Genomic DNA, 115,343 nt, shown 5'->3' on the forward strand with positions numbered 1-115,343 from the left:
CCCAAATAGACGTAATAGGCCAGCACTTTCTCTCCCCGCACGGCGCGGATCAGCAGATACGAGGCATTCGCGGGGGCATTGTCGGGGTTCTTCTGTCGCTGATCGGTAATCGAAGCTACCGTCCCTTGCCTGTTCGGAAGCAGGTAGCAGTCGCCTGCGGCCTGCGGCCCAGTGAGTGCGGTTTCCGGGCAGTCCGTATAGTCGTCCGGATTATCCGACGGTGCAGCCGCCATATCGAACACAGATACCGAGCGCGGTACGGAAAGAAGCTGCACGGAGCAAAGCTCGATATCCGCGGGCTTGACGGAAATGTTATAAGAAACTTTTGCCACGCAACGTTGCACCTCGACGGCCGGAAGCATCAGCACACCGTCTGCCGACGGGATTATCGCAACGTCGTCCTCATAGGACATCGGCAGCATATCGTACTCGTCGGCGTGCGTAACGATAAAATCTTCCGATACCGGATTTTCACCCAAGTCGCGTCCCATATTGGCGGCAATACGTATCCTGTAGCTGCCCGGCAGGCACTCGAAACGCAGTGTCGCAGAGGTCTGGTAACGGTGCAGGACAATCTCGCCGTTATCATTGTAAAGATAGAAGTTCAGGTCCCGAATCATTGCTTCGTCCGCACGGGTTACGGTCATCATAGGGTCGGGACGAACCGCCATTTCGACCCGAACTTTCATCGGGCGGCAGCAAGCCGGCTCATCCTCGTAGATGCAGCTGCAAAGAATGCTCAGCGGGAGCAATAAGCTATAAAGAAATCGTTTCATCTTGTGTCAAGAAAAAGGGTTCCGCCCGAAAGACAGAGCGGAACCCGATGCAACAATTCGGATTATGCTCCGAGATCGACATTTTGCGTTACGGGCGTCTCCCAGTCGGCGACGGTGACCGTCACAACGCAATCCTGACCTACGAGCCCCGTGATATTGGCCGCGATGCGGTAGTAGCCGTTACGGAGGATTTCGCCCGCAGCTTTGCCCGTCAGCTCCACCGAGTAGGTCACCTCCGAGCGGTCGTCCGTGGTCGAGGCATTGCCGTCCAGATCGTACGTAGCGTTGATTTCCAGCAGCACGCGGCTTCCAGCAGCCAAAGCTCCGTTCTCGAAGCAGTAGAACAGGGCGTTGTATTTACCCGATGCCGCGGCGAGGGTTTGGGTATGCGTGTAGCTCATGGCCCCGGGCGTCGGTGTCCCAGCCACGACGAGCGACTGCGAGGCAGCTTTGGAGAGTTTTACGGAATTGACGGTAAGCGAACCGCCGTATTTCTGGGAGAAAGAAGGGTCGATGGTCGTCTGTAAAGCCACCTTGGCGACGGTGCGTTTGAGCGTGATGCCGATGTTCGTAGTGGTGTTCACAGCCCCGACGGTCTTGGTCGTGGAGCCCGACATCACGAAGCCGCCAGAACGTTTGGCTGCGGTGGACACCTCGGCGAAAGTTCCGTTGTAGGCCGCAGCGGAGTTTTCCACGAGGGCCGTAAGGGCCGCCCGGGTCTTGGCCGACGAAGCATCGTAGTTCGCTACGGCGTAGAACGAGCACTCGGTGCCGGCCGCGGACTTGGGAAGTGCGAAGGTCGCCGACTTGGAAGCGAGTTCCGCCGAGGTGAAGTCACGGCGGACGATGAGCGTTCCGCCCTTGTCGAAGGCGAAGACCGAAAGCGTCGAAAGCGAGGATTCCCACGCTTCAGCCTTGGCCGTCGTGTCGAAGAACGCGCGGGTTTCAGTATCGCCGGCTCCGATGAGCGTGATGGCGATCCGGGCGCCGTCAGCAGCTTCGGGTATCACAGAATTGATCGTTTCATCGTTTTTGTCGCACGAGGCGAACAGGGCGGCGGCCATGGCGGCCGCAGCAAAAAGAATCTTTTTCATGGTGTAATAAGAAATTAAGTGAATGAACTATTTACACTTGTTGTGTTTTGGATATCGGGGTTGTTCCGAGTATGGGACAAGTGGCTTTTCCTTGCGCGCCGGGCTGTGATAGCCCGGCACGCCGTTCTCGTCGATCCAGTTGCGGATGCCGGTACGGAGGTCCTCTTTGAGCTGCCGGAATTCCGGATGTTCAGCGAAGTCGTCGTTTAGGTTGTACGCCCGGAAGATCGGAGTGCAGATGCGGGTGAGCCTCAGAGCGACCTCCTTCCGTTGGCTCTCGGGAATAGCCGGAAAGTCCGTCGCAAGGATCAGATGAACGGTGTCATACTTCGAGAAGAGCAGGCCCCGGAACAGCACCTTATCGGCGGCACGGACTGCCGAATCGGCAGTCGCTCCCAACTCAACGCTTTGTGTGTAGCTTTCAAAGGCCAGACGGCTGCGTCGTTCGATCATCGCCCGGTGGAACTGACGCGGAGGATGGCGTACTTCGAGGAAATGCCGCAGTCGCTCCCGGAACCATTTTTCATCGGGGGTTTCCATCGCAGGAGCGGATTAGCGTTTGCGACCACGGCCCTGATCCGCAGCCTGTTCCTGCGCTTTCTCGGCCTTCTGCTCCTGCTTTTCCTGCTGCTCCTGACGGCGCTGCTGCGAGAAATCGTAAACGACGCCGTTCGAGCGGGGGTCGATACGCAGGATACAGTTCAGTGCCCTGCCGTTCTTGCCCAGAATGGGACGCTCCTTCTCCTTCGAGCAGTCCAGACCTTCGGGGCTCAGCAGGGCCGTGCGCTGACGGTCGTCGAGTTGTTTGTCGAGCTGCGGAGAGATATAGGGGCGGCTGAACTGGTAGTCGGTCATCTTGTATTCGTTCGAGAGGACATCGAAGCCCACTTTGCCCGAATAGGTGATGTCGCTGCCGCGCATGGAGCAGCCTTCGACGAAGACGCGGCCACCCAGAGCCAGCTCGTTCTGCTGCGTATCATCCAGACGCACGCCGTTGAAATAACGCAGATCGGGAACTTCGTTTTTCGGGATGGTGACAAGGCGGTTCGTCGCCGGATTCAGCGTGGCGAAGCACCACTCCTTCTCTCCCGTATGCGGGTTGGGAAGTTCGTACAACCGGTCAGGCGTTTTCCCGGCCAACAGCTGCTCCTTCTCACTCGTGGAGAACATCATCCGGTATTCCTCGCGCTCGAACTCCGGACGCGGAAGGGCGCTAGTCAGACCGACCTGCACGTCGCCGTTCTGGTCCTTGTAGGGATGCAGGGCGAACTGTCCGACAATGGGCATATTGCCGACCTTGAGATTTACGTCATGCAGTTCCGTGCACGGAAGGCCGTGCTTCATGGCATCCAGCTCTTTGGGAGTAACGATGATGCCCATCTCTTTTAGTTCCTGCAACTTCAAATCCGGAGTGTCGAATTTGACCTTTTCGAGCTGGTACGAGGTGACCCGATGATCGTAAAGGGCTTTAAGGCCCTCGGAGTCTTTGGGATTGTCGGCAAGGCGCAGCAGCGATTGTGTGACTTCGCTGGCCTTGTCGGCAGCGACTTTCAGAAAATGAAAGGGCTTGGCGTTCTCCTGCGACATGAAGCCCTTGATGAAGGCTGCGACTGCGGAGCTGTTGCGAAGTTCGTAGAACGCAGGTTTGTTGGCCGTGAGCGGCTGCGTCGTCGTAACCTTGTATTGGTTGCCGCTCTGTTTGAGGTCGGAGACGGCCTCCACGGCGCCGTTCCTCTCGTTGTAAAGCAACAAGGTCTCCTTGTAGTTGGGATCAGCCTGCTCAGGGGACTGGTTGGGGTGTTGGTTCTGATTCTGATTTTCTTCGGACATAAAGCAAATGTTTTTAGTGAAACAAAAGGTTTATGCCGCGAATATATAAGCCCCGTAATCCGAACAATACCGATGTCCGCCTCTGTCCGCTCCAGTCCGTTCGGCAGTCTTTACAAGGCGTGTCCCGTCCTGAAAAAGGATGCGAAGCTGGTCGCAAATATTTCGGTATTTTTTAGGTTTCGATAAAAGATAACATTATATTTGCAAAATAAACGTGTTTAACTACACGCCAACAGACGTGATACAAAACAAAACAATAAACGTGTATCACTACAAGCATTCAGACTATGGCAACCATTTCAGAACTATTGGCTTCGTCGTTAGCGGCACTCAAGCAGGTACAACAGAACGGTGATTGTACCGTCGTCAAAAGCAGCGAACTATCACCCACGCATCTGAAAAGGCTGCTTGCGAACCACTTTCTGATGCCGGTCATCAAGGGATGGTACATCGTCACCGATCCCCGGACCGAGACGGGCGACAGCACGGCATGGTATGCTTCATTCTGGAACTTCATCCGACGCTATGCCACGGAGCGCTATGGTAAGGAGTGGTGCCTTTCGGCCGAACAATCGCTGGCGATTTACAGCGGCTCCACGACCGTTCCGAGGCAAGTGCTGATACGCTCCCCTAAGGGTAGCAACAACTCACTGGAGTTGTTGCCCCCTACCTCCTTGTTCAATCTGGAAGCCGCTCTGCCGTCGAGAATCGACACCGACAATCCCTACCGACTCAACCTTTATCCGCTCTCCGAGGCGATTATCGCAGCGACGCCTGCAATCTACAGGAACGACGCCATGACCATGCGCACAGCCCTTTCGCTCATACGTGACAGTTCCGAGATTCTTAAAATCCTCGTGGACACGGGGCAGACCGTTCGGGCAGGACGGGTCATCGGAGCATTTCGCAACATCGGCCGCAAGGATATCGCGGACGAAATTGCCGCAACGATGAAGCGTATCGGATATGACGTTAGAGAGGAAGATCCGTTTGAGCAAGTCATAAAAGTCACCGTCGCAACGTCGCCTTACACCACGCGACTAAGGCTTATGTGGCAGCAGATGCGCATGGAGGTCCTTACGGATTTCACACGCGAGAAAAGCAACCTTTCCTCCTCCGAATACATGGAGCGCATGGAGGCATGTTATAAACTGGATGCCTACCACTCTCTTTCGATCGAAGGCTATCGGGTCACCGACGAGTTGATCCAAAAGGTCCGCAGCGGTGCATGGACACCCGACGGAGAGGATGCCGACTTGCGAAACGCCCTCGCGGCACGGGGCTATTGGCAGGCTTTCCAGCAGGTAAAAAAGAGCGTCGCGGAAATTCTCGGCGGAAGCAACGGCGCGACTGTCATCGCCCGTGATCTTGCGACATGGCACAGCGAGATGTTCATGCCTTGTGTAACGGCTGGCATCATCAAGGCATCGGACCTTGTCGGATACCGCTCCCATCAGGTATATATCCGCAACTCCATGCACACGCCACTCAACCCAGAAGCACTCCGCGATGCCATGACGACGCTGTTCGAACTGCTCTCGGAAGAACCGGATGCGCGGGTGAAAGCCGTGTTGGGACATTTCGTATTTACCTATATCCATCCCTACATGGATGGGAACGGACGTGTGGGGCGTTTTCTGATGAACACGATGCTCGCATCGGGTGGGTACGACTGGGTGATTATTCCCGTAGAGAGATGTAAAGAATACATGTCAGCGCTCGAACAAGCGAGCGTTCAGGGTCAGATAGGACCTTTCACGAAATTTATCTCTTCGATATAGAAATGTCCGTCTTGAAAACCGAGATCGGACAAACAACGGTCCAAACCCCAAAAAGAAAGGTGCACACCATATATGGCGTACACCTTTCATGGCCTTATCCGGCCAAAAATGAGGCGTCTTACTGCTGATAAGTCAGCGACTCCTTACGGAACTCCTTCATCAGCTTCTCCACTTCCAGCGATGCCTTGCGGGCACGCGTTCCGGCTGCCTTGTTGCCTTTCTCTACCTGAAGGGCGGCGTCTGCCGTAAAAGCCGAATAGGCGTTCTGAATCTTTTCAATCAACTCTTTCATCGTTTTTCGGTATTAAAAAATTCGGATGGCAAAGATAACTTTTTTCCGGAAAATACCCACACTCATCCTTGTTTTTTCTTGGGGAGCAGCTGCGATAATTTCGGGTCGGCCTCGATGCGAGCGATCTCCCGGAGGACGAGCTCCGCAATGTCGGCCTTGACCCGGTAATAGTTCTCCCGGACAATTTCCGCCATATGGTCCTTGCCGTCTTCGCCGACAAAAGAGGATATTTCAGGAATGGGGACATAGGCCGCAGTTTCCGTCCTGACCTTGTCGTTATCGATGACGATCTCGGCATGGAAGATTTTCTGCTCGATGCGCTCGTCGAAGTTGTCGGCTACCGAGCCCACGAACATACCCTGTGTGAGATTGGAGATTTTCGCAGCCGGAATCAGCGTTTCCAGCTGCGTATTGGTCGAAGTCGTAACGTTCTCGTTCGACACCGAGTGCGACTCGCGCAGCTGGACGATCTTGCCGAAACGATCCGACAAGGTGCGGGCCGTATCGCCCACGACCTGTCCCGAAAAGATGTTGCCCACGGTATTGATGATGACCTTGGCCTCCTTCTCTCCGTAGTCGCGCTCCAACTGCGAAAAGTCCTGAAATCCCAGACAGACGGAAACCTTGTTCGAGCGGGCTGTGGCAATCAGGTTGTCCAACCCTCGAACGTAAATCGTAGGCAGCTCGTCAATGATAAGGGACGATTTTAATTTTCCCTTTTTATTGATAAGCCGGATAAGGCGGGAATTATAGAGTCCCAACGCCGCGCCGTAGATGCTCTGTCGATCGGGATTGTTGCCCATGCAGAGGATTTTCGGTTCTTCGGGGTTATTGATGTCCAGCGTAAAGTCATTGCCCGTAAGCACCCAGTAGAGTTGCGGAGAGATCATACGCGAGAGCGGGATTTTCACCGATGCCACCTGTCCCTGCAACTGGTCCTGCGCATTGCTTTTCCATGCGTCGACAAAAGGCGAGAGGTAGTTTTCCAGTTCGGGATAAGATGAAAGGATCGGGAAAATCTTATCGAGAGGCTGGCACAAAAATTCGATGGCATGCGGAAAAGTGCAATAGCGGCCTCGGTCGTAGATTTTCAGGTACCAGATAATCGCCGCGAGCAGGATGACGGCCGAATCGGTGAAGAAGTCACCCTGCTTGTCGACCCACGTCTTATTGAGGTTCAGAAGCGTAACGTAGGCGCTTTCATAGGCATCCGAGATGTCGTCCATAAAGCGGGCGTCGATGGGATTGCAGCGGTTCGAGCGGCGGGGATCGTCGAAATTGATGATGCAGAATTTCGGTTTGACTTCGTATCTGTCCAGATGCCGGAGCAGGTGGTTGTAGGCAATGCGCGTAAGGTCGTCATACTTATAATCATAGATAAGCATCGAGAAACCCTTCTCGATATGCTGTTTGATATAGTTGTTCAGTACGGCGTAGCTTTTTCCGGAGCCGGGCAGGCCGATGACCGCCGTCGATCTGTAAACGTTTACAACCGATATCCACCCGTTCCGCCATTGTCCTTTATAGCGGTAACGCGTAGGTAGGTTCACCGAGCAATCGTTGTCAATACAACGTTCCTCCTGAAGAAAACTTTCGTTATTGTCATTGAAAGGATCGTCCATAAGCGGCTGTTTCATCAATCGCCGCAGCCACACGCCGGCGGCCAGCAGGCAGAGGTAGCCCGCACCGAGGGTCAGCGCATAGCACCACGCCCGCAAGCCGATGTCCGCGGGCAGCGACAGCAGGAAGCCGTTCAGAAAAAACAGCGGGAGTCCCAGACAGACTGCACCGACGATATGTCGCCTGCCGACCTTGCCGTTACGGACGCTCTTGGTTCCGTAGCAGCCGACGGCGAGAAACAGAAAGGCGCAGAATTTGGTAACCATGGGAGAAGAGAACAGCGACGTCGACCGCTGGATATTCAGCAGAAGGCGGTCGACGAAAGCCCATGTCAGGCCGCTTCCGGACAACCACTCGTAACAAAACCAATAGAGATGGAGGATAAGGAAAAACACGCCCAGCCCACGGGCGAACTGTACGATACTTTCAAGGGCTCTTAAATCATCTTCCTGCTGCATGATCGAAACATTAAAGCCCTGAAAATACACCAGCGACAGAAAAAACGTTGCCGGTGTCCGCCCCTGTCCGTTCCAGTCCGCCCCAAATACAGGAAGCGGACATGTCCCGTCCTGAAAAAGGTTTACAGAAAAGAGTAAATCTTATGCAGCAAAAAACGAATTCAGACTTATCACGTCATTATTTATCGCGTCAGTTGCGTCATCTGATTTTACAGGAGTATTTGAGCGGAGTCAAGACGGCTCGCCAACTCTCCGAAGAACATGGTATTCCCATGTCTACGATTCATAAGATGGGTCAGCGGTGGAAAGCGAAAAATAGTTGTAGCTTTGTGAGTACCCCTAATCCTTATCCGATCATGTCCCGCGTTACGAGTGAAGAAGCCAGTGAATTATTATCCGAGAACAAAGCCCTTCGGCGGCGCTTGGAAGAGGCTTTATTACGTCTGGAAGGCTATGAGATCATGGGAGATATCCTCCAAGAAGAATACGGTATCGACCTGCTAAAAAAATCCGCAGCCGGACAGTCCAGCGTCTCAAAGAAAGACACACAGCAATGAGCCTGTCGTTTCTGTGCGGGTTGTTCGGCTATACCCGTCAGGCCTATTATAAACATTTACGGCGTAATAGGGAAGGATCTTTGTCCGACACCCTTCTTTTGGAGCGGGTGGGTTACTACCGGAAACTGATGCCCAGGCTCGGCGGTCGTAAACTGTGGCATTTGCTGCAACAAGACGGATTTCCGGTCAGTCGGGATCGGTTATTTACGCTGCTTTCGGAAAACAATCTTCTGGTCAAACGTCGGAAGAAATACAGCGTTACGACCTGCTCGCGGCACTGGATGCGTAAATATCCGAATCTGATCCGGGGTTTCGACCTCGAGCGGCCGCATCGTTTATGGGTCGGAGATATTACGTACATTTCTTTGAAAGAAGGATTTGCATATCTGGCTTTGATAACGGATGCCTATTCCAAACGGATCGTAGGCTATGATCTGAATACGACATTGGAACGGGACGGAGCGCTCCGTGCACTGAGGATGGCCATAGACCAGACTCCGCAGCAAAAACGGCAAGGGTTAATCCATCATTCGGACAGAGGATGCCAATATTGTTCGAAAGAATATGTGAAATTGCTGACCGATAATGGGATTCGCATCAGCATGACTGAAAAGGGCGATCCGTATGAGAATGCCGTTGCCGAACGGGTGAACGGTATTCTGAAGAGCGAATGGATCGACGAGGAATGTTTTGAAAGTTTTCAGGCAGCAAAAGAACGCATCGACCAGATCGTTATCCTTTACAATTCACTCAGACCTCATGCCAGCTGCGATTGGCTTACGCCCTTGGAAGCGGAACTTAGAACCGGGAAACTCAAACATCATTGGGGCCGAAAGACGGTTGTTCGGAAGGCATATGTAAACTTATATCAGGACAATATTTTTTGAACCAAAATGTTTATCTTTAATTATCAATCACTGTAAACCTTTTTCAGGACGGGACAACAAAAAGCGCCCCTCGGATGAGGGGCGCCGACGCTTATCGCTGGCTCTCTTCAATCAGAGAGTTGCGCAGCAGATCCAGAAACCGCGTCAGCCGCAACTTGCGGTTGATGACCCCACGGCGGCATTGGATGGGGTTGTTGATGCGGACATTGAGCATCCACGAGAACAACTCGACCAACTGTTCCACATTGGCACGGGTACCGTCGATACGCCGTCCCACGCCGGCACTATGCAACGCCGTAATCAGCTCCATGAGGTCCGTCGGCGTGAACGGCTCGGCCAAATAGAGCGCCGAGCGGGGTTTTTCGCTCTGCGGCAGCCGATCCATAACCGCGGGATGCTCGATACGCAGATGGACCATCCGCATCTCAAATTCCAGATGTGAGACGGCTCCTTCCCAAAGCGCGACAAGCGCCGCCGGACGCCGTTCCTCGCAGGAGCGCAGCCGCACGAGCCGGTTCCGAGCACGGGACAGGGCGTGCAGCATGTCGAGCGGAGCGCACTGCTCCGACGCCACAAGACGCTGCACACTTCCTATAAAACGCGCATAGGACGCTTCCAAGCGTTTAAAATCACACGGTTCGGCGCCGTCCTCCTGCGACATGCAAAGCTGTTTCACAAAATGACTCTTTTCCAAAAGGCGCAGATTATGCGATATATTCTTTTTATCGGGTTTCATTTTTCAAGATTTTTTGTTTTCTGTTTCTGACTTACAATTTCGTGCGGACAAAGTTGCAGGGCGGCCCCCGCGAGCGGAAGGCGGCGTCACGACAGAAAACAGCGAACCCCGGAGTTCGAAACTCCGGGGTTCGATAACGAGCAGGCACAGCATTTCCCGATCCCGCTTCATATTGCAGGCGGTACCGGGGATCAGGGCCGGCAGGAGGGATTAACTGTAAAGTTGCAGATTACGCATTTTTTCAGGATTACACAGCAAGAATAGCTTTCGAGGCGCGAGGATAGCAACGGTCATTCCTCTCTCACAAAACGGCCTTCGCTGTCGAAGTGCAGAGTGCGGTCGTCAGCGCCGAAGAGTTCCGCACGGTATCCCTCCCCTGCCGGAAGGAAAGTACAGAGAAAATGTTTCGGATAATGATTCCGGATATGGTGCATCGGAAGTTCCGGAAGCAGATCGGCCAACTCTCAGGGCATCTGCCGCAGGTAATAGCGAAAACCTCGCAACACACCGTCCGCCGAAAACAGCATATAACCGCCGTTCTCATTGAAGGCATAGTAAAAACGCCGGTCCCAACGGTAGTTGAATCTGCTCAGATTGGAATAATGCCGCAAAACGAACCTTCGAATCGTTTCGGGTAACTGCTTAGTCTCAATGCTGCGTCCCGGAAGTTTTTCGGGCGACTTGCCTGCGGCGCGGAAAGAGGCTCCGGAGACCACCAGCAAAGCCAAAAGAAAACGTATCGTCAACAGTCTCATATCACATAATTTTTATATTCATAGCGTTTATTGTCATTCTGCATCGCTGCCATCACATGGCACAGAACATTCCTTATTTTTCTCAATCAGTTCCGGAAAATTGCGCCGGACAAACCCGCCCAGCGAATTGTAATTCAGACCCAGCCGCCGGGCGATGGACTTGAGCGGCTCTGCAGTCGTCTCATAGAGCCCGACAGCTTCGGCGTATTTCTCCATGCTGCGACGCGAGATGCTGCGGCCGTTCGAAGCGCGCATCATACCCTGCCGGGCGTACAGTTCCGGCTCGTGCTCTTTGAGGTACTGCCGAAAGACCTCCGGATGCAGCCCGAACTCCGCGGCAATCTCCGACGTGGGACGGTTCTCCGCACGCAGCCGCTCGATGGCCGGAGCGTATTTGGCCGCCGTGGTCTTCTTGTACTGCTTGGTCTGCGAAAGGCTCGCACCCTCCCGATACTCCGCACCCCGGCGGGCGAACGTCTCCTCCCGACACCAGACCCGCAGATAACTGCACAGGGAACTTCGATTAACGCCCGTCATGTCGGCAATCTCCCGGATCGTCAGAGCACTCTGCGCATACATCCGCACGGCCTCCCGGTAACGCTCGCGGCTTTCGGGCGTCGGCTCGTGGCGCCGTCCGCTGCCGGTGATATGTCCTTTTCTTTTTTGCGTCTTGGCGCGCTCGCGCAACTCGCTGCGCGCCTGCAGCAAATCCTTGTGATAGAAACACACGTGCTGGCGGAGCCCGGTAAAGGAGACCCCGCACTTCTCGGCGACCTCCGGCAACGTAAGTTCAGTTGTGCGAAGTAGTTTGACGGCTGCGGCGTACTGCTCCCGGCACCACGGACGCACGCCCCGCTGCTGGTTGTCCGCAAAACCCAGCCGCCGACGCTCCAGCTCCCGGCGTTCGAGAAGCCCCGGACAGTGCGCACGAAGCTGATTGCTCAAACCCGTGGGGTTCAGTCCGAACAGGTGCGCAATCTGCGACACGTTGTATTCGAAATACTTTGCATCACCGCAGGCAGCAAGCGCATCGCCGTACTTGGCGCGCGCAGCCGCAGTCTGGCCACGGCGTCCCCGCAGGCGCGTATGCGCGGCATCCGAAGCCGAAGAAGCCGCCACGCCGTGACGCGACAGCAGCAGGTCGCGGCGGTACTTGTACAGATAGCTCCGAAAACCCGCATACGACACACCGCAACGGGCGCAGATTGCACGAACGCTCAACGACGTAGAACCGTACAACTCGACCGCCTCGCGGTACTTCGCCACGGTACGGGCTGCAGGACCCTTTTGCCGGGCGTTCTTTACGAAATCGGCTGTCATGGGACGAAGATTCCCTGCCTCGCTTCAAGGACTTTCCGGAGGAGGTGGGGGGGGGTAAAACAATCATTATCAGCACACGAAAAAAACAAGGCGACACATGCAGTGAAACAATTTCGATTCCTCACAGGCTGCGACAACATGGAGCAACAAAATTTGTATCGTTCATCTCTTCTTCGATTACAGAGGGAAGCAGTACCCGAAAAATGGAGCGCATGGCACCATCCTGCGCCCCTGCTCGAATCAGCCTGCCGTGTCACTCCGAAGCCTTGGGATTCGGGCCCCAAGCATTGCTCTTCTTCTCGCCCTCCAAGCAGAAGAGATAAATCAGATAAAGGTTGACAAGGGGAATCAGGCTGAGCAGCAGCATCCAACCGCTCTTGCCCAAATCGTGAAGGCGACGCACGCACACGGCCAATGCGGGAACCAACACGGCCAGTCCGTAGATCGTCTGGATAAACGGAAACCTTAACAGGATGCCGATAACGGTCAGTACAACCATTATGATCAGGTTGAACAGCGTGAACATCCAATACTCCCGGCGGCGGGCACGACCTTTGAAGTCAGCATAATGTTCTTTTACAACTTTCAGATACCAATTCATAATTCATTCTTTTTCGTGTTAATGAATAAATCAATCGTTCATTGTCCGCGGCCATACCGCTCAAAAAGCCAGAAGGGCAGGGAAAGCAGCCAAGCCGCAAGGACCGGCAGCAGCACGACGAGCCCCAGACACAGGCGCAAGAGACTCCCGCTTCCGCACCGGAATACGCGAGGAAGGCGGACACTAATCATACTCCACGCGGATAAACCTTCCGTCCGCCGCATAGATCATCTCCGCTCCGCTGCCCAGCGTAAGCTTATAGCCGCCGCGTTCGCGCTCGGCCTTCGAAATCCTTGCTCCGGGGAAGCGCTCGGCAAGGTCGTCGACAATAGCCTGCGGCACGATGCCCGCAGGCAGGAACGAGTATTCGCAGTCCACCTTTTTCCAAGCGCCCGAAGCGTGGAAGTCGATGTCCGTGCCGTTAGACAACTTCACTTCATACTCGCGGCGTCTGTCGTCGCGGTCCCGCTCGGCATAGACGCAACTCTCGGTCGGGAAGTAAGTTTCAATAAAGGCTTTCGCCTTGGTAGGCAGACGCCGGTAAGGGATGCGCATCGACGCGCACTCAGTAAAAAGCAGCACACCGGCGACCAATGCGGCCAGCATCATCGCACAATGTTTCATCTTCAAATTTTTCAGGTTCATAGCTTTCAATTCAAATAGATTCAATGAAGGCGTTTGTCGGAAAGAGAGAGGGAAACTCCGCGCGTAAGCGCATCAGGCGCGAAAACGTTTTACACGCGGAGCGTTCCTAAGCATCAGTAGCGTTCCTCACGCACGAAGGTTCCGGCGGCCGAATAGATCAACTCCACCCCGCTGCCGATGGAAATCTCGTAGCCGCCCATCGCGCGTTCGACCTTATAGGCGCCGGCGCCGGGATAGCGCGCAGCGATATCTGCGGCGATGGTCTGAGGAACGATACCCGCGGGCAGCAGTGAAAACTTACAGTCCACCTCGAACCACTGTCCCTGCGCGTCGAATTTGATTTCGGCGCCGTTCGACAGGCGTACCTCGTACTCGCGGCGTCCGTCGTCGCGGTCCCGCTCGGCATACACACAACTTTCGGTCGGAAAGTAGGTCTCGATGAATGTACGTGCGGCGGAAGGCAACTTACCGTAGGAAATGCGCTCTTCGTCGTCGCAGCCCCACGCTGCCAACAGCAGAAAGAGGAACGCCGTCAGCACGGCTGAGGTACTTATTTTTCTCATATCTTCAAGTTTAAGTTATATAATTGCGCAGCATGCTTATTTTTCGCTGCATAATCCAGTAACCGTCGTTTGACATCGGCGAATGTCTTCGATCGGAAAACCGGTCGTTTTCACTCTATTCGGTCTTGTCAGTGTTTCGGGCGGCATATTTGTAATCCTCGTCAGTAAAGACGATAATTAAAAAGTAAAACCGGTCCTAAAAGTCAATTTTCCGACCTTAAAATAATTTACCGCTTCAATGCTGCCGTTCTGCAACTCCATACGTTTGAAATCGCCGCGCTGCCGGCAGTAGCCGATACCGAAATTCACGCTTTTGCGGCGGCGCAAACGCAACGAGACACCCAATTCGGGCCGAAGATAGAAACCTCCGCGAGTACCATATATCCACAGGTCGCCGTGCGACGGTACATACGATTCGCTTATCTCATAATTGACAGAAACAAATAGCGGATCGTAGCCTGTGTCCAGTAAAACGTATGGCGTAATCCTCGATTTTAACAGAGCGTATTTTCCTCGGACAAACACGGGCGTGGACATGCTGAAAAAGTTACCGACCGTATTGAAGCAGAAGGATACGCCGCCACCCAGAAACAGGTGTTCGCTAAACGTGTAGCCGCCGACCGGTGTCAGGGAGAATCCCGTGAAGGAAATTTTGGAACCCGCGCTTGTAAAAGCGCCGAATTCGAGCGTGAAATTACCGCCCTTATACGCCTTGTCGGAAGCGTGCCGAGCTTGGACTATATCCGCCGACGCCAAAAGACATAAGACGAATATCAAACGGTATATTCGTGCGGGATGTTTCCTTTTCATATCGTAATATCAAGGTATTGTCGTCAAAGGATTGTACCCTCGGCCGTGATACGGAGATCGACCTCCTGCTTGCCGCGTTCCAACTCCACGAGATAGTATTCCACGGTCGGCGTCTGAACATACTCGATGTCGTCGATCGAATAGCTCGCCCACTGCGACGTGGCAATAGCCGCTGTGACGGCCTGCGGAAGCTCCGCACGGCGGATGTCCCATTCGGTGTAAACCCAAGCGTTCTGTCCGTTGAAATAGACATCCTTCTCGCGGCCCTCGTGCCAAATCTCGACTTCCAGAAGGCCGTCGTCGTAATCCTGCTCCACGATCTGCGCGCCCGGATATTTCGAGGCGATGAACTCGGCGACAGTCGTATCGACCAACTGACCGTTGCCCTGACCGGGGTTGCCGCCCGTATTGCCGCCGGGCTGTTTGAGCGTAAGCTCTCCGTCGGGGGAGATGTCCACCTTGACGTCGCCCTGTGCAGACTCCAGATCGAAGCGCCAGAACTCGCTGTCGGGCGTTTGATAATGGTCGATGTCGTCGATCCAATACGAAGCGTACTGGCTCTTCGCAAGCGTCGTCATGACGTTTTCGGGAACGTCCGTGCGCCGAACCTCGGTCTTCGTGTAGAGCCAAGCGTTATTGCCGTCGAAGAGCAGTTCGCGCGGCGTGCGGGAGTCGATGATATCCACCTCGGTCATGCCGTGTTCGTAATCGATCTCGGTGATGCGGGCTTCGGGATAGTTCTGCCGAATCCACTCCTCGATGCTCGTGGCGGGCTTCGAGGGAATGTAGTCTCCGTAGTCGTAGTCGGGAGCCGAGTCCGTCAGCATCTTGACCAGCACGCCGTCAGCAGAATAGTAGAGGTCCACTTCGGTCTCGATGCCGTTCTCGCGTTTCTCGACCTCGATGACGTAGATCGTCTCCACGCCTTCGCGCTCCAGCATGTCCACATCGTCCACGCGCCACGGAGCCGAGGCGTATTCGCTCTCTGAGAAAGCCGTCTGAACAGCGACAGGAAGCATCGAGAACTCGATGTCCGTTTCGGTCATGTACCATGCGCCGCCATTGTCGAACCATGCGGCCAGATCGCTGCCGGCCTCGGCGCGAGATACGGGAAGCGAAAAGCTCGCAACGACGTAACCGCCCTTAGTCTGCCAGCTGACATTCGATGCAGAAGGATATTTAGCCGCGAGGGCCGCCTGCGCCTGCTCGCTGACGGCGGGCTGTCGGGGAGTGTTTTCGGTCTTTTCGCAACTTGCCAGAGCCAATGCGCTCACGAGCAAGGTCATAACAATAGTGTTTCTTTTCATAAGTCAGTAATAAATATTGAATTTTTCAGCCCATTTCTCGCCTCGACAATTCGAGCAAACTCGATTATGCCCGGCTTAACGAAATGGTTCGTGTTATACAATGTGTTTTCTCATATGTTTCGGTTTTGCATCGACTCCGCATCAATGTCCCTTGCGGGTAAATCCCATCCCGTCGTGACGGTGACGGCGCTGCGACTCGAAGCCCTCGTCGTCATGCTCGGATGAAACAGAATGGAAACCTTGAAACCACGCGGAAAAAAGGCCCGCTATCCGATGCAGAACGCGCCGAGGCCAAGGGCGGAAGACTCCACGATCCATAGGCGAGATGTCAATCGTCTTTTCCGTCGTTGCGATAAACGCACAGCACCGACCTCGAAGATAAGGCCCTTCCCGCGCGAACCGGACCAATCCCTGCCTATCCAGAATACATACCGCGAACCGGGACGCATCTGCTGCAAGCCCTTTTCGATGCCGGGGAGGAACGTCGAAAGAGCCCCTTCCGCACGTATGAAATCGCCCTGACCCGGCTCGAACTCCGGATAACGGGCAAGAGGTGTCGCGGCAAAGTTCACATACACCTCGTCATGAGCCGCGATTACGGCTCCGCGCCCCTCTTTAAGCACCTTATACTGAAGGCCGGGCACCAACGTGACGACGCCTTTAACGAGGGCATTCCGGAGAAAGAAATTCGTTTCATCGAAATCGTCCCCCTCGTCCTCGTCCGCCCCGGCATCTTCGCCCACAGCGATCATGCAGGTGTCGATGAACCGTTCGGCAGGACCGTCCTCCGTCGCGGGGATGTGGAAGATGAAATGCGCGCCGGGGTGCATGAGCTGCAACCCCTCGTCATAAAACCGAATGTAGGTATTCACATAGTCGCTGCTGCGATTGAATCCACTCTTCCAAATCCACGCCCCCGAATCATCCCTGTCGGCATTGCGCTGCCAGATGACAACCCGATCGGACTCAGTCGCTCGCGGAAGTCTCGTATCGCCCGTATCGAGAACGACGTAGCGCAAACCGCTCGCCGTCGCGACGACGCCCGCACTGTCGGCCAACCACTCGCAGAGAAACGGTGCGAGGTCGTAGTCCGGAAACTCCGGTGGCGTATCCCTGTCGAAGTCCTGAGCTCCGAGAGGCGCCGGCGACAGCAGCGCTGCCGCCGAAAACGCTGCAACGAAGATTTTTGTGTATAAAAAGTCTCCCGAACATATCAGTCGTCGTAGCCGATGACGTTGAACTGTGCGTCGAAGGTGATCTCCAGACCGCCCGAAAGCTTGATTTCCCACGTGTAGGGATTGCGCTCGATCTCCCGGATAAACTGTCCGTCGAAGAGCCGGTTCTTGGCTACGAAATCGGCGATCTGCTTGGGAACGATGGCCGCGGGAACCGGAGCGTACTTGCGCTCGACGCTTTCCCACGATCCGTCGGCGCGGAAGTCCACCTCCGTGCGGTCGGTGTACGTCACCTCGTACTCGACGGTCATAATCTTATGGTCGGCGACGATATAAGCCAGCGTGAGGTCCTTGAAATGAGTCGTCAGGAACGTCTGAGCAGCCTGCGGCAGGCGGTCGAAGGCAATAGGCTCTTCACGGCCGTCGGCATGGGCCGACAACCGACCTCCGAATACCAGAACGGCAATAAAAAGTAATTTTGCGATCGTTTTCATAACTAAATGGTTTTAGGTTAATAATCCAAATTCTCGTGGGTTCCGGAAAGTCCACGCTGCAAAGGTCGCAAACGATTCTGGAGCGAATCTGAAACCAAGGCGCAGGGAGCATGCGCCCGAACCCGATGATCGAGCGTAAACTTCGCAAAGTCCGTTCGCATCCACCCGTAGCGGTATATCCACTCGTTGGCCTCGATGATCCGGCGGAGACAGCGATAACACCGGAAATGTTTCATCCCTCCCAAATAGGAGTTTATCGAAGCGGCAAATTTCGGAGCCTGTCGCTCTCCGTAATGCGATCGGCTGGCATCGAGCATCCGAAGCAACCGCCGGATCACCCGATGGCTCGGATAGATCCGTCCGGGCTTGACATAGCCGCCGACGAACAACACACCCCGGTCGGCGCGCTGCAAATGAATTTTGTTAGGATGAAGCGTCAAATGCAACTCCTCGCGCAGAAAATCGCGGATCACGGGAATCAACGATTTCAGATAAGCCCGATCCTCGTGCACAATGAAAAAGTCGTCCACATAACGGCCGTAATGACGCACTTTCAGCTCCCGTTTCATCCACTGGTCGAAGCGATCCATGTAGATATTGCTGAACAACTGCGAAGTCAGATTGCCGATGGGAAGACCGCAGTCGGGCGCAGCGCGAAAAAGACTTTTGCTCGGAGGGAAATCGGCCCACACCTTTCGCGATCCGCGCACGATGCAGTTTTGCGTCGAATCGTGGAAAATCACCCGTTCGAGCAGATAGAACAGCAGCTCCGAATCGAGCATGTAACGTCCGGCCGGCTGCGCGGCGCAATATGCCGTCCAATGACGTTCGAGATAACTGCGCAGCATGGCGTAGAGGATCTTGCGGTCGATAGAGAAAAAGTAGCCCTGCACGTCGAGTTTGAGCACCCAGCACGGCCGCGAATAATTGCGCGAACAACTGCGGATATGATGATCGAGCCGCCGAATGGCGTAAAGCGTCCCCCTCCCTTTTCGGCACGAATAGGAGTCGGCGATGAAGGTCCGCTCGAAAAGCGGAGCGATCTGGTCATGGATCAGACGGTGAACGATGCGATCCCGGAAATTCGCTCCGAAAATCTCGCGTTTGATCTCCAACTCCGTCAACAGGAAACAAATGCTGCGCGAAGGATTATACCGACGCGAGACGATGTCGTCGTAAAGCTCCAGCAGCTCGTGCTCCATATTCAGCTCGTAGCGGAGCTGATTGACCGTATTGCGTTTGCCTTTCCGGACATCGAAATACGCTTGGAATAGGGTATCCAAAAGATCGTAGTTCATAATTCTGCGTTCTTAAAAAGAGGGTTTGCCTGTTCTCGCGCACACGCTACGGACACAACGCACGGAATACAAGTTCGTCTTGTTGTTGTTCGTCACCGATGAACCGGTAGGCGTAACGCTCATGTAGAACGCGTTGTTGTTGTTGTTGGTCGTAGCCGACCAGTAATAGCCGTTGACGTTAGCCGGGCTGCCACCGTTGCCGGCAAGAGGAAAACCCGAAGCAACCGCTGTGAGCCCGGGCGACGAAACGGCGGCGGGAGCGAAGCCCGCACCGCAGGAAGAGTCGTCGCGGCGGCTTCGTCGGGGCGACCGACGAAACAGTACCGGAGCCGAAAAGCAGCGGGCGTCGCCGACCCGAAAAGGGACCGGACAAGCCCGCTGAAACTCCGGCGGGTTACTGAACAGGCACGGCACACTCCGCATGCACCCCGCAGGATGACGCGGATTCCGGCACGAAACCCTCTGTAATCGCATATCAATCATCCTAAAAATTCTCAAAACTCACAAAAAACACGCACAGGCGGCAGCTATAAAAGAGGGTTTGCCTGTTCTCGCGCACACGCTACGGACACAACGCACGGAATACAAGCCTTTGCCGTAGGTCGTCACCGATGAACCGCTAGGGAGAAGGCCCAGGTAGTACGCGTCGTACCTGGTGTCGTAGCTGGTCGTAGCCGACCAGTAATAGCCGTTGACGTTAGCCGGGTTGCCACCGTTGCCGGCAAGAGGAAAACCCGAAGCAACCGCTGTGAGCCCGGGCGACGAAACGGCGGCGGGAGCGAAGCCCGCACCGCAGGAAGAGTCGTCGCGGCGGCTTCGTCGGGGCGACCGACGAAACAGTACCGGAGCCGAAAAGCAGCGGGCGTCGCCGACCCGAAAAGGGACCGGACAAGCCCGCTGAAACTCCGGCGGGTTACTGAACAGGCACGGCTCGCTCCGCATACACCCCGCAGGATGACGCGGATTCCGGCACGAAACCCTCTGCAAGTGTTTTCAAAGATCGTTCGATTCGCCCCCGTCCCTGCGGACGACAGCGTTTTTGGTCAGGTATTTGTCCCATGCGGCCAGTTGCTTGGAAATCGCCTCGGACCGCTCGCTCAACAACACGTATTGTTTGAGCGAAAGCTGTTTCAGGTCGTGAAGAATCCGCAGGTAGATCTTCACCTCCTCGATATGCTCCCGACACAGCGCCACCTCGCAGAGTTTTTCGCGGCTTCGGTTGGCCCGGAACAGGCAGAGCATCATCGTCATCAGCATCTTTTTCAGGTCCTCGCCGATCGTGTAGCGGAAATCGCGCTGGAACGTCCGGCTGACCGTATAGACGCGCAGCAGCAGATCGTAGGCATCCTTAAATACCGGAAGATTCTGGTAGTGCGCCATAGCATCTCTTTTGAACCGATTGCAGGAACAGCATGCACTCCAGCGGCGAGGCGCTCTCCAAGCGGAAGCGCAGCACGTCGGCAAGGATAGCGCGCATCGAATCCGGCGTACAGGTCTGCGGGAGAATGGCAGGAGTATCCCCGCCTTCCTTCCCGGAGCGCACTTCGGCCTGCGGTGCGGCATTCGCCGCCTTCGGGGTCCGGGCCGCCTTGCGGGCGTCCGCCTCGGCAGCCGCACGCTCGGCCTCGCGGCACCAAGCATCGTACTCCTGCGCATCGAATCCCAAGGCCGGGGCGCCGTAAATCCGATAATCCTCGCTGATTTCGGTCTGGATCCACTCGGAGTTTTCGCCGAACACCTCGCCGAGGGCGAAAAACGGAAATCCCAGCGAGTAGTAACGCCCCCGCTTGCAATCCGTCACGTTGACCTTGTAGCGCCGCACGTGTTCGGTGAAAAGAAAAGCCGACTCGTTGTAGAGTTTGGCGAACATTCCCTCGTGAAAAACGTGCATTCGCGGCTGCGCGGCATCGAAAGAGGATAATTTTTCCTGAATGGTCATTTTTCAAAAAAATTTTCGACGCCCAAAGGGCGTATTTCAACCCTGCGGCCTACAAGCCGCAGGGTAATAATCCAATCAATCGAATTTTCGCACACACTACCGTGTCGTCGCCGAGTTAAACTCGTCAGCCGACACGCTACGGACACAACGCACGGAATACAAGTTCGTCTTGGCGTAGTTCGTCACCGATGAACCGGTAGGCGTAACGCTCATGTAGAACGCGGTGCTGCTGCTGTTGGTCGTAGCCGACCAGTAATAGCCGTTGACGCTAGCCGGGATGCCACCGTAGCCGGCAAGAGGAAAATAACAGCCGATATAATCGCCCGACACCTTATCTCTGGTTTCGGAAACGAGGAACGCACGCTGTTTGGAGAAAATAAGTTTCGTGCTGACCAGATTCAAGTGAGCCTGTGTCGGAACGACCCATTTCGACTTGTCGGCGGTCTTATACCACGGCGAGAACTTGCCGTCTTCATCCATGTTCGTGCTGCCGTCGGCGTCATCCCCGATAAGCCAATACTTCTCGACAAAGTTCGCGGTTCCGGCGCCGATTTTGCCGCCTGCGTCACTCCACGGATAATACTCGCCCTTCCAGTCTTTGTTGTCATTTTGCTTCCCGGCGCCAGTAATGTCCATCTTCAGATCATTGGTAAAGTATTTTGCGTATGTGAAGTTATTGCCGCCGTTGGCGATACGCATAGGGGTACCTACGTTCCGGTCGGCAACCAGCAGATAATTCGCCCCGTCTTTAATCAACACGTCGTTTACGATGCATGACGTCTTGATCGAAATGGTTATGGAGAGTGTCTGCGGCTGGCCTTTATCCGCGCTTTTCGGTTCGGCTTTGATCGTGATCGTACCTCTGATCGTAGGGTCGCCGGGGCCCGTTCGGAACACGTTGACGTAGAACGATTCGCCGTTCTGTAATCCTGTGAGTTTGTTTAAACACGTCCCATTTGCGGTCCATCCTGCCGTGATCGTGCTGTTGTCAGCCCTGTCTTTGGAGAGGAACAAGTCGTAATCCTTGTTGAAGTCGGATTCCACGCTATATTGGTAGTTCGTGGGATCGGCCAGATTGACTATGAACTTCTTCTGCACCGAGATGCCGCTCTTCACCGTCGTGACCGTGGGGTCGAATCCGTTGATGACCAGTCCGTCCTGACCTTCGGGAACCGAAGGTGTCACGGTCAGCAGGTAGTCCGATTTGGGCTGGACGAAGGTCAGCGTCACCGGAGGGGTCTCCGCGTCCAAGGTCCCGGTATAATTCATTCGGGAGACTTTCAGCGTGAAGGTTCTCTCACCAGCGGAAATATTGGTCGGAACGTCCACTTCGAGCATACCGCCGTTGGCGCCCGATGCAGTCCATGTGACGCCGATATTGCTGCAGCTGTTATCCACGTCGGCCACCGTCCATTGCGACCGCTTGGAGCCGGTCTGCACCTGCATGCGGAGCGTGCCGCCCGACCCGGGAGCTCTGTATTGGACGGTCCCGATCTGGTTGTCCACCATCAGCACCTTTACCTCGTCCTTGGACGAAAGCTGCATTACGTCGATCACGGCCGTCAGCGGACTACTCGGGTTCACGGTGCCGCCGGTAGCCTTGACGGCCAGACGCGCCTTGCGTAAAAATTCGGTGGCGTTGTCCTCTTTCGTGCGGATCGAGAACGACCCGTTGTCGTTGCTGCGCACGTAGGTAAACTTGGCGTAGTCCGGGGCATCGGCAGCGTTCTGAATCCACTCGACCTTCCACGTAAGTCCCTCCTTGACCTGCACCTTGACCGTCTCGCTGAGGTCTTTCTCCCCGGCGAACGAAACCATGGCGCGGGAAATGGTCAGGAAGTTGCCCCGCTCGTCGGTGACGGTCGTATTGTCGTCGTCCTTCCATGAGTCGCTGACCGTGTAGTCGAGCAACGGTGCGCTGGCGTCCTCGGCCTCGCTCTCGCTCGAAGCCCCGGGGCCGCTCACGCGGTTGATGATGCCCCGGTAGAAGTGGTTGCGGCGCAGAAGCTGGCTGCGGCCGTTCTCGGCCATGTTGAAGCGGTAATAGGTCAGCTTTTGCTTGGGGTTGGAGGCCGTATTCACCGTGCCGTCCTGATAGTATCCGGCGATCATCAGGTAGGTGGTAGCCTTGTCGTTCTGCACGACCACGGGCACCATGTTCGGAAAGGCGTAGATCTGCGCCCTCACCTCCTGACGCTTGGAACCGTCTGTCAGGTCGGCAGGAGTTCCCACGGTAATCCACTTGCCGTCGTTGATGCCGCCCAGTTCCTCCCCGCTGGCGGGAGCCCACGGCACGTCGTTATGGAAGTAGTAGCCTCCCTTGCGGAAATGCACCAGCTTGACCTTCTCGATGATAAGGTCTTTAGCGGCGTCATGCCGCAGGTCGAGACGGCATACGCTCCGCCAGAAGCGGAGGGTGCCCGAAAAGGTGTAGCCCGACTGGGCGTTGCCCGAGAAGCTCAGGTCGCTCTCGTTGCCCAGTCCGTCCTGCACCTCGCCCCACATGGGCAGGACGATGGAACCCGAGGCGCCCGAACCTTCCAGGTGAACGGAGTTCACCACGGCGTAGAGGTCCTGCCGGATGGTCTGATAGCTGCCGCTGGCGGCGGTCTGGTTCAGATAAGCGTCGAAGGTGCTGTAACCCGTGGGCACGTGGTCGTGGGCGTTGCCGATCACCAGCGTCCGGTACGATTCACCGGCCGTCAGGCCCTTCGGGATCGGGAACGAGACGTAGCTCGACCCGGCGGAGACGTTGGCGTGCTGGTAGGTGATGTAGTTGCCGTCCTGGGTGAAGAACAGCACGTGCACGTCCTTCAGGTTGCGTTCGTGAGGGTCGGTGGCCACGGCGCGCGTGACCGCCTCCATGCCGTCGATCGAGAAAGCTATACGCAACTCCCCGGAACTGCCCGCATCGGGGCCTGCGAGCGGATCCGTATCGTCCCGCACGCACCCCGCAACGGCGGCGGAGACCAGCAATCCCGCGAGGAACTTGCCGAGGCGGCCGCCGAATCGGTATTTCATTCTGTTTTGCATGTCATTCTAATGTTTTTTTATATACATTGACCCGGATAGGGTGTCTAAAAGTCGTTCTCGACGTCGCCCCCGTTCTCCCACTCGGTGTCCGAATAGGGGTGTTGGTACAGGTTGACCACCAGTTCGAGCCGTCCGATGCGGATCGTCAGCACCTCGTGCCGCTTTTGGCTGCCTGCGGGCAAGGCCTCTTTCGTACGGATGGTCAGCTTGCCTCCCTGATCGGTCACGGCGTCGGGGCTGTCGGCGGGCTTGGTCACCTCGAAGTGGCTGCCCGAAACGGAGGCATCGGTCAGTTCCGCGCTGGTGGCAGTGCCGTTCGGCAGCGAGAACTGCATGCTCCACTGCGACGGCTTGACGTTGCTCAGCAGTTGCAGCAGCGCCTCGACGCCCTGTCCGTCGTTCAGGTGCACCTCCTTACGCTCCACGGACGCCCAGTTCGTCCCGTCGAAGGCGATGTTCTGGTTGTTGTCCGTCCAGGTGATGATCTCGGCGGTGACGTCCGCCGTCCGGGACTCGTAAGCCTTGTCGGGAGTCTCCTCGCCACGTCCCATCACCTGCGTGATGCGGACGTTGTAACGGTGGTTGCGCAGCACGTCCATCAGCTTGCCCGACGGAGTGCCGCCACTGGCCGGGGTTCCCTCCTTGAAGTCGATGCGGTAGTAGGTGGTCGGGGCGTTCCCATCCGGGTATTTCCCGCCCACCACAATGGCGCAGCGGTTCAGGTGGTTGACGTCCCCGGGCGTGCCGTCGCCCTTCAGGATGACGTCCGATTCCGGAATATAGATCGAGTAGTCGATCTGGTTTCCGGCAACGACGTACTTCCAGTTCGGGGTGAGTATGGTCGTTCCGGCAGGTACGGACGGGGTCGTAACCTTGTGTCCGGAGGCATCGTAGCTGTCCAGCTTAGGCATCACCGACAGCCTGTTGTTGGGCTTGTAGATGTGAACCTCCGTGAGCGTGAAGTTCGAGACTTTCTCACCCACGGCGACGTCCACGCGGGCGACGCTGCGAAGCAGCGGTACGGAAAGTTTCTGCTGCGGTGTCGATGGGATGAGGTCCTCGTTGGCCTTGCCCCACATGGCGAAGCCTGCGGTGTTGTCCGCATGGAGTTTGTCCGTCACGGACTGCATGAGTTCCGCTTGCAGGGCTTCGTAGGTCTTTCCCCGCCACGACTGCCATGTCTGGGCATCGTACCTGTCGGCGACGTTGGCCAGCACGATGCACGTGAACGGCTCGGAGGCGAGGGCGCTCTCTACGGAGAAGCTCGTCTCGAACGTGTACGTTTTGCCGTCATCGGGCTTGGCGGTCAGCTTGCTGCCCTTGGCCACGGAATGCAGCTTCAGCCCGTCCTTCCGGAAGAACAGCACGAGCACGTTGTCGATGCGGGTTTCGTCCCCGGCGGTCAGCGCACGGCTGATGCTCCCGGACTCGGGCGCCCGGAGCAGGATCTCGACCCGCACGGAGTTCCCCGCAGAGGGACCGTCCGGCATCGGATCTTCGCCGTCGCGCACGCACGAAACCGCGAGAACGCACAAGACGGCGATCAGCCATCTCACTGTGCATTTGCCTTTGGTATATTTCTTAATGTCTATCATCTTGTTCTCTGTTAGTCCACTTCTCTGTGTCCAGCTATCACAGACCGCCGTTCATGTCGATAACGTGCCAGTCGTTCACGAAGATTGCGACGCTGAAGTTGCCGTCGGGCTGAAGCTGCGACTCCAGACGTATGACGAACTCGTCGTCCAGGTCGAGGTCCACGGCGGGATTGGCCGACAGCAGTTCCGAGAGGCTCCCGTCGAAGATCACGCCGGAGAGGCCCCGTCCGCTGTCGTCGGGAAGCACCTCGACGTGCAGCCGCGAGTCGTCGCCCTCGGCCAGACGCAGCACCGTGAACTTATGGATGGAGCGGTCGCTCTCCCGACTCGATTCCGGAAGCCACACCACGGGGTTTTCGTCCCGCGTGCGGCCTTCAAAGTCGTACGTCCCGTTCGACGCGCTGATCGTGCAGGAGAGCCTCGGAAACTGCTCGTCCCGAAGGCCCGAAACCTCGACGCGCACGTCGTTGCTCAGTTTGTGCAGGTCCATCGGATGCGGAGCCTGCAACTCGCCGGTGACGGTCAGTCCGCGGCCGATCTCGTACCACAGGTGTTCGGGCTTCTGCTCGATGCTCGACCCGTCAGAGAGGGTCTGTATCGACAGGCGGCTTTGCGGAAACCGTTCGCTCGAAAGGACCCGGTATCGTTCGCCTTCCGAACATCCCCATGCTACGGCATGGTAGGAGCCGGGGGCCACGTTCCATGTGAACGTATTGTCCGGCCCGAGGTCCTTGCTGCGGGCGACGGCCGAGGCTTTCAGTTCCCCGCTCCGGGAATCGAACAGGTACAGGCGCACCTGTTCGACCTCGGCGGAGAAAAGGTCCCGGCCTTCGCGGTTGTAGGTATAGCTGAACTGCAGGCGAAGCGGAAAAAGGCAGTCGTCCCGGTTATCCCGGACACAACCGCAAAGGAAGGAGGCCCCTCCGAAAAGGAGGAGCGCTCTTCTCATTACATACAAAGCCTTTTTCTGCATAGTTGTGCGGATTGGTTAGCCCAGCGGCTCGTTCATATCCACTACCGTCCACGGTTCGATCGTGATGTCGGCCGAGATGTGGGTCTGGGTTTCCAGCGGAGTGGTCGGTTCGGTCGGAATCGTACCAGCGGCAGTATTGAAGCCCAGGTTGCTGATCTCGGTAATATTGACCTTGTAGTAATGGTTGCGGTTCACAGCGTACTTCTTGGTCAGAGTGGTCTCGCGGATGTCGCGGATATTGAGGCGGTAGTAGCTTATACCATTGGTATATGTCAGCACCTCGTAATCAACCAGTTCGCCCTGCGTAGCCTTGTACGTAGTAGCATCGGCCTCTTGTTTGAAATAGAGGATCTGGTTGTCTTTGAGGGCGAAGGTGATCTTACCCGAAGCGAGTTCTTTCTTGGCCAGCACGTAGAATGTTGTGCCGGGCGTCAAGGCTGTTTGGGTTACATTACCGGTAGCGTCTGCTGTTGCCTGGGGAGTAACCTGCAGGCTGACCAGCACGTAAGAGGTATTACCGGTAGTCGGAGCCTCGTTGACGTTCTCGGCCAGGTACTGCGAATTAGCGAAGGTATTGTCATACGTCGTCAAACCGTTCGTCCACTTGATAGCGTCTGTCTGCAGTTTCGTCAGGTGGTCGTAAGTGCCGTCTCTGTCAGCATCGGTCTGCTCGGCGGTTTTACCCTTGGGCGAGAACTCTCCTGCAGTGAGTTTGGCGAGGTACGTCTGGGAATTCTGCTGTGCCAGCGTGAACTTGGCATCGGCGACGGTGGCATTAACGACCGGCTTCACGGGAACGTTAGTCACGAACTGCATCTGCACTTTGGCGGCGCCGCGAGCGACGGAGATCTTGATGAGATTGGCGTCTTGGGTAGCCTCATCCTCCGTCCGCTCGGTCAGGGTAGCTTCCGTCTTACCGGCCATGAAGAAGCCGTTCTCTTCGGCGATATCCGTAGCAGCGATCAACTGTTTCTCGAAATCGCTCTGCAGCGAGCCGATAGCTCCCTGAGCATTGTTGTAGTTGGCCACGGCGTAGATCGTCTTGGTGCCGGTAGTCGTAGCGAGGGCCGTAGTGCCTTTATTGTCTGTATTCAGAGTAATCCGGCCCTTAGTCTCCAAGACCCCGCCGTTGAAGATGTAGATGTTGAGGTCGCTGATTTTTGTCTCTGTTGCTACGGCGTTGGGATCGGTGGAAGCGGCGCGCGTACTCTGATTCAGAAGAGACACCGAGAACGAAGCGTACGTCTTGACTCCGGCTTCCGGGGTAACACGGTTGCCACCGTCTTCCTTGTTGCATCCTACAGCCAGCAGCATCGTCGAAAGCATGCCAGCGATAATCGATTTGGTTTTCATAAAAATAAATTTAAAAAGTGATTAAAAAAAAGTGAAAAAATAGTTATTAATGTATCTTGTCGTCAGGATTGTTCGTCCGTCGCCCGCACGGGGTCCGTCACTCCGTCTTGACCTCGTATTCCACCTTGCACTCGATGCGCCGCAGTTCGGGGAAGAACTCCCGGAACATCCACCGGTAAGGCTCTCCGCCATAGAGATCCATCAGTTTGCGTTCGCGGCCTTCGTAAACGCCCGTATTGAGGATGATGCGCTCGATAGCGTTCTTCCACGCCGTATTGTCGCTCTGTTCGACCAGACGCAGCAGACCGCTCCAATCCTCTCCGCGGCCGGCCGTGTGCATGATGTCCTTCATCCACGGATAGAAGTCCAGCAGGTATTCCTGAAGACTGTGTGCACGGGTGCTCGACAGCCGGTCGTTGTATTGGGCCGTACCTTCGATCGAACAGTAACCCGTCAAAGAAATACGCTGGATGACGACCGTCGAATCTCCCTGTATCCGGTCAATGAACTCTTTGAAAGCGGCCAGGCGCTCCCCATTGTCGGCCAGTGTACGCACGATTTTGGCGCTGCCAGCCTCGTACTGCAAATGCAGGACGTAAGTTTCGTTGCGGAACATTCGGGGTGGCTCAGAAGCATGGATAACGACGGTATCACGAATGATAACCGTGTCGCGCACGATGCGCTCCTCGATGATGGGCTTCGGAGCGTTGAGCGCAGCGAGGCGGGCGGCCTCGGCCATGCGTTTCTTCTTCCCGAAACGGTAAATGAGATTCAGCGCCAACTTCGTGGGACCGACGTAATGCTTCGTACCGGAACCGATGCGCACCCCGCAGTTATTCGGGCAATACTCGTCATACTCGGTATAGATATAACCCACGCCGATCTGGCCCTCCATACCCCACCGTTCGGAGAAGTTCCACCGGTAACCGTACGTAAGGCCGGCGCCGGCAGCCCACCCCTCATGACGCTGTGCGCCGGTGGAGGGATAGAAGTTAAACGGAAGGTGCACCTTATTAAGGTTGTACTCCCCGCCCAGCAGGTGTATGCCCACAAAATGGCCCCGCTGCCGGGCCTTGGTCCAGAAGCGGAACTCCGGCTGCACCATCCAGTGTTTCCACTTGCGGTTATCGCTCAGCGTCCACCCGTTGTAGTTGCCGGACACGTCCATCGACCACCTGCGGCCGAGCGGGAATTCCACGCCCAGATTGACCGTGGCCGCCGCGTCGTAAATCAGGTTCGTCTTCAAGCCGACCTCACGGCAGGTCCGCGAGCGCTCCAACGTATCGACGCCGGCACCCACCGGGTCTGCGGAGAGTAATTCCCCTCCGGAAACCCAAGAACCGCATGCGAGCAGCAACAATGATAAAATCAGTCTCTTTATTCTCATAAGCAGCAAATATTGTTTTTCAATCATCCTTGGAGGTTCGATACGTGTCGGCCACCTCACGGGTCCGATCCATTACGGACGGTCCGGCGACGGAGAGACGCCCGCCCCAAGAATCGGCATGCAAGAGCTCCGAACGGCGACGAAGCCGCGTAGGCGTCTGTCCGAAGTATTGTTTGCAGAAAGTGGTAAAGTAGGAAGGCGTAGCAAACCCGTAGTCCGCAGCGATCTCGGCGATGCACTTATCCGTATTGCGAATCTCGTGAAAGATATGCTCGGCACGGCGCTCGTTGAGCCACTCGTGCACCGAGCGTTTGAATTCGGCCTTGAACTTGCGTTGGAAACTGCGCACGCTCATGTTCGCGAGGGCCGCAAAGCCCCTCACGTCGCAGACATCGCGGTAATGCTGGAAGATGAAATCCTTGAAGTTGTCGTTATAGCCCACGACATAATGCAACAGGGCGTACAACTCTTCCGGCGCGTGGTAGCCGCGAAGAAGAATACACAACTCCTCCTGTTTGACCTTATGGTAATGGATGCAGTTCAGGCCGTCGTCCAAAGCCCCGGACAACGACGAGAAAAATGCCGCAACAGGCTCTTTAACTGTTAATTGCGGAACAGTTCGGAGGGGGGGGGATTTTTACAGACCTCGCGCGACAAATCCAAGAAAGAGTATTTGTTGCAAAGCGGCAGCTGCCCAGAAAAGAAGCAGGCCACTAAGCGGCTGCCGGATACGGACGCACCTGAGAAGCGAAGATTCTTGGGAACGAGAAGCAACGCACCCACCCCGACACACTGAGGCGGGAAAAGCCCCCACTCCACGAGCAGGCGACCTTCGGCGATGTAGAGCAGCACGCTACGGTTCTCGTCCTGAAACGACAGCACCTCGCCCGCCGACAACCGGTACTGTCGGAAAAGAGAGGTCGAATCCGAAGCGTAATTCTCGCAGTCCAAGTGAGTTTCTATGTCGCAAAGGGGCATAAGGATCAAACTTCTGGTTTTTGATGGCAAAATTACAATATCTTACACCAATTATGTTTTCGAAAACGCGACAAAAAATTTCGTAAATCCGACAAAAGAGCCTGTTTATAAGGCACATGGGCCAAACAGGCTTGCCGAAAATTACACAAACACGACATTGTGCGGGAGAAAACAGGCGGCAATCAAAAGAAAAACCGATGCTGTCGAGCACCGGTTGGAACAACCCGGAAAAAGGGGATCATGCAGGATGCGAAACAACCCTTTCCGCATTTTCTTGGGAGGGGGGGGGCTAACGAAATACGTCCGAGCGCAGGGAGGACGTCCCCGCAGGGAACGGGAGGAGATCGTCCGAGCTCCGCGAGGAAAGCTCCTCCCGGAAGCCGGAGATCGCCCTGCCCCGGCAGGGAAGCTCCGGCGCCCTAATATATCGTATTTTCCAAGCAGCTGTTTTCGAAAAATGCCGCATCCCACGGAAAGAGTCCGAAGCAAGGTCATTTCAAAGGCTTTTGCCGTCGCTGCCGTTCGGGGGCCTTTTTTCGATTTTTCCGGGAAGGGGGATTTTCCGTCGCAAAAGTCACGGCGGAGCGTAAATTATCGCTGTCAGGGTGTAAAAACGTTCGACAAATGTGTTTTTTTTTTGCACAAAAGATGTCGGTAAAATGTGACGCCCTCTTGGTGGCACCCTATTAAAACAGAGAAACGACATGGAGATAAGAAGAGAGATGCGGGGAAGATACCGTTGAAAAAGAACTTTTGAGAATTTATCGGGTTTATGCCACATGGGGCGGCAGTTCCGTATTTTGGTCAAAATATAGTCCTCTCTTTTATTATCCTAATAATGCCGAAACAACAGACTGATTCCAAGTCTCGTGAAAAGACCGGCAAACGATGATTGTCGGTCTTTTCACGTTCGAACGCCGTCCTATTAAGCGGCAGCCTTTCACAGGCGACCGGGCATTATATTACTATCGGCGTCTCGAATAATCAACGGTCGATTCCATCACACGATAGGATACCTTGCGTGTAATACCACTGCTTTCCACAGCTAAAAATTGATACGGTTGCCTTCGGCGAAAAGCGAATCGAGAAGCCCACAGAGTTCCGACTCCAGCTCCTCTCCGTCGAGATCGCCGCATATGGTAAAGAATTTCCCCTGCGGGGTGCAATACTGCACCGTACTGACGACGGCACAGGATTCCGCACCGCAGATAATGACCGCATCGACATCCTCTTCGTGGCGCAGCATGGCGTTGTAGAAAGCCAGAAGGTAGCGCGGAGCATCGATCGGCGGAACCAGCATCATCGTGCCCGACACGTCGAACTTGTCGGGTGAATTCACCACTTTCAGGCCGTATCGTCCGGCGATTTCTTCGGCCGTCGCGGCCGGAACTCCATACAGTAAGATATTCATAACTGTTATTTTAGAAAAAGGCGCGGCCGACTACTAATCTCTATGCAATGACTTGTTATGGCAGTAACGGGTCTTTGTTCGCCGCGCCTTTTTGGGGTTATCTGAAAATCAAAATTAAAAGCTGAGCCGCCAACACCCGCAGGAACATCGACAACGGGTAGACCGTGGCATATCCCACCGAAGGGGCGTCGGAGGTGGTCTGTTCGGTCGAATAGGCCAGCGCCGACGGATTGGTCGAGGCGCCCGAAAGCACGCCGATCAGCGTATAGTAGTTGAGTTTGTAGCGATAGCGTCCGAAAATGCCCGCCAGCAGCAGCGGCACGACCGTGATCACGGCGCCGTAGGCGATCCAGACATATCCGCCCGCGACGAGCGTCGGCACGAAATCCTCGCCCGCACCCAGCCCCACGCCCGCGAGGAAGAGCGAAATGCCCACTTCGCGCAGCATCAGATTGGCCGACATCGTCGTGTAGGTGATGAGCCGGTAATGCGGCCCGTAGCGGCCGATCAGGATGGCGACGATCAGCGGACCGCCGGCCAGCCCCAGTTTCACGGGCTGGGGCACCCCCGGAATCCAGAACGAAATGCTGCCCAGGACGACACCCAACGCAATGCCGATGAAAATGGGGATCAGATTGGGATGGTTGAGCCGTTTGAGCGAGTTGCCGAAAAGCCGTTCGGCATGGGCCACCGACAGTTCGGAGCCCACGACCGTCACCCGGTCGCCCAGCTGCAACTGCAAGTTCCCCGCCGCCACCAGGTCGATGCCCGAACGGTTGATGCGCGTGATGGTGACGCCGCTCGACGAGCGGACGCGCAGTTCGGCGAGCGTCTTGCCGTTCAGCTCGGGTTTGGTGATCAGGATGCGCCGCGAGATCATCTTCGGGTCCTGTATCATCTGCTCGGCGTCCACTTCGCGGCCGAGCAGAGCGACCAGCGCCTCGACATCCTTGGGCGCCGCCACGAGCAAAATCCGGTCGCCGCAGCGGAGCGTCGTCGCAGCGTCGGCCAGTTCGGGAGCTCCGCCCGGACGGCAGATGCGCGACACAACGAAGTCGCGCAGGGCCAGATGCCGTATTCCGGAGATGCTTTTGCCCTCGATGGCCGGATTGCAGACTTCGACGGAGATCCGCCGGGTCGTCAGGTCTTTCAGAACGTCCGTGCCCAGCCCGGCCGCCTCTTCCTCCTGCCGCACGTCGATGCGCAGCAGGCAGCGCAGTGCCAGCAGGGTCAGGATGGCTCCGACGACACCGAGCGGATAAGCCAGCGCATAACCCATTGCGATATCAGGCGCATCGGCCCCGGCATGCATGTCGCTGAAAGCCTGCTGCGCGGCGCCCAGACCGGGCGTATTCGTAACGGCGCCCGACATCACGCCGACCATCGTCGTCATGGGAAGTCCGGTGACATAATAGAGGGCAACCGTCGTAACGATGCCGAGTGCCACAACCAGCACAGCCAGTTTGTTGAGCGTGATGCCGCCCTTGCGGAAGGAGGAGAAAAATCCCGGTCCGACCTGCAAACCGATAGAATAGACGAAGAGAATCAGGCCGAACTCTTTGAGGAAGTGCATCAGATGTTGGTCGATGTTCATGCCGAAATAACTGAAGGCAATGCCGACGAACAGAATGCCCGTTACGCCCAGCGACACTCCGGCAACCTTCACCTTGCCCAGAACAATGCCGAAGGCGACGACCAACGCCAGCACCAGCACCGAATGAGCCACACCGCCTCCCCAAAGCGACTCGGAACCAAACAACAACCTTTCGAGCAATTCCATACCGAATCCCGTTTTAGGCCGAGCTGTCCCCGCAAAGCGAAACCCGTGTGCCGAAAACGGCACAGCAGCCCCAAGAACAACCTCGGAATTAAAATTATCATGCAATACACAACCGATATCGAATGCCCATTCCTCGGGGTCCTCCGACGTCGAATCGATCTGGCAGGTCTTCTGACTGACTCCTGTTCCGAAGCCTTCCCGGTCGTAAGACCAGTGGCTAAGATGTTCGGAACTTTCTGCGGAGCTTCACAGCAGCGGGACTGTCCGGGATTTACACCCGATTCCCTTTTCATTCCCTCCCCTGTACGGGGAACAGGAAACCAAATCTGAGGGCAAAGATAACGGTTTATTTTGAAATGCCATTTCGAACTCCGATTTTTTCACTGCAAAACCGATGAAGTCGGAAGAAACGTTTATTTTTTATCTTATGGAATTCCATCCCTGCTACACGGCCGAAGATTTTACTGCATCGCTGTCCGTTTCCGACTACATTGCGCGCTTCCGCGATGTCGAACGTATCGGGAATTATTGTATCGCCTGCCCCCAACTACGGCCGCAGTTGGGGGTGTCCGCCATTCCGATTCGATGTCGGGGAATACTTTGCGGAATATACTTCCGCATTGCTCGTCGCCACAAAAATCACCCCGCTCGTTCCCAATCTTCCGATCTCGGATTCAATGACGTTGATCCGCGCCGAACGTATCCGGCTCGAACAGCGGCTACTCGAAATGGAACACCAATACGACGGACGAGCGTTTACCTATGTCGGAAGCTGTCTTTACTGCCCGAAGGGAACCTGCACGCGCACTGATGGAAAGCCCTGCCGTCATCCCAACTTGGTGAGGCCGTCGCTCGAAGCGTGTGGATTCGACATCGTACGCACAACCTCCGAACTGTTCGGCATCGAACTAAAATGGGGCGAGGAGGGACGGCTGCCTGAGTATCTGACTCTTGTTTGCGGATTCTTCCACAATGCGGATAATGTAATATGGAACGGATAAAGGCCGTTTCAGTCAAGGTCAGTCAAGGAATGTCCGGGTCTTGTGTGAAAAGCATCTTACCCGGAAGCTGGTGAACGCTTTGTACTCGGCAGATAAGCTCCGGCGCCCTACCCTCTTATCGAAGGCATCAGGCGGGACGGTATATGATGCGGTGTATGTGTTGACAGTGGTTTACGGGGCAGTTTGCAGGAGCGGGCGGTATTCCGGATGGAAAGCGGCACGGGCTACGCAAAAGGCAATCGGATGTAGCGAGCATCCATGGAAGAATAGGTCAAAACCGCTGTTTCTTTCGCCGCCGTCGCTGGATTCTTTGCTGTTCTTCATAAGCCCGCGCATCGGCCAAGTCCAACAGCGTGTCGACAACTCCTGAGACAGGATTTGCCGTGCGGCTTCGTTGTTCGTATTGGCGTTCCGCGTGTTGATCTTCTTTTTGGGAGGTCGGGAACAGCTCGTTGAAAACACGGGCCGAGAATTCTTTTCCCAGCACCGAACCGTTGGCGACAATGCCATTGGTGTGGTCGATAAACGTTACGCCGTAGATTCTGCCCACGGGGTTGATACGGAATACAGTGTCGATACCGTCCACCTTCAACAGTTGCCGGAACTCGTCCCGTGTATTGTGCGAACTCATGGCATCTTTGACCGTATGGCGCAAATGGTCGAGCGCTCCCGGTGCTTTCAGTTTTTCCTTTGATTTTGCATAATACGTTTGCAGGGCATTATAACCTACGTCTTTCCCTATTTTACTCGACTTGAAGGGCGTACCCGTTCCATAGCCGTCGTCGGTCATGGCTCCGTAGACAATACCCGCATAATTTCTGCCTTCGATCGTTCCCGTACGTTCCTCGACTGAGACGTTGAACAGTTCCAGCAGCGTGCGGAACTCGCCGTAGGACGAGCATTTATAATTCCGCAGGCACAACCTGACGACGGATGAGATCTGTTGTTTGACGTTTCCCGCCTTATAATTTACTTTCCGAAGATCGGGAGTGTCCCTCTGTTCCTGACCTTTGACCGCCGGATGGAGGTTGTACTTATGTTCCAAATCGCGGGTAATTTCCGCAGAACGACGGGCTTCGAAATCGTGTGGTAGTTTACAGCCTTTCTCATCGACGCGCAACGATACGATGTGGAGGTGCTGCCGATCAATGTCCTTATGTTTGAAGACGATATAGGGCTGATCTCCGTAACCCATCTTCTGCATGTATTCATTTGCGATTTCCCGCAACTGTTCGTCTGTCAGCCTGTCTTCCGGTGAAGGGTTCAGCGAAGCATGGAAGACCGTATTGGTCGTTCTGCGGTTGGCTTCGAGGTAGGGCCAGAAACTATCCATGCAGGCATCGATATCCAGTCGTCCGTGTTTATCGAACGGTTCGAGCATCTTCTGCCAAAGCAGCACCTCGGCTTCATCCTTATCCACTTTCTCCTTGTTATAGCGCAAAGCCCCACCGGGCGAGGAGCCCGATCTTATATTCGCAACCACTCCTTAGCTTGTTTTGCGAGGTTCAGAATCTCGATACTGAGGGCTTTCAGCTCTCTCGTTCGCTGTTCCAATGCAGCGATCTGATGCGGGATCGCGACGTTGGAGAAGTGCGCATTGATGGCCTTTACAATCTGGTTGTAGTTGTTCGCAAGTTTCTGGAATTGGAAATAAAAATCATTCAGCCGGGCGACGAATTGTGTCTTCGATGGGTCGCGTTTGACGACGACGAACTCCTCGTTGAAGATTCTTTTGACGATAAACCGGCTGCGGTTATGCTCCAATCCTGCCTTACAAAGCATCTGCTTAAAGCGGATATTCTCTTCCGTGGTGAGTTTGAAATTATACCTGTGGACTCTGGGATCTGTCGTTGTCGGGCGTCCGATCCTCTTTTTCGTGGTTGTCATCAGTCTGGTAGTTTAAGTGGCGTGACTCGGGAACGCCACCCAGCCTCGCAGAGCGAGCACCTTTCGTATGCCGAAAAACTTTTCGGCATACAAAGGTACAGCTCGCTCGCCTCAAGTGAGGCGAAAAATCCGCGCCGGAGAATCTCTGACCGAAATTTCGAAAATCCTCCATTACGGCTTCCGGGGCCGGGTCTGTTCCCGGTGCAATATTACAACCGTTTCGGGGCAAAAAAAATCCATCGGTGCGGACTGGAGCGGACTGGAGCGGACATCGCAGCCGGGTTGGAAAATGAAGATGTATATTGCGGCAGAAAGAATTATTCGGATAAACAAACGGATGATTAAGTCGATATTTATCGGGTTCGCTACTCAATCAAACAGACGATTCGATAAGGAAGCGGAGAAGAGCAGAATTAAAAAAATAAATATATAAATAAACCCATATATGTACGATAGTTTATCGAAACAGACATCAATAGAAAACATTACCCATATAAATAATTCTTAACATATTCAAATGATGGAACCTGTAAACATTTCAATCTGCAATCAGAAAGGCGGCATCGGAAAATCCACATTCACGGTATTGCTGGCCAGCTACCTGCATTACACTTTGGGGCATGACGTTCTTGTCGTGGACTGCGACTATCCGCAATGGTCGATCCATGCCCAGCGCGAACGCGAACTGGCAGTCGTGGAGCACAGCGACTACTACAAGCTGATGATGGTACGCCAGTTCAAGGCTACGGGTCGGAAATTGTGGCCCTTGCTGAAGTGTATGCCTCCCGAGGCTCCCGAAGAGGTGGAGCGCATCCGGCAAAACGGTTATCTGCCGCGCGTAATTCTCTACGACCTGCCGGGAACCGTAAATGCCGGGGGCGTGATCCGGATACTTTCCTCCTTAGATGCCGTCTTCATTCCTTTGAAGGCCGACAAACTCGTCATGGAGAGTTCCCTTACGTTCGCACGGGGAATAGAGCATGGATTCGTTCAGGACAAGGACACCTCATTGCAGGCCGCCCATCTTTTCTGGACGATGATCGACCGTCGGGAGCGTACTCCTCTTTACGATCAGTATGAGGCGATCATTCATAAACTCGGATTGTCGCTCATGGCGACGCATGTTCCCTTCCGTTCGAAATTCAACAAGGAACTGCTGCCCGACGGCTCGGGTATCTGTCGTTCGACACTTCTGGCTCCGGAGCGCATCTTCGCCCGCGAAGCGCAGATCGAGGCACTGGCGGCAGAAATCCTCGAAATCCTTAAAATACGATAATTATGGCCAAGAAACCGAAAATCGAAGTCGACGAAGACCTCATGCGCCAGATGATCGCCGGGCAGGCGCCTCTTACCTCGAAAGTCGTCCGGCGAATCCCCGACGACGAACCTGAAGATACTCACGATGCGCCCCGGGAGACCTCGGATGCAGAAGAACAATCGCCACCTTCGGACGACGGGTCTGAATCCCGGCATCGGCGAATGATCCCCGCACCCGATTACGAACGGACTTTTCTCGCTCCGGCAAACTTTGACAACAGGGCCTCGCTGTATGTCGGTACGGCAACCAAGCGCAAACTTCTGGAAATATTCAAAAGAATCGGCGGGGAGCGTCTGACCGCAACAGCCTATATAGACAATATTCTGCGGTATCATATCGAAGTTTTCCGCGAAGAGATAAACCGCATTTACAAAAAACGCAATCCCAAAAATATCGTTTAACAATCCAAAAACTTTCGAATCGTGTATTACGATCTTTTTTCCGAGCCGCACCTATTCGGTATTCCGCCCCTCACGGCACTGCTTCTTGCATCAATTTTTATTCGGAGGCTTCCGGCTTTTTCCTTACGGCAAGCTGCCATGACAACCTCATCCCTTCTCCAGCCTGCGGTCGCAACGAAAACACCTGCCATTAGGATTCCTTCGGCGGCAGCCTGTCTTAAAACCATGACGAAAGCAGCCTCCTCCGGGCAGGGCATTGCCGGCACTGCGCATGTAAAACCCGGCGGTGCGGTGGCAAAGGCGCCGAAATCCCGGCGTCGGAGGACTGCCGTCCCCGATTTCGAACAGACCTTTATGAACTTAATGGAGATCAGGCAGCGTGCAGCACTCTATGTCAGCATCGGAACCAAACGTAAAATTCTGGAAGTCGTAAAGAAAATCGGCGGGGAGTATATGACCGCAACTTCTTATGTCGAGAATATCCTGCGGCAGCATCTCGAATTGTATAAAGACGATATCAACCGCATTCACAAAGAGCAAAACACAAAAGAACTTTTATAATGATGAATATGCTCGCAATTGTAATCAGCCTGCTATGTGCCGGCTTCGTACTTTTCCAACGACATTTTTTCGGTCTTCCCGGACAGAGTCGGGAGAAACCGTCCAAACCGAGGAATTCCAGATCGGAGCCACCACATGCCAAATCCCTGGTTCCGAGTTCCGAAATTCTCGTGTCAAAATCCTATCGGAGCGGACTGGAGCGGACAGGGGCGGACATCGGCACCGCCCCGGCAGGCGGAGATGCTATATTTGCCCCGGCTTCGGAAGAGAAGTCCGCGATGGCGTCGTGGAACGGGCTTGTCGTGCAGCCCCCGATCGGCGAAGACGGCGAACTTGCGGAGCCCAAAGCGCCTGCCGGCGCCCGACCTCCGCTTCCGGCTCTCCCCGCCAGAGCAGAACTCCGTGACGCGGAGGTTCATGCGATGCTCGGAGAGCTGGACTTCGGAGAGAGCGCCGTCATGGGCGATGCCACGGCCGAGGAGCGGCAGGCCATTGCCAACTTCGACATCCGGGCCTATGCTTAATTAAAAACGACCTACGACATGAAATGGAATAACGAATACGGCTGACGCCTTTTCCGCAGCAGGAAATACGATGTATCCGGTCGCAGAATGCTCCCAAAGCAGGCTGCGGCCTTTTTCACACCCTTAACCAAACTACTTGAACGATGAAAAAAAGAGCAATTTTCATGATTTTCTCCCTGTGCTCCGCACTCGCCTGCTTTGCACAGGGCAACGGCATGGCCGGCATCAGCGAGGCCACGAACATGGTAACGTCCTATTTCGACCCGCTAACGAAACTGATCTTCGCCGTCGCGGCAATCCTCGGACTGGTCGGCGGCGTGCGCGTCTACTCGAAATTCTCGTCGGGTGACCCGGACGCTTCGAAATCCGCCACGGCGCTGTTTCTCTCATGCGTCTTTCTGGTGATCGTCGGTACGGTCTTACGTTCGTTCTTCCTCTAAACGATGGCGGAATACCAAGTGAACAAGGGAGTCGGCCGTCAAGTCGAGTTTCAGGGCGCGCACGTAATGGTTCTTTGGCAAATGCGTCGATAGCAAGACGTTAGGCAAGTGTTCGATAGCCTATCATCGATCGGCTTATCCGAAAGGGAAACCGGACGGGGAGTATAGCCTGCCGATAAACTGATAAGTCATACAGTTACCAAGTATGCGACTGAATCAGGAGATGAAAGATAGATACGAGGATAAAGTCTGGATTGATTGAACGATAGTCCAAGTGGCACAACTCGAAACTGTGGCGGAAGGTAACTACAGACGCCATACTGTAACACACTCGATTCGACCTTGGAGGGTTGGGTGCAGAACAGGTTACAGCACAACTGCGATAAGCAGAAACGGATGAAAGTCGTATCCGACAATCTATCAAAGCTATGTTGCCGAAGAATTAAACGTGGATTGCCTAACCCGGAATGCCGAAAGGCTATTAGGTTTCAGACCTATGAAAATCCGGTATGGCAACGGAGCCACCGTAGTAGTCCGAGCGAGGGAAAGCCTCGTACATGGCGAAGGGTGGCAGCTAACATTTTTAATACAAATTAACGGATAATGTGTGAGACATTATGAGAAATCCAGAGAGAGTATTAAACAGTCTGTCAGAGCACAGCAAAGTTTCGAGCTACAAGTTTGAACGGCTCTACAGGGTTCTATTCAATTCGGAGATGTTTCTCCTCGCCTACCATAATATACAAGGTAGGCAGGGAAATATGACGGAAGGTTCCGACGGTAAAACTATCGACGGAATGAGCCTGAAACGGATTGAAAATTTGATTGATGCGCTCAAAGATGAGTCGTACCAACCAAAACCGGCAAGAAGGACGTACATCCCGAAGAAAAACGGGAACATGCGACCTCTCGGCATACCGTCTATCGACGACAAATTAGTGCAGGAGGTATTGCGAATGCTGTTGGAAGCAATTTATGAAGGTAGTTTTGAGAACACCTCGCACGGTTTCCGACCCAAACGCAGCTGCCACACCGCACTGATACAGGTGCAGAAGAATTTTACTGCGGCCAAGTGGTTTATCGAGGGCGACATTGAAGGATTCTTCGATAACATCAACCATGATGTACTTATCGGAATCTTGAAAGAACGTATCGCAGACGACCGCTTTATCCGGCTAATGTGGAAATTTTTGAAAGCTGGCTACATCGAAGATTGGACATTTCATAGAACATACAGCGGAACACCGCAAGGTGGCATCATTAGCCCGATACTGGCTAATATCTATCTCGACAAGCTGGATAAGTACATGAAAGAGTATGCCTGTCAATTCGATAGAGGCGACAGACGGGCAATGAACCTTGAGTACAAACGGTATTCCAGGAAAATTTGGTGGCTCGGCACAAAGCTGAAGCAAACCAAGGATAAAGATACTCGGAAGGAACTGATTGACGCGATTAAGCAACATCAGAAAAACAGGATGCACTTACCCTCTGTCGATGAAATGGACGAGGGATATAGACGGATTAAGTATGTGAGGTATGCCGATGATTTTATTATCGGAGTGATTGGCAGTAAATCGGACTGTGAGGCCATCAAAGAGGATATTAAGAATTTCCTCGGCGAGAAACTGAAATTGACGCTCTCCGAAGAAAAGACCTTAATCACGCACGGCAATAGAAAGGCAAAATTCCTCGGCTATGAAATCTATGTCCGACCATTCACGGATAAGACGTTAAGAGGCGAGAAATCGGGAGTACTTATTAAGGCTTACGGCAAAAAGGTAGTGTTGGAAGTGCCAATGTCCACAATGCGGGATAAACTTCTCTACTACGAGGCGATGGAAATTCATCAATTCGAGGGTAAAGCGAAATGGAAACCCACAAGCCGGACAAAGTTGCTACATCTGGACGACCTCGAAATACTGGATGCCTATAACAGAGAAATCCGAGGTTTTGCAAACTATTTTTCTATCGCAAATAACAGTTCACACCTGAATTCTTTCAAGTACATCATGCAATACAGTCTGTATAAGACTTTTGCACGAAAGTACAGTACGACAGCCCGAAAGATTATCGCAAAGTATCGACATCACAAAGATTTTGCGGTTTTCTATGAGGACAAGAAAGGAGGAAAGAAGATGCGGGTATTCTTCAACGGGAGCTTTAAGCGTAAAACAACCGCGATGGACGCGAGTTGTGATTATGTAGCCAACACGATTTTCAATACCACTGTATCAAGCCTTATACAAAGGTTAAAAGCGGGTAAGTGTGAATTGTGTGGCGCAACGGAAAACATTGAAATACACCACGTCAAAAGACTCAAAGACTTAAAAGGCAAAGAGCCATGGAAAATCCAAATGATTGGACGTCAGAGAAAGACGTTAGCTGTATGTATTCCCTGTCACAACAAGATACATCACGGGATAATAGACTGAATATGTTAGTGGAGAGCCGTGTGCGCCGAGAGGTGCAAGCACGGTTCGGAGGCGAGTTCTTGGAAACCTACCGTAGAAATACGGCAAGGCACCGGGTTCTTAGCCTACGACTCACGGCGCAGTACCTCGTGCTGTTCGTCGCGGGGCTTCTGGGCGTCTTCGTCTGCTTCGCCGGAATGTACATGAGCGGCGTCCCGCAGGGCCTGTGCATCCTCTTCGCCCTCACGGCCGGCCTTGCCGTCACGGGCGGCACCTTCTACCTGAACCGCCGTTTCGGCCCCCACGGGCTTCAGAAGCTCATGGCCTCGCGCCGGCATCCGCGGCGCATCGTTCACCGCCGGGCCGTCGGGCGGCTGTTGCGTTTTCGTCGAACCGTAAAACTGTAATCCTATGCGCGGAACCCTGAAAACCTCGACCTTGGAATCGAAATTTCCACTTCTGAGAGTCGAGAACAACTGCATCATCTCCAAGTTCGCCGACATCACTGCGGCCTACCGCGTCACACTGCCCGAACTCTTCACCCTCACGGCCGAGGAATACGAAGCACTGCACGGCGCATGGCTCAAAGCCCTGAAAGTGCTGCCGGATTACACCGTCGTCCACAAACAGGACTTCTTTATCGAAGAACGATACACGGCTCCGGAGGAGGGTTCCGAGCGGAGCTTTCTCGCCCGCTCTTACGAACGTCATTTCAACGAGCGGCCCTACCTGCGCCATACGTGCTACCTGTTCGTTACGAAGACCACGCCCGAACGGATGCGGCAGACCAGCGCCTCGTCCGTGCTGTGCCGGGGCTTCATCGTCCCGCGGGAGATGCGCGACACGGATGCCGTGACGCGCTTTCTGGAGGCCGCGGAGCAGATGGAACGCATCCTGAACGATTCGGGCCTCGTGCGCGTCGAGCGGCTTACGGAAGCAGAGATCGTCGGCACGGCGGACGACGCCGGGCTGCTGGCCCGTTACTTCGCCCTCTCGGACGAACAGCGTCCGGTCGTCAACGAGGATATCCGTCTCGACCCGGACGTGATGCGTATCGGGGACAAATACCTCTCGATGCACACGCTCTCCGATCTGGACATGCTGCCGCAGAGCGTGGCGACGGATTTCCGCTACGAACGCCTCTCGACCGACCGCTCGGACTGCCGCCTCTCCTTCGCGGCGCCCGTGGGGCTGCTGCTCTCCTGCAACCATGTCTACAATCAGGTGATCTTCCTCGACGACCACGACGAAACGCTCAAGCGGCTCGAAGCCTCGGCCCGGAACATGAACTCGCTGGCGGCCTATTCGCGCTCGAACGCCATCAACCGGGAGTGGGTGCGATACGTCGCTGTGTAAGTAATTGTTAAACTTAGATTTAACCCGTTGTTTCGTCAACGGTAGCCTATGGACAGATGCACCAATAGTAATATACTGTATCAAAGCTGTCCAGACAAGGTAGCCCTTCCGAAAGGAGCAGTCAGAACCGTGAGGGAAAGACAATGGCTGTTAGTATCATACAGTCAGGGAGCTTGGCTTGGGTGGTATGGTTAGCGTAAGCGAACTGTCGTCTAAACGTCGTAAGGTTGAAGAAGCCAAAGATACTGATAGGCTTCAGCCCAAAAGGGAAGCAGTCGGTTATTCCTCTCCATTCTGGGAATACACGAACAGAGTACTGCCGGTGTAATAGACAGAACCTAACCCACTTATAAGTTACTTGCACGGAACGTAGTAAGCCCGTATTTCTCCTGCCAATGACAGGTAAGCAGACCGTAAGGAATGCCGAATGGAGTGCGGGTATAGGATTGCAGAAAAAGCGAATGCCACCCTGTAATGGGGTGAATAGGGATTGAAACATCATCCCGCTGCGAAAGCAGGCTGACTTCTGCGGTAGGTGATTCTTTACAAGAAACTTTTAGAACTTTTAAAAGGAGAAAAGCAAATGAACGAAATTAAAAATCGTGTGCATCGACTGACCAAACGCAGAGCAAATGGGACAGTATAAATTGGCTCAAATGCGAAGCTGCGGTTCAAAAGCTACAAGCGCGTATTGTAAAGGCTCAAAAAGAGGGTCGCCACAACAAGGTCAAAGCCTTGCAGTGGACACTGACCCACTCGTTTTACGCTAAAGCATTAGCGGTAAGACGTGTAACTTCCAATAATGGGAGTAAAACGGCTGGCGTCGATATGGTAACATGGAAAACGCCAGATGCTAAAGTGTGTGCAATAACCGAACTGAAAAGGAGAGGTTATACACCCCAACCTCTGAGACGAGTACATATCAGAAAGAGTAACGGGAAATTAAGACCATTGGGTATACCAACTATGAAAGACCGGGCTATGCAGGCATTGTATCTGATGGCACTGGCTCCCGTAGCTGAAACAACGGCTGATGCCAATTCTTATGGTTTCAGAAAAGAAAGGAGCACGGCAGATGCCGTTCAACAATGCTTCAATGACCTGGCAAGGACGACATCCCCACAATGGATCTTAGAAGGTGATATCAAAGGTTGTTTCGACCATATCAGTCATGAATGGTTGCTTGACAATATCCCTATGGATAAAGTTTTGCTCCGTAAATGGTTGAAAAGTGGATTTATTTTCAACAAGCAACTTTTTCCGACAGAGGAGGGAACTCCTCAAGGCGGCATCATCTCCCCAACTCTTGCAAATATGACTTTGGACGGACTGGAAAAACTGCTTGCCGATAGCTTTCCGATAAACCGCTCGAAGAAAAATTACTATACTCCTATGATAAATCTTGTTCGCTACGCGGATGATTTTATTATCACAGGAGAGAGTAAGGAGTTGTTGGAGAACCATGTTAAACCATTAGTCATTGAGTTTCTTCAAGCAAGAGGGCTTACCTTATCAGAAGAAAAGACTAAGATAACTCATATAGAAGAAGGGTTTGATTTTCTTGGGTTCAATATCAGAAAATATAAAGGCAAGTTTATCACAAAACCATCCAAGAAGAGTCGAAAGAGATTTTTAGATAAGGTTCGTGAAATAGTGGACAAGAACAAGTCTTCTAAGCAACAATCTTTGATACGATTGCTAAACCCAGTCATTAGAGGATGGGCGAACTACTACAAGGGGTGTTCTGCATCGGAAACTTTCCGTAAAACAGATGCACAAATTTTCAACAAACTATGGCGATGGTCTCGCAGAAGACATCCCAAAAAAGGTAAACGATGGATTGCCAACAAGTATTATCACACTGTAAGAGGTAGAAGCTGGACTTTTGCCGTACCGCTTGAAAACAGGAAAGTGGATAAATACCACACTCTTGTGAGATTGTCGGATACGAAAATAAAGCGACATATCAAAATCCGCAGTGAGGCCAACCCATATGATGCCGATTGGAAAGATTTCTTCGATCAATACAAGACCCGAAGAATGCTTGCACACTTAGACGGCAAGCAATATATCTATCGCCTGTGGAATCAGCAAATGCAATGTTGCCCTGTGTGTGGCAAGCACATCACACGGGAAACTCCCTGGAAAATTACTGAAATGACAGGGAGCAGTAGAAAGGCGAAAGTCCTAATACATGATCATTGCAGCCGAATTACTAACAGAAATAAATGGAAGTTACTATGAGCCGGCTTTTAGTTACAAATAAAAGTTTTGAATTGCTTGAGCCGTATGAGGGGAAACTCTCACGTACGGTTCTTAGAGGGGAAAGCTCCCGTAAGGGGGCTGACCTACTCGACATCGAAATGTACCTCAATGAGGCGCATTCGCAGGGGCTGCGCTCCGTAAGGTGCCACTGCAACGTCATGGCATGGGCCGAGAACGAAGCGGAGCTGAAGCGCATCCGCAACGACGTGGGCTCGCAGCTCGCGCTGATGGGATGCACGCCGCATCACAACACGGTGGACGTGCCGGTGCTGTTCTGGGCGGCGATTCCCGGCAACGAGGCCGACTTCCCTGCCGAGGAGAGTTTCTACACCTTTCTCGATCAGGCCCTCTGTCTTTTCAACGGGGAGACCAACTACCGCTCGTCGCTCTCGCCCTTCGGAATCAAGATGTCCGACCGCCTGTCGGGCATTCCGATTCATCTGGATATCTCGGATCTTCCGATGAAGCGCGGCGTCATCACGAATCGGAATAAATTTATCCTCGGACCGTCGGGCTCGGGCAAGAGTTATCTGACGAACCATCTGGTTCGTCAGTACTGGGAGCAGGGTTCGCATATCCTGCTGGTCGACACGGGCAACTCCTACCAAGGGCTCTGCTCGCTGATTCACGCCAAGACCAAGGGCCGCGACGGGGTGTATTTCACCTACACCGAGGAGGCGCCCATCGCCTTCAATCCCTTCTATGTCGAGGACGGAGTGTACGACGTGGAGAAGCGCGAGTCGCTCAAGACGCTGCTGCTGACCCTTTGGAAACGCGAATCCGAGGAGCCGACGCGCTCGGAGGAGGTGGCGCTCTCGAACGCCGTGAACCTCTACCTCTCGAAGCTCCGCACCGACCGCTCCATCGTCCCCTCGTTCGATACCTTTTACGAGTTCGTCGAAACCGACTACCGGCGGCTTCTGGAGCAGAAGCGCGTGCGCGAGAAGGATTTCGACCTCGAAAATTTCCTGAACGTGCTGGAACCTTACTATAAGGGCGGCGAATACGACTACCTGCTGAACTCCGACAAACAGCTTGATTTGCTGGACAAGCGTTTCATCGTCTTCGAGCTGGACAACATCTCCTCGAACCGGACGCTGCTGCCGGTGGTGACGCTCATCATCATGGAGACCTTCATCTCGAAGATGCGGCGGCTGAAAGGAGTCCGCAAGATGATTCTCATCGAGGAGTGCTGGAAGGCCCTCACCTCGGCCAATATGAGTGCATATATTAGGTATTTGTTTAAAACCGTTCGCAAGTATTTCGGCGAGGCGGTCGTGGTGACGCAGGAGGTGGACGACATCATCTCGTCGCCCATCGTCAAGGAGTCGATCATCAACAACGCCGACTGCAAAATCCTTTTGGACCAGCGCAAATACCTCTCGAAATTCGACGGCATACAACGTCTGCTGGGACTGACGGACAAGGAGCGGGCGCAGATTCTCTCTATCAACCTCTCGAACGATCCTAAACGCCGCTATAAGGAAGTGTGGATTGGGCTCGGAGGCGTGCAGTCGGCAGTTTATGCCACGGAAACCTCGGTCGAAGAATATTTGACCTATACCACTGAGGAATCGGAAAAGATGCAGGTCATGGAGCTTGCCGAAAAGCTCGGCGGCGACATCGAAGCCGCCATCCAGCAGTTGGCATGCAAGCGCGAAACGAAAACCGAATCTTAATGCCCGCTGCCATGAAACAGTTGCTTTGGATATGCGCCGGCATCCTGCTGACGTTTACGGCCGTGCTCGGAGCGTTTCACCTCTTCTACGATTACGAATACCGCAAAATCCGTCCCCTGTGCGGAGCATGGCATTCGACGCTCGACGACACGCGGCTGGTGATCGAGCCGTGCGGTGATAAATTCCGCATCACCATCACGCGCCGCGGCACGTCCGAAACACATGCTCTGCACTACAAGGATTGCGTCTATTATACGGCCTACGGCGGACGCCGGATCGATCTCTTTTACACGCCCCCGGCCGATGCACTGCTCCTCGTGCCGGGCGACGCTTTCAAACGAACCTCAAAACTCAAAAACAATGAACAGTAACCAATCGACGCCTGCGTCGGCCGTAGCGGCCCTTCAGCAGGAGATCAGAACCCGCACCGAAGTCATCCGCACTTTGGCAGACCTTCGGGAACAACTCGACGCCGACCGTATCTGCGGAGCGTGGCTCTCGGCGGAAAACAACCTCTCGGCCTCGATACGCCGCATCGGCGAGGGCATGTGGCGCATCCTCGTTTTCGACCACGCGCTCTGCTACAAACGCCTCGTACAGGACGGCATCATCGCGCTGCGCCGCCACCGTCTTTGGCTCGGCGCCGACGACGGCAACCGCGTGATCTACGATGCTTCCACCGAGACACTCACCATCGGCTGTTACGGACGTTTCGTTCCGGAGGACTGCATCCGGCGGCAGGAAGACGACGCAATCAGTGCCGAAGCGTGCGACTTCAACGAACCGGCCGAATAATGGAACCGCGTTCGGTATTTCCGGGCTGCCCCGGCAAGCAGGGGCGGCCCTTCGGCAGACGCTGCCCGCAGTCACACATTTCTAAATCCGACGGCTATGGAATGGAAAGATAGGATTGCACGGCTATTCCGCCGCAAGCCGGACTGGGAAAGGGAGCATCGAAGTACCCTCATTGCCCGTCATGCAGAGAACCTGCTCCGGGAACGGGATATAAGCAATGTTACAGATCTTGTACGACGGCACCGGAAATCGGATCTGACCATTGCCGGAATCGGGCTGACAATGAATACAGCAACATCCCGCTTTCTCAGGACGCCCGAAGATGCGGCCGGAGAAGATGTACTGGCGCTGATGGAGGCCCTGCGCGGAACGCCGTTTGCGAAAAAGATCGGGTGCCGCCTCGCGGACGTTCCGGCAAACACCGCCCACTCCCTGCACGGCCTGCTGGCCATGCACACCTTTCTCTTGGATGCTTATTTGGAGCAGCATCCCGACAGTGGGCTCCGGCAGCCTCCGATGGACGAGTTGCAGGCCGCAGCGCATATCATCGACCGGCAGTTCCGCGCCGAGACATTCCGCGAGCTGCGCCATCTGGCAGAAACGAGAGGACGTTATATGCCCTCCTGTTACGTCGTACGCCTCTACGACTGGGACGCCGACATGGGCCGGTTGCAGAAGATGCGCGGGCGGCTGGACGGCCCGGCATGTGCGGACAATCCGCAGCAGGTGCAGCAGCTCCGGGAGCGAATCTGGAAGGCCGAGAACCGCATGGTGCGGGAAGCCGAGAGGATATTAGAGAGTGATCCGGAAATTTCCCTGCGGCAAACCTACATTGAAAAACTCGATGCCGAGTTGCAGACATTGGGATGGCTTGCACGCTTCCCGGAGCGAATCGACGACAGCCGTATTAACCGGCAGCTGCTCGACAAATACGGTATCGAGCCGGGCATCTCCCGCGAAGAACAATCCCGGCAGGTCGAGAAAGCCTTCCGCGAGCTGGATGCACGCCTTGTCCGCATGACCGGGCGGCAGTCCTACGCCGACGATCTGTTCGAATCCCTGCGGCAGAAAGGCCCGAAGCCGGAGAAACATATTTCCGGGGTGCGGCAGAAAGAGATCAATTCTGCAAGGAAAGAGCAAACCGGACAACCGGCTTCGGGTCGGCGGATAAAGCGGTGATGCCCGTCTTCGGGTGAATATCCTCAATAACACAATCAATTCAAGCATGAAACAGAAAATCATCCTGCTGTGTCTGTGCCTTGTCTGCACGGGCCTCAGCACATACGCCCAGTGGGTCGTCTCAGACCCTACGAACCTCGCGCAGGGGATCGTCAACTCCACCAAGCAGGTCGTCGAAGCCGCCAAGAACGGCTCCACCATGCTGCAAAGCTTTCAGGAAACCGTGAAGATTTATGAGCAGGGGAAGCGATACTACGACGCCCTGAAATCCGTCAGCAACCTCGTCCGCTCGGCCCGCAAGGTGCAGCAGTGCATCCTGCTCGTGGGCGAAATCTCGGACATCTACGTCGACGGTTATCGCCGCATGGTCGGCGACGAGAACTTCACGCCCGCGGAGCTCGCGGCCATCGCCGCAGGCTACGCCCGCATCATCGAGGAATCGGCCGGGGAATTGAAGGAGCTGCAGGACATCGTGAACCCTACGGATATGTCCCTGACGGACAAGGACCGGATCGACGTGGTGCAGCGCGTCTACGGCGTTCTGCGGCGCCATCGAGACCTGGCACGCTACTACACGCGCAAGAACATCTCCATATCCCTGCTGCGGGCCGCCCGGAAGCGGGACATGGAGGGTGTGCTCTCATTGTACGGAACCGACGAACAACGTTACTGGTAGCCGACGATGGTACACATGCTTTCCCTTACGGACAATCTGCATACGATTCTCCGGGTGCTTTACGACGACATGATGGCGCTGTGCTATCCGATGTCGCAGGTCGCAATGGCCATCGCAGGGATCGGGGCGCTGCTTCACATCGCCTACCGCGTCTGGCAGTCGATGGCCCAAGCCGAACCGATCGACCTCTTTCCCCTTATGCGGCCCTTCGCCATCGGCATCTGCATCCTGTTCTTCCCGACGCTCGTGCTGGGAAGCCTGAACGGCATACTTTCACCCCTGGTAAAGGCGACGCATTCGCTGATGGTCGGGCAAACACTCGACATGGAACAATGGCAGGAGCGGCGTGAGCGGCTCGAACTCGAAAGCCGCGAGCAGATGCCCCCGGACAGCTACTATGCCGAAGACGAGGAGATGGAACGCGAACTGAATGAACTGGGACTCGACGACCAGACGCAGCAGGCCCTCGATCGTATGAATGAACAGCGTTCCTCATGGTCGGTCAAAGGGATCATCTTCAAATGTCTGGCGTGGGTACTCGAACTGCTCTTCGCCGCGGCGAGCGTCATACTCGACGTGCTGAGGACTTTTTATCTGGTCGTATTGAGCCTGCTGGGGCCGATCGCCTTTGCCATCTCCGTGTTCGACGGATTTCAGTCCACGCTGACGCAATGGCTCACGAAGTATGTCTCGATCTACCTGTGGCTGCCGATCTCGGATCTTTTCTCGGCGATCATCGCACGTCTGCAAAGTCTCGCCATGCGACACGATGCCGAACTGATGGCCGGAGGCTACAACTGGTATGTGGACTGGTCGAACAGTCTGAATCTGATCTTCATGCTCGTAGCCGTCTGCGGATACCTCTGCATCCCCTCGATCGCCTCGTGGGTCGTGCAGGCGAACGGATTCGCCGCCTATAACAAGACCGTCTCGAAAATGACCTCGCTCGTAAGCGCCGGAGCCGGATGGACGGCCGGCAAAGCATGGGCCGGGGCCAAAGGCGCCGGCTCGGCGGCATTATCGGGCGGTAAGGCCGTGGGACGCGGCATCATGAACGGCGCCCGGCTTATTTTCAGAAAATAAAATAACCCGTTATTATGGAATTCAAGTGTTTAACGAACATCGAAACATCGTTTCGGCAGCTGCGCATGTACGCGCTCGTCTTCGCCGGAGTCTGCGCCGTCGTTACCGTGGCGGCGGTCTGGATGTCCTACTCCTTCGCCGAACGGCAGCGGCAGAAGATCTACGTGCTGGACAACGGACGCTCGCTGATGGTGGCGCTCTCGCAGGACCTCGCACAGAACCGTCCCGTAGAGGCCCGCGAGCATGTGCGGCGCTTCCACGAGCTCTTCTTCACCCTCTCGCCCGACAAGGCAGCCATCGAGTCCAATGTCGGACGCGCCTTGCAGATGGCCGACAAAAGCGCCTTATCCTACTACAAGGTTCTGCAGGAAAAGGGCTTCTTCAACCGCCTGATCGCGGGCAATGTTTCGCAGATGGTCAAAGTGGACAGCATCCGCTGCAATTTCGACCGCTATCCCTACGAGGTTACGACCTTTGCCCGGCAGCGCATCCTGCGCGAAAGCACCGTCACGGAGCGGTCGCTCGTCACGACGTGCCGTCTGGTGAACGTTTCCCGCTCGGACAACAACCCGCAGGGCTTCATGGTCGAGGCGCTGAACATCGTCGAAACAAAGACCTCGCGACCTATGACCGCTAAACCGCACTCCCTGCGCTGCCGCATCCGCTGGATGCGGCGGTCGCTGCGACGCCGGCATGACGCGCTCGCACCCCGCATCCGGGAGCGGATCGTACTCGCGGCGCTCGTCCTGCTGCTGCTCCTTTACCTTTGGCTCCTGTTCGCTATGGACATGGTACCGGAGCTGGAGATCGGGCATCCCGAATTATTACATCCAAAACCGTAAACGTTATGACAGAAAACAAGAATCCGGGAAACGACCCCTCGGCGGAGTTCGAACGGCTGCGCAAGCGCAAGGTGCTGCTCTTCGCGGCGATCCTCGGATGCATCTTCCTCGTCGCGATGTGGCTTATATTCCGACCTGCGCCCGTCAAGCCTCAAGAAGGGGCCGCGGGGATCAACACGTCGGTTCCGGACGGCAAGGCGCAGGCCACCGTCAGCGACAAACGCAAAGCCGCGGAACAGCTCCGCAGCGAGGAGCAGCAGCAGAGACGCATGATGACACTCGGCGACAACTCGTTCTCGCTGCTGGACGACGGGCTCAAACCTGCCGAGGAGCCTGCACCGGCGGACAACCCCGCACTGCGGGCCTCCGAGGCCAACCGGGCCATGCAGCGGCAGGTGCAGGGCTTCTACGCCGCTCCGCAGCGCAATGCCGAGGTCGAAGCCCTGAAAGAGCAGGTCGCAGCCCTGCAATCCCAGCTCGACGCCGAGCGGCAGCAGCCCGATCCGCTGGAACTGGCCGAGGAGCAGTACAAGCTCGCCCGGAAGTATCTCGGCGGCGGAGTGGCCGTAGATGAAGAAGCTGTTGAGCAGGCAAAGCAGCGGAAGGATTCGCGCCTGTCGGTCATGCGGCCCGTGCGGGAGGGTGAGGTCGAAGCATCGACGCTCGACACACGGGCGGATTTCACCGTCGAACGCAACTTGGGATTTCTCACGGCGGCAGGTGGCGTCGCGCATGCCGATACTCCGACCGTCAGAGCCTGCGTCGCCTCGACGCAGGTCATACGTGCCGGAAGCACCGTGCAACTGCGGTTGCTGGAAGCCGTGCGTATCGACGGAGTGACCATCCCCCGGAATACGCCGCTATACAGTCTTGCGACGATCTCCGGAATGCGGCTGCAGGTCGTGGTGTCGTCCGTCGAATACGGCGGACGGATCTTCGCCGTCGAAGCCGTAGCTTACGACATGGACGGCCAGCCGGGGCTCAACGTCCCGAACTCCCGCGAGCGGACGGCCCTCAAAGAGGCGCTGGCATCCGTCGGGCAGACTGCCGGCACGAGCGTAAACGTCACCCGTTCGGCCGGACAGCAGATGTTGTCCGAACTGGCGCGCGGAGGATTGCAGGCTTCGTCGCAGTATGTCGCCGGGAAGCTCCGCGAGGTGAAGATAACCCTCAAAGCCAACCATCAGCTATTATTGATTTCAAAACAGCAGTAAAATGAAAAGAGACCTTATTTATCTGGCCCTGATCGTCGCCGCAATCACGGCGGTAAAGGTTACGGCACGAACGACACCGGAAACGCCGGCGGAGATCCGGCCCCTGCGTATCGAAGCGGGATTCACCAAGACTGTACACATCCTCTTCCCGTCGCCCGTCACGTATATCGACATCGGCTCGATGGACATCATAGCAGGCAAGGCCGACGGGGCCGAAAACGTCGTGCGGGTGAAGGCGGCCGTGCGGAATTTCGCAGCAGAAACAAACCTGACGGTCATCACCGAAGACGGCGGATTTTTCACGTTCGATGTCCACTATGCCGAGAACCCGGTTGTCTCGACCCTCAATCTTACAGTGCAGGAACCGCAGACGGAAGGTGTGAAGAAACCGGCTGCCGCGGGCTATCCGCAGCCGACGGCCCCAGCATCCGAAGGCCGGGTGCTGCTGCGCGAGGTAGGCCGAGAGAAGCCCGCGACCATAAAACGCATGTTGAGCGACATATACCGGCAGAACCGTACGGACGTAAAGGGCATTCGCACGAAGAAGTACGGCATCGGGGTCGAGGTGCTGGGAATTTACGTCTCCAACGATGTCGTTTACATACATACTTGTATGTATAACGACACGAATATCTCTTTCGAAGTGGATGCACGACAGTTTATCGTAGCCGACAAGAAGCTCGCAAAGCGTACGGCACAGCAGCAGACACCGCTCGAAATCCTGCGCGTATGCAACGATCCGGCCGTTGTAAGGGGACATCAGCGTCAGCGGACGGTATTCGCGCTGCCCAAGCTCACAATCGCCGACGACAAGGTGCTCTTATTGGAGATCATCGAAAAGAATGGAGCCCGGCATCAGACTACCGAAATTCCGAGCCGGGAGATTTCGAATGCCAAGGTGCTATAAAATGACTGGTTTATGAAAACACCGGGAGGGGGCTGTCCGAAATTTCGGACAGCCCCCTCCCTTCATTAACGAGTCGCGTCACCTCACCCCGACGGGTGATTTCTCGCCCAAACAGATTATCAGGCATTTCAATAACTTTTCGGCATGTATCCGGCAGATCGATTCCTCTTTGAATATATGTTGAAAAGCCTTATCGAACGCATCCCAGAGTATTAGGCTATCCCTTGTTTTAGAAGATTGTTATCGTCGCATCATGAAAGATATCAGTTTTATCAAGTTCCACAGGATCATGAAAGGGGCTGTGAAAAAGCCGACAATTACGGAAAGGAGTAATTTAAGCACGTAATAGATCGCCCAAGCCGTCAAATCTCCCTGCACCAATCGCCAGCCGACGACAGAGTTCAAGAACTGCCAGCCGGAGACCACGGCCATCAGCGTATAACCGCTGGCAAATCTCCCGTCGGGAAATCCATTCCCTTCCATGAAATTCAATTTATATCCCAGGATGAACAGCCCGACATAAACAAGCAGATGAAAAACAATCGAGCCGACAGTCTGGCTTCTCAATTTTTCATGGCATGCGGCGCATACGGGTTTTGGCTGGTTTTGTACGCATTGTACACACAGTCCTTTTCCGCATTCCGTACATTGGGCGACTGCCGCTTCGGCAGGATGATTTGCACAATTCATAAATCAAGGTTAACGGTTTCGTATGCAAAAATAATTTTTTCTGCCTAAAAAATACGCTGGTGCAAAAGAAAAACCAGTGCAATATCATCCTTCGCCCTGATCCGAAAATTTGGGAAAACGACCGATATTTTTTATATTTGGAAGGATCGAATGCGCTTTTAATACATTCGGTCACAGATGTATAACATTCGGTCGTTTTATAACCTTTCGGATATGACAATCGAGAAACTGGACGGCACTTCGCCCCGCCTTTATACACTCGTCGCTCCGCTGGTCATGCGACGCAGCGTGCTGCGCCAGAACAACAACTATCCGTTCTGGACCTCGCGTGCGCATACGTGGTTCGTCGCGTGGGAAGGCGAGACCGTCTTCGGGTTCATGCCCGTGGAGATCACCGACGGCGGAGTGGCCAAGATCAACAACTACTACGTTTCGGGCGACGATCCGCAGCTGCTGTCGCGCTTCCTGCGCGAAATCATCCGATACTACCACCGCGACTATACGATACGTTCCGTGACGCTGCTCCGCCACGCCGAGGTGTTCCGCACCGAGGGCTTCGTCCCCACGAAGGAGTGGACGCAGTACGTGACGATGCAATACGGGAAAAAACGGCAGCCATGAACGTCTACGAGCGGACACAGCGGCGGTTGAAAACGGTCTTCGACCTTTTCGACAACATCTACGTCTCCTTCTCCGGCGGCAAGGACAGCGGCGTGCTACTCAACCTTTGCATCGACTACGTCCGGCGGCACGGACTACAGCGCCGGATTGGGGTCTTCCATATGGATTACGAAATCCAGTACCGCGATACGCTCGACTATGTGGACCGCATGCTGGCCGAGAACACCGATATCCTCGATGTATACCGGATCTGCGTGCCGTTCAAGGTCCAGACCTGCACCTCGATGTTCCGGCAATACTGGCGGCCGTGGGAGGAGTCGAAGCGGGACATCTGGGTGCGGGAGATGCCTGAGGGATGCCTTACGCATCTAGATTTCCCGTTCTTCACCGACGAAATGTGGGATTACGAATTCCAGAACCGCTTCGCCGAATGGCTCCACGCACGCAGCGGTGCGGCGCGCACGTGCTGTCTGATCGGCATCCGCACGCAGGAGAGCTTCAACCGCTGGCGCACGATTTACAGCGACCGCAACCACCATCGGTTCGCCGGAAAACGGTGGATACGCCAGTGGGCCGGCGGCGGCATCTGCAACGCCTATCCGCTCTACGACTGGCTGACGACCGACATCTGGACGGCGAACGGTCGTTTCGGCTGGCCCTACAACCGGCTGTACGACCTCTTCTACCGGGCCGGCGTGCCGCTCGACAGTCAGCGCGTGGCCAGTCCGTTCATCTCGCCGGCCATCGCCAGCCTGCACCTCTACAAAGCCATCGATCCGGATACGTGGGGACGCATGGTCGGCCGGGTCGACGGGGCCAATTTCGCGGCGCTGTACGGCAGGACGGCGGCAGCCGGATGGCAGTCGGCGCGCCTGCCGAAAGGAATGACATGGGAGCGCTACATGCACTTCCTGCTCTCGACCCTTCCGGAGCCGACGCGGCGCAACTATCTGGAAAAACTATCCGTAAGCATCCGCTTCTGGCGCGAAAAGGGCGGATGTCTCTCCGAGGAAACCATCGCCAAACTGCAAAAGGCCGGCATCCGCATCGAAGTAGGCGACAAAAGCGCCTACCGCACCGACAAGCGTCCGGTGCGCATGGAGTATCTCGACGACACGGACCTGCCGGAATTCAGCCAGCTGCCCACGTTCAAACGCATCTGCATCTGCATCCTGAAAAACGACCACGCCTGCAAATACATGGGTTTTTCGCCCAACAAAAGCGAAACGCAGCGCCGCAGGAAAATCATGGAAAAATATGAATCGCTATTACGAACATCCGACCGAGAAGAACTTCCGGAGCCCTGTCTATAACGTCCGCGCCGTACCGGTGGAGAAGATCGTGGCGAACAGCTACAACCCCAATGTCGTGGCGCCGCCCGAAATGAAACTGCTGGAACTGTCGATCTGGGAAGACGGCTACACGATGCCGTGCGTCTGCTATTACGACGCCGAAAGGGACTGTTACGAACTGGTGGACGGCTACCACCGCTATCTGGTGCTCAAAACCTCGAAGCGCATCTACGAACGCGAACGGGGGCTGCTGCCCGTCACCGTGATCGAAAAGGACCTTTCGAACCGCATGGCCTCGACCATCCGCCACAACCGGGCGCGGGGAACGCACAACGTCGAGCTGATGAGCGAGATCGTCGCCGAACTGACCCGCGCGCGGATGTCCGACCAGTGGATCATGCGTCATATCGGCATGGACCGCGACGAGTTGCTGCGATTGAAACAGATCACGGGCCTCGCCGAACTCTTCTCCGACAAGGAGTTCAGCCTCGGCGATGCCGACGAGGACACGGTCGAATTTGTGCTATAACTGCCCGCTTATTCCGGAATCGCGATCCGCTCCACAGGCTGATCCCGTTTCGGGTCCAGCGGATGGGACTGATAGGACGTTTTCCCGAAGTCGATCCATGCAATGATCCGGCCGTCGTAAGGGGCACCAGCGCCAGCGGACGGTATTCGCGCTGCCCAAGCTCACGATCTCCGATGACAAGGTACTTTTAGTGGAAATCACCGAGAAAAACGGAGCCCGGCATCAGACTACCGAAATAACGAGCCGCGTCACCTCACCACGACGGGAGATTTCTCTCCCAAACAGATTATCAGGTATTTCAATAACTTTTCGGCATTTATCCGGCAGGCCAGTTCCTCTTTGAGTATACATTTAAAAGCCGAGTCGAACGCATCCCAAAGCATCAAACTGAAGCGGTCGGCTTCGACAGGGCTCATGTACTTGGCCTCCATGGTCGGAAGCCACATCGAAAATTCGACGTTGACCGATTGCCGGAACAATTCCAGCAGTTCGTCGGATTCGTGGCGGTAGTCGAGAAACGTGTTTTCGCAAATCCCGAACTTAGGCCGGATGACCGTTTCATAGATTTTCGCATGGGTTCTGCGATGGTTATGCTTCTCGAAAAACCAGCGGTCGATCTTTTTGACGCTTACCACACGATAAAGGCGATATGGATTCTCGTTATCCTTTTCAAAACCGTTCATAAAATCCATCATTTTGAGATTAGGAAAATTTGTTCGTATTCAGACGATGCCGGAACGGCGATCCGTGCGCACGAGTCTTCGCGGGCCGGCTTTGCGGGCAGCCGGGCGAAAGCGGACGGTGCCATCAGAATGAAGACGAATCGGAGGCGGTCGATACGGAACCGACGGCGGTTCCGATGCCTTTATCGAAAAACGGGGAATCCGCAGGCAATCCGAAGCAATCCGGTGAAACAAATAAGTTTCACCGACAGCGGAGTTTTCGAATAAAAGTTGTAATTTGGAGCTTGTTTCTAAACTGTAAATCAGCCTTTCGCTTTCACATTCGGGTCGATTCATAGTGGCACATCTTTTGATTCGCAATGTCAAAAAATATGCGCGGTTCTCGACCGGTTGCTTCGTACCGTCCCAAAGGTTATGGCGAACCAGTCAAGACCGCGCATTACGATCTTGCCTGTTTATTCGCCATTGAGGTAAAAGTTGGGACTTACGAACGATAAACAGTTTACAACAGATAAATTGCTCTATTGTTATCCCGAATATAGTCATTTCTTCGTTATCATCCAAATTTTTTCCGGCGTTTTTGTGAGAAAATCGATTTCCAAAACGCGAAATCCGCTGCACTACGCAGTAAGTACCCGGCAAAACCGACCGCCGTAAATTCTTCGTTAAACGCGCATCGAGACGCACCTGTTATAATAAAAAATTGGAATGGTTCCACATGTTCTTGCAAGGGCCCGACGTTTCATCCATCTTTGCCGCACAAATTATAAAACAGCCCAAACGAATGACGGTGAAACAATGTAATTTCAAAGTCGGAGAGGTATATCTTTTCCATACCGACGATCCCCGATGTCCGGATGCGGAATCCCTATGGGGTCTTTACGACAGGCACGACGGGAACTCGATCTTTCTGGAGTCGTGGTCGACGGACCAGAAACATTTTTCGAAAGGCCGGCATCTACCTGAGCAATACCGGTTCTGCCGCCTCTCGACCCGCAGTGAATTACGTGATTACATGGTCAACAGCATTTACTCGGAAATAAAGGGCCTTTCCTGAAATGAGCAGGGACAATTATAATCCGTACCGGATAGTCGGCGCCAAAAAGATCGACGTATGGTTTTATGAAGAAGGCGATATGCGCAGAACGCACCGCATCGTCTACGAGCTGATCGTCCTGCCGCTGTACGGAGTCTGCGAGAACAGTTTTCTGGATTACAGGCACCACTCCGACGAACTGCTCGAACTCTTCATCCAGCCGCCCTATATCGAAGTTCCGCTGTGGCTGATGGTGATGACGGTCAAGAAAATGCCGGTTCACGAAGCCAACCGTTTCTTCGAGCTCCTACGGACGAAGATGGACCGCATATTCAGGAAAAGGTCCTACCCTCTGACGGCCGAGCAGCTCCTCAGACTGCTCGTCGATGCACTGGCAGAGTTCATATATTAGAAGAGTGACGCGACTCATTGCCGGAGGGGAGGCCGTTATCGGCCTCCTCTCTTTTTGTATGATGTCATGCAGCTTTGCGTTCAGAGTCCGAGCGTCTGCATTTCCGCGACCGGCTCTATAATTCCTTCGTCGTAAGGGTCTCCGTAGTTGAACTTCGGCCGCACGGGCCATGCTGTCATCTCCTTTTCGGGGTATACGGTCAGCAGGGCCGCGACGGCCTCCTCGGATGCGATGGACGGGTCGAGCCAGCGCTTCTCCTGCTCTTGGGTTAGTATCTTCGGCATCCGGAACGGATTGCCTCCGCCGTTATGGATCTTCCGCATCATGGCGTTCGCTTCGGTCGTTATCAGCACGAACGACAGCACTTTTTCTCCGGTCTGCGGATGCGTCCACTCGTCCCAGAGCCCGGCGATGGAGAATAATTCCTGATCCTTTAAAGTGGTATAGTAATACTGCGCCTTTCCGTTCGGCAGTCTGTGCGGCTCGTAGAATCCGGTTACGGGGATGATGCACCGGTTATGCTGCCACAGCATTCGCCACGGCCATTTCTCGAAAAGCGTCTCGGCCCGTGCGTTCTTGAACAGATTCTCCCGGTCGTAACGCTGAGCATCTCCGGGCTTCGCCGTCCGCGGAATCAGCCCCCACTGCATGACCTGAAGTTCCTCCGAGCCCGAAACGATAACGCAGTGCGGCTCGGCATAGGCGGGAATGACGTAGATCTCCTCGGCCAGCCGAACGTCGTAAACGCTCATCCTATGTTCGGATCCGGCGTCCTGACGGGCCCTTGCGTCCTGTTCCTGCTCGGCGAGTACCTGCCGGGCAGCTTCGATAATATCCAACTGCTTACCGTACCTTTTGGCTACGGCCGCTGCATTTGCTGACAGAGAGGTGAAAAAACACATAAACAAAAATTCTTTACAAAGTTAGATGGCAATATCTATCCGATCGCTCCATTTGGTCGTAGGACATTTCGAGAGCATCTCGCGCCGCAGCCGGGTATTATTCTGCCCGGTCAATTCCGCACCCAGCACCACGAGGCGGCTGTCGAGGTTCAGCGGTCCGTTGACCTCGTCCACCGCGGCCTGCAAATGCCGCAGCTGCCCGATGTCGGGCCTATGGTGAAACATGTTGAGCTGAAGCGCTTCGGCAGGAATAAGGTCCGACAACGTGACGGTAGCGCGTTTGAACAGGAACGGCCGTTCGCCGGGGGCGTAGGCCGGCCAGATCGCCCGGAGCAGCGTCATGGCATAAGGCACCATCTCGAACGTATTGTCCGTCGGTACGGGAAATTCGATTTGCAGTCCCCGGAAGGTCTGACGCTGGTTCTCGTTGAAAGGATTGGTTTCGATGCCGACATAGATGCGCCGGGCATAGGAATGCTGGTCACGGAGCTTATGGGCGGACGAACTTAAATAGCGCACAACGGCGGCTTTCACCTCGTTGAAGTCGGAGGTCATTTTCCCAAATGCCCGCGATGTGCATATCTCCTGCTTGTCGGGCGGCGCCAGTTCCAGACTGATACAGGGCGTCCCGTTCATCTCGCGCCAGAGGCGGTCGCCAACGACAGTCATGTTCCTGCGCACCCACTCGCGCGGCAGCACGGAGAAATCGTAGGCCGTGCGGACACCCATCGCCGTCAGGCGCTTCTCATGCCGCCGACCGATGCCCCACACATCGCCTATCGGGAGTTTTTTCAACGCCTCCACACGCTTCTCCTCCGTATCGATGATATAGAGCCCCCGCCGGGCGTCGTCCGTCTTGGCGAGCTTGTTGGCGGCCTTGGCCAGTACTTTGGTCGGGGCGATGCCCAGACAGATCGGGATGCCGATTCCGCGCCGGGTGGTGCGGATGATCTCGCGCCCCAGCTTCTCGAAATCGAAGCCTTCCATTCCCGTAAAGTCGAGGAAGGCCTCGTCGATGCTGTATATTTCGAGGTTGGGGACGAAGGAGGCCCAAATGCTGTGCATGCGGTTGCTCATGTCGCCGTAGAGCTCGTAGTTCGAGGAGAACGTAACGATGCCGTGTTCCCGGATGGTGTCTGCTATCTGAAACAGCGCGTCACCCATCCTGACGTATCGCTTCGCCGGCCGGTTCATGGCTATCGCACAGCCGTCGTTGTTCGAGGCCACGATAATGGGCTTTCCGTGCAGCCACGGCTGCATGGACTCCTCGCAGGAGCAGTAAAATGAATTCCCGTCGGCAAGGCCGACCATCTGGCGGGGATTCAGGGGCAACAGCTTCCGGCTCATCCTATACCTCCTTTCTTCGTCCTCAGCTGCCGGATGGAGTGGGTGACGATGCCCCATATCAACCGTTCGTTCTCGCCGGTAATCCGAATCGGAGCATAGTCCTTGTTGCCGGGCATCAGCCAGATCTCCCCGTCGTCGTGCACCTCGACGTATTTCATGGTGAAGCCTTCGGAGGTGACGCATACGGCAAGATCGCCCCACCGGGGTTCGAGCATCCGGTCCACGATCACCGAATCGCTGTCCTCGATGTCGTCTTCGATCAGAGAGATGCCCCGCACTTTCCCGAAGAAGGTGCTGATCGGGTTAGGAATCAGCTCTTCGTTCAGGTCGACGAGCCCCGCGACGGGAACGTCGCTCGCCGGAAAATACGAGGCTCGGATAGCCCGCCGCTCGAACAGCGCGGGTTGTTCCTTCTGCGGCAGGCGGTCGATAAGGCGTGTGCGCCGTCGCTTGAACCTCCGGACTTTGATGACGACCGTAACGACGCCCAGCACCCGCGCTTCGGTGTCGCCGTCGACAGGAAGCGTGTCGTCCGTTCCGCCGCCGAGAAGCCATAGCTCTCGCCCCCGTTTGCGGATATATTTCAGCACCCGTTCGCCGCAGACCTCGCAAAACGCCAGGTCCCCGGTGCGCGGTGCAAGCCGCGTGTCGAAAAGGATGCCGTCGCCCTGCTCCAGCTCCTCCTCGACCAGATAGTAATCCCGAACGCGGGCATAGTATGTCGCACCCGGACTCAGTATGAGGACTTCGTTCAGGTCGATGCGGTCGCCGATATAGTCCGCGGCCGGCGAAGGGAATCCTGCCGGAATGCCTTCGCTGACGTAGGGCAGCGATTTGACGGTCGTCGTTATAAGACCATATATATCGAAATGAATATTCATCGTGCATAATTAGGCGCAGGGGCATACGGAGTGTCGGCACGCAATGCAGTCGGGCATCGTGTCGTCGTTTCGACAAATAGTTAAGCGGGGCTTTGCCGGCTCCTGCCGACCGTGTAGTGTGAAATTGCGTCGTTTCCTCGGTACTCCCTGCGGAGTTCGTTCACAATACAAACGAAAATATCGTGCCTTTGTTGCATAAGCGCCAGTACCGGCATTCCGAAAGATATATAAAAGATCTAATCAAAAAAATGGGTATCAACCGCGAGTAATTTCCCGGATATTCCTTATATTTATAACTCTGCATATTTCATAGCGTCATGAAACTGAGTATAGAATATCTGCCGAACAATCGGATCGACGATGAAGAGCTGAAGCGAACACGAACTATTGCAACATAATATTTCCCAGTGTAATCTCGTGATACTATCGTTTGAGAAAATGAGACTACACGATAGATTGCATAATAACCACTCTATTGGTTCCTATTTTGATCCCAAACATTGACAATAGCCCGCATTTTTTCATTGTATTTCTGTGCTCAATTGTTAATATTTGCTACCTTTGTTCACAATATAACTTATAAGGGCTTATGGACGGCATGGAGGTTAATTTAAGTCGGGCGATTGATTTTTTTTATCCATCCTCTTCATCATTGGAGCTTGTGTATTTTGAAGCTATTGCCAACGCAATAGATGCAGGCGCCAATAATATCCAAATAAGCATTGCCGTTGATTCGTATTCCAAGCCGGAATCTCTTACAATAGTAATTTCTGACAACGGTGTTGGTTTTACTAACGATCGGTATCGTAAATTCACTAAATTACTTGAAACAGAGGAAGAAGATCACAAAGGACTCGGACGATTGGTCTTCCTCAAATATTTCAAAGAAGTTTATATCGAAAGCATATTTGAGAAACAAATTCGGAAGTTTACGTTCAAGAAGAACTTTGAGAAAAACAATTTCACTCTCTCTCCGGCTCCTGATGCCACTTATACGGGCAGCAGATTGGCATTTAGCGGGTACCTAAAGAAAAAATTATATTCTTATGATTTTCTTAAACCGGTATCTATTAGGCAGTCTATACTTTATCATTTTTACCCGCATCTGTTTTCCATTGTTAAAGCGGGTAAAGATTTGAAGATTGATTTAACGTTATCTACCAAAGAGCCTAATCCTGAGCAAGGATTTTATAACGATTGTCAAATACTGATAGCTAGTCAAAGTGTCGATTTAGAAAGCAGAAAATTTCCTGCAGAAAGCTTAGACCTTTTTGACACGATTGATATTTTTTACAAAATCAAACAAACCAATAAAGAATCGTCACTAGTAACCGCAATCTGCGTTGATGGGAGAACAATTCCTATTGATATTATGTCAAAAGAATCTACCCCCAAAGGATATGAAATAGTTTTTCTGTTGTATTCCAGTTTCTTTACAGGTAAAACAAATCCTTCTCGAGAAGCCCTGACACTTGATGAGCAAGAATTGAAAACTGTAAAAAATCTATTTAGGAAACATGCAACGATTATTCTGAATGAAAAAATCCCAAGCATTCAAGAGGAAAATAAACATATAACAGAAAGCCTAAATAATAATTATCCTCATTTGGCAGGTTATTTCGATGAACAATCAATTGGAATTATCGATCGCAATAAAGCGATTGAAACAGCCCAACGTAAGTTCTTTCAGGCACAAAAAGAGGTTTTGGATGCTCCAAACACAATTTCAACCGAACAATATGAAAAAGCTCTTAACGTTTCCTCTCGAACATTGATGGAGTATATTTTATATCGAAATGTAATCATCAAAAATCTAAAACAAATTGATAAGAAGAATCCGGAAGCGGATATTCACGATATAATTGTTCCTAGAAAAAAAGTTTGTGGGAAAGCAGGATTTATAAACGATCTATACACTAACAATGCGTGGTTGTTAGACGATAAATATATGTCTTATTCAACCATCCTCAGCGATTTGGAAATGAATAAGCTTATGCCATATCTTGCATTGGATGGAGAGAATGTTGATGATGAAAAAAGGCCTGATATTGCAATCGTCTTTTCTAATGATTTTCATAATCCAGTAGGCCAAGTAGAAGTACAGACTAAAACGGATGTTGTTATCGTTGAACTCAAAAAATTAGGATTGCCTTTGGCCAAAAGAGAAGAGGTCGTCAGTCAGCTAAAACAGCGCGCTCGAAAACTTGCAAAATATTATCCCGATAAAATTCAACGTATTTGGTTCTACGGAATCGTAGATATAGATGCAGAATTTCGCATAGCGTTAAAAGAAGAAAATTATACGGAATTATTTTCTGCAGGATCTTTATTCTACAAAGAGCATACGGTTATTTTAGACGAAGATAAGAATATTCGCATTCCATTTGGCTTATATGTATTATCCTTTGATGCCTTTTTGAAAGATGCAGAATCTCGAAATTCGACATTTCTCAATGTGTTGAAACAAGGGTTTTTAAAAGGTTGCAATATACCTAAAGCATCGAACGAACAAAAGTAACATACTTTCGGGACGCAGTGCGTCCCGTCTTCAAAAGCATTAAATATGAGCGCTATAACAACTCTATACGACGATATTCGAGCTATCATTATCAATACTCGTAACACTATATACAAGGCGGTAAATACCGGTATACTTGAGGCCAATTGGAAAATAGGCCGCCGAATAGTTGAAGAAGAACAAGCCGGAGCCAGTCGCGCAGAATACGGACAAAGGGTAATTAACGACCTTGCAGAGAAGTTGTCGGTAGAGTTCGGGCGAGGTTTCGACGCCCGTGAATTACGCCGTTATCGTCAGTTTTATTTGCTGTTCCCAAAATGGGACGCACTGCGTCCCGAATTGACATGGACCCATTACCGCACGTTAATCCGTGTTGAAAACGAACGCGCCCGACTTTACTACATGAATGAAGCTGCATTGCAGAACTGGAGTACGCGGGCATTGGATTCGCAAATTGAGCGACTGACCTACGAACGAATTCTCTCTTCGCAAAATCAACTTATAGTAAAAGAAGCCGAAGATGCGGCTTCGCGCCAAGCACAACTCACACCGGCCGACATCATCAAAGACCCGTATGTGCTCGACTTTCTCGGTCTTCCGAGTGGCGTGAACTTCTATGAAAAAGATTTGGAAAAAGCGCTTATCGACAACCTGCAACAATTCTTGTTGGAGTTGGGGCGCGGTTTTTCCTTTGTTTCACGTCAATACCGTTTCAAGACCGACAACGAAAACTACTATGTCGATCTTGTATTCTATAACTTCATCCTCAAATGCTTTGTGCTGATTGATCTGAAAGTCGGGAAACTGACTTATCAAGACATCGGACAAATGGATTTCTATACTCGCTATTTCGAGGAGAATATACGCACAGAAACCGATAATCCAACTATCGGTATCGTGCTTTGCACCGAGCGGGACAACACGATTGTCAAATACTCGGTAATGAACGACAGCAATCAATTGTTTGCCTCAAAATACAAACTTTATCTCCCGACAGAAGAGGAACTTATTAACGAGCTGGAAACAAGTCGGAAGCAGATAGAAAATAATGTCAAATAACGTCATCCCGGCGTCATACGCAAAGAACCTATCGGGATAAATAACTTGAAATAGCATGTGACAATGCGTCATAGAAAAATGTCTGCGGACTGACTTTTGAAAAATATAATTTCCAAGAACAATCCATAACAAGGCTATGACCATATAGAAGAGTTGGTTTTTAAGTCACAAATTGCAGTCCTCGCCGAACAATGCCAATTTGGAGTTTTCGGCAATTCGCATGCGTATGACGATTAACAGGGCGCAGTGTTTACTACGACCTTTAAGATCAAGCCTGCATTTTGGGACGTAGGCAGGAGTGCTATTGAGGATCCGAACCACATCCGGCACCTAAAGGCAATCTTCAATTGCATGTTGCCTTACACAACATCAATGAAGAGTTCAACAAAGCCTTGAATGCCTAGCTTCGCATGTTGAAAAATTACCGGTTACGAGATATGCGTCCAACCTCCGATTTCATAAAGAATAAAAATACGTAAAGAATTGAATCGGGACGAGGTAAAGACCAAATACATATTTAACGATTTCCTTACATTCATAGAATAATATATCTCTTTGCAGAGAAAGAATGATTGTCAATGCGAAAGAGGCAAAACTCGTCCCGGGAACAATTCGCAACGACATTGTAAGTATCCACCTATTGCTCCGACTACCTATCCGCCGTATAGTTCCAAATGTCGGAAAGGTCTTCGACCGCTTTGCGGGTAAACCGTATTTCATCCATTCGTCCACTTGGCTTTCAGGGTTTTCAGATGATCCTCCGGGTCGAATCCTTCGGCCACGCCGCTGTCGATTCCCTCGCGGATGGCAACTTTCAACTCCGTCAGACGGCTTTCGTTCTCCTCCAAAAGCCGCAAGCCGGCCCGAATAACCTCGCTGGCATTGTTATAACGCCCCTGTGCGATTTTTGCCTTGATGAAATCCTCGAAATAAACACCGAGGGCTACCGATGTCGTTTTCATAGTTGTTCAGTCTTTACGCAAAATTACCAATATTTAATAATAAAAACAAAATCCCGACCGGATTTATTGTGTCCGGCCGGGATCGACAATTCGTATTCAACTTTTCAGGTATGGGTCATCCAGCCATGAAACGGCCCGTCGATAAAACAATGCGACCGATCCGGGCAGCCATGATAGACCAGTCCGCCGACAACGCCCAAACGCCCATCGGGATAACGCTCCTTGAAAAGGAACGAATAAGGTGCGAAGTCCTTGTAAAGTTCGATCTCGCACAGATGATGGGGATTTTGCTCCCGGCGTTCGAGCCGTTTCAGACACTCGTGGAGCGTCTTGTCGTCGATACTTTCGGCATATTGCACTACTTTATCGTAGTGCTCCTGACACATGATTTTCATAATAGTCCGGATTTTCGTTAGTCTATATCGCAGCCGATGAAGGTATGCTCGTTGATAAGCAGGTAGTAATAACCGTTACCGCATCCTCGGTACTCTTTCGAAAATCCTGCGGTCAGGTCCCCAACCCGGTGATAGCCATCGTCCTTATCGCAAGGCTCCACCCATAGCGAACCGTCGTAGCCGCGGAAATCAAACCGACCCGAATGGAACGGCGTGCGGTTTTTGACGGCCTCGCAGAAAGACCGGTAAGTCGTTTTGCCGCACCATTTGCGCACGGCTTCGAGCGTGATGATCTGCCCGTCGATACTGGTTCCGGTCGTGATGCCGTTTTTGTAGAGATCCTTGCTGTAATCGGCATGCTGGATTTTGCGGATAAACGGGCTTGTGAATCCTGCTTTGGCCGCTTCCCGCTGGAATTTGCGGATTAGACGGCGATTGATTTCCTCAGGGTCTTTGTCCGGAGCCGGTTTGAAAATCTTTTCAATGTTGTCCCAGTCGCCGAATCCGAAGCCATATCTTCGTCTGCCGATACCGATGATGCCGCAAATGTTTTGATCGCGGTTGTAAAACAGACGTCGGCGTCGACCTTGATACTGGATGTACAGAGAGTACGGGGTTTCTGGATTGCGTAAATATTGTTCTGCTTCGTGCATGGTAAATGGATATTATATTAATACATTGTATCGCGCAGCCTTGGATGCACAGGGACCTGAACACTGGCTCGCTCACAGAGGTCTATGATTCGGCAAGTCTGTGTGTCCACATCATCCAAATCGAGTGGCATACGGATGACAGGATCATTCTACACTGTAACTTTGCTTGTAGGGCATGACTCTTCGTAGATTAACTCTTCGAGCGTCATGTCCTGCGGTTGACTGATGTCGTCTTCCGGTCTGACGAAATAGCAGACCGCAGTATGCCGCCCGTGGTCCTTGACGAGTTTCACGGGTTGGAGCGTGTTGTAGATGCGCCGCTCTGTAACGGGAACGTCGAGCGCCTTCCACTCCGTCCGGGGCAGGGCGACCTGCTCGTCCCGGTAGCCCCAGACGATGACCGACTTCGGATTGGGAGCCGCGAATACCGTTCCTTCGCAATCGGAGAGAAACCGTCGGAACTCCTCCTCCGTCCGGAACGAAATACAGTCGCCGCGGTAAAGGTTACCATGCAGGTTCTCCGTATCTTTGTAAAGGCTGATCTTGCGCCATTTCTCGGTGGAGAAATCACCGTAGAGCGGATCGCCTTCCCGGAATTCCCACAGCGGCACCTCGGCGCAGAACCGGACGACTCCGTTGCCGCAGGCGCCGCAATGGCCCCAAGCACAGAAATCCCCCGGCATAGCACCGGAAGGCTTCAGTTCTTGCGGCATCACGGCTGTAAAAGGCCCTCCGCTGACCGAGCAGCCGATACCGTCGGCTGTCGCCCACACGAAAGGCACGTAAGGGCACAGGCAGATCGAGCGCATTCCGTCTTCACGGACCGCCTCGATCAAGGCGTTGCCATGGAAGTCGCCGTGGCGCGTGGTATAGCGCACCCGGTCGCCGACCTGCGGGACAAGCGGGTTGCGGGTACGTTCGATATGACGCACCAAAGCATTGGCGGCATCTACGTCCTCTTGCGTCAGGCAATGTTCATGGTCGTAAAGCGTATTCATCGGCAGCAGTGTTTCGCGGCTGTACCGATCTTCGGTTTTATCTTGTTGCATATTGCTGATAATAAAAACGCCGCGACCTTTCGGCCGCAGCGCAGATTAAACGATTTGTTTATCAAGGTTTAGGCAGCTTCGGACGGAATCGCATCCGGGGTTTCCGGCTCCTGCTCTACAGCCAGCCGTTCGGAAATCATGCGTGCCGACCGGTTCACGTCCGTGAGGATGTCGAACAGGTAGGTCGGCTCTTTATGGAACTCCGCCAGCCAGTCCTTGATATAGGCAGCGCTCTCCTCGCGGGGCGTCGTGGCGAAGCCCAGCATCGCGCCGCACAGGGCCGCCGTAAGTTCGGCGACCAGTTCCTCCCGGATATAATCGGCATCGCCATAGCAAGCGCCAAAAGGACGGTTCAGACGCTCCGCATGCCCCGTACTGTGCGTGACTTCGTGGAGAAGTGTCGTGTAGAATGCCGCGCCCTCCGGGAACTGCCGTTTTTCGGGGCAGACGATCCGGTCGAGCGTCGGTGAATAGGACGCCCTGTTGCCGGATTTGAGCAGGATGGGACAGAGCCACGACTGCTCCGCCAGCATCCGGTCGAGCACCTCGCATGTCAGACCGTCCGAGTAGTCTTTCGGCCCGGTCGGTGTCGTAAGCGAAGCGTAGCGCTCCGGCTGCTGTTCCGACATATCCGTCTGGTCGATGTTGAAGACCGGGTAATAGCGCATCACGGGCAGCACGTCGTATTGCCGCCGCTGCTCCTGCGGCAGGCGGTAATAGTCCGCCAACTCAATCTTCTTGCGGGTCTCCTTATGGCGGATATACAGTTTCCAGAAGAAGACCGGAAACGAACCGGAGCCTTTGAGGATGTTCAGGCCCTCCTCCTTGGCCTGCTTGAAGGTCATAAAGAGCGGCGTACTGTAGCCTGCGATCTCCGAGAGGAACAGCAGCATCAGGATATTCCCGCCCCGGTAGGGCGTGCCGCGCAGGTTGCGCGGAAGACCGTGCGCAAGGTCGGCGATCCACGGCTTGCGCCACGCTTCGGTAAGCGTTTCCATTTTCTTTATCATCAGCTCCGTCAGCTGCGGAGCGATCTTTTCAATCAGATTCTTATTCATGGCTCTTCTCTTTAAGTTATTCTTCCTCCGGAGCGGTAGCTTGCCGCCAGAGACGGATCTTCTCGCCGTTCGTCCTGCCGTTCCACCACATGTCGCAGGCATCGCGGAAAGCCTTGCGATCATCCTTCGGGCTGAAATTTTCCGGATTCAGTCCGGTGATAATTTCCCGGTCTTCTTCTGTCGTTCCGTCATTCCACCACGGCTCGACCGTATCGGACATCAATTCGCTCTCGCGTACCTGACGGGTGTGTTCTGCACAGTCGTCGCACCATAAGTCATCTTTGTCTTCCGCCATAGACTGTACTTCGTACGTGTTGCTGTCCACCCAGACTTGGCAGGATACCCGCAGCGAACCGCACGCCCCGCAGCGCCACGGATCGGCGGGCATCTCTACTGTCGGTTTTTCTGCAATAGGTGTCTGTTCCGGAATCTCTGAAATCTTATTCATAACAGTAGTAATGCAAAGACGGAGCAGGCATAACCTGCTCCGTCGGTTTGGACATTTAGTTCATGTTGTTACTATGCCGCCGTTTTCATCTCCTCAGGCATCCGGATATCGGGTTCGATATCCGGGTCCATAGGAATAATCAGCGGCTCCGGGGTGGGTTCTATAGCGGGCGTCTCGTCCGGCAGCAGCTCGGGCATCTCCGGTTCGGCATCCGGTGCCTCCTGCATCGAAACCGCCATCTCCTCGGCCTCGGCTTTTGCCTGCAAGGCGTCGATCTGTTCCTGAAGACGGGCTTTGCGACGCTCGTAGACTTTCAGATACTCCTGCTGCACCTTCTGGCTCTGCTCCGAGAAGTTCATATCCGCGAAGCGGCACATCATTCCCGTCAGAAGCGTTTCGTCCGTACAGCGGTACTCCGGAGCCGCCGAGCGGAAGTAGTCCACCAGATAAGCGCGAACCAGCGCCGCCTGTTGCTTGGCCGTGATACGACCCGCCGCAGCGAACTGCTCCCGGTCGGTCAGGCAAGAGCCCTCCTTAGGCCGGAAACCGCACTGGCGGAGTTTCGAGTCGCTCATTACGCGCTGCATCACGGCGTAGTAGAACATCTGCTGCTCCTCTTTCTGCAAGGGCTTGTTCGCAACTTTCACATCGAGGAAGACACGCTTCATATCGGTCGTGATATGCTCGTAGCAGATTTCCCGGTAACGACGCTCCTGTTGCAACAGCCCCTCCAGCGGCGAAGGCGGAACGACGGTGACGAAGACCTTATGCTCATCGTCCTGCCCCTCGTTTACCGTCATTTCCCGCTCCTCATCCTCGATCTCTTCGTAGCGGAACTCGATATCGAGGTTACCGATGACGGCGTACTTGCGCACGCGCCCTTCCGAGATGTCGAACTCCAACTGCTGTGTCTCTTCGGCGAATGCCGCCATTTCGGCTTCGTACTCCTCCTGAGCCTCGGAGAACTCCTCTTCCGATTCGAACTCTTCGGCCTGCGGAGCGTCGGGCATCTGAGGGCCTTTATCGTAGTGATAAACGCTGTATTCCAGCTCTTCGACGTGATAGCCTTCTTTCTCAAGAGCTTCGAGTACTGCGGCAGGCGTTTCGCCGTCTGTGGCCAGTGTCGTACGCGGATCGTCCTTGAGGAGTTTCACGGCCTTCTGTACCAAAAACTCGTTGTTCTTGCGGATCATGCACTCGCGGTTTTGACAGCCCGCGCAACCGCCCGTACATTCGTCCTTGAACAACACCTGATTGGCCGTATTGTGCTGGCAGGAAAGGCACTTCGTCTTATCGAAGTTGTAGCTTTCCAGCTTGGTCATATAACGCTCGTAGAGCCGCCGGGCGATCTCCTTGATCCGCGCCGTCTTCCAAGAGCTGTAACACCCCTCGGCGAAATGATCGTTGTAAACCTCCTGCTGGATGTCGGCGGGATATTTGGCGATCTCTGTAGCGACGCCCACCGAAATCTCCTCTTTGTCGAGCATCCCGGCCAAGGCGTCGATCAATTCGCAAAGTTTCAGACGCGAGCGGATGTAGGCCTCCGACTTGCCGAATTTGCCCACGAGGCTCTCGATCGTATGCCGCCCCGACTGCAAGGCCCGCTTGTAGGCAGCGGCTTCCTCGCGCGGCCGCACGTCCTCGCGTTGCAGGTTCTCCGTGATGGCGGCATCCTCGGCCTCGGCGTCCGACAACTCCCGGATAAGGGCCGGGATGAATTTCAGGCCCGCCATTGCAGCCGCCCAATAGCGGCGCTCGCCGTAGACGATCTCGAAGCCCTCGTCCCTCGGACGCACGCAGATAGGTTGAAGAACGCCCGACTGTTTGATGCTCTCGGCAAGTTCCAGCAGCGTATCCTCGCGGAAATTCTTGCGGGGATTGTAGGTCGAATTGACGATCTTGTTCAGATCCAGCAGCCGGACATCCGTCTCGGGATGGGCTGCCGGTTGTTCGGCAGGACTGGTTTCTGCGACAGGATTCACAGCTCCGATATCCGTTGCCTGCGGTTCGGCGGGTTTCATGTCGGGACTCCCGGCTGCAACCGGGTCTTGCGCTTGCGCCGCAACGGCCTCGGAAACGGCCGGCGTCCGAACTGCGGTCTTGCCGCCCTTCTTCGATTTCGAATTTGCTTTTGCAGTCTGCATAACATGTAACAGTTTTTACCGTGTGTCTCACGTGTTTATCCGCTCGCACGAATTTTATTGTTTTTATCGCGCAAGCAATGAATAATATGTTATGAGGCTTTATATCCCGAACGGATCGGTTGCCTCGGGAAGATTCATAAGCCCGCGGCGCAGGTGCAGGGGCGGAAAAATACCGCAGCCCCGGCGAGGATGATTTTTCCGTCCCGGAGCCGGAGAGGGAGGCCCGGCCGACCGGCCCGGGATTATCTTTCCCGGGGCAACCGGCAGGATAGGTAATTTCCATTTATCTTTGCCGTGACAAACATCGGAAGCAGCAGCTTCGATGTCATATTGAAACCCGTCATTTCTGGGTATAATCGGATCGAAGCATCCGGCAATATCCTGCATTCGGTCGGATTCATCTTCGTTTCCGGTATATATCTCCGGAAAATTTGCCGGTTCCATACGAACAGTTAATTTTGTAATAGATTCAGTTTATCGGAATGCGTAAATCGGTATTCATACTGCTAACGGTTTTCATGGCCTGCCTGCTCTGCAAGGAGTCGGAGAATATGCCGGGCACCTCTCGGAAATTCATGGATGAAACATTCCTAAACCGTGGGGAGGAGAATTTACTTGCCAGGCAATGGCAATGTGAATATATCTATTCCGATTTAAGTTTCACCAGTGTCTTGCCGGAGGCCAAAAAGACACGCTCGACCGTATCCATGTTCCGGCACGGAGCCCATGGGCGCTTGCGTGCCACGGTTTTATCAATGTGTTGCGTCACATACGGGATTTCGGGCGTCGCAGGACTCGCAGCAAGGGTACACGGAAAAGGTTTCGTGGCCGGCCTACATGCCGTAGACTATTACGTCTATCGCCTGCACCGGCTCATTATTTAGCCATATGGCAAGAAGACTCGCAAAGGCCGGGTAAAAACATGGAATGTCCGGAAAACGGGAAAGTTGTATGTCCTGTTTTCGGGGGAATAAAATGCCCGGCTGTCTCGCGCTCGAAATTCGTTTTTTATACGTGTCGCCCCGATGCATATACGATAAATATCGCTCCGGACGGCTCTGTTCTTTCGGAGAATCCTAAAGATGGAAATTTACGATGTACCGATATGCTGACGCGTTCCGTTGTTCACGACGGAATTTTTTATGTTTTGAAGAGAGCTGTCGTGATCTCACACAACGGCCTGTACGGGTAGATGAAAAGTGTCTTTGGAGGGAGTTTTCGGTATTCCCATATGACGGTATAAACACTCCGGACACCGTTTCCCAACAGTATCCGGAGCTGACAAAATTGTGCTTGCGGTATTTTGCACAGGATAAAAATACGGATTCTTTTCGAAAGCAGCAAGCCGTGCCCCGGTTTTTCAGCTTCCGGCGGTTCATCCTCGAGAATTTGCGTTTCTTATATCGCCGCCCGTTTTAGCAATTTTTCCCGCGGGCCGATATTCGGTTTGTATATTTTAATAGACCGAAAATAATTATTTTGGAGTCCTGAAAAACATAATCTCCGTAAGCTGTATGGTAGAATTGGATAAAAGCCAAAAGAAAATTGCCCGAACACTCATAAGCCGGGCCTTGGAGCGTGAATGCTGTACCTTTCTGGCGAAACTCAAACGACTCCTGCAGGATGAAAAAGCGCAGTCCTGCCATGAGAAATATTTGGAAATATATAAGAGCATACAGACATTCGACAAAGATATAAGTCGTCAGTATGACGGTCTGAACGGCTCCCGCTATGCTTTGACGGTATTCAGCCTTTTCTATAACGGAATCCTTACGGAGAAGGATCTCTCGGAATTCGACGACAGAACCCGGGAAGCGTTCTTGGAGCACAGACGGCAGTGGAATCTGGAGTTGTAAGCCGGCAGCACGGACATATACCGCATATGAACCCGGCATGCAGAACCCGAAGGAGCCTCGCAGAAAAATTCTTTCGGGAATGGAATGCCGTGCACCGAGGGAACCGGCCGAAAAAAATAGCATCACAAAGCTGTTTTTGTGAAAAAATATCTATTTTTGGATCGTGTTAAACTACTAAATTCCATACGACCATGAATGAACTGGTAAAGACTATCGACGAGCTGTATGCGGCATTCAAGACCGACGCAGAGCTTCAGGCGGGAAAAAACAACAAAGCTGCGGGACTGCGCGCCCGTAAGGTGTCGCTGGAGCTTGAGAAGAAACTCAAGGAATTCCGGAAAACGTCGCTTGCGGCAGCTGCCAAATAGCTCGTTTTCATCGCATGACGCAGGGTGTTCTTTCGAAGGACACCCTTTTTTGTCCCGGCGGTTTCGGCCTTACCGGCGGAGGAAATGACGGCAGCCCTGTCGAAGATTCAGCCCCGGAGTTTCCCGTCGGTCGTCAGGGAGGGATTCAACCGCTCCCGAAGGCTCGTATTGCGTTTCAGCACGGACACGTTGCGGACGGCATAAGCCAAGGCTTTCGTCGCACCGATCAGCACGCAGATCTTTTTGGCGCGCGTGATACCCGTATAGATCAGGTTGCGCTGGAGCATCACGAAGTGGGTCATCAGCACCGGCATGACTACAATCGGGTATTCCGACCCTTGGGCCTTGTGGATCGTCGTGGCGTAGGCCAGCGTCAGTTCGTCGAGTTCCGTGACATCGTACTCGACCCATTTGCCGTCGAAATCGACTTTCAACGTCCTCTCCTCCGTATCCACCTCCCGGATATAACCCAGATCGCCGTTGAACACATCCTTGTCGTAGTTGTTGCGCTGCTGCATCACACGATCGCCCTGACGATAGGTATAGCCGCCGCGATTGAGGCTCGGGTCCGAAGGATTCAGTGCCTGCTGCAACAGCAGGTTCAGGTTCGCGGCGCCCACGACACGGCTGTCATTGTCGAAATATCGCACGGCCAGTGCCGCCATCTGGCAGGCCGTGCGGTCGGGTGTCAGGTATTGCGAAGCATAGACGCCCTTGCGGCGCTGCCGCTCGCACATTGCATCATACGGCCAGTTATCGCCGCCGTAGAGGAATGGCAGGTCATTGTGCTGCTGCCAATAATCGAGAATCTCCGGCAGCGTATCCGGCCAATAGAAATTGCGCCGCAGATAGTAATTCTGAAGCGCATAGCGTTTTGTGATTCTTTCAAAGATTTTCATTGGATCAGGTTTTAGGGTTACTCTTTTTTCTGCCGCGGCACCGCAATCCAGTCGGGATTCAGCGTCATACGCCAATCGGGATCGCCATTGCGGTAAGCGAGGAGCTGGGCGGCGTAATCGTGAGCTTCACGGGAATTTTGGGCCCGATAGTGAAACAGCCATTTCTGACCGCACCGGGGACATTCCCAGACGACCATCGTACCGGCAGAGGTCTCGGCAAGGCCCAGCATGCAAGGTACTACGTATAGTGCGGCGGTTCGAAATCACATTCATAACAGGTATAAATACCGCGGTTATAGCGTCCCTGCGGCGGAACGCGCAGGGACAAAGGAATATCGATCATAATAAGTTATGGTTTAAGTGTTCGTATCTTCAGGCGAAGCCGCGACTCCATCCTCTTGGCAATAGTCGAAGCGCATCAGCTTTGATACACGGGCATACTCCTCGTCGTAATATTTGTCGTATTCCTTTTGAAACTCCTCCTTGTAATGGGTTCCGCTGTCGGGATCGTCAGGGTCATCGGCTTCGACAAATGTTTCGAAAGGTGCATCGTGCGCATTCAGCAGTTGTCCGACGGCCAGATCGCAGGCAATTTCCATAATCGATGCGTTGATCGCGTCCTTATGGTTACGGTAATATTCGTTTAAATTCATGTTTTAGTTGATTATAATGTTCTTGGTTTGAGTTATTCCGGTCGATATCGGAAGGTTGTCCGTGATACGGGTTCCGTCTGCGGCTGAGTAAATCATAACCGTAGGATCTCCGTTATTGTTTTCTATGTCCAGTGGATATTCCGTTCCGGGAATTTGATAAGCAGCATCTTCCTGATAGGTCGGATCGTTTGACAGTTCGTCGAGTTGACCGTCTGCACACAGCTCCTTGATCTTCTGGACTGCCGTTTCGAGATTCTCGGCTTCAAAACTGAAATACCGGCAATCTATGACAGTAATTTTTTGATTCCGATAAAATTCATAGCGTTTCATTGCGCGATTATTTGAGGTTAATACTTCGATACTTCCAGTCCTTTTTTCGTCATGCTCATCGAGAAGCCCGCCTCATGGAGCTGTTTCAGTACCGAAGCGTTGCTCTCATGGATAAGAAGCGGATAGACTTGGGAGTAGTTATCGGCAATCGGTGTGTTGAACGACACCGTGATTCGGTTGTTCCGGGTGATGATTTCCAGCGCATGCCGGAAATCGGATTCCTGCATGTTCATTTGAAGGTGTCTTTAATGATTATCGGATATGGGACGTAGTTCGCATGGATAGACTTCAGTTTCCGAGTCTGAGCAGCAGATCAGGATAAGATCCTTGTCGGAGGGTGTCTCCTTATCGTCATTACCCGAACAGACGACACAACAACCGGACATTTCATAGTCGGGATCGCTCCGGAAGACACGCTGCCCGGGGTGAAAGACCTGCACGCGCGGCAGCTTCTCCCCGTCAAGGGTCTCCGGAAGAGCGATTACTTCCCGGATTGCAAGCCGGGGATGTTTGTCGAAATGCCAGTCTACCTCGGATTCTTCGCCGAGAGTCGTTCGGATCGTGTTCAGAACCGTTCCGCATTGTTCGGAAACAAGACGTGCGGCTTCCTTGCCGGAAGCCGCACGCAGGGTAAAAGCCCCGTGGAAGGTATAACAGACCTTCAGTTTGAATTTTCGTCGCATAATGTTTAAGAGTTATTGTTTTCAGACCATTCGTCGACTGTCGTCGCGTCATAGATGCCGTACCGGCGTATTTCAGCGGACGCCTGTCCTTCCCGGAGCAGGGGCTGCCGGGAGACGAACGTTCCGGTGAAGTTTGCCAAAGCCAGCGGAACGAGCCACTGAAAATCGCTGCCACGGCCGCCCATAACCTCGCACGAGTGAAAATCGGCGGGAAGGGTTTCGGAATCGAGCCGAGATATGGTGAAAAGAGCCGGGATGCCGTTGATCTCAGCGTCGCGGAAATCCCTGATATCCGCGAAAGGAATGGATGATTCGTATGCCATGATATGGAAATGACGCCGCCCGCTCGTTGCGGAGCAGGCGGCAGGTTATTAAAGAAAGATTCGGTACCACGCTCCGAGCAGGTAGACGTTACCTTCCACATAGAGCGAGTATAAGTCCGTAGAGACAATCCGCAGGAACAGAGTCCTGTCGCCGTGCAGTTTCCCGATCTGACGCCGGAACGCCTCGGCGGGAAAGGGCTTGTGCGAGATGAAGCGTCCGCGGATCTCTGCCTCCGAGGGGATGTATTCATACAAACGGTAATTGAGCGCCAGCCAGCGAAGGATTTTGCGGCGGGTTTTCGCATCGTCCGTCCGCAGGGTGAAGCGGTTGAAACAAAGGTTGTTCATCGTAAATCGGAGTTAAGTCAGCGACAAGGCCCGACAGAAATAGTCCGTATAATCGAAGTCCAGTCCCAGCCCCGAGCAGGCTGTTTCAAGGTCGCCGTAGCACAGCGCGCCGGCATCCCGCAATTCCCGCAGGTTACGAAGTTCCGCGGCCAGATATTCCTCGGCACGCCGTTCGCCGCAGTGGCATGCGGTGCAGATATTTTCGATAATGATGTTTCGTTCCATGGATCATCTTCATTTCAGGTTATACAATCGAAAAAGTTTGCGCCAGCCTCTTCCGGCCACAATCCGTTCGACCTCCGGTGCCAGAGAGTCGATGAAATCCTGCACCCTCCAGCCTTCCCGGATATGTTTTTGCAAGTCGGTCGCTTTCGTCGTATCCATGGTAGTAGTCGATCAGGGTTTAAGTATGAGTTTGTTATCGGAGGCAGCCAGAAAATCATCGAGCGTACGGCAGCGATAATCCAAAGAGATCTTTTCGCTGTAATCCGTCTGCCGGATTTCGAAAGTATAGGTCAGGCCGTTACGAATGATCTGGCCGTGACTTTTGTCATGAACCCAAACCACATCGGACAGAGCCTCCAACCGGTTGCGGTACCCGGTCATTTTGCGTTCGTTCTCCGCATCGATCCGTTCGAGATTCCGGAAACCCTGCGTGAGGTATTCCACCCAGTCGTCGATCTTCTTTTTGGTGAAGACCCCGATACGGTTCGGAGCGGTTTGTTTGTCGAAAGCCTTGCCGTAGGAGTAGTTGTCCGCATATCGGAAGAACGACCAATCGAATCGGAGGTCGTAATAGGGTTTTGGATAGAAATATTGGCGGACGAGAAACAGGATGTCGTTTCTTCGGAAACCGGTGCAAGCTTCCTCGAAATAGTTTTTCAGGCTGTCCACGGCATGTGTAACACGGTAGAACAAGGCTGCCTCCGGAACGAACTCCTGCACTGTTTCCAATACGGCCGATGCGCTTCGAATAGCCCGCTCTATGTTATCCTCGGCATTGGCGAGCAGCAGCTCGTCGAAGGTCGACTGATCGATCCACTTTCTCATCGCTGAGCAACCTGCCTGCGGCAGGATTCCGTTTCCCGCAGGTAATCGTTCAACGCAGGCACAAGGATCGTACACTCGGCATCGGGCTTTCCGAGAAAACATTTCACCTTTACCGATGCCTCCACGCCGTCCCGGGCGTAGGTCTTGAAGCGGTAGTCGTAACCCGCCACCGCAATCTCGAATTTTTGATGTTTCATCTTCGAAATGGATTTTGATTTGACATACGGCCGGCAGATCCCCGCTATGAAAGTGAGAAGCCGGCTTCGGGGCGGGATTATCAGCGACGGCACGGACAAGGCAAATTTTTGAGGGGCGATACAACCCGAAGGGTGGAGATCGTGCGAAAAAGCCGAAAAGGGCGTAAGCCCCTGACGCTATCTTGCCCCGCAGACGGCGTTCACAAAGGGATTTTTAATTATTATTCGCGCTGGCTCAAAACAAAAAGAGACTGCTGCGGATGCAGTCAGTCCCTTTCGGTCAGCGCACTGTGAACTGTGGTATCCGGGAGAGGGTCTTCCGCAACTTCCGGCGGTAGAAGTGTTCCGTAAGCGCGATCAGCTCGTAGGCAGCGTAGAGCATCTGTCCGTTGACGGCACGGGCGCGGATCATCCGCTTTTTACGGCATTGTTCGAGCTGGTGGCGATCCATACCCAGCACCTCGCAGACCTTGCGGGCCGAGAGGAACATCGGGCGGTCACTGTGGCTCAACAGGTGTTCGAAGAGCAGCGTGGATTGTGTCAGCATGAAATGCGTGCGGAGCAGTTTCTCAAAATACATGGGCTCCACCAGATAATAAGATCTTTCTGTTGTTTCAGACATAGTATTATGTGTTAAAGATTATGAATAGCTTTTCTCAAAGACTTTTTCTGCTTATGTTCCAGTTCAACACGCTCTATGAAGCGGTTGATTTCAGCCGTCGAAAACATTAGACGACGACCGAAATGGAAACCGACGAGCTGACCCGAAGTGCGATAACGGCGCAGTTGACGATCGCTCATCTTCAACAGGTCGCATACTTCGTCGACTTCCAGAATAGGCATCCCGCAAAGCATATTACGGTGGTGTTTCATAAAGGAGACATCCTCGCGGATTTCTCGCACGATTTCCAGAATTTCTTCCATGCGGTCCATAGCAGTAACTATCACGAATGATTCTGACGCAAAGATGCCACAAAGGCACGGGTAATTAACACACGTAAATAATTACATATCAACATTTTAACACCATGGCTTGATTTTCAGAAAGGTCTTATCGGGCTTGATAAAGATGATATTTGGAAATATGAAAAATTAATCGTATCTTTGTCTATGTAGTATAGGTGTGCATTGAGGCGTTAAACATTCACTACTAAATAGTGACCTCAAAAGCGAACTTGCATTATAAGAGATTGATATACAACAAATAAGGAATAAGGGTTCGAGCCCCATCTTCCACCCGTAGAAGCAGTTGAAAATCACTGCAACAAAGTGCAAAAACCTCATATATCGTTGATATATGAGGTTTTTTCGTTTTACCGCACCCCTCCTACTCTTCTCACATTTCTCCCAAGCCATCGAAACCCGGCAGCCAATGACTGCCGATGTCTATTCCCTCCGCCCCGGCATCCGCTCTCAGCACCACCAGCCGCTGCAGCCGCCGCACCGGACGGACGGCAAAAAAATGGGGAGGGACCTTTATCAGGCCCCTCCCTCCGCAGTAAGTTGCGTCACTGCTCTCGCATCAGCGAGGATTCTTTTCACTGCATGCAGGTAGACACAGGCAGCCGATCGGGTGAAACTGCCGGATGGTTTCACCCCGGATATTCCGATTGCTTCATGACGGCGCGTCTTTTGAAATCGCTCCTCAAAAAAAGATGCGCGGAACCTGACTCTGGCAATAGTAGAATAATCCCCATTATTCAAATATGTAACTGGTCAGGAACCGCGCATATCGCGTCCTGACTGTTCATCAGTCACATTCGAATGGGGATTATTTTGCCAGAATAAACAGCCGAGCTGTATTTCCTATCCCAAATATAGAAAAATTAATCGTTTTCATCAAAAAATTTATACAATATTTAGTATTTTTTATTTTAATCGGACTCTGCGCGCACTAATCCCCGACATACATGTCGAAGATTTCATGCCGGTCGAAATCGAGCCAGTACCGCAGCGCCAGCGCTCTCACGTACTGCCAGTAAGGTTCTGTCAGGTCGCCGTATAGTTCGATCCCCCGCTTCACATCCCTGCGGATACGGTCGGCATACCGGGGTTTCAGGACCAACCGTATCGTCTTGTCCTTGAAGGTGAAACGCGCTTCGGGCCGCGGCGTGTCGATTTCCGCAACGGTAATCAGCCCATGTCCGACGGAGGCCCCCGTTCCGACCTGCAGGCCGTCGTTCATACAGCTCACGGGCGGTTTATGGCCTGCATAAGTCGTGACGAGAATGTCGTCCACGCCGATATTGAAATACTCGCGGGCACGGATTCCCATTTTGACGCCGATCGTGGCGTAAATCCCCAGATGGCCGTGCAGTTCGTTGGTCAGCACGCCCGCCCGCCATTCGCTCAATCCGTGACGGGCAACCGCCGAGTCGATGATCGGAACGACATCCGCCGCATAGAGTGCGCCGCCGACCGGAAAGCCGTAAAACACCCGGCTTTCGCTGTCGGGCTTGCCCCGGAGAATCGCCGTCAGTCGTGTCTGCGCCTCCGCCGCCGCGCTCTTGTCCGACAGTTCGCACGCCCGAACCGTCCCATTCAGTTCCCGGATGGAAAACAGCTCCGGAGCGAACAGATAAACCGCGACCAGATCGTCCCAAGCTTCCAGATGACGCTCCCCGACCAGTTTTGCCAGCGGAGGCGTACGGTGTGTTGCGGCGATCTTCCGGGCGTAGACGTTCGGCACGGCCGCCACCGAATCGATCAGGGCGGGCGTAACGACGACCGGACATGCCGGGTTTGCCGACACGACAGTTACGGGCACGCCGCTCGCCAGCACATAACGGGCGGCGACGCTGTCCGTTTCGAAATTGGCTCCGGAGAGCGGTTCGGCCCGGCTGTTGTACCAGACGATCCGGTCGATCCGGTCGCCGGAGGCGGGATTTTCCCGCAGAACGTCGTATAGATTCGTCAAAGCACCGAGGGCGATGAAAACGACCTTCTCCTCCTCTTCTCCGAGGGTTTCGGCGATCAATGCCGACGCCGCGGGGAAGCCGGCTCCGGAGGTTGCGGTTGCGGCATCGCCCCAGTCTACGGTTCCGGAATGGGCGCGCCACGCAGGCGCGGGGGCATTCACCGCACGTCCCGCACCGACCGGAACGCCTTCGTGGTAGAAGGAATCGAGAAGCGCACGCACACGTACGGCGGCGCTGTCGGGAAGCAGCGCCCCTTCCGAAGTCGTGACGGCGAGCACCTCCACTTCGCGGTTGCCCAGCAGCATGCAGAGGGTGCGCAGATCGTCGGCGGCGCCGTCGGTGTCGACGACGGCATGGAAACGGGCTTTGCCCGAATGCGCATGGCAGGGAGCAAGGAACGCTGACAGTATGACCGCCAACAGGCCCCGGCAGAAAAAGCACTGACGAATTGTCATGGTCTCGGATCGTATTAAAAATTAACATTCATACCGCCCAGCGCCGTTGCTTTCGGCATGGGAAACCCGTCGTTGATCTCATAACGCTGCGCCAGCAGGTTCTCTCCCCGCACGAACAGATCGAGCCACCGGGTCGCGCGGAAAGTGACGCTGGCGTTCCACAGCACGAAATTATCCTTCGCTACGGGTTTGACCGAAGTGTAAAGTCCGTGAACATACTGCACGCCCGTCGATGCCTTCCAACGTCTGCGCGAAAAATCGACCCCGGCGTAGAGCTTGTGTTCGGGAGCCGCAACCACCGGGTAGGCCATATGGAGGTAGCTGTAGTTGGCCGAGACAGCCCACACGGGGTTTATGCGGCAGGCCGCGTCGCCCTCGACGCCCCAGTTCTCGATCCGGCCCGTATTGATGTTTTTCGGGCGTCCGTCCACCGGGACGGTCTGGATCATGTTGTCGCCGTCGATATAGTAGACGCTGACTCCGTACGAAAGCGCCCCGCCCGAAACGCGCTGCGTGAACGAAAGTTCGTAGTTCATCAGTTTTTCGGGTTTCAGATCGGGATTCTGCGGCGGAAACATATACATTTCGCGGATCGTCGGGAAACGGAATCCTTTGCTGACCATCGCCTTGATCTGGGCGTTGTGCGGCAGCAGGAACGACAGTCCGCCCTGCGGCACCCACTCCGTACCCGCATGCGAATGGTGATCGAGGCGCAGTCCGGCATCGAGCGTCAGCCAGTGCGTCAGGCTCTGGCGGAAATCGACATAGCCGGCCGCTTCGTCCATCGTCTTGTCGGCCGTGGTTTTATCCGGAGCCCCGTCGGTAAAGGCGTTCCACGCCTTGCCGCCGAAATGCTGCCAGTCGACGCCCACGGTCAGGCGGTTGCCCCTGAAAAGCGCGACGCTCTGATACCACGATACGCCCAGCATCCTGTCGCGGGAGTTGAAACGGTAGTTCAGCGGCTCTTCGCCGGGCGAGTGGCCGTCGTTGATCCTATGTCGTCCCCAGTTGTAGAAGAAGCTCAGGGTTCCGGAAGTCTTTCCGTAGTCGTTGCGCAGCGTGAACGAAGTCATGCCGCGGGTAATACGCTGCCTGTTGTCCAGAATGGGCTCCGAAACGGAGCCCGGATTCCGGGCGTTGAAATGCGTGAGGTTCACGTCGGCGTAGAGATCCCACGCTTGGGCAATCCGGTAACCCAGCTTGGCGTAACCGCCGTACTGCTCGAAGCCCATGTTCCTGCGATGCCCGTCGGTGCGGTTGTAAGAGCCAGTCACCGTACTCGTAAAACGTCCTGCCCGAACCTGATTCGTAACCTCGGTTTCGAGCGTATTGTAGGACCCGTAACCGGCATGGAGGTCGGTTTTCACCCCGTCCTCGTGCATCCTGCGCGTCACGATATTGATGACACCACCCATGGCGTTCGAGCCGTACAGCACCGAAGCGGGGCCGCGCACGACCTCGACCCGGTCGGCCAGCATCGACTGGCAGGCATCGGCGATCGGATGCCCCATCAGCCCCATGTACTGGGGATGGCCGTCGATCAGCACCAGCAGACCCGTTGTGGGACCTCCGCCGACACCGCGCAGCGTCATCTGCCCGGCAGCCCCGCCCGAAACGCCGTACCCCATGATGCCGCGTCCCGTAACGAACAGTCCCGGAATCTGCTCGGTCAGCGTCGGCAGCAGCGACGGCTGGAATCCCTCGGCGATCTTCTGCCGTCCGACGACGGAAATGGTCATCGGCAGATGCCGGACGTCGGTTTCATGCCGGGTTCCGGTGACCACGACCTCCCCGATCGGGTAGGTTTTCCCGTTACGCAGGCTGTCGGCGGTCTCGGACCGCAGGGCGCACACGGGGACGATACCGCCCAACAGCAGCAGGACAAACAGTTTAGACTTCATCTTCTCGCATTATGTTTTACTTGGACATTTGTTTTATCTTCTTGCAGCGCATCCTCCCCCTTCACCAATTCTTGTTCCAAAATCCCCCGGCGGAGCGAAGAAAGTGCAAATCCCGGAAACGCTCCGGATCGGACGGACGGCGTCCCTTTCGGCGCGTTTCTTGTTCTGAGCCGGATAAACGCTCATTATGGAAAACACCCGGCAACCGATCCCGTTACGGATCCGGCAGCACCTGCGCGATGCCGTCGGACGCATGCACCCTTCCGTCTCGTTCGTCTCCTGCATCGGTGTGCTGCTGGCCTATCTGACGGGCGTCTACATAACGGGATCGCTCCACGAGGCGTCGCGCTGGATGGGGGCCATGCTGGCCTGCACGTCGCTGGTAGTCGTCCTGCAATCGCACAACTACAAGGATTCGCTGCGCGCCGGATGGACCCGGGTGCTGGGAACCTTCCTCGGAGCGCTCGTCGCCTACATATACCTCAAGATATGGCCCTTTTCGATCGTCGGGATGCTCGCCTCGGTCTTCGTGCTGGAGATGCTCTGCATGCTGGTCGGAATCTACCAGAACAACCGCATCGCCACCATCACGCTGCTCATCATCCTGCTCGTCTCGCAGATGACGCCCCACGTCTCGCCGGCCGTAAACTGCCTGCTGCGCTTTACCGAATCGGTCGTCGGCGTGGGAGTGGGCGTTGCGCTGCTGTGGGTGCTCGAACGGTGGAAACGATGGCTCGAACCGCAGGAGGGTGCAGACACATCTACCGATAAAAATATGAACATGGACACGATGCCCCTGCGTTGGGGCCACTTCAGAGTGCTTATCGTCGCTTCGCTCGGACAGATCACCGGAGCAGGGCTGGCGACGCTGGTCGGCGTCATACTGCCGATGATCCAGATTTTCCGGCATCCCGGACTTACCTCCCTGCAACAGGGACTCGTGGCGGCGACCAGCCTCGTCGGCATCATGGTCGGCTCGGTGCTGTTCGGAGCGTGGAGCGATAAAAAGGGATACCTGTTTTTCTTCCGGTTCTGCCCCGCACTCATCCTCGCGGCCTCGCTGTTCACCTTTTTCACGGCCGACCTCTTCGGGCTGGTCACGGGGCTGTTTTTCATGGGACTGGGCATCGGCGGCGGTTACAGCCTCGATTCGGACTACATCTCCGAGATCATGCCCCGGCGGTGGAAACTGCTGATGGTCGGTGTAGCGAAAGCCGCTTCGTCGTTGGGCAGCATCGCAGCGGCGGCCATCTGTTTTTCCCTGCTGCGGGAGTGGCACGATCCGCACCTGTGGAACCGGCTGCTGCTGCTCGTCGCAGTCATGGCGGTCGTCATGCTGCTCTGCCGCATACGTTTCGAACAAAGTCCCGGATGGCTCATCGCCCACGGGCGCATATCCGAAGCCGAAAAGGCCGTGCGCTATTTTCTGGGCCCCGACGTGGAGATCGGCGAAATCCGCAACCGCCCCAATAAAACGCAGATGCCGAAGGTGGCTTGGAGCGACCTTTTCAAACCCGGTCAGGTGAAAAAAGTGATTTTCAGCGGCATTCCGTGGGCCTGCGAGGGATTGGGCGTCTACGGCATCGGGGTATTCCTGCCCGTGCTGGTCATGGCGCTGGGGCTGGAAACGGGGTCCGAGTCGGCCTTTTCACGAATCACCGATTCGGTGTTGCTGACCACATGGATCAACCTCTGCATCCTGCCGGGATTCGTACTTGGTCTGCTGCTCGTGAACCGCTGGTACCACGTGCGGACCCAGACGTGGGGATTTATCCTCTGCGCCGCGGGCATGGGCATCCTGCTGGCGGCCTACGAATTCCACTGGCCGGTCTGGATCGCCGTATCCGGGTTCATGCTCTTCGAACTGTTCCTCAATGCGGGCCCCCACCTGATGACGTTCATCATTCCGCCCCAAATCTATTCCGTCGCCGAGCGCGGCGCGGGTGCGGGACTTGCCGCGGCCTTTGGCAAACTGGGCGCCGTCGCCGGCGTCGTCGTCATTCCGATACTGCTCAAATGGGGCGGCGCTTCGCTGGTGCTTTGGGTGACGATCGGCGTGCTGCTCGCCGGGGCGCTGGTTACGGCCGTCGTCGGCCGGGAGGTGCTTCCCGACAAGGGGCGGTCCGTTCGTCCCGAAATCCGGCGCGACTGACCGTCAAAGGGCGTACTCCCTTTTCAACGCACGTTTCATCCGCAGTTCGCAAGGCTGCTCCAGCCCGCACTCTTCGAGCAGGGCCAGATCGCCGAACACGTGCCGCGTACTGCCGTCGGCCACGATCCGTCCCTGCTTCATCACGATCGTACGGTCGCAAAGGTCGAGCACCATCTCCATATCGTGCGTAGCGATCAGCGTCGTATGGCCGAAACGGCGTATCAGATCTATGATCTGCCGCCGGGCGCGGGGGTCGAGATTCGAGGTCGGCTCGTCCATGACGAGCACCGACGGCTCCATCGAAAGGACCGTCGCTATCGCAACGCGCTTCTTCTGTCCGCCCGAAAGCCGGAAAGGCGACGCCCCGCGCAGATGCAGCGCGCCGACGGCATCGAGGGCTTCCGTGACGCGGCGGCGTATCTCTTCGGGTTCGAGACGCATGTTCGAAGGTCCGAAGGCCACGTCTTCTTCGACCGTGGGCATGAAGAGCTGGTTGTCCGAATCCTGAAACACAAGCCCCACCGACTGCCGCACCAGCGGCAGCGTCCTGCGCGTGAGCTTGATCCCGCCCATGACCACTTCGCCCTGCGAAGGTATCAGCAGTCCGTTGGTGTGCAGCAGCAGCGTCGATTTCCCGGCTCCGTTGGCCCCGACTAGGGCGACCTTCTCCCCGTGCGTGATGCAGAACGAGACGCCGCAGAGCGCTTCATAGCCGTTGGGATAACGGTAATGCACATCGTCGAACCGGAGGTAGTGGTGACTCATCTCAAAGGTTGTTTATCAGCATCGAAAGGTTTTCGGCCGGACGGCACAAGCGCAGCAGGACGAACGCCGAGCACCACACGGCGAGAAACAGGGTGTCGCGCATTTTCCATGCCGGGCGTTCGAACACCCCCTCCGGGATGCGCCCCGAAAATCCCCGTGCCAGCATCGCCCGGCTGATCTGCTCGGCCCGGTCGAAAGTGCGGATCAGCAGTTGCCCGACGAGCGTTCCCCAAATCTTCAGCGGATAGGATCTGCGCCCGAAACTCCTCGCGTCGCGGGCCTGCTGCATGGCCGCGGCCTCTTCGATCAAGACATAAAGGTAACGGTAGACGAAAAGCAGCTGCGTGGTGAAAACAGCCGGCACCCCCAGCCGCTGCATGCTCCGGCAGAGACCGTAGTAGCCGGTGCTTCCGATCAGCACGAGCAGCGCCTGCACCGACAGCAGTCCGCGCAGTACGATCGAAAGGAACGAGACCCACCCTGCGGTGACCGCCAGCGTCCCGATACGGAAAACCGGCTCGCGGTCGTAGAACAGGTTGAAAACGCCGATGAAGACGACGAAGGGCAGCACGACAAGCGACCGCCGGAAAATCGTTCCGTAACTCAGGCCGCCCATCGCGCAGGCAACGATCGGAAAGACGAAAAACAGCAGCAGTTCCGGAAGCCTGCAGAGCGGCACGGAGAGCATCGTCACGAGAAAAACCACCGTGACGAGCAGTTTGGACCGGGCGTCCGTGCGATGGAGCGGACTCTGCATCCGCGCCGTCCGCTCCATCGCATCCAATGCGCAAAGTACGTGCTGCAATCTGTTTTTCATCCCTGCTTTTGTCCGGCGCGGAACAGACAGGAGGCGCCGAATACGGCCAGCAGAATGGCTCCGCTCCCTACGATTCCCGCAAATGTCGTGTTGTAATCGGGTATCACGGCCGTCTTCTCCTGAATGGCGGCGGCTCTGCGGTGCAGGCCGTCGGACGCAGGTTCCAATTCGGCCCGTCCCGCCGTCTTTTCGATCGACCACTCCAGTCCGTCGGGATCGGACGAAGCGATCCACGAGAACGACCCGGCGATCAACAGCGCCAAGAGCGCGATCGCCGCAAGGGCCTTTCCGAATCTCCGTCTTCCGGAGGCGCGTTCCCGGCGGATACCGTACAGCAGTTCGGGCTTATAACGCTGCACGCCGCAGATCACCGCCGCCGTAGCCAGCCCCTCGCCGATACCTATAAACAGATGGATCGGGAGCATGAACAGCAGAAACCGCCCCATCGGCAACGCGGTGATGCCCGACGCTTCGGTTTCGATCGTCACGGCCAATGCGCCCAGTTCGAGTCCGACCACCGAGGCGAGCAGCGACGCGGCGATGATCCGTCCCGGCGATGCGCCGCGTTTGATCAACGGCCGGAACAACAGCGGATAGGCCGCCAGACACGACAATACCGCCATATTGAGGATATTGGCGCCCAAAGCCATGAAACCGCCGTCGGCGAAAACTAGGCACTGGATCACCAGCACCGAAGCCAGCGTAAGCAACGCCGCCCATGGGCCCAGTATCGCCGAAAGCAGGATACCGCCGACCAGATGGCCGCTCGAACCCGTTCCCGGAATAGAGAAATTTATCATCTGGGCGGCAAAGACGAAGGCGCCCATCACGCCCATCAGCGGAACGATGTGCTCGTCCCGCGCATCGGGTTCGCGGCGGTCGTTTCGCGGATGCTTGACTCTCCAGATCGCCGTTCCGAGCAGGACCAGCGATACGGCTCCCGTAACGGCGAATACCGGCGGGGAGACCAGTGCGTCGGACATGTGCATAGTCTGTTGTTTTTCAGGTTTTCAGATCGCCCCGTCCGGCCCCTGCCGGACCGGACGGACGGTTATTCCGTTTTCGCGCCCGGCTGCTGCGCCGCCAGATGCTTCTTGTTCTCCGGATACCAGTTCGAATGGTCGGGCTTCTCCTCGTCGTCGAACCTGACGAGCGGCAGCAGGAAGAGCCATGTCGTGATGCAGAACGGCCCGGTCAGGGTGGCGATTCCGACGGGCGCCATCAGCATATACATGCCGGCCTGAATGAACACCGTCACCAGAATTCCCAGAACGGCCCAGAGCGCCGAACGGAAATTCGGCTTGTAGAACACCGTCGCCAGCGCAATGGCCGTCAGCACGGGGCTGTATCCGTAAAGTCCATCTGAGATGTCGGAGCCCGACGCTTTCAGCGCGACGACCGTCAGCAGCGCCAGCGCCGAGCCGATCGCGGCCCAGAGCGCCGCCCAGCGGCTGCAAAGGAACAGTCCCGCGAGGAAACAGATTCCCGTCACCCACGAATTGATCAGAAAGACCTGCCCGATACCTTTCAGCCAGTAAACCGCCAGATCGCCAAAACGGATGCTCTCCAGCGACGAGAAAGCCGCCGGAAGCGCCGGATCGGCCATATGCGTCGTCGGAAGCCCGTGCATGGCGCGCGCCGCAAGGAGAAACATCCACGTGCAGAAGACGAACGGGAAGGTGAACGAATTGACTTTCCAAGGCGCCATCACGTTGTTGAATCCCGCACGCACCCATGTCGTCAGCGCCGAACAGAGCGCCAGCGCCAGCCACATCCAGACGGTATTGCCCATGAACGTAGGAAACGCGCACCCCACCAGCACGCCGTTGAAGCCCCAGAGTCCCTGCTCGCCGTCCTTGGCCGGAAAGCCGAGCAGATACCCCGTCACCGTGGAGACGGTCACGCCCAGCAGGGCGCCCCAGCCCACAAGTCCCTGTCCCTCGGCATAGGCGCCCCAGAAAATGCCGATCATAAACAGAAGTCCCGTCCACGCGCTGTTCTGAAACATCACCTGCCCGGTACCGCGCAGCAGAATTTTGATAAAATCGAAAGAGCCTCCGCCGGCCCCTCCGGATCGAGCGATCGTATTTGCCATACTTACAATTATTTAACCGTTAACAAAGTTTCTATCGCCACGGAAACTCTTCGGGCAGCGGCTTGCCCTTGACTTCCTGCCGAACCGAGGAACAGAATTCGCGGACAAGGCGTTTCACGGGAGCCGTCTCCTCACCCAAGACCTTGTAGAGCAGCCCCGCATCGTTCGGCAGGCGCGTAATGCCGGCCGCCAGCCTGCGTTCGCGGTCGATGAAGGCCTGCGTCCGCTCGTAGATGTTGTCGGCATTCTCCGGCGGCGTCAGCACGATCACGTTGGCGAAAACGTCGTATCCGTTCATCGCACCGAGCGTCGAAGGCGGATACATTTCGGGCCGTATGATGAATTTTTCGCGAAACAGTTGCTCCCCGTCGGGACGTTCGGCATGGGAGCAGACCGACAGAATGTCGTACTGGAAAGTTTCGCCCCGGTCGAAATACTTGCGGCCGCTCATGTAGATTTCCGAATAGAACAGCGTGGCCGAGGGTGCGATGCGGATTGCCGTGTCGGCGATGAACCGCGTGTGACGGCACGGAATCGTCGGTTCGGGCAGATATTCCAGATAAGAGTCCTCTTCGAGCTCGAACGTCTGCGTCAGCCCCGAATAGTTGTAGCGCATCTCGGCCAGCTTGGTCGCCGCACCGGTCGAAATATGGGCGTAGGCGCCTTCGCGGACGACAAAACGCTGTTCATAGCGATCGCCGTCCACGTTGGGACCTCCGGACGAGAGGATGTAGACGCACGGCATCTCAGGCATGCCTTCGTCGAAATAGAGTTCCTGCTGGACGATCAGCGGGGCATGGCGTTCCAGATCGCGCATGATCGACCTGCCGTCGTCGTCGAGTTCGAATCCCAGAAAAAGATACCCCATCTTGCCCGGAGTGCCGACGGGCATCGCCTTCGGCTCTTCGAGGTAGGGACTCATCTCTTTGGCTGCTGCGAAATTCATCGTACGGCGCCGGTTAGGGATTCCGAAACTTTCTCCTTGTTGTTGCCGAGGTCGAAAAGCGCCATCCGGCGGATCAGGGCGACCAGTTCGTCGATCCCTTCGCCCGTCATGCAGTTGGTGAATACGAACGGCTTGCCCGGACGCATCAGCTCGGAATCGCGCCGCATCACTTCGAGATCAGCACGGACATAGGGGGCCAAATCGGTCTTGTTGATGACCAGAATATCGGACTGGGATATCCCCGGTCCGTCCTTGCGTGGAATCTTGTCGCCTGCGGCCACGTCGATCACGTAGATGAAAAAGTCCACCAGCGCGGGGCTGAAGGTGAGGGTGAGGTTGTCGCCGCCCGATTCGATCAGCACCACGTCGCCGTCGGGGAATCGGGCCTCCATCTCCTCGACCGCCGCAATATTCATCGAAGGGTCTTCCCGCACGGCCGTATGCGGGCACGCGCCGGTTTCAACGCCGATGATCCGCTCCTCGACAAGGATGCCCTTCAGCATTTTACGCACGTGTTTGGCGTCTTCCGTGGTTACCACGTCGTTGGTTATCACCAGCACTTTGTAGCCCATGTCCAGAAGCCGCGGGGTGATCGCTTCGATGAGTGCCGTTTTGCCGGAGCCTACGGGACCGCCGATTCCGATTCTGCAAGTTGTATTTTCGTTCATAATCTATTCGTTTATTCGGTTATTCCGCTTTTGGGGCGGATCAATTCATAAACATGCGTTTGGTTCCCTTTTCGTGCAGCGAGGCGAGAATGTCGATCTGCGGCACGAAGGTATACATGTCGTCGAAATCCATGTCGCCCGCCGTGTCATAGAGCTCGCCGAGCTTTTCGGCGGCCCGGAACAGGATGCGCTGCGTGTCGTAGTGCGACACGCGCACGCAGCGGAGAGCCGCGCTGACGACCATATTGACCACACCGTACTGGTGGGAGCAGAAAAGCCCCTTTTCGGAGATTCCGCAGGCCGCGAATACGATGCCCTGCGCCACGGGATAAGTGCCGGGGGTACGGCCGCCGGCGATGTCGCCGAGCCACTTCGCTGCGGTTTCATCGGGAAAGACATGTTTCGACAGCTCGGCCAGTTTCTTGCCCATGCGTCGGGTCATCAGCCGCGCCTCGGCGTTCATCTTGCAGAGAACGGCCTGACGGTCGGCATTGAGGATACCCTCGTAATAACCGAGGTTATAGCTGCGGAAAGCGTGCAGCGCCGCGACTCCGTCGGTGAAGGCGGCCTGCCGGACAATGTCCTGCGTATATTGTTCGAGCGTCGCGGCGTCGTGCACCAGTCCCTCCTCGGCGGCCGTTTCCAATCCGTTGGAGAAGGAGAAGGTCCCGACCGGAAAGGCCGAGTCGGTGAATTCGAGCAGCCGCATGACGGTTGTTGCGTCGTCGGTCATAAGGGCGGGTTTAATGCGCGTGCACATGTTCGTGATGGTGGTGTACGTCGCTGTCGGGCCCCGTGCCGCCGAACAGACGCCGGATTTCGTGGGGCGCCAAGTAGGGAATCACCTCCGAACCGGGCTGGAACGAGTAGGCGACACCTTCTATATGGTGCGTACGCATTACGCTGTCCATCACTTTTTTATCCACCGTCAGCGGAATGTAGACCTTTGTCCCCTTGACCACTGCGGGCCAATGCTGGTTGCCGATGGCATGACCGAGTTCCACCGAGATATGGATGATCGTTTCCGGCGTTTGACGCGCCAGATCCGAAAGGTCCGCGACCAGCACGTCGTTGAGCCGGATGCGGATGGCCGCAATGCGGCGCTGTTCGGGCAGATACTCGATAATATCGCCGTCGAGCATCTGCGAGTGGCGTTTCAATGCCACGGCGTATTCGTTTTCCCGGTCGCCTTTGACCACGAAGCGGCTTTTCTGGGCCGTCCACTGGTCGAGATCGATATATTCGATTTCGGCTTCCCGCGCTTTCTTCACCCATTCGGGGTCCTGCAGATTGCCTATGATTTCCGTATATATTTTCATCGGATTCGTTTTTAATATTCGTTTTTAATTTCCGGGAGCATCCCCTGCGGCATGCCCCCGGAAACAGGAAACCGATCCGGGGCCGGATCGGATCCGAAGGCGGAACAACAAACCGCCCCGGATCGGAGAGGCCCTCCCGGCTAACTGAACCAGAGCAGCTGGCTCAGGGGGAATTTGTCGGCAGGCTTGACGTAAGCGCGGATGTCGTTGACCAGCACGTCGAACGTTTCGGGATTCACGTCGATCTTCGGCATTCCTCCGTTGCGCACCATGTTGTATTTGGTAAGCTGGCGGGTGCGCCGCACGGGCTGCACCATACGATGCAGGTGGAGACGCTCCTTGATACCGCTCTGGAACGCGGCGCCCGATACGAACGAAAGGCAGGTTTCGGGCAGCGTACGGCCGAAAGCGCCGTACATCGGACGGTAATAGCACGGCTGCGGCGTCGGGAGCGATGCGTTGGGATCGCCCATGTTCGACCAGTTGATCAGGCCGCCCTTGATGACCATCTTGGGTTTGGCGCCGAAGAACTGCGGCTCCCAGAGTACGAGGTCGGCGACCTTGCCCTTCTCGACCGATCCGAGGTAGTCGGAAACGCCGTAGGTGATGGCCGGGTTGATCGTGATCTTGGCGATATAGCGCAGCACGCGGAAGTTGTCGTTCCCGTCGGCATCCTCGGCGAGCTTGCCGCAGGCGTTCTTCATGAACGACGCCATCTGGAACGTGCGCATGAACGATTCGCCGATACGGCCCATGGCCTGCGAGTCGGACGAAACCATCGACAGTATGCCCAGATCGTGCAGCACGTTCTCCGCGGCCTGCGTTTCGGGCCGCACGCGGCTCTCGGCAAAGGCCACGTCCGACGGGATCTTCGGATTTAGGTTGTGGCAGACCATGATCATGTCGAACAGCTCGGCTTGGGAATTGACCCCGAACGGCAGGGTCGGATTGGTCGACGAAGGCAGCACGTAGGGCATCGACGCCACTTTCAGCAGGTCGGGGGCGTGTCCGCCGCCGGCGCCTTCGGTGTGGTAGGTATGGATCGTGCGGCCGTCCATGGCGGCGATCGTATCCTCGACGTATCCGCTCTCGTTGAGCGTATCGGAGTGGATGGCCACCTGCACGTCGAAACGATCGGCGACGCCCAGCGCGGCGCGGATCGCAGCGGGAGTCGAGCCCCAGTCCTCGTGAATCTTCAGGCCGCAGGCTCCGGCCTCGATCTGTTCTTCGAGCGGCTGGTTCATCGAGCAGTTGCCCTTGCCCAGCAGGCCGACGTTCACCGGAAGCCCCTCGATCGACTCCAGCATGCGTTCGATGTTCCAGCGGCCTGAAGTGATGGTGGTTCCGTTACTGCCGTCCGTAGGGCCGATTCCGCCGCCGAACAGGGTCGTAATACCGTTGCTCAGACAGGCGTAAGCCTGCTGCGGGGAGATCATGTGCACGTGGCCGTCGATGCCGGCTGCCGTCAGGATCAGGTGCTCGCCCGATATCGCGTCGGTTGCGGTGCTGGTCACCAGATCGGGATGCACGCCGTGCATGATATTGGGATTTCCCGCCTTGCCGATACCGGCGATTTTTCCGTCCTTGACACCCACGTCGGCCTTCACGACGCCCAGATTGGCGTCGATGATCGTCACGTTGGTAATCACGAGGTCGAGCGCCCCCTCCTCCGAAGTCATCGTATTGGCCAGCCCCATGCCGTCGCGGATGGTCTTGCCGCCGCCGTAGACGACCTCGTCGCCGTATTCGCGCAGGTCTTTTTCGATCTCGACGTAAAGATCGGTGTCACCCAGCCGGATCTTGTCGCCGACGGTAGGACCGAAAAGGTTGTTGTATTCTTGACGTGAAATTGTTGCCATATCCTCTATTTTTTAGTGTTGTTGCTTTTTTTCATAGCGGCCTCGGCATCGCTTTCCGAAATGTTCTTGAACCCTGCATGCCGGGCTTTGCGCACGGCATGCATACGTGCCGGGAAATAGGTGGGCGCATCCTCGTCGCCCGTATATCCCATCACCAGACCGTTGAAGCCGATCACGCGGCGTTTGCCCGAATAGGCCACGACCTCGACCTCTTTCTGGTCGCCCGGTTCGAAACGGATGGCGGTCGTTGCGGGAATGTTCAGGTGACAGCCGAAAGCGGCGTCGCGGTCGAACTCCAGATAACGGTTGACCTCGAAGAAATGGAAATGCGAACCGACCTGAATCGGGCGGTCGCCGGTATTGCGCACGACAAGCTTCACGGTCTTGCGGCCGGTATTGTACTCGATCGGAACGTTCATCAGGATTTCTCCACCGACGACGACGGGCTTTGCGGGTTTGAAGCCGGGTTTATTCGGATAGAGACTCGCCGCCTGCGCCTGATTTTTCGCAGGGGCGGGATTTTTCGTATTCATACTCAGGATGTTTAAAATTACTTAATAGGATGGTGGATGCTCACCAGACGGGAACCGTCCGTAAACACGGCTTCGACCTGCAGCAGGTCGATCATGTCGGCGACGCCCTCCATGACGTCGCTTTTCTTCAGCACGCTGGCCGCTCCTTTCATAACCTCTTCCACGGTCTTGCCTTCACGCGCTCCCTCCAGTGCCGTGGACGTAATATAGGCTACGGCCTCCGGATAATTCAGTTTCAGCCCTTTTTTCATACGCCGTTCGGCGACCATACCGAGCGAAAGCAGCATCAACTTGTCAATCTCTTTCGGTGTCAAGTGCATAGTAAACGATTTTTATAGTTAATCCGGCTCCGCATCCCCGAAGGCCATACATATCCCGCCGGGGCAGCGGTCCGCCGGTACTGATCAGCGGAGGTTCCAAATAGGATGCCAAAAGCCGCCCCCCCGTGGCGATCCGCGGCAAAATACGGAAGCCCGGTGGCATCAAATTTGTTCGGGGAAGAACCCGAATGGTAGAATCAACTAAAAATGTGTGAATTATGTTTAAAGCGATGATTATTGCGGGGCTAGGCGGTTTTATCGGCACATGCCTGCGCTTTCTGACGGGAAAACTGGCCCATGTCATTACGGTTTCGGCGTTCCCGTGGGGTACGTTCGCCGTCAATATTATCGGCAGTTTCGTGATCGGCATCTTCTTCGGTCTGGCCGAAAAGACCCACGTCATCTCGCCGTCGATGAACGTCTTTCTGATCACCGGCTTCTGCGGCGGATTCACCACCTTTTCGTCGTTTGCCGACGACATGTACCTGCTCCTCCAACAGAAACACTGGCTCTATTTCGGCCTTTACGTCGGCCTGAGCTTCATTCTGGGACTGGTACTCGTATGGCTGGGACGTTCGCTGATAAAGGCGGTCTGACCGCGGTCGGCGCCTGAGCGACCGCACGCCGCCGCACAAAAAAAGGGCCGGACAATATGTCCGGCCCTTTCATTTATGATCCGGTTCGGGCTTCGCCCGGAACCTGATGCAACAGGGCTGTCAGGCCCTTCGAAATCGGAATTACTTGCGGTAGATCTTCGTGTAGCCGTAGATAGCCTCGTCGCCGAGTTCCTCCTCGATGCGGAGCAGCTGGTTGTACTTGGCCATACGGTCCGAACGCGACGCCGAACCGGTCTTGATCTGACCGGAGTTGGTAGCCACGGCGATGTCGGCGATCGTCGAATCCTCGGTCTCGCCCGAACGGTGCGACGTAACCGAAGTGTAGCCCGCACGGTGAGCCATCTCGATGGCGTCGAGCGTCTCGGTCAGCGTACCGATCTGGTTCACCTTGATCAGGATCGAGTTGGCGCAGCCCATTTCGATACCCTTCTTCAGGAAGTCCACGTTGGTCACGAACAGGTCGTCGCCCACGAGCTGGCACTTGCCGCCGATCTCCTCGGTGAGCATCTGCCAACCGTCCCAGTCGTTCTCCGACATACCGTCCTCGATCGAGTCGATGGGGTATTTGGCAACCAGTCCCTTCAGGTACTCTACCTGCTCCTTCGACGAACGCTTCGCACCCTTCTCGCCTTCGAACTTGGTGTAGTCGTAAACGCCGTCCTTGTAGAACTCCGACGAAGCGCAGTCCATGCCGATCGACACGTCGCCGCCCTCTTCCTTGCGGCCGGGCTTGTAACCCGCCATCTTGATGGCCTCGATGATCGACTCGATAGCGTCCTCGGTGCCGTTCAGCGCGGGAGCGAAGCCGCCCTCGTCACCGACAGCCGTCGAAAGGTTGCGGTTGTGAAGCACTTTCTTCAGGTTGTGGAACACCTCGGCGCCCATGCGGATAGCCTCCTTGAAGGTGGGGGCACCCACGGGACGGATCATGAACTCTTGGAACGCGATCGGAGCGTCCGAGTGCGAACCGCCGTTGATGATGTTCATCATCGGAACGGGCAGCGTCTTGGCGTTTGCTCCGCCGATATAGCGATAAAGCGGCATGCCGAAGTAGTCGGCGGCAGCGCGGGCCACGGCCAGCGACACGCCGAGAATGGCGTTAGCACCCAGCTTCGACTTGGTCTTCGTGCCGTCGAGGGCTATCATGGCCTTGTCGATGCCCACCTGATCGGCCACGTTCATGCCGATAACGGCGGGAGCGATCACCTCGTTTACGTTCTTGACGGCGTTCAGAACGCCCTTGCCCAGATAACGGCTCTTGTCGCCGTCACGAAGTTCGAGGGCCTCGTTCTCGCCCGTCGATGCGCCGCTCGGAACGGCTGCGCGGCCGAATGCGCCGGATACGGTACGTACTTCGACCTCGATGGTCGGATTGCCTCGCGAGTCGAGGATCTCTCTTGCGTGAATCTCTACAATCTGCATAGTTGTAAATGTTTAATTTATGGTTTTAAATACTGATATGCCGTTTTCGACCGCAAAGGTAAGAAATAATTGTGAATTGCGGTTTCATTATTGTTATTTTTTTCACGAAAGACGGATGCGGTTTCGGGAATAAAGCAGAATATATTATCTTTGCCGGCGAATGCACTCCTCTCACTTGTAAACAACTATCAATTAATGCGAAAAGTTCTCTCATTCTCTCTTTTCCTGATGTTGGGGCTCATCGTCTCGCAAATGCTTCCGGGCACGCTCGGTGTAGGATACGCGGCGTTCAAGAAGTGTTCCGACACGCTGCTTTACATCTGCCTCGGATTCATCATGATCAACGTCGGCCGCGAATTCGAAATCGACAAAACCCGCTGGCGTTCCTACACTGCGGACTACTTCATCGCCATGGCCACGGCCGCGCTGCCGTGGATACTCATCGTCCTCTACTACGTCTTCGCACTGCTACCGCCCGAACTCTGGACCAGCGGCGAGGCGTGGAAGGAAAACCTGCTGCTGAGCCGTTTCGCCGCGCCGACTTCGGCCGGCATCCTCTTCACGATGCTCGCAGCCCTCAGTCTCAAGAAAAGCTGGATTTACAAAAAGATACAGGTGCTGGCCATCTTCGACGATCTGGACACCATCCTGCTGATGATCCCCCTGCAAATCCTGATGACCGGCCTGCGGTGGCAAATGTTCGCCATCATCGCCGTCGTCACCCTCCTGCTGGCCGTCGGCTGGCGCTGGCAGGCGACGTGGAACGTACGTCAGGACTGGAAAACCATCTTGGGGCTGGCCGTCGTGGTCTGCGCCCTGACCCAGCTCGTCCACATCGTCACGGCCCGGCTTTACGGACCGGAGAACAGCATCCATATCGAAGTCCTGCTCCCGGCGTTCGTCGTCGGCATGCTGATGAAACACAAGGAGATCGACACCGCCGCCGAACGGCGCATCACCACCGGCATCTCGTTCCTCTTCATGCTGCTCGTGGGGCTGAGCATGCCGCTCGTAACGGGCGCTCCGGGCGACACGGCCGCCGCGACGTCGGTCACCGGCTCGCAGCCCATGATGCCGTGGGGCACGCTGGCGCTGCATGTGTTGGCCGTATCGTTGCTCTCGAACCTCGGCAAACTGGTGCCGCTCTTCTTCTACCGCGACCGCAAGATCAGCGAACGCCTCGCCCTCTCGATCGGCATGTTCACCCGCGGCGAGGTGGGCGCGGGCGTAATCTTCATCGCACTGGGCTACAGTCTGGGCGGCCCGGCGCTCATCATCTCGGTGCTGACGCTGGTGCTGAACCTGATCCTCACGGGCGGCTTCGTGGTGTGGGTCAAGAAACTGGCCCTGCGCACCTACGCGCCCGAAGCGCAGCAGTAACCCGGCTAAACAACCCCATATTCACAATCAAACGACGGAAACCGTGATCGAAATTACAGACAAGGCCCTGCAAACGGCAGCCGCCAAAGGGATGGACGAATTCCTCCGGGTCTTTACGGACAAATACAAGGAGACGGTCGGCGGAGACCCGACGGCCGAAACGATGCCGCTGCTCAGCGGCGAACAGCACTCGCTGCTCGCCTACCGGATTTTCCGGGACGAGGTGACCGAAGGCGGTTTCTGCCAGCTTATCCAGAACGGCTACGGGGCCTATATCTTCGGCAATCCGTTTGCCAGAGTCATGCGCCTGTGGGGTGCGGAGAGTTTCTCGAAGCTGGTCTACCGCGCCAAGAAGATCTACGACGCCAACCGGGAGGATTTGGAACGGGAGCGCACCGACGAGGAGTTCATGGCGATGTACTTCGGTACTACCCATTCGTTTCCCGAGAGGAGAAAAAGGGCGTAAATATTAAATATTCAGCGATTTAATCTTTGTACAGGGTTTCTTCTTCGAGGGATTCCAAGCATAATAAGGTAATTCCAGACGAGGTTACGGTTTCCAGATCGTTACCTCGTCTGTTTTGCTGTATTTTGCATAAAATATTCGTTTGCAATTTCTTGCATCGCGCTTCATCTTGACAGACAACTCTGAGGAAATTAGTTTTAACCCCCAAATTTCATCGGAGTATGCGCAGTACATTCAAGGTTCTGTTCTACCTCAAAAAGGACAAACACAAAGTTCAGCCGGTTGTTCCCGTCATGGGCCGTATTACCGTCAACGGTACGATCGCCCAGTTCAGCGCCAAACTTAGCGTTCCTCCCCATCTGTGGGAGGTGAAGGGCGGTCGCGCCAAAGGCAAAAGCCTCGAAGCCGACCGTATCAACCGCTATCTGGATAATATTCGTATCCAGATCGGAAAGCATTACCAGTCTATCTGCGACCGTGACGGATATGTTTCCGCCGATAAGGTGAAGAACGCCTATCTGGGTTTCAGTAAAAGGTATAAACTGTTACTGGAGTTATGCGATGAATTCTGCAAAGAGTACAAGAACCGTATAGATGTGGACCGTACTATCCATTCCTTATTCCGTTATCAAACGCTACGACGCGATTTGAGTCTTTTCATCTGTCAGGACTATAAAGTCAAGGATATACCCCTTGTGGAACTGGATCAGTCTTTTGCAGAGAAGTTTGCCGCCTATCTGAAACATGTCAGGGGCCTTGCCGACACGACGATCAGCGTTGAGATCAAATCACTGAAGCATATCGTCAAGAAAGCGTTTAACGACGGGCAAATGGAGAAGAATCCGTTTGCCTATTACTACTACTTTGCCGACCAGCCGGAAATTGAATATCTCACCGAAGAAGAAATCAATAAACTAATTATCGGCAAAGTCAAGCAGCAGCGTCAGGATCGGACACGGGATATGTTTCTGTTCTGTTGTTTTACGGGCCTGTCCTATGCCGATCTGGCCAAACTGAGTTATGAGGAGTTGAAACAAACTCCGAACGGAGCATGGTGGATTAGCAGTATCCGTCAGAAAACGAAAGTACCGTTTACGGTAAAACTACTTCCGGTTGCGAAAGCTATTCTTGAAAAGTATCGTATTCCTGCCAACCGATTCAACCGGCTCTTTCCCGAGAATCCGGGAAAGGTTTTTCCGGTAGCTTCATTGAAATCCTCGGATGTCTGCCTGAAACATATCGCCAGACAATGCGGAATTACCAAGAATCTGAAATTCCACATGGCGAGACATACCTTTGCAACGACGGTCTCCTTGATGAACGGCATTCCGCTGGAAACAGTGTCAAAAATGTTGGGACACAAATATACGACCACGACTCAGATTTATGCCAAGGTGACAAACCAAATGATAGATAATGCGATAAGCCGAATAGAGGACCAAATTGGCGAACGGTTCCAATGTCCAACTCTGAAAGAAGAGAGCGACGGCTAATCCGAAAGACATCGGCGGAAAAGGCGACATTCTGCGGTTCGGATGCCAGTCGCTTCGCTACGTCCATATCAGAAACCCAAAGTAATCGCTTATCGCATTGTCTGTTTAAAATAGTCGTCTGTTGTTCTTCTTCTCGTGGAGATAATTCAACTCGTCGCTGTAAATTCCGATTACAAAGCGCAGCATATTGTCGACCAAAGCTGTAAGCCTTGTATTCTCATTCCCAATAAGTGGAGGATTGCCGATACTTTGTACTTGGTTGCCGCACTGATATAGATCGCCGAACGGTTACGGCAGTCCGCCGGGGCAAAGAACGTGCGTTCGAAATCCGGCAGCGGAATCTTTTTGCGACGGAATCCGGCCAGCTCCTTTACGTCACTCGTTTGGGTATTGGCGTCTGTCCTTTCAGCAGTCGGAGCCGATGCTCCGGATACCGTTTCCGATGTCTTTCCCTCGGGAGCGTCCGTATTTTCCGCTTCCGGTTCGGGAATCCGGCGGACGACTTTCGAATCCAAAGGGGCCTATCCGGCGATCATCTGGCGCATCAATTCTTCGTCGACTTCGATACGGGGACGCTTCGATGGTTTTGTTGCGAGGTTGTCGGTTTCTTTTAATGAATCCATGGTACAATGTTTTTAAGATTGAACGTTCGCTTTATGCTTGTAAAGCGTGTGTGTCTGTTTTATGGTTTAAACCATTCAAAATACCATTTTCTGCTTCACGCAGTTTATATCGGAATAATGAACGGAACAAGAAAACCTACCTTTCATGATGCAAGATACCACCGACTGAAATACCTCGGTTTTGATGTCCGGCCACGACCGCTCCAGTCCGCACCGAGAGCTTGTTTTGGTGCCCGGACGGTTGTAATATTGCAACCGGGAAAGACCCGTCCTCGAAAGCCGTAGCGGAGGTTTTTCAAAGTTTTCACAAAAAATTTCCGCCGCGGATTTTTGTTATCGCCAGATAACAGCGAGCTGTACCTTTGTCGGACAAATGCCAATTTGTCCGACAAAGGTACAGCTCGCCCTGCGAGGCCGGTGTCGCTCCCCTGTCGCGCCCCTTTTTTAAGCCATATATGGATACCGACCGAAAACTGACAAACGGGATTATTTTATCTGCTGAACTGAATCAGAGATTGACTGCTTGAATATTCCGATTAATGCATGTCTTCCAAAAAATCCAATATTTCCCGGCGAATCTGCCGGAATCTGGACACTGACGTGTCGTACCGGTCGAAATCGAATATGATCGCATTGACGAAAGCCTGTGCACGGATCGAATCCCGGGCCTCAACCATTTTCAGCAGGTCGTAGTCACGGATGCCGTCACGCATGGCTGCCAGCCGAATCGACGGGTAGAGCTTACGGTAACCGGGGTAGACGATATGCGAGTCGCCGCCGGGCCAGTCATTGGCGGGGGCGGAAACGTCTCCGAAAGGATCGCCGTTCGCTCCCCATGCGTTGAAGCCCCAGTGAAGGTATCCCGGAGAGTCGTATTTGTAGTTTATCCAATGCAGCAGGCGTGTCTTGATGAGCGGCAGTGTTACGTAACGGTTTGCGAAATTCCCCCGGGGATACATGCAGGTGTAGAACCAGCAACTATGTCCGGCTGGCATTGTTCGATAGATTTCCCATACGAATTCGTCGAGTTGTGGCACGAGGATGTCGATCAGCGCCGGGTCGTAGGACGAAGAACGGTAAGCTTCGATGATTCGGATGTCGGGGGCAGCCTGTTTTACCTGGCGGGCCAATCCTTCCCAGGAGGTCTTATTTTCGTTGAGCGGTTCGTCGGCAATGTGTTGTGTGTAGATGTCGAGCCAACTGCGGCCGCTTCCGTCATCGATCATTCTGGAACGCAAATGCTCCTGCAGAGCCGGAAAATACGCTGCGATGTATCGTTGCACGCGCGGGTCGTCATGGGGCAGACGTTGATAAACATAGGAGCCCTTGCCGTCGGGGACCGGTACGTTGGCCCAGAAAGGATCGGTCCACCCGTTGCGGGACCGCTTGGCGAAATGGTTGGCCTCGATCAGCCGTACGTCGGCGTGTCGGAGCAGGAATTCGATCGTTTTGTCCATCCGTGAGAAATCGAACGTCAGCCCTTTGCCGTCGGCTGTCGGAACCGGCGTTCCCGTTTCGTAGAGCAACCAGACGTTCTGACCATAGGCCGAGGCGGTTTCGACGAGCCGCCGCATACATTCCCAATAGGCCGGTGAATCGTCCTCCACGGATTCGTTGTCGTTCATGAAAGAGAATTTATCGGGGAAATACCAGTTGGTAACCAATAACGACTGTTCGGGAAGCGTGACCGGATAAACTTGTATGGTGAATTGTCGGTCGGCAACGATCCGCTTTCCGTTCTTTAGCCCGGAAATGCGTACCGATCCTTCGTAAAGCCCCGCTTCGGCATCGGCCGGAATCGGAATGTCCAACCAGAGCAAAGCTGTCCCGCCTGCGGCGATAGATACGGTGGTGTCGGTCAGAATGGGATCGGGATATTCTCCGGACGGTGATTGCAGGGCATCGGGGGCCGCCGGCACGTAGGCGTGGGAAGCCTGTACGTTCCGGACCCAGCCCAGAACGGCTTTGTCGAGCGAAGTTCCCTGCTCTGTTTTAAGACTCCGAAGGACAGGAGTCATTGCCGCTACGGAGTCGTCAGCGGAGATAACGAATTGCAGAACGGCGTTCTCGCCGCGGGCCACGCGAACGGTATCGTCCCCGGCAGGAGGGTAAACGATTCCGGGAAGAACATTGGTCAAAGGATCGATGACGCGGATCGTGAGTCCGCTTTCACTACAGGCTACCGGTAGCATCAGGAGTGCAGGGCAAAGAGTCCGGATCGTCCGGTTGACGAGAAGTCGGAGCGGGGAAATGTTCATTTCGGGTTCGGTTTGAATTCTTAATTGCATTGCGGGAAAACAGTAAGCCGGAGTTCCGTGCATCCGTAGGGAATCAGTTCGAGATATTCGATACGGTCGGATACGGCGCGGGCTATCCCTTCGGCCGGAAGGCGCGGCGTGTAGCGTCCTTTTTCCAATTCCCAGTCGATCGGTTTGACGGGAACCGAGATTTTCACGGGCGTATGTTCCGGATCGAACGGATAGCTTCCTGCGGCTGCGGGTTTTGTCCGAATGACCTTCAGGGGTATGACCGGATCGGAGCAAAGGGCATAGTTCCAAGGTCCGGCAGGCTCGATGCTCCAGCATTCGAATTCGGGGTTGCCGGGAACTTTGCCGTTCATATTCGCATAGACCGTCCGGTCGGCTGTTTTCCGCTGGGGAACAGGATAGGAGAAGAGCAGAGGTCCGCGCTGCACGTAGATTCCCTGTCCGGGAACGGTGTTCATGACGGGTTGCATGCTGAGACACAACCGAATCCGGTCGCCGTTCCTGAATTTGCGCCGGAGGGTCACGAACGTGCCGGCGGGACATGCGTCTCGCCACAGTTTGCCGTTGACATATATTCTGGCATCCCTGCACCATGCGGGAATGCGCAGCAGAAACGGGATATCCGTCCTCTCTTTCAGGCCGAAGGAGAACTCGATCTCCCCGTTGAACGGATAGGAGGTCCGCTGTGCGATGTGGCACTGTCGGCCGTTCGGCAGGTCGAACGTTGCAGCCGAAGGTCCGTAGAGCGCAGCGGCAATAGAGCCGTCTTTCCCGCGTAGCCACATATGTGCGACGTAATTGGGCATGAAACGGTGAACGTTTCCGGCGCAGCACTCCGTTTCATGCGTCGGCCGGAAAGCCATCCAGGTCGAACCGTGGAAGAATTCGTTGTGATTTGAACGCCCCGTTGCGATTACCTGATTGACGGACGAGAAATACTGCAACGATCGGAAATCCTTGGTAACGGCTCCTAGTCCGGCATTGAAGACCGCTTTTTCTATTTTGTCAGCCCACCGGACTTCGCCCGTGGTCAGGAGAAATTGCTCCAGCGTCCAGGTGTAGTCGGAAATGTCGCAGGTTTCGTGACTGTTGATGACGTTCCCGTTTCCGACGAGCGCTTCCGCACTGGCCGGAACGCCGTCGGGGAGCATGTGGTCGCGGGTGAGCTTGCGTTCGGCGTTGAGTGCAAGGTCCAGGTAATATCGTTTGCCCGTATAGGCATAGAGCAGCATCGGGAGTTTCAGTTCTTCCATGCAGGTGACGCCATGCATGACGAACCGTTCGTCGCCGGCCGCGACTGCGGGCGTCAGGTCCCCGAATTTTCCGCCATTGTAGGCTCTCTCGCAAATATCCAGCAACTTCGCATTGCCGGTTTTGCCGTAAGTCCACAACATTCCCTCGATGCTGACGATGTTGCGCCATTTCTCGACCTGCTCCTGCGTAAAGTTCATGTAGTGCCTTTCCAAGGCTGCGGGGATCGCCGGATCGCCCGTGCGCTCGTAATAGGCTTGCAGCACCCGGAAGTAGACACACATGGGCCACATCGACTCAATCGCTTTGTTGCCCAAAACACCTGTGGACGATGCGTTGGCCAGCGTGTAGCGAATCCCCTCCTCGGCTTTGGCGATCATCTCCCGATCACCGAGCAGGTAACCCAGGCGGAGCAGACCGTCGGTGTAATAGGCTGTCTGCTCGTAGCGCCACCAGTCGCTTCCGTAGGTTTCGGTGTTACGTCCGATCTCACCCGCCCAAAGGCAGGAGTCGTACGGATAGGACATCGCCTCGGGATGTCCCGTAAGTCCCGTTTGTTGGCGGTGGAGGAATTCCTCGATCCAGCCCTGCGGCTCTATGCAGCCGATCATGCCGCCCTGAAACTGGGCATAAGGGGCCTGGGCGTTCGTCGCGGTACCGACGAGGCAAAGTGCAATAATTGAAAACAGCTTCTTCATGCGATTTCTTGACTATTTGTATTTTTCGACTCTTGCATCCCGGATGACACCTTTCCAGTCGAGCCCGAAAGCGAAATCATATGTATTTCCTTCCGAGTCCGTATAACAAACCATATCTCTCGGAACGTCTTCATGCTGCTGTTCCACGGTTTTCATGTCTGCGGGCAATTGCATCGGCAGAAGTGCCGACGGTTCCCGCCGGCCGGAGATAATATCCAGCACGGCCTGACGCTGTACCCCGAAAGCAAGCAGTATGGCATCGGCCGAAGGTTCGAATTCGGCCGGAACGAACGGTCTGGTCGTGGAAACGACAGCCACGACGGGCTTGTCTCCCATCTGCCGTTTCGTTCCGAGTACCCGTTTCAACTCTTCCCGGTTGGAACTCCGGACGGTTTTCCCGCGGTAACTCCGGTCGATGGACGGTTCTTTCGGGTCCCCGCCGGCAATACTCTCGGGGCGTGCGTGGCGGGCCGTGTAGTCGCCGTATTGCAGGCTGATCGGGACATAACCGTTGCCGCCCTTTTCCCGATCGGCCGCATCGTATCCGCAGCCTCCGTCGGGTTCGTCGATAAAAACGATCGCGAAGTCGGCATTTTCGGGGCTTTCTGCCAATTCGTAATATTGTTTGACCAAAGAGGTGTCTACAGGTAGGCGGGATTGTCCGCATTCGGGCAGATATACGCTCCGGCGGGTCGATGCGGGCAGGGTTCCCGCCCGGTTTTTCAGCAGGACGACCGACCGGAGCTGCGCTTCGTAACCGGCTTGCATAAATTCCGGATTCCCGACCGTCGCTTCCGTCCGGTCCGGGTCTACATAGGGATTTTCGAACAGACCGGTCCGAAAAATATTGAGCAGCAACCTTATGGCGGAACGTTCGAACCGCTCCCGGGCAGATTTTTCGCCGAATTCGGCGGTCCACATTCGGTAGGCTTCCAGCACGGGACCTTTGTCGTTGTTGCCGCCGAACTGGTCTACTCCGGCTTTGAGCGCTTCGTAATGCCGCTGCGGGATGCTCAATGCCTCCACTCCCCAGCATTTGCCGTCAGCCTCCTCGATGCTGGAATAGTCGTGCGTGATGCCCCAATCCGTGCAGACGACGCCGTTGTATCCGTATCTGTTCCGCAGCAGATCGGTGACGATATATTTGCTAAAACCGTTGCCGACCTTTTTTCCCGAGGGGTCCACCCCGTGGGAAACCGTATAATAGGGCATGACGGCTGCGGCCTTTCGTGTCTTGCCGTTGAGGCGGAAAGCTCCTTCCACAAAGGGCCGGATGTGTTGCTCGAAATTTCCGCCGGGGTAAACAGTGTATTTCCCGAAGCTGAAATGGGCATCCCGTCCGCCTTCTTCCGGGCCGCCGCCCGGCCAATGTTTGACCATGGCATTGACGCTTTCATACCCCCAGCCGTCCGCAATCTCGGCAGCTCCGACGGAGGTCTGGAATCCGTCGATATAGGCCCGCGCCATATCGGTGTCCAGATCGGGGTCTTCGCCGAAGGTACCGTAGAACCGGTTCCACCGGGGTTCGGTCGCCAGATCGATCTGCGGCGACAGCGCTGTGGCGATACCCAAGGCGCGGTATTCGGCGGATGCGATCCGTCCGAACTTTTCGACCAGTTCGGGGTCGAACGTAGCGGCCAGCCCGAGCGGACTGGGCCACAACGAAATCTTTCCTCCTGACCCTGCGTTGTATTCGGCCCAGGCTCGGGTTTCATTCCGGGGATCGGAACTGATATTGACCGGAATGCCTTGTCCGAGGCCTTCGACGAAGGCCTGCATGTTGTTGTTCCATTCGGCTGCAATGCGGGGACTTTCAACCCGGACGACGAGCACGGCCCGGAGATTGTCGTCCCGGAGGAACTTCCGCTGTTTGTCCGAAACAGCCGAGTGGGGAAGTCCGCTTTCCCGGAGTGAGGTCCCGTTGTAGGTCGAGGACCAGTAACCTACCGAATCCGTCGGGACGGCCTGATGGGAACTGTATAACATCAATCCGGCAATCTCTTCGACGGAGAGTCGCTTTGCAAGGTCTTCCGCCCGTTCTTCCGGGGTGTACCGCCAATCTTCGTAGCAGTCGAGAATCCCGTTTCGGTTCAGGTCTTTGAAAGCGTATCCGTCGGAATATAAGATACGGACGCCGGATCCGGGGAAATAGCCCAGAGTCTGTCCTCCGTCTTGCCGAATCAGACAGTAGGTGTCATGCGGCTCGACCGTCCATTTTCGGCCGCAGGCACAGAGTATCGGCAACATAAACGCCAAAGATACTATTCGACGTACAAGATCTGTTTTTGTTGTCATATCGTTATCAGGGTCGGTTCGTTCTTTAGGGGACTTGGGAAAGCAGTTACAAAAGAATGGATTTTTATCGGCCGCGGGGTTGAATATTTTCCGGAAAGATTCTTTCCCGTATACGGATACCTTATTGAAATAAAGGCGAAATTGCAGTTGTCCGGACGTTTTGAGCCGTATTGCGCCGTTCTCTTTCGGCCAAATGATCGTACAATTCGGCGGGATGCAGTTGTGTTTCCCGAAAAAAATGTATACTTTAGTTTCCGAAAATACCCGTTATGCATCGTCGCTTTCTTATATCCCGTTTTTTCATAGTCTGCATCGGATTTGTCCTTTCCGAGATACAGATCGTTGCTGCCGAGTCTTTTCCTCAGGTGCGTTTCACCCCGTTACCTTCCGACATTCTGCCGTCGAACGAAGTGCGCAAACTTTATCAGGATTCCGATGGATATATCTGGATTCCAACTTATAACGGATTGGCCCGCTACGATGGATACGGAGCCATCACCTACGGTATGCGTGATGTTTCGAACGGGTTGTTCAACACGTTCGTCAATGTCGTTGCCGAGGACCATGACAAGAACCTGTGGATCGGAACCGAGCACGGCCTTTTTCGGCTCGACAAGGTTTCGGGAAACATCGTGGCCGACGAATATCCAGAGTTGGCGGATTGCAACATCGCAGTCATTCTGTGCGATACGGGCAACGGCATCTGGATCGGCGGCGACAAGGGCCTTTTCCGCAAAAATGCGCTCGACCGTAATTTTCATCCCGTCCCGATCTCCAATTCGGCGGGTCGTCCCGTCAAGGCGGTCACCTCCATCATCAAGGATGACAAACTGAACCTGTGGATCGCCGCTTTCGATCAGGGTTTGTTGCGTTATGATATCCGTGAGGATCGCGCCTATGCTTGCGACGATGCCGTGCTGCGTAAAGCACATGTTTTGGCACGTGATGTCGCGGGTAATATCTGGGTGGGTACGTGGGGCGCCGGAGTGGTGCGGCTGGTTAATCCTCTGGCCCCGGGACCGACCCGTTACGTGCATTATAAACACGTGCCGGGCAGAACGCACTCGCTGCTCGACGATATTATTTACGATATTGAGGAAAATCCCGAGCAGAATACCATCTGGATCGGTGGTCGCAGCGGGTTGAGCATCCTCCACGACATCGACAATCCCGATTCGTTCCAGAATTTCTTTCCCGGCGACAACGCGGGAGACCTGCCCTATAACGAGGTGAATTCGATCCTTCGAACCCGTGACGGACTGATGTGGATCGGTTTGTTGGGTGGCGGCGTCTGCAAGGTCCAGACCAGCGGAACCAAATTCGAGTCCGATCGGCTGGAACCGATCAGAACCCGTTACAACACGAGTTCTGTTCGAAGTATGTATTACGCCGGAAACGGCGACTTCTGGTTCGGGCTGCTTGATTTCGGCCTTATAAAATACAACATTCGAAGCGGTAAAATCGTCGATTACCACGAGCATCCCGATTTGAAGTCGCTTCCTTACACTTCGACCGTCAATACGATCATCCGCCGCTCGACTACCGGGGAACTGTATTTCGGAACGCAAAACGCCGGTATTTGGGTGTATAACGAAACGCAGCACAAGGTTCGGCAGATCAATCATTTCAACCAGCCGAACTTTCTGGACGACTGCGTGATTGCTCTGTGTGAGGATACGCACGGCAATCTGTGGATAGGCTCCCGGTTAGGTATTTACGTCGAATCGACAGACGGGCGTTTCCACACCGCTGCTGAATGGCTCGGATACGCTACGCCATTCGATCAGACTTATGTGTTCGACATCTGTTGCGACAAAGCAGGCGATGTCTGGATCGCTTCCAACGGTCAGGGCATTCTGCATATCCGTACGGCAGACGGAGCCTGGAGGCAGTATACACGCGACAACGGCATGATTTCCGATCATGTCTATTGCCTGCAGGCCGACGATACGGGGTGTATCTGGGCCGGAACTTTTGCGGACGGACTTGCGGTCCGTATTCCTTCGGAAGGGAGCTTTAAGGCCGTGTCGGCTTTCCCGAATCTGGAAAACAAAGGTATCGGCAATATTGCCCGGGATGAAAACGGCCGGATGTGGATTACCACGAATAATTCGGTCTTTTCCTTTTCGCCGGACAGCCTGGGCAATCCCGAGCATATCAATACCTATATTATATCGGCCGACATGCAGTCGTTCTTCTTCAACCGAAACGCTTCGGCGCAGGTCGATTACGGACGCATTGCTTTCGGAGGATCGAATGGGCTGATGATATTCACCGGCAATCGCACGCAGCCCCACCAGACGAGACTGCCGATCGTGCTCACAGACTTCAAGGTGCACAATCGTTCGTTACGGACCATTCCCGCACGGGAACGATCGCGCATCTCTCTCCGGGATATCGATTACACGGATGCCGTGACGCTTACGCACGACCGGAACAACTTCTTCATCGAATTCTCGATGCTCTCCTATGCCAATCCGCGCGATCATATTTTTAGATACCGGCTCGACGGATTTGATAAGGAGTATGTTACGGCCGATTCGCACCACCGTTTCGCCTCATACAGCAATCTTTCACCGGGAACCTACACATTCCGTCTGCAGGCTGCCGGGGAAAACGGCGTGTGGAGCAGCAACGAGCGGACGCTCACAGTGCGGATACTCCCCGCCCCGTGGCTTTCGTGGTGGGCCTGGACGATCTATTCCGTGCTGCTGCTGGTGCTCGCCTATGGGGTCGTGCGGTTCCTGCGCTACCGGCTCCGGCTGCGTCAGGAGGTGCAGATTTCGAAGTTGGAGCGACAAAAAACCGAAGAACTGAATCATGCCAAATTGCAGTTTTTCACCAACGTCACTCACGAACTGATGACTCCGCTGACGATTATTCTTACTTCGCTCCAGAACTTGAACAACGGCACAGGGGACAATCAAACTCTTTACGGTGTCATGTCGGCCAATGCGACGCGGCTGATGCGACTGATTCAGCAGATACTCGAATTCCGGAAAGTCGAGAGCGGGAATCTGAAAATCCGTGTTTCGCATGGCGATGTCGTCGGATTCGTTCGCCGGTGTGTGGAAGCTTTTGCCCCGCTTGTGGCCCGAAAGCAGCTCAAGGTCTATTTCCGTGCTTCGTCGGAACAGGTCGACGGCTGGTTCGATCCCGACAAACTCGATAAGATCGTCTACAACCTGCTGTCCAATGCGGCAAAATACACGCCCGACAAGGGTGAAATTATCATCCGGATCGAAACCGGAGACGACTGTTCGGTCTGCATTTCGGTCGCCAACAGCGGCGAACTGATGACCCAGCAGACTATCGACGGACTTTTTCGCCGGTTTTACGACGGCAATTACCGGAAACACCATACGATTGGAACCGGTATCGGTCTGTCGTTGGTCAAGGATCTCACCGACCTCCACCGAGGTTCAATCCGGGTGTCGAGCGACGAGCAGGACGGCAACTGTTTCCGAATCACGCTACCCATAGGTCGAGATGCTTATACCGAAGAGGAGATCGACGATGATACCGGAGACGATGCCGCGGAAAAAAATTACGAAGGGGCCGGAGAATTCGTTCCGGTGCAGCCCGATGTGGCGATGACCGATACCCCCTCCCGCACACGCACTGACCATACGCTGTTGGTCGTCGATGACAACGAAGAACTGCTCTTGTTGATCTCCAATCTTTTGGCGCCCTATTTCCGAATTGAAACGGCATCCGACGGAGAAGAAGCGCTTCGTATATTGTCCCGACAGCCGGTCGATCTGGTCGTTTCGGATATCATGATGCCCGGCATGGACGGTATCGAATTGTGCCGACGGATCAAGCAGACCTTCGAATACTGTCATATTCCGGTTATCCTGCTTACGGCCAAAAATGCCGACGAAAGCCGGATTGAAGGGTACAATTCGGGGGCGGACGGCTATGTCACCAAGCCCTTCAACCTGCAGTTGCTCTACGCTCAGATTGTCAATCAACTCCGAAAATTGGAGATTCGGGGCCTGCATTTCCGCAACCAGCCGGTTTTTGAGGTGGAGAAACTGGAGTATACTTCGATGGACGAAAAGTTCATGCGTCAGGCTATGGCGTGCGTCAATGCGCATATCGACGATTGCGAATTTGCACAGGCCGATTTTACCCGTGAAATGAATATGTCGCGAACGATTCTTACCGAAAAACTCAAATCGCTCACCGGGTTGACTCCGGCTGCATTCATCATTGACGTGCGACTGCGTGCTGCCTATCATTTGCTCGAAGAGCAGAAGAAGATGCGTATTGCCGATCTGGCCTATGCTTCCGGATTCAACGACCCGAAATATTTCAGTACGTGCTTCAGAAAGAAATTCGGATTCTCTCCCAAGGAATTTATCGACAGACTGAACGAAAAAGGCGATAAAATCGCTTGATTGTCCGCAGAAGCGGGCCTACAACCGTTTTTCGGTAAAAATTCGACCTGCATGATCCATGTCAGGAGTATTTTCGTACCCGGTAGATTTTGTCCCGGCAGAGTGGATGGAATCGGCTCAATCCATAGGATATGATTATGAAACTCATTTTTGCAATCTCCATTGTCGCTCTTTCGTTCTTCGGCACTGCCTGCCGGAGATCTGTCGGCGAAATGATTCTGGTGCCGATGCCGCAGGAGGCAACCTTTACGGGAGGTTACTTTGAAACGGACAGCGCCCGATTCGTGGAGCGTGCAGGCGATGGGTACGTTGCCTGCCGAATCGATCCTTCGGCTCCGGAGATTCGTCCGGAGGGTTACCGGCTGAAAGTGACTCGCCGGGGCATTGACCTTACGGCCCTGGATTCCGCGGGACTGTTCTACGGCCGGCAGACGCTGTGCCTGTTGGCGACCGCACAGGGGATTCCCTGCGTGGAAATCATCGATAATCCCTGTTTCGGTTATCGGGGTATTCATCTCGATGTTTCGCGGCACTTTTTCCCCGTTGAAACGATATTCCGGCTCCTCGATGAAATGGCACGGTACAAGCTTAACAAATTTCATTTCCACCTGGCGGATAACGGCGGCTGGCGCATCAGGATCGACGCTTATCCGCTGCTGACCCGGCTGGGAGCATTCCGTACGGAGTCCGACTGGCTCGAATGGTGGAGTTACGGCGACAGGCATTATGTACCCGAGGACACACCGGGGGCCTATGGCGGTTACTATACGAAAGAGGAAATTCGCAGAATCGTTGCCTATGCTGCCGAACGCTTCATCGAGGTGATTCCGGAAATTGAGTTCCCGGGGCACTCCGACGAGGTTTTCGCAGCTTATCCGGAGCTCTGCTGCTCGGGCCGGGCCTATACTTCCGGCGAGTTTTGCGTCGGCAATCCGCAGTCGTTGAAATTTATGGACGAGGTCCTGACCGAGGTTCTGGAGTTGTTCCCCTCGAAATACATCCATATCGGCGGCGACGAGGCCGACCGGACAGCTTGGAAGAGCTGTCCCAGATGCCGGCATCTGGCCAGGGAGTTGGGCGGAGTGGACCAGGTGCAATGCTATCTGGTCGAACACGCCGAAAAGTTTCTGGCGGAACACGGACGCACGATGATCGGATGGGATGAAATCCTGAAGAACAACCTGCGATCCACCTCTACGGTAATTTCCTACAGGGGGCAGCGAGGAGGCATCGAGGCGGCCAACCGCGGTTACGATGTGGTCATGTCGCCGGGCGAGATCCTCTATTTCGACTGGTATCAGGCCGATCCTCATACACAGCCGCGCGCGATGGGCGGTTTCTCGCCGATTCGGAAGATGTACGGTTTTCATCCCGTCCCCGATACCCCTGCAAAGGCGGCCGACAATGAATCGATAATTCGCGGTGAATTCGTTTCGCCGGATTCGGTCGAATATATCTATGACGGCGGCAAAGAGCACGTCATCGGGGTACAGGGTTGCACATGGACCGAGTTTATAGAAACGGAAAAACATTTGGAATACATGATTTTCCCGCGTTTGCTGGCAGTTTCCGAACTTGCCTGGACTCCCCGGGAGCGACGTGAGTGGAATGATTTCCGTCGTCGTATCAATGTTCATGTATCGTTGCTGCATGCGCGGGGAATCAATGCTTTTCCATTGAGCGACGACGTTGTGATTACGGCTCAGATGCTTTCCGAAGGCAAAAAGGCCCGGGTGACGCTCGACACGGAGAAATATCCCGCCGAAGTACGCTATACTTTGGACGGTACGGCCCCGGTTCCCGGATCAGACCTTTACGACGGGCCTTTTGTCGTGAAAGCGGGGACAACCGTCCGGGCGGCGCTCTTTGTCGCAGGCAGGATGGAGGGGACCATGACGGAACTCTATGTCGATGCCCGCCGCAATGTCGATAATTACTATACTTATCTGAATACTCCCGAGGTATACGCCTCGACAGACCGTTAATTGATACTTTATGAAAAAACTACTGATCGCACTGTTTTTGTTTCCCGTGACGCTGGTCGTGGCGGTTCCGTCTGCAAAGCCCCGGTTGGGCGAGGCTCCGGTCCGGAAGATCGTTGCGGCTATGAGCCTTGAGGAGAAGGCCGGCCTGCTGGTGGGAACCTCAATGGAGGGTTACGCTGGCGAGGGCGCTGTAACGGGCCGCACGTTGAAAACAGTTCCCGGTTCGGCCGGAACTACCCGCTCTTTGGAATCCTACGGCATTCCGACAACGGTGATGGCCGACGGTCCTGCGGGCCTTCGTATCGATCCGGAACGTGCA

Annotated in this window: 106 protein-coding genes, 8 pseudogenes and 1 riboswitch (2 of these 115 only partly in view); of the genes and pseudogenes, 39 read left to right on the plus strand and 75 right to left on the minus strand. The window is 54.8% G+C overall.

Annotated elements, in window-relative coordinates; all coding sequences use genetic code 11:
- From ALFI_RS04710 to ALFI_RS04725, 4 genes are all read right to left on the minus strand, one after another.
- A protein-coding gene (locus ALFI_RS04710; protein ID WP_042493299.1) for a DUF4906 domain-containing protein crosses the window boundary here: on the minus strand, positions 1-776 show its 5' portion. Its footprint begins 1,783 nt before the window's first position; only the first 776 of its 2,559 coding nucleotides appear in the window; it begins with the start codon at positions 774-776; its stop codon lies beyond the left edge, outside the window.
- 62 nt (positions 777-838) lie between these two features.
- Complete coding sequence (locus ALFI_RS04715; protein WP_014774972.1) at positions 839-1,870, minus strand: FimB/Mfa2 family fimbrial subunit; 1,032 nt, start codon at positions 1,868-1,870, stop codon at positions 839-841.
- A 27-nt stretch (positions 1,871-1,897) separates the two neighbouring features.
- Complete coding sequence (locus ALFI_RS04720; RefSeq protein ID WP_014774973.1) at positions 1,898-2,410, minus strand: DUF1896 family protein; 513 nt, start codon at positions 2,408-2,410, stop codon at positions 1,898-1,900.
- Between the two features lie 12 nt (positions 2,411-2,422).
- Positions 2,423-3,700, minus strand: a complete 1,278-nt coding sequence (locus ALFI_RS04725) for a DUF3945 domain-containing protein (RefSeq protein WP_014774974.1) — start codon at positions 3,698-3,700, stop codon at positions 2,423-2,425.
- 287 nt (positions 3,701-3,987) lie between these two features.
- Between ALFI_RS04725 and ALFI_RS04730 the strand changes: the two genes are divergently transcribed.
- The gene (locus ALFI_RS04730) at positions 3,988-5,481 is read left to right on the plus strand and encodes a Fic family protein (protein WP_014774975.1); all 1,494 of its coding nucleotides are present in this window, start codon (positions 3,988-3,990) and stop codon (positions 5,479-5,481) included.
- A 118-nt stretch (positions 5,482-5,599) separates the two neighbouring features.
- Here ALFI_RS04730 and ALFI_RS04735 read toward each other — a convergent pair whose 3' ends face one another.
- Positions 5,600-5,773: a histone H1 gene (locus ALFI_RS04735; protein WP_014774976.1), complete on the minus strand. Its 174-nt coding sequence runs from the start codon at positions 5,771-5,773 to the stop codon at positions 5,600-5,602.
- A 62-nt stretch (positions 5,774-5,835) separates the two neighbouring features.
- On the minus strand, positions 5,836-7,851 hold the full coding sequence (gene mobC / locus ALFI_RS04740; protein ID WP_014774977.1) for a conjugal transfer protein MobC: 2,016 nt from the start codon (positions 7,849-7,851) through the stop codon (positions 5,836-5,838).
- 101 nt (positions 7,852-7,952) lie between these two features.
- On the opposite strand from mobC, the gene ALFI_RS04745 reads away from it, so the two are divergent.
- Entirely contained in the window at positions 7,953-8,408 is a 456-nt protein-coding gene (locus tag ALFI_RS04745; protein WP_244265009.1) for a hypothetical protein, read from the plus strand.
- The gene (locus ALFI_RS04750; RefSeq protein WP_014774758.1) at positions 8,405-9,295 is read left to right on the plus strand and encodes an IS3 family transposase; all 891 of its coding nucleotides are present in this window, start codon (positions 8,405-8,407) and stop codon (positions 9,293-9,295) included. The genes ALFI_RS04745 and ALFI_RS04750 overlap by 4 nt, the downstream gene beginning before the upstream one ends.
- A gap of 91 nt (positions 9,296-9,386) precedes the next feature.
- On the opposite strand, the gene ALFI_RS17375 is transcribed toward ALFI_RS04750, so the two are convergent.
- The 22 genes from ALFI_RS17375 to ALFI_RS04860 all read right to left on the minus strand — a co-directional run bounded on the left by ALFI_RS17375 (position 9,387) and on the right by ALFI_RS04860 (position 33,448).
- Entirely contained in the window at positions 9,387-9,971 is a 585-nt protein-coding gene (locus ALFI_RS17375) for an RteC domain-containing protein (protein ID WP_244265010.1), read from the minus strand.
- A gap of 524 nt (positions 9,972-10,495) precedes the next feature.
- On the minus strand, positions 10,496-10,786 hold the full coding sequence (locus ALFI_RS04760) for a hypothetical protein (protein WP_014774980.1): 291 nt from the start codon (positions 10,784-10,786) through the stop codon (positions 10,496-10,498).
- A 33-nt stretch (positions 10,787-10,819) separates the two neighbouring features.
- On the minus strand, positions 10,820-12,106 hold the full coding sequence (locus ALFI_RS04765; protein ID WP_014774981.1) for a hypothetical protein: 1,287 nt from the start codon (positions 12,104-12,106) through the stop codon (positions 10,820-10,822).
- 253 nt (positions 12,107-12,359) lie between these two features.
- Positions 12,360-12,707: a DUF805 domain-containing protein gene (locus ALFI_RS04770; RefSeq protein WP_014774982.1), complete on the minus strand. Its 348-nt coding sequence runs from the start codon at positions 12,705-12,707 to the stop codon at positions 12,360-12,362.
- Positions 12,708-12,890: 183 nt separating this feature from the next.
- Positions 12,891-13,352 (minus strand): PepSY-like domain-containing protein, encoded by a 462-nt coding sequence (locus ALFI_RS04775; protein ID WP_014774983.1) that lies wholly within the window; start codon positions 13,350-13,352, stop codon positions 12,891-12,893.
- 113 nt (positions 13,353-13,465) lie between these two features.
- Positions 13,466-13,915, minus strand: a complete 450-nt coding sequence (locus tag ALFI_RS04780; RefSeq protein WP_042493303.1) for a PepSY-like domain-containing protein — start codon at positions 13,913-13,915, stop codon at positions 13,466-13,468.
- Between the two features lie 177 nt (positions 13,916-14,092).
- Positions 14,093-14,725, minus strand: coding sequence for a hypothetical protein (locus ALFI_RS04785; RefSeq protein ID WP_014774985.1), 633 nt, complete (start codon positions 14,723-14,725; stop codon positions 14,093-14,095).
- 23 nt (positions 14,726-14,748) lie between these two features.
- Positions 14,749-16,032: a PepSY-like domain-containing protein gene (locus tag ALFI_RS04790; RefSeq protein WP_042493307.1), complete on the minus strand. Its 1,284-nt coding sequence runs from the start codon at positions 16,030-16,032 to the stop codon at positions 14,749-14,751.
- Positions 16,033-16,298: 266 nt separating this feature from the next.
- Positions 16,299-16,904 (minus strand): FKBP-type peptidyl-prolyl cis-trans isomerase, encoded by a 606-nt coding sequence (locus ALFI_RS16175; protein ID WP_155835636.1) that lies wholly within the window; start codon positions 16,902-16,904, stop codon positions 16,299-16,301.
- Positions 16,905-17,245: 341 nt separating this feature from the next.
- Positions 17,246-17,701, minus strand: a complete 456-nt coding sequence (locus ALFI_RS04800) for a PepSY-like domain-containing protein (RefSeq protein WP_014774989.1) — start codon at positions 17,699-17,701, stop codon at positions 17,246-17,248.
- A 17-nt stretch (positions 17,702-17,718) separates the two neighbouring features.
- Entirely contained in the window at positions 17,719-18,999 is a 1,281-nt protein-coding gene (locus tag ALFI_RS04805; protein WP_014774990.1) for an RNA-directed DNA polymerase, read from the minus strand.
- A gap of 993 nt (positions 19,000-19,992) precedes the next feature.
- Entirely contained in the window at positions 19,993-20,379 is a 387-nt protein-coding gene (locus ALFI_RS04810) for a four helix bundle protein (RefSeq protein ID WP_014774991.1), read from the minus strand.
- Positions 20,348-20,938, minus strand: a complete 591-nt coding sequence (locus tag ALFI_RS04815; RefSeq protein ID WP_014774992.1) for a hypothetical protein — start codon at positions 20,936-20,938, stop codon at positions 20,348-20,350. Before ALFI_RS04815 ends, ALFI_RS04810 begins: the two co-directional genes overlap by 32 nt.
- A 96-nt stretch (positions 20,939-21,034) precedes the next feature.
- A complete protein-coding gene (locus tag ALFI_RS04820; RefSeq protein WP_155835637.1) occupies positions 21,035-23,959 on the minus strand; it encodes an Lcl C-terminal domain-containing protein in 2,925 nt (974 codons plus the stop codon).
- Between the two features lie 56 nt (positions 23,960-24,015).
- Positions 24,016-25,566: a FimB/Mfa2 family fimbrial subunit gene (locus ALFI_RS04825; RefSeq protein WP_014774994.1), complete on the minus strand. Its 1,551-nt coding sequence runs from the start codon at positions 25,564-25,566 to the stop codon at positions 24,016-24,018.
- Between the two features lie 37 nt (positions 25,567-25,603).
- Positions 25,604-26,515: a FimB/Mfa2 family fimbrial subunit gene (locus tag ALFI_RS04830; RefSeq protein ID WP_014774995.1), complete on the minus strand. Its 912-nt coding sequence runs from the start codon at positions 26,513-26,515 to the stop codon at positions 25,604-25,606.
- Between the two features lie 39 nt (positions 26,516-26,554).
- A complete protein-coding gene (locus ALFI_RS04835; protein WP_014774996.1) occupies positions 26,555-27,892 on the minus strand; it encodes an Mfa1 family fimbria major subunit in 1,338 nt (445 codons plus the stop codon).
- Between the two features lie 97 nt (positions 27,893-27,989).
- Positions 27,990-29,279 carry a DUF3575 domain-containing protein gene (locus tag ALFI_RS04840; RefSeq protein WP_014774997.1) on the minus strand — a complete coding sequence of 430 codons (1,290 nt, stop codon included), beginning with the start codon at positions 29,277-29,279 and terminating at the stop codon, positions 27,990-27,992.
- A 19-nt stretch (positions 29,280-29,298) separates the two neighbouring features.
- A complete protein-coding gene (locus tag ALFI_RS04845) occupies positions 29,299-29,784 on the minus strand; it encodes a helix-turn-helix transcriptional regulator (protein WP_155835638.1) in 486 nt (161 codons plus the stop codon).
- A 98-nt stretch (positions 29,785-29,882) separates the two neighbouring features.
- Entirely contained in the window at positions 29,883-30,257 is a 375-nt protein-coding gene (locus ALFI_RS04850; RefSeq protein WP_208854104.1) for a hypothetical protein, read from the minus strand.
- Positions 30,258-31,302: 1,045 nt separating this feature from the next.
- Positions 31,303-31,668: a hypothetical protein gene (locus ALFI_RS04855; RefSeq protein WP_014774998.1), complete on the minus strand. Its 366-nt coding sequence runs from the start codon at positions 31,666-31,668 to the stop codon at positions 31,303-31,305.
- Between the two features lie 97 nt (positions 31,669-31,765).
- Entirely contained in the window at positions 31,766-33,448 is a 1,683-nt protein-coding gene (locus ALFI_RS04860) for a putative transporter (protein WP_014774999.1), read from the minus strand.
- Between the two features lie 144 nt (positions 33,449-33,592).
- Positions 33,593-33,788, minus strand: a riboswitch (cobalamin riboswitch).
- An 87-nt stretch (positions 33,789-33,875) separates the two neighbouring features.
- On the opposite strand from ALFI_RS04860, the pseudogene ALFI_RS04865 reads away from it, so the two are divergent.
- Positions 33,876-34,449: pseudogene (locus ALFI_RS04865) on the plus strand (DUF2284 domain-containing protein).
- A gap of 271 nt (positions 34,450-34,720) precedes the next feature.
- Here ALFI_RS04865 and mobB read toward each other — a convergent pair.
- Together mobB and ALFI_RS04875 are read right to left on the minus strand one after the other, a co-directional pair.
- A complete protein-coding gene (gene mobB, locus ALFI_RS04870; RefSeq protein WP_014775000.1) occupies positions 34,721-35,932 on the minus strand; it encodes a conjugal transfer protein MobB in 1,212 nt (403 codons plus the stop codon).
- A complete protein-coding gene (locus ALFI_RS04875) occupies positions 35,917-36,336 on the minus strand; it encodes a plasmid mobilization protein (RefSeq protein ID WP_014775001.1) in 420 nt (139 codons plus the stop codon). The genes mobB and ALFI_RS04875 overlap by 16 nt, the downstream gene beginning before the upstream one ends.
- A gap of 517 nt (positions 36,337-36,853) precedes the next feature.
- Here ALFI_RS04875 and ALFI_RS04880 point away from each other — a divergent pair.
- The 18 genes and pseudogenes from ALFI_RS04880 to traN all read left to right on the plus strand — a co-directional run bounded on the left by ALFI_RS04880 (position 36,854) and on the right by traN (position 53,990).
- Complete coding sequence (locus tag ALFI_RS04880; RefSeq protein WP_014775002.1) at positions 36,854-37,612, plus strand: ParA family protein; 759 nt, start codon at positions 36,854-36,856, stop codon at positions 37,610-37,612.
- 2 nt (positions 37,613-37,614) lie between these two features.
- On the plus strand, positions 37,615-38,055 hold the full coding sequence (locus ALFI_RS04885) for a DUF3408 domain-containing protein (protein WP_014775003.1): 441 nt from the start codon (positions 37,615-37,617) through the stop codon (positions 38,053-38,055).
- Between the two features lie 21 nt (positions 38,056-38,076).
- Entirely contained in the window at positions 38,077-38,616 is a 540-nt protein-coding gene (locus tag ALFI_RS16875) for a DUF3408 domain-containing protein (RefSeq protein ID WP_155835639.1), read from the plus strand.
- Between the two features lie 170 nt (positions 38,617-38,786).
- Entirely contained in the window at positions 38,787-39,140 is a 354-nt protein-coding gene (locus ALFI_RS04895; RefSeq protein WP_244265013.1) for a hypothetical protein, read from the plus strand.
- 143 nt (positions 39,141-39,283) lie between these two features.
- On the plus strand, positions 39,284-39,580 hold the full coding sequence (locus tag ALFI_RS04900; RefSeq protein WP_014774763.1) for a DUF4134 domain-containing protein: 297 nt from the start codon (positions 39,284-39,286) through the stop codon (positions 39,578-39,580).
- Positions 39,581-40,197: 617 nt separating this feature from the next.
- On the plus strand, positions 40,198-42,015 hold the full coding sequence (gene ltrA / locus ALFI_RS04905) for a group II intron reverse transcriptase/maturase (protein WP_014774764.1): 1,818 nt from the start codon (positions 40,198-40,200) through the stop codon (positions 42,013-42,015).
- A 2-nt stretch (positions 42,016-42,017) separates the two neighbouring features.
- Positions 42,018-42,401 (plus strand): DUF4133 domain-containing protein, encoded by a 384-nt coding sequence (locus ALFI_RS04910; RefSeq protein ID WP_139022503.1) that lies wholly within the window; start codon positions 42,018-42,020, stop codon positions 42,399-42,401.
- A gap of 4 nt (positions 42,402-42,405) precedes the next feature.
- Positions 42,406-43,332 (plus strand): annotated as a pseudogene (locus ALFI_RS04915) (TraG family conjugative transposon ATPase); the annotation flags it as partial.
- A gap of 601 nt (positions 43,333-43,933) precedes the next feature.
- A pseudogene (ltrA, locus tag ALFI_RS04920) lies at positions 43,934-45,594 on the plus strand (group II intron reverse transcriptase/maturase).
- Positions 45,595-45,707: 113 nt separating this feature from the next.
- Positions 45,708-47,294 (plus strand): annotated as a pseudogene (locus tag ALFI_RS04925) (TraG family conjugative transposon ATPase); the annotation flags it as partial.
- A gap of 11 nt (positions 47,295-47,305) precedes the next feature.
- Complete coding sequence (locus tag ALFI_RS04930; protein WP_229111673.1) at positions 47,306-47,665, plus strand: DUF3876 domain-containing protein; 360 nt, start codon at positions 47,306-47,308, stop codon at positions 47,663-47,665.
- Positions 47,655-48,089, plus strand: coding sequence for a hypothetical protein (locus tag ALFI_RS04935; protein WP_009598935.1), 435 nt, complete (start codon positions 47,655-47,657; stop codon positions 48,087-48,089). Before ALFI_RS04930 ends, ALFI_RS04935 begins: the two co-directional genes overlap by 11 nt.
- 282 nt (positions 48,090-48,371) lie before the next feature.
- The gene (locus ALFI_RS04940; protein WP_244265000.1) at positions 48,372-49,268 is read left to right on the plus strand and encodes a hypothetical protein; all 897 of its coding nucleotides are present in this window, start codon (positions 48,372-48,374) and stop codon (positions 49,266-49,268) included.
- A 46-nt stretch (positions 49,269-49,314) separates the two neighbouring features.
- A complete protein-coding gene (locus ALFI_RS04945) occupies positions 49,315-49,944 on the plus strand; it encodes a DUF4141 domain-containing protein (protein ID WP_014774767.1) in 630 nt (209 codons plus the stop codon).
- A gap of 6 nt (positions 49,945-49,950) precedes the next feature.
- Positions 49,951-51,027 carry a conjugative transposon protein TraJ gene (traJ, locus tag ALFI_RS04950; protein ID WP_014774768.1) on the plus strand — a complete coding sequence of 359 codons (1,077 nt, stop codon included), beginning with the start codon at positions 49,951-49,953 and terminating at the stop codon, positions 51,025-51,027.
- Between the two features lie 14 nt (positions 51,028-51,041).
- Positions 51,042-51,641 (plus strand): annotated as a pseudogene (traK, locus tag ALFI_RS04955) (conjugative transposon protein TraK); the annotation flags it as partial.
- Between the two features lie 233 nt (positions 51,642-51,874).
- Entirely contained in the window at positions 51,875-53,083 is a 1,209-nt protein-coding gene (gene traM, locus ALFI_RS04960; RefSeq protein ID WP_014774771.1) for a conjugative transposon protein TraM, read from the plus strand.
- Between the two features lies 1 nt (position 53,084).
- Complete coding sequence (traN, locus tag ALFI_RS04965; protein WP_014775007.1) at positions 53,085-53,990, plus strand: conjugative transposon protein TraN; 906 nt, start codon at positions 53,085-53,087, stop codon at positions 53,988-53,990.
- 240 nt (positions 53,991-54,230) lie between these two features.
- Here traN and ALFI_RS04970 read toward each other — a convergent pair whose 3' ends face one another.
- Positions 54,231-54,680, minus strand: a complete 450-nt coding sequence (locus ALFI_RS04970) for a hypothetical protein (RefSeq protein ID WP_014775008.1) — start codon at positions 54,678-54,680, stop codon at positions 54,231-54,233.
- Positions 54,681-54,893: 213 nt separating this feature from the next.
- Here ALFI_RS04970 and ALFI_RS04975 point away from each other — a divergent pair, with 213 nt between their 5' ends.
- The 4 genes and pseudogenes from ALFI_RS04975 to ALFI_RS17835 all read left to right on the plus strand — a co-directional run.
- Positions 54,894-55,301 carry a hypothetical protein gene (locus ALFI_RS04975; protein WP_042493965.1) on the plus strand — a complete coding sequence of 136 codons (408 nt, stop codon included), beginning with the start codon at positions 54,894-54,896 and terminating at the stop codon, positions 55,299-55,301.
- Complete coding sequence (locus tag ALFI_RS04980) at positions 55,298-56,614, plus strand: DUF3440 domain-containing protein (RefSeq protein ID WP_014775010.1); 1,317 nt, start codon at positions 55,298-55,300, stop codon at positions 56,612-56,614. Before ALFI_RS04975 ends, ALFI_RS04980 begins: the two co-directional genes overlap by 4 nt.
- The gene (locus ALFI_RS04985; RefSeq protein WP_014775011.1) at positions 56,559-57,122 is read left to right on the plus strand and encodes an IbrB-like domain-containing protein; all 564 of its coding nucleotides are present in this window, start codon (positions 56,559-56,561) and stop codon (positions 57,120-57,122) included. The genes ALFI_RS04980 and ALFI_RS04985 overlap by 56 nt, the downstream gene beginning before the upstream one ends.
- A 98-nt stretch (positions 57,123-57,220) precedes the next feature.
- A pseudogene (locus ALFI_RS17835) lies at positions 57,221-57,465 on the plus strand (DUF4138 domain-containing protein); the annotation flags it as partial.
- Here the strand turns inward: ALFI_RS17835 and ALFI_RS04990 are convergent.
- On the minus strand, positions 57,371-57,805 hold the full coding sequence (locus ALFI_RS04990; RefSeq protein ID WP_014775012.1) for a hypothetical protein: 435 nt from the start codon (positions 57,803-57,805) through the stop codon (positions 57,371-57,373). The pseudogene ALFI_RS17835 and the gene ALFI_RS04990 overlap by 95 nt on opposite strands.
- 1,058 nt (positions 57,806-58,863) lie before the next feature.
- Between ALFI_RS04990 and ALFI_RS05000 the strand changes: the two genes are divergently transcribed.
- Entirely contained in the window at positions 58,864-59,253 is a 390-nt protein-coding gene (locus tag ALFI_RS05000) for a hypothetical protein (protein WP_014775013.1), read from the plus strand.
- A gap of 80 nt (positions 59,254-59,333) precedes the next feature.
- On the opposite strand, the gene ALFI_RS05005 is transcribed toward ALFI_RS05000, so the two are convergent.
- The 3 genes from ALFI_RS05005 to ALFI_RS05015 form a co-directional block, all read right to left on the minus strand.
- Positions 59,334-60,092, minus strand: a complete 759-nt coding sequence (locus tag ALFI_RS05005) for an SOS response-associated peptidase (protein WP_227042936.1) — start codon at positions 60,090-60,092, stop codon at positions 59,334-59,336.
- 84 nt (positions 60,093-60,176) lie between these two features.
- A complete protein-coding gene (locus ALFI_RS05010; RefSeq protein WP_014775014.1) occupies positions 60,177-61,502 on the minus strand; it encodes a Y-family DNA polymerase in 1,326 nt (441 codons plus the stop codon).
- On the minus strand, positions 61,499-62,383 hold the full coding sequence (locus ALFI_RS05015) for a S24 family peptidase (RefSeq protein ID WP_009598742.1): 885 nt from the start codon (positions 62,381-62,383) through the stop codon (positions 61,499-61,501). The genes ALFI_RS05010 and ALFI_RS05015 overlap by 4 nt, the downstream gene beginning before the upstream one ends.
- A 589-nt stretch (positions 62,384-62,972) precedes the next feature.
- Here ALFI_RS05015 and ALFI_RS05020 point away from each other — a divergent pair.
- Positions 62,973-64,901 (plus strand): ATP-binding protein, encoded by a 1,929-nt coding sequence (locus ALFI_RS05020; RefSeq protein WP_009598739.1) that lies wholly within the window; start codon positions 62,973-62,975, stop codon positions 64,899-64,901.
- Positions 64,902-64,946: 45 nt separating this feature from the next.
- Positions 64,947-65,960 carry a PDDEXK nuclease domain-containing protein gene (locus tag ALFI_RS05025; protein ID WP_009598749.1) on the plus strand — a complete coding sequence of 338 codons (1,014 nt, stop codon included), beginning with the start codon at positions 64,947-64,949 and terminating at the stop codon, positions 65,958-65,960.
- A 716-nt stretch (positions 65,961-66,676) separates the two neighbouring features.
- On the opposite strand, the gene ALFI_RS05030 is transcribed toward ALFI_RS05025, so the two are convergent.
- The 8 genes from ALFI_RS05030 to ALFI_RS16890 form a co-directional block, all read right to left on the minus strand.
- Complete coding sequence (locus ALFI_RS05030) at positions 66,677-66,922, minus strand: type II toxin-antitoxin system ParD family antitoxin (RefSeq protein WP_014775016.1); 246 nt, start codon at positions 66,920-66,922, stop codon at positions 66,677-66,679.
- A gap of 104 nt (positions 66,923-67,026) precedes the next feature.
- Positions 67,027-67,317 (minus strand): DUF4120 family protein, encoded by a 291-nt coding sequence (locus tag ALFI_RS16480; RefSeq protein WP_014775017.1) that lies wholly within the window; start codon positions 67,315-67,317, stop codon positions 67,027-67,029.
- Positions 67,318-67,334: 17 nt separating this feature from the next.
- On the minus strand, positions 67,335-67,970 hold the full coding sequence (locus tag ALFI_RS05040) for a hypothetical protein (RefSeq protein WP_009598741.1): 636 nt from the start codon (positions 67,968-67,970) through the stop codon (positions 67,335-67,337).
- A 149-nt stretch (positions 67,971-68,119) separates the two neighbouring features.
- Positions 68,120-69,019, minus strand: a complete 900-nt coding sequence (locus ALFI_RS05045) for a DUF4121 family protein (RefSeq protein WP_014775018.1) — start codon at positions 69,017-69,019, stop codon at positions 68,120-68,122.
- A gap of 68 nt (positions 69,020-69,087) precedes the next feature.
- On the minus strand, positions 69,088-70,077 hold the full coding sequence (locus tag ALFI_RS05050; protein WP_014775019.1) for an ArdC family protein: 990 nt from the start codon (positions 70,075-70,077) through the stop codon (positions 69,088-69,090).
- Positions 70,078-70,093: 16 nt separating this feature from the next.
- Complete coding sequence (locus ALFI_RS05055; RefSeq protein ID WP_014775020.1) at positions 70,094-70,525, minus strand: hypothetical protein; 432 nt, start codon at positions 70,523-70,525, stop codon at positions 70,094-70,096.
- Between the two features lie 71 nt (positions 70,526-70,596).
- Entirely contained in the window at positions 70,597-72,669 is a 2,073-nt protein-coding gene (locus tag ALFI_RS05060) for a ParB/RepB/Spo0J family partition protein (protein ID WP_014775021.1), read from the minus strand.
- 99 nt (positions 72,670-72,768) lie between these two features.
- On the minus strand, positions 72,769-73,113 hold the full coding sequence (locus tag ALFI_RS16890; RefSeq protein WP_014775022.1) for a hypothetical protein: 345 nt from the start codon (positions 73,111-73,113) through the stop codon (positions 72,769-72,771).
- 1,070 nt (positions 73,114-74,183) lie between these two features.
- Here ALFI_RS16890 and ALFI_RS05070 point away from each other — a divergent pair.
- On the plus strand, positions 74,184-74,525 hold the full coding sequence (locus ALFI_RS05070; protein WP_015545962.1) for a hypothetical protein: 342 nt from the start codon (positions 74,184-74,186) through the stop codon (positions 74,523-74,525).
- A gap of 191 nt (positions 74,526-74,716) precedes the next feature.
- Positions 74,717-74,893, plus strand: a complete 177-nt coding sequence (locus ALFI_RS05075; protein ID WP_009597166.1) for a histone H1 — start codon at positions 74,717-74,719, stop codon at positions 74,891-74,893.
- A gap of 107 nt (positions 74,894-75,000) precedes the next feature.
- Here the strand turns inward: ALFI_RS05075 and ALFI_RS05080 are convergent.
- From ALFI_RS05080 to ALFI_RS05150, 16 genes and pseudogenes are all read right to left on the minus strand, one after another.
- A pseudogene (locus ALFI_RS05080) lies at positions 75,001-75,516 on the minus strand (ATP-dependent DNA helicase); the annotation flags it as partial.
- Between the two features lie 293 nt (positions 75,517-75,809).
- Positions 75,810-76,022, minus strand: coding sequence for a hypothetical protein (locus tag ALFI_RS17250; protein ID WP_014775026.1), 213 nt, complete (start codon positions 76,020-76,022; stop codon positions 75,810-75,812).
- 126 nt (positions 76,023-76,148) lie between these two features.
- Complete coding sequence (locus ALFI_RS05090; RefSeq protein ID WP_014775028.1) at positions 76,149-76,445, minus strand: hypothetical protein; 297 nt, start codon at positions 76,443-76,445, stop codon at positions 76,149-76,151.
- Between the two features lie 3 nt (positions 76,446-76,448).
- Positions 76,449-76,775, minus strand: a complete 327-nt coding sequence (locus ALFI_RS05095; protein ID WP_014775029.1) for a hypothetical protein — start codon at positions 76,773-76,775, stop codon at positions 76,449-76,451.
- Between the two features lie 17 nt (positions 76,776-76,792).
- Positions 76,793-77,008 (minus strand): hypothetical protein, encoded by a 216-nt coding sequence (locus tag ALFI_RS05100; RefSeq protein ID WP_014775030.1) that lies wholly within the window; start codon positions 77,006-77,008, stop codon positions 76,793-76,795.
- Between the two features lie 12 nt (positions 77,009-77,020).
- A complete protein-coding gene (locus ALFI_RS05105; RefSeq protein WP_014775031.1) occupies positions 77,021-77,458 on the minus strand; it encodes a hypothetical protein in 438 nt (145 codons plus the stop codon).
- A 5-nt stretch (positions 77,459-77,463) separates the two neighbouring features.
- Positions 77,464-77,781, minus strand: coding sequence for an LPD28 domain-containing protein (locus ALFI_RS05110; protein WP_014775032.1), 318 nt, complete (start codon positions 77,779-77,781; stop codon positions 77,464-77,466).
- Between the two features lie 48 nt (positions 77,782-77,829).
- Complete coding sequence (locus tag ALFI_RS05115) at positions 77,830-78,129, minus strand: hypothetical protein (RefSeq protein WP_014775033.1); 300 nt, start codon at positions 78,127-78,129, stop codon at positions 77,830-77,832.
- A 12-nt stretch (positions 78,130-78,141) separates the two neighbouring features.
- Entirely contained in the window at positions 78,142-78,354 is a 213-nt protein-coding gene (locus ALFI_RS05120) for a hypothetical protein (protein ID WP_014775034.1), read from the minus strand.
- A 9-nt stretch (positions 78,355-78,363) separates the two neighbouring features.
- On the minus strand, positions 78,364-78,513 hold the full coding sequence (locus ALFI_RS16895; RefSeq protein ID WP_155835640.1) for a hypothetical protein: 150 nt from the start codon (positions 78,511-78,513) through the stop codon (positions 78,364-78,366).
- A 12-nt stretch (positions 78,514-78,525) separates the two neighbouring features.
- Positions 78,526-79,179, minus strand: a complete 654-nt coding sequence (locus tag ALFI_RS05125; RefSeq protein WP_014775035.1) for a hypothetical protein — start codon at positions 79,177-79,179, stop codon at positions 78,526-78,528.
- Positions 79,176-79,376 carry a hypothetical protein gene (locus ALFI_RS05130; protein ID WP_014774805.1) on the minus strand — a complete coding sequence of 67 codons (201 nt, stop codon included), beginning with the start codon at positions 79,374-79,376 and terminating at the stop codon, positions 79,176-79,178. The genes ALFI_RS05125 and ALFI_RS05130 overlap by 4 nt, the downstream gene beginning before the upstream one ends.
- Before the next feature lie 280 nt (positions 79,377-79,656).
- Positions 79,657-79,998: a hypothetical protein gene (locus tag ALFI_RS05135; RefSeq protein WP_014775036.1), complete on the minus strand. Its 342-nt coding sequence runs from the start codon at positions 79,996-79,998 to the stop codon at positions 79,657-79,659.
- 11 nt (positions 79,999-80,009) lie between these two features.
- The gene (locus tag ALFI_RS16485) at positions 80,010-80,309 is read right to left on the minus strand and encodes a helix-turn-helix domain-containing protein (protein WP_081488084.1); all 300 of its coding nucleotides are present in this window, start codon (positions 80,307-80,309) and stop codon (positions 80,010-80,012) included.
- A 961-nt stretch (positions 80,310-81,270) separates the two neighbouring features.
- A complete protein-coding gene (locus ALFI_RS05145; protein ID WP_009597091.1) occupies positions 81,271-82,749 on the minus strand; it encodes a nucleoside hydrolase in 1,479 nt (492 codons plus the stop codon).
- Between the two features lie 14 nt (positions 82,750-82,763).
- Complete coding sequence (locus tag ALFI_RS05150; RefSeq protein WP_014775038.1) at positions 82,764-84,650, minus strand: TonB-dependent receptor; 1,887 nt, start codon at positions 84,648-84,650, stop codon at positions 82,764-82,766.
- Positions 84,651-84,837: 187 nt separating this feature from the next.
- Here ALFI_RS05150 and ALFI_RS05155 point away from each other — a divergent pair, with 187 nt between their 5' ends.
- Positions 84,838-86,802, plus strand: a complete 1,965-nt coding sequence (locus ALFI_RS05155) for an MFS transporter (protein ID WP_014775039.1) — start codon at positions 84,838-84,840, stop codon at positions 86,800-86,802.
- Between the two features lie 3 nt (positions 86,803-86,805).
- Here the strand turns inward: ALFI_RS05155 and ALFI_RS05160 are convergent, their stop codons facing one another.
- From ALFI_RS05160 to ALFI_RS05210, 11 genes are all read right to left on the minus strand, one after another.
- Complete coding sequence (locus ALFI_RS05160) at positions 86,806-87,567, minus strand: energy-coupling factor ABC transporter ATP-binding protein (RefSeq protein WP_009597082.1); 762 nt, start codon at positions 87,565-87,567, stop codon at positions 86,806-86,808.
- Position 87,568: 1 nt separating this feature from the next.
- Entirely contained in the window at positions 87,569-88,384 is an 816-nt protein-coding gene (gene cbiQ, locus ALFI_RS05165) for a cobalt ECF transporter T component CbiQ (protein WP_009597087.1), read from the minus strand.
- Positions 88,381-89,373 carry an energy-coupling factor ABC transporter permease gene (locus ALFI_RS05170; RefSeq protein ID WP_014775040.1) on the minus strand — a complete coding sequence of 331 codons (993 nt, stop codon included), beginning with the start codon at positions 89,371-89,373 and terminating at the stop codon, positions 88,381-88,383. Before ALFI_RS05170 ends, cbiQ begins: the two co-directional genes overlap by 4 nt.
- Positions 89,374-89,435: 62 nt before the next feature.
- Positions 89,436-90,479 (minus strand): urea transporter, encoded by a 1,044-nt coding sequence (gene yut / locus ALFI_RS05175; RefSeq protein WP_014775041.1) that lies wholly within the window; start codon positions 90,477-90,479, stop codon positions 89,436-89,438.
- Between the two features lie 31 nt (positions 90,480-90,510).
- A complete protein-coding gene (locus ALFI_RS05180; protein ID WP_014775042.1) occupies positions 90,511-91,425 on the minus strand; it encodes an urease accessory protein UreD in 915 nt (304 codons plus the stop codon).
- The gene (gene ureG / locus ALFI_RS05185; protein WP_009597079.1) at positions 91,422-92,093 is read right to left on the minus strand and encodes an urease accessory protein UreG; all 672 of its coding nucleotides are present in this window, start codon (positions 92,091-92,093) and stop codon (positions 91,422-91,424) included. Before ureG ends, ALFI_RS05180 begins: the two co-directional genes overlap by 4 nt.
- Before the next feature lie 40 nt (positions 92,094-92,133).
- On the minus strand, positions 92,134-92,826 hold the full coding sequence (locus ALFI_RS05190; RefSeq protein WP_014775043.1) for an urease accessory protein UreF: 693 nt from the start codon (positions 92,824-92,826) through the stop codon (positions 92,134-92,136).
- A gap of 10 nt (positions 92,827-92,836) precedes the next feature.
- Positions 92,837-93,412 (minus strand): urease accessory protein UreE, encoded by a 576-nt coding sequence (locus ALFI_RS05195; RefSeq protein ID WP_009597096.1) that lies wholly within the window; start codon positions 93,410-93,412, stop codon positions 92,837-92,839.
- 140 nt (positions 93,413-93,552) lie between these two features.
- Positions 93,553-95,271, minus strand: coding sequence for an urease subunit alpha (locus tag ALFI_RS05200; RefSeq protein WP_014775044.1), 1,719 nt, complete (start codon positions 95,269-95,271; stop codon positions 93,553-93,555).
- Positions 95,272-95,276: 5 nt separating this feature from the next.
- Complete coding sequence (locus ALFI_RS17840) at positions 95,277-95,804, minus strand: urease subunit beta (RefSeq protein WP_014775045.1); 528 nt, start codon at positions 95,802-95,804, stop codon at positions 95,277-95,279.
- Positions 95,805-95,821: 17 nt separating this feature from the next.
- On the minus strand, positions 95,822-96,124 hold the full coding sequence (locus tag ALFI_RS05210; RefSeq protein ID WP_009597094.1) for an urease subunit gamma: 303 nt from the start codon (positions 96,122-96,124) through the stop codon (positions 95,822-95,824).
- A 218-nt stretch (positions 96,125-96,342) separates the two neighbouring features.
- On the opposite strand from ALFI_RS05210, the gene crcB reads away from it, so the two are divergent.
- Positions 96,343-96,720, plus strand: coding sequence for a fluoride efflux transporter CrcB (gene crcB / locus ALFI_RS05215; RefSeq protein ID WP_009597086.1), 378 nt, complete (start codon positions 96,343-96,345; stop codon positions 96,718-96,720).
- A gap of 141 nt (positions 96,721-96,861) precedes the next feature.
- Here crcB and eno read toward each other — a convergent pair whose 3' ends face one another.
- The gene (gene eno / locus ALFI_RS05220; protein ID WP_009597099.1) at positions 96,862-98,163 is read right to left on the minus strand and encodes a phosphopyruvate hydratase; all 1,302 of its coding nucleotides are present in this window, start codon (positions 98,161-98,163) and stop codon (positions 96,862-96,864) included.
- 195 nt (positions 98,164-98,358) lie between these two features.
- Between eno and ALFI_RS05225 the strand changes: the two genes are divergently transcribed.
- The 3 genes from ALFI_RS05225 to ALFI_RS05235 all read left to right on the plus strand — a co-directional run bounded on the left by ALFI_RS05225 (position 98,359) and on the right by ALFI_RS05235 (position 101,502).
- Complete coding sequence (locus ALFI_RS05225) at positions 98,359-99,543, plus strand: cation:proton antiporter (RefSeq protein WP_014775046.1); 1,185 nt, start codon at positions 98,359-98,361, stop codon at positions 99,541-99,543.
- Between the two features lie 43 nt (positions 99,544-99,586).
- Positions 99,587-100,009, plus strand: coding sequence for a DMP19 family protein (locus ALFI_RS05230; RefSeq protein ID WP_014775047.1), 423 nt, complete (start codon positions 99,587-99,589; stop codon positions 100,007-100,009).
- A 221-nt stretch (positions 100,010-100,230) separates the two neighbouring features.
- Entirely contained in the window at positions 100,231-101,502 is a 1,272-nt protein-coding gene (locus ALFI_RS05235) for a site-specific integrase (RefSeq protein ID WP_014775048.1), read from the plus strand.
- Between the two features lie 105 nt (positions 101,503-101,607).
- Here ALFI_RS05235 and ALFI_RS05240 read toward each other — a convergent pair.
- The 4 genes and pseudogenes from ALFI_RS05240 to ALFI_RS05255 all read right to left on the minus strand — a co-directional run bounded on the left by ALFI_RS05240 (position 101,608) and on the right by ALFI_RS05255 (position 108,588).
- Positions 101,608-102,125: pseudogene (locus tag ALFI_RS05240) on the minus strand (DUF3408 domain-containing protein).
- A 536-nt stretch (positions 102,126-102,661) separates the two neighbouring features.
- Complete coding sequence (locus ALFI_RS05245; RefSeq protein WP_014775049.1) at positions 102,662-104,383, minus strand: DUF4091 domain-containing protein; 1,722 nt, start codon at positions 104,381-104,383, stop codon at positions 102,662-102,664.
- 20 nt (positions 104,384-104,403) lie between these two features.
- On the minus strand, positions 104,404-106,341 hold the full coding sequence (locus tag ALFI_RS05250) for a beta-L-arabinofuranosidase domain-containing protein (protein WP_014775050.1): 1,938 nt from the start codon (positions 106,339-106,341) through the stop codon (positions 104,404-104,406).
- A 12-nt stretch (positions 106,342-106,353) separates the two neighbouring features.
- Entirely contained in the window at positions 106,354-108,588 is a 2,235-nt protein-coding gene (locus ALFI_RS05255; protein WP_014775051.1) for a glycoside hydrolase family 3 protein, read from the minus strand.
- A 317-nt stretch (positions 108,589-108,905) separates the two neighbouring features.
- Here ALFI_RS05255 and ALFI_RS05260 point away from each other — a divergent pair, with 317 nt between their 5' ends.
- From ALFI_RS05260 to ALFI_RS05270, 3 genes are all read left to right on the plus strand, one after another.
- Entirely contained in the window at positions 108,906-113,039 is a 4,134-nt protein-coding gene (locus ALFI_RS05260) for a hybrid sensor histidine kinase/response regulator transcription factor (RefSeq protein WP_014775052.1), read from the plus strand.
- Between the two features lie 131 nt (positions 113,040-113,170).
- Complete coding sequence (locus ALFI_RS05265; protein WP_042493329.1) at positions 113,171-115,024, plus strand: beta-N-acetylhexosaminidase; 1,854 nt, start codon at positions 113,171-113,173, stop codon at positions 115,022-115,024.
- Positions 115,025-115,034: 10 nt separating this feature from the next.
- A protein-coding gene (locus tag ALFI_RS05270) for a beta-glucosidase family protein (protein WP_014775054.1) crosses the window boundary here: on the plus strand, positions 115,035-115,343 show its 5' portion. Its footprint extends 2,022 nt past the window's final position; only the first 309 of its 2,331 coding nucleotides appear in the window; it begins with the start codon at positions 115,035-115,037; its stop codon lies beyond the right edge, outside the window.

It is taken from the genome of Alistipes finegoldii DSM 17242, from assembly GCF_000265365.1.
GTDB lineage: Bacteria > Bacteroidota > Bacteroidia > Bacteroidales > Rikenellaceae > Alistipes > Alistipes finegoldii.

Bases quoted from the DNA above. Each gene is read 5' to 3' on its own strand.
- ALFI_RS16485 (WP_081488084.1), bottom strand. From the start codon at position 80,309: ATGGACCGCATGGAAGAAATTCTGGAAATCGTGCGAGAAATCCGCGAG.
- ALFI_RS04930 (WP_229111673.1), top strand. From the start codon at position 47,306: ATGAAACAGTTGCTTTGGATATGCGCCGGCATCCTGCTGACGTTTACG.
- ALFI_RS05210 (WP_009597094.1), bottom strand. From the start codon at position 96,124: ATGCACTTGACACCGAAAGAGATTGACAAGTTGATGCTGCTTTCGCTC.
- ALFI_RS17840 (WP_014775045.1), bottom strand. From the start codon at position 95,804: ATGAATACGAAAAATCCCGCCCCTGCGAAAAATCAGGCGCAGGCGGCG.
- ALFI_RS04815 (WP_014774992.1), bottom strand. From the start codon at position 20,938: ATGACCATTCAGGAAAAATTATCCTCTTTCGATGCCGCGCAGCCGCGA.
- ALFI_RS04805 (WP_014774990.1), bottom strand. From the start codon at position 18,999: ATGAACTACGATCTTTTGGATACCCTATTCCAAGCGTATTTCGATGTC.
- ALFI_RS05135 (WP_014775036.1), bottom strand. From the start codon at position 79,998: ATGTCTGAAACAACAGAAAGATCTTATTATCTGGTGGAGCCCATGTAT.
- ALFI_RS05195 (WP_009597096.1), bottom strand. From the start codon at position 93,412: ATGAAAATATATACGGAAATCATAGGCAATCTGCAGGACCCCGAATGG.
- ALFI_RS05050 (WP_014775019.1), bottom strand. From the start codon at position 70,077: ATGAATAAGAATCTGATTGAAAAGATCGCTCCGCAGCTGACGGAGCTG.
- ALFI_RS04850 (WP_208854104.1), bottom strand. From the start codon at position 30,257: ATGCCCCTTTGCGACATAGAAACTCACTTGGACTGCGAGAATTACGCT.
- ALFI_RS04940 (WP_244265000.1), top strand. From the start codon at position 48,372: ATGAATACAGCAACATCCCGCTTTCTCAGGACGCCCGAAGATGCGGCC.
- traM (WP_014774771.1), top strand. From the start codon at position 51,875: ATGACAGAAAACAAGAATCCGGGAAACGACCCCTCGGCGGAGTTCGAA.
- ALFI_RS05155 (WP_014775039.1), top strand. From the start codon at position 84,838: ATGGAAAACACCCGGCAACCGATCCCGTTACGGATCCGGCAGCACCTG.
- ALFI_RS05255 (WP_014775051.1), bottom strand. From the start codon at position 108,588: ATGTTGCCGATACTCTGTGCCTGCGGCCGAAAATGGACGGTCGAGCCG.
- ALFI_RS05160 (WP_009597082.1), bottom strand. From the start codon at position 87,567: ATGAGTCACCACTACCTCCGGTTCGACGATGTGCATTACCGTTATCCC.
- crcB (WP_009597086.1), top strand. From the start codon at position 96,343: ATGTTTAAAGCGATGATTATTGCGGGGCTAGGCGGTTTTATCGGCACA.
- traJ (WP_014774768.1), top strand. From the start codon at position 49,951: ATGGTACACATGCTTTCCCTTACGGACAATCTGCATACGATTCTCCGG.
- ALFI_RS04735 (WP_014774976.1), bottom strand. From the start codon at position 5,773: ATGAAAGAGTTGATTGAAAAGATTCAGAACGCCTATTCGGCTTTTACG.
- ALFI_RS05040 (WP_009598741.1), bottom strand. From the start codon at position 67,970: ATGCACGAAGCAGAACAATATTTACGCAATCCAGAAACCCCGTACTCT.
- ALFI_RS05180 (WP_014775042.1), bottom strand. From the start codon at position 91,425: ATGAATTTCGCAGCAGCCAAAGAGATGAGTCCCTACCTCGAAGAGCCG.
- ALFI_RS05070 (WP_015545962.1), top strand. From the start codon at position 74,184: ATGGTAGAATTGGATAAAAGCCAAAAGAAAATTGCCCGAACACTCATA.
- ALFI_RS16480 (WP_014775017.1), bottom strand. From the start codon at position 67,317: ATGAAAATCATGTGTCAGGAGCACTACGATAAAGTAGTGCAATATGCC.
- ltrA (WP_014774764.1), top strand. From the start codon at position 40,198: ATGAGAAATCCAGAGAGAGTATTAAACAGTCTGTCAGAGCACAGCAAA.
- ALFI_RS04985 (WP_014775011.1), top strand. From the start codon at position 56,559: ATGAATCGCTATTACGAACATCCGACCGAGAAGAACTTCCGGAGCCCT.
- ALFI_RS05060 (WP_014775021.1), bottom strand. From the start codon at position 72,669: ATGCAGACTGCAAAAGCAAATTCGAAATCGAAGAAGGGCGGCAAGACC.
- ALFI_RS04790 (WP_042493307.1), bottom strand. From the start codon at position 16,032: ATGAAAAGAAACACTATTGTTATGACCTTGCTCGTGAGCGCATTGGCT.
- ALFI_RS05150 (WP_014775038.1), bottom strand. From the start codon at position 84,650: ATGAAGTCTAAACTGTTTGTCCTGCTGCTGTTGGGCGGTATCGTCCCC.
- ALFI_RS05200 (WP_014775044.1), bottom strand. From the start codon at position 95,271: ATGGCAACAATTTCACGTCAAGAATACAACAACCTTTTCGGTCCTACC.
- ALFI_RS04945 (WP_014774767.1), top strand. From the start codon at position 49,315: ATGAAACAGAAAATCATCCTGCTGTGTCTGTGCCTTGTCTGCACGGGC.
- ALFI_RS05260 (WP_014775052.1), top strand. From the start codon at position 108,906: ATGCATCGTCGCTTTCTTATATCCCGTTTTTTCATAGTCTGCATCGGA.
- ALFI_RS05030 (WP_014775016.1), bottom strand. From the start codon at position 66,922: ATGAAAACGACATCGGTAGCCCTCGGTGTTTATTTCGAGGATTTCATC.
- ALFI_RS04840 (WP_014774997.1), bottom strand. From the start codon at position 29,279: ATGAGAATAAAGAGACTGATTTTATCATTGTTGCTGCTCGCATGCGGT.
- ALFI_RS04745 (WP_244265009.1), top strand. From the start codon at position 7,953: ATGTCCCGTCCTGAAAAAGGTTTACAGAAAAGAGTAAATCTTATGCAG.
- ALFI_RS05245 (WP_014775049.1), bottom strand. From the start codon at position 104,383: ATGAACATTTCCCCGCTCCGACTTCTCGTCAACCGGACGATCCGGACT.
- cbiQ (WP_009597087.1), bottom strand. From the start codon at position 88,384: ATGAAAAACAGATTGCAGCACGTACTTTGCGCATTGGATGCGATGGAG.
- ALFI_RS05095 (WP_014775029.1), bottom strand. From the start codon at position 76,775: ATGAAACGCTATGAATTTTATCGGAATCAAAAAATTACTGTCATAGAT.
- ALFI_RS04810 (WP_014774991.1), bottom strand. From the start codon at position 20,379: ATGGCGCACTACCAGAATCTTCCGGTATTTAAGGATGCCTACGATCTG.
- ALFI_RS05100 (WP_014775030.1), bottom strand. From the start codon at position 77,008: ATGAACATGCAGGAATCCGATTTCCGGCATGCGCTGGAAATCATCACC.
- ALFI_RS05235 (WP_014775048.1), top strand. From the start codon at position 100,231: ATGCGCAGTACATTCAAGGTTCTGTTCTACCTCAAAAAGGACAAACAC.
- ALFI_RS04785 (WP_014774985.1), bottom strand. From the start codon at position 14,725: ATGAAAAGGAAACATCCCGCACGAATATACCGTTTGATATTCGTCTTA.
- ALFI_RS04975 (WP_042493965.1), top strand. From the start codon at position 54,894: ATGACAATCGAGAAACTGGACGGCACTTCGCCCCGCCTTTATACACTC.
- traN (WP_014775007.1), top strand. From the start codon at position 53,085: ATGAAAAGAGACCTTATTTATCTGGCCCTGATCGTCGCCGCAATCACG.
- ALFI_RS04775 (WP_014774983.1), bottom strand. From the start codon at position 13,352: ATGAACCTGAAAAATTTGAAGATGAAACATTGTGCGATGATGCTGGCC.
- ALFI_RS04970 (WP_014775008.1), bottom strand. From the start codon at position 54,680: ATGAATTGTGCAAATCATCCTGCCGAAGCGGCAGTCGCCCAATGTACG.
- mobC (WP_014774977.1), bottom strand. From the start codon at position 7,851: ATGCAGCAGGAAGATGATTTAAGAGCCCTTGAAAGTATCGTACAGTTC.
- ALFI_RS05020 (WP_009598739.1), top strand. From the start codon at position 62,973: ATGGACGGCATGGAGGTTAATTTAAGTCGGGCGATTGATTTTTTTTAT.
- ALFI_RS05090 (WP_014775028.1), bottom strand. From the start codon at position 76,445: ATGAATTTAAACGAATATTACCGTAACCATAAGGACGCGATCAACGCA.
- ALFI_RS05250 (WP_014775050.1), bottom strand. From the start codon at position 106,341: ATGAAGAAGCTGTTTTCAATTATTGCACTTTGCCTCGTCGGTACCGCG.
- ALFI_RS05025 (WP_009598749.1), top strand. From the start codon at position 64,947: ATGAGCGCTATAACAACTCTATACGACGATATTCGAGCTATCATTATC.
- ALFI_RS04760 (WP_014774980.1), bottom strand. From the start codon at position 10,786: ATGAGACTGTTGACGATACGTTTTCTTTTGGCTTTGCTGGTGGTCTCC.
- ALFI_RS04770 (WP_014774982.1), bottom strand. From the start codon at position 12,707: ATGAATTGGTATCTGAAAGTTGTAAAAGAACATTATGCTGACTTCAAA.
- ALFI_RS04715 (WP_014774972.1), bottom strand. From the start codon at position 1,870: ATGAAAAAGATTCTTTTTGCTGCGGCCGCCATGGCCGCCGCCCTGTTC.
- ALFI_RS16890 (WP_014775022.1), bottom strand. From the start codon at position 73,113: ATGGAACCGGCAAATTTTCCGGAGATATATACCGGAAACGAAGATGAA.
- ALFI_RS04935 (WP_009598935.1), top strand. From the start codon at position 47,655: ATGAACAGTAACCAATCGACGCCTGCGTCGGCCGTAGCGGCCCTTCAG.
- ALFI_RS16895 (WP_155835640.1), bottom strand. From the start codon at position 78,513: ATGGATACGACGAAAGCGACCGACTTGCAAAAACATATCCGGGAAGGC.
- ALFI_RS04765 (WP_014774981.1), bottom strand. From the start codon at position 12,106: ATGACAGCCGATTTCGTAAAGAACGCCCGGCAAAAGGGTCCTGCAGCC.
- ALFI_RS05105 (WP_014775031.1), bottom strand. From the start codon at position 77,458: ATGCGACGAAAATTCAAACTGAAGGTCTGTTATACCTTCCACGGGGCT.
- ALFI_RS04800 (WP_014774989.1), bottom strand. From the start codon at position 17,701: ATGAAAACGATCGCAAAATTACTTTTTATTGCCGTTCTGGTATTCGGA.
- ALFI_RS05010 (WP_014775014.1), bottom strand. From the start codon at position 61,502: ATGAGCCGGAAGCTGTTGCCCCTGAATCCCCGCCAGATGGTCGGCCTT.
- ALFI_RS04875 (WP_014775001.1), bottom strand. From the start codon at position 36,336: ATGACAACCACGAAAAAGAGGATCGGACGCCCGACAACGACAGATCCC.
- ALFI_RS05170 (WP_014775040.1), bottom strand. From the start codon at position 89,373: ATGCACATGTCCGACGCACTGGTCTCCCCGCCGGTATTCGCCGTTACG.
- ALFI_RS04725 (WP_014774974.1), bottom strand. From the start codon at position 3,700: ATGTCCGAAGAAAATCAGAATCAGAACCAACACCCCAACCAGTCCCCT.
- ALFI_RS05225 (WP_014775046.1), top strand. From the start codon at position 98,359: ATGCGAAAAGTTCTCTCATTCTCTCTTTTCCTGATGTTGGGGCTCATC.
- ALFI_RS05055 (WP_014775020.1), bottom strand. From the start codon at position 70,525: ATGAATAAGATTTCAGAGATTCCGGAACAGACACCTATTGCAGAAAAA.
- ALFI_RS04860 (WP_014774999.1), bottom strand. From the start codon at position 33,448: ATGGAATTGCTCGAAAGGTTGTTGTTTGGTTCCGAGTCGCTTTGGGGA.
- ALFI_RS04720 (WP_014774973.1), bottom strand. From the start codon at position 2,410: ATGGAAACCCCCGATGAAAAATGGTTCCGGGAGCGACTGCGGCATTTC.
- ALFI_RS04885 (WP_014775003.1), top strand. From the start codon at position 37,615: ATGGCCAAGAAACCGAAAATCGAAGTCGACGAAGACCTCATGCGCCAG.
- ALFI_RS05110 (WP_014775032.1), bottom strand. From the start codon at position 77,781: ATGGCATACGAATCATCCATTCCTTTCGCGGATATCAGGGATTTCCGC.
- ALFI_RS04750 (WP_014774758.1), top strand. From the start codon at position 8,405: ATGAGCCTGTCGTTTCTGTGCGGGTTGTTCGGCTATACCCGTCAGGCC.
- ALFI_RS04780 (WP_042493303.1), bottom strand. From the start codon at position 13,915: ATGAGAAAAATAAGTACCTCAGCCGTGCTGACGGCGTTCCTCTTTCTG.
- ALFI_RS04830 (WP_014774995.1), bottom strand. From the start codon at position 26,515: ATGAGAAGAGCGCTCCTCCTTTTCGGAGGGGCCTCCTTCCTTTGCGGT.
- ALFI_RS05075 (WP_009597166.1), top strand. From the start codon at position 74,717: ATGAATGAACTGGTAAAGACTATCGACGAGCTGTATGCGGCATTCAAG.
- ALFI_RS04730 (WP_014774975.1), top strand. From the start codon at position 3,988: ATGGCAACCATTTCAGAACTATTGGCTTCGTCGTTAGCGGCACTCAAG.
- ALFI_RS05000 (WP_014775013.1), top strand. From the start codon at position 58,864: ATGAGCAGGGACAATTATAATCCGTACCGGATAGTCGGCGCCAAAAAG.
- ALFI_RS17250 (WP_014775026.1), bottom strand. From the start codon at position 76,022: ATGCTGGGCCTTGCCGAGACCTCTGCCGGTACGATGGTCGTCTGGGAA.
- ureG (WP_009597079.1), bottom strand. From the start codon at position 92,093: ATGAACGAAAATACAACTTGCAGAATCGGAATCGGCGGTCCCGTAGGC.
- ALFI_RS05130 (WP_014774805.1), bottom strand. From the start codon at position 79,376: ATGAAACATCAAAAATTCGAGATTGCGGTGGCGGGTTACGACTACCGC.
- yut (WP_014775041.1), bottom strand. From the start codon at position 90,479: ATGGCAAATACGATCGCTCGATCCGGAGGGGCCGGCGGAGGCTCTTTC.
- ALFI_RS04880 (WP_014775002.1), top strand. From the start codon at position 36,854: ATGATGGAACCTGTAAACATTTCAATCTGCAATCAGAAAGGCGGCATC.
- ALFI_RS05190 (WP_014775043.1), bottom strand. From the start codon at position 92,826: ATGACCGACGACGCAACAACCGTCATGCGGCTGCTCGAATTCACCGAC.
- ALFI_RS04835 (WP_014774996.1), bottom strand. From the start codon at position 27,892: ATGAAAACCAAATCGATTATCGCTGGCATGCTTTCGACGATGCTGCTG.
- ALFI_RS05145 (WP_009597091.1), bottom strand. From the start codon at position 82,749: ATGACAATTCGTCAGTGCTTTTTCTGCCGGGGCCTGTTGGCGGTCATA.
- ALFI_RS04900 (WP_014774763.1), top strand. From the start codon at position 39,284: ATGAAAAAAAGAGCAATTTTCATGATTTTCTCCCTGTGCTCCGCACTC.
- ALFI_RS05120 (WP_014775034.1), bottom strand. From the start codon at position 78,354: ATGGAACGAAACATCATTATCGAAAATATCTGCACCGCATGCCACTGC.
- ALFI_RS05265 (WP_042493329.1), top strand. From the start codon at position 113,171: ATGATTATGAAACTCATTTTTGCAATCTCCATTGTCGCTCTTTCGTTC.
- ALFI_RS04820 (WP_155835637.1), bottom strand. From the start codon at position 23,959: ATGAAATACCGATTCGGCGGCCGCCTCGGCAAGTTCCTCGCGGGATTG.
- ALFI_RS04825 (WP_014774994.1), bottom strand. From the start codon at position 25,566: ATGATAGACATTAAGAAATATACCAAAGGCAAATGCACAGTGAGATGG.
- eno (WP_009597099.1), bottom strand. From the start codon at position 98,163: ATGCAGATTGTAGAGATTCACGCAAGAGAGATCCTCGACTCGCGAGGC.
- ALFI_RS05125 (WP_014775035.1), bottom strand. From the start codon at position 79,179: ATGAGAAAGTGGATCGATCAGTCGACCTTCGACGAGCTGCTGCTCGCC.
- ALFI_RS04910 (WP_139022503.1), top strand. From the start codon at position 42,018: ATGTTAGTGGAGAGCCGTGTGCGCCGAGAGGTGCAAGCACGGTTCGGA.
- ALFI_RS04980 (WP_014775010.1), top strand. From the start codon at position 55,298: ATGAACGTCTACGAGCGGACACAGCGGCGGTTGAAAACGGTCTTCGAC.
- ALFI_RS04990 (WP_014775012.1), bottom strand. From the start codon at position 57,805: ATGAACGGTTTTGAAAAGGATAACGAGAATCCATATCGCCTTTATCGT.
- ALFI_RS04855 (WP_014774998.1), bottom strand. From the start codon at position 31,668: ATGAATATCTTACTGTATGGAGTTCCGGCCGCGACGGCCGAAGAAATC.
- ALFI_RS05115 (WP_014775033.1), bottom strand. From the start codon at position 78,129: ATGAACAACCTTTGTTTCAACCGCTTCACCCTGCGGACGGACGATGCG.
- ALFI_RS05045 (WP_014775018.1), bottom strand. From the start codon at position 69,019: ATGCAACAAGATAAAACCGAAGATCGGTACAGCCGCGAAACACTGCTG.
- ALFI_RS05015 (WP_009598742.1), bottom strand. From the start codon at position 62,383: ATGAATATTCATTTCGATATATATGGTCTTATAACGACGACCGTCAAA.